This window comes from Microbacterium esteraromaticum (assembly GCF_017303215.1).
In the GTDB taxonomy this organism is placed as follows: Bacteria; Actinomycetota; Actinomycetes; order Actinomycetales; family Microbacteriaceae; genus Microbacterium; species Microbacterium esteraromaticum_C.
In genome coordinates, this window is the sequence record NZ_JAEMWU010000001.1 from 1,321,405 (window position 1) to 1,433,361 (window position 111,957).

A 111,957-nucleotide genomic window follows, 5' to 3' on the forward strand; every position below is an offset into this window, starting at 1 on the left:
TTCGGTCAGATACCCCGTCGGCGTCGCGGGCTTGATCACCGTCGGCATTCCGGCGAGGAACGCCGGCGCGAGCTTCTCGAGCGGGCCCCACACCGGAAAGTTGAAGGCGTTGATCTGCACGGCGACGCCGGGCAGCGTCGTGTACACATGCCGGCCCAAGAACGAGCCGTCCTTCGACAGCGGTTCGATCGGCCCGTCGACGTGCACTGTGCTGTTCGGCAGCTCGCGCCGGCCCTTGCCCGAGTACGAGAACAGCACACCGATGCCGCCGTCGATATCGACCCACGAGTCGGTCTTCGTCGCCCCGGTGCGGGCCGAAAGCGCGTACAGCTCGTCCTTGCGCTCGGTCAGCGCCAGCGCGAACTGCTTCAGCAGCAGCGCACGCTGATGAAAGGTCAGCGCCGCGAGGCTCTGCTGGCCGACCGTGCGGGCGTACTCCAGGGCACCCCCGAGATCAAGGCCCTCGGTGCTGACGTGCGTGACAACCTCACCGGTCGACGCATCGCGCACCGCGGTGCCGCCGGCGACGGCAGGGGTCCACCAGTCGCCGCGGACGTAGCTGGGCAGAATCTCGGTGTTCATCATTCCTCGTTCCACGTGTAGAAGCCTTCGCCGCTCTTGCGGCCCAGTCGCCCCTCGGCGACCATCGTGCGCAGCAGCTGCGGGGGTGCGAACCGGTCGCCCAGTTCACGGGCGAGCTCCTCGGCGATGCCGAGTCGTACGTCCAGTCCGACGATGTCGGTCGTGCGCAGCGGACCCATCGGATGCCGGTAGCCGAGCGTCATCGCCGCGTCGATGTCCGACGCACTGGCGACGCCCTCTTCCAGCATCCGGATCGCCTCCAGGCCGAGCATCACCCCGAGCCGCGATGAGGCGAACCCGGCGGAGTCGCGCACCACGATCGGGGTCTTGCCGAGCGCCTCGACCCAGCCCCGCGCACTGTCGACGACGTCGGCATCCGTGTCCGCGCCGCGCACGATCTCGACCAGCGCCGAGGCTGGCACCGGGTTGAAGAAGTGCATCCCCAGAAACCTGGTCGGGTCGCGGCGCTCGGCAGCCAGATCATCGATCGAGATCGACGAGGTGTTCGAAGCGAGCACCGCGCCGTCGCTGAGCACGGCATCGACGCGGGCGAGGGCATCCTGCTTCAGGCCGCGGTCCTCGGGAACCGCCTCGACCACCAGGCCGGCGTCGGTGAACACCGTCAGATCGATGCCCGTCCGCAGCCGCGCAGACACCTCGGCCGGGTCGAGCGTGGGGTTCCGCTCAGCGGAGCGGCGGATGCTCTCGGCGACACGGTGCGCGGCAGCATCCGCACTCTCATCGTTGCGCTCAACGATGCTCACGCGCGCTCCGGCGAGCAGGAAGGCGTGGGCGATGCCCGCGCCCATCCGGCCCCCACCCAGCACGCCGACGTGATCCGGTGCGTTCATCGCTTCGCCCTCCGCTGCAGGAACTCGGTCATGCGCCGCTCCTTCTCATCGCTCTCGAACAGTTCGGCCTGCAGCTCGCACTCGATATCCGGGTGCTGATCGCGCGAGGCGCGCAGCGCCCGCTTGGTGTGCTGCGTCGCCCGCGGATCGTTCGCGGCGATGCGGTCGGCCATCGCATGCGCGGCCTCGAGCAGGCCGTCGACCGGATGGATCGCCGAGATCAGGCCCCAGCTGAGCGCCTCATCGGCGTCAAGCACGCGACCGGTCAGCAGCAGCTCGGCCGCGCGCGCGTGACCGACGATCTCGGGCAGACGCCAGGTCGCCCCGGCGGCGGCCATGATGCCCAATCCCGTCTCGGGGTTGCCGATCTTCAGCGTCGGTGAGCTGATGCGCAGGTCGGCGGCGTAGGCGAGCTCGGCGCCGCCACCCAGCGCGTACCCGCTGACCGCGGCGATCACCGGCATCGGCAGCTCGTTGATGCGGATGAACGCGGTGGCGTTGATGGCGCGGCGGGCGTCTTCGGCGCGCCGTTCGCGCAACTGGGCGATGTCGGCGCCCGCGGCGAAGACGGTGTCGGAGCCCGCCAGGATCAGCGTGCGCGGATCGGCCTCAAGCTCGCCGCACAACGCGTGCAGTTCGTCGATCATGTCCTGATCGATCGCGTTGCGCTTGTCGGGCCGGTTCAGCGTCGCGACGACGCGGTCGGCGTGGCGCTCGATCAGCAGCGGCTCGGTCATCGGCTCCCTCCGCATCGCCAGAGGAGAGCCTGCGCGTTCCGGTCGCAGTTTCTCCCGCATCCCGGACGTTGATGCGTGAGAAAGTGCGACGGGAACGGCGTGCGTCTCGTGACCTCGGCTCCCGCGAGCCGGCCTGTCATGCGACCCGCTCCAGGATCATCGCGCTGCCCTGGCCCACCCCGACGCACATGGTCGCGAGGCCGAGGCCCGCGCCTTCGCGCTCCATGCGCCCCATCAGTGTGATGACGATGCGGCTGCCGCTTGAACCGAGCGGATGCCCGAGCGCGATCGCCCCGCCGTCGCGGTTGACGATGTCGGGATCCAACCCCAGACGCCGCATGGATGCCAGCGACTGCGTCGCGAACGCCTCGTTGAGCTCCACCGCTCCGATCGCCGACACGTCGAGCCCGGCCCGTTTCATCGCGCGTTCACTGGCCGGCACCGGGCCGAGTCCCATGATCTCGGGGGCCAGTGCCGCCGTCGTCGCGGTGACGATGCGGGCACGCGGGCGCAGCCCGAATCGGCGCACGGCTTCTGCGCTCGCGACCACGACCGCAGAGGCGCCGTCGTTCAACGAGCTCGAGTTGCCGGCCGTGACGACGCTCCCGCCGGGAACGACCGGGCGCAGCGCTGCGAGTGCTTCGAGGCTGGTGTCGCGCCGTGGGCCTTCATCGACGAGCACATCGCCCGCGCGGGTCGGCACGGCCACGATCTCGTCGGCGAAGCGTCCGGCATCCACCGCCGCGATCGCCCGGTGCTGGCTGCGCAGGGCGAACGCATCGGCATCCTCACGGGTGATGCCGTCGCGCCGTGCCACCTCTTCGGCGGTCTCGGGCATCGAGAAGGTCGCCTTCTCGCGGGCGAGCAGGCGCGCATTCGTGAACCGCCACCCGATCGACGTGTCGAATGCCGCGCCGGGTTTTGCCCAGGCGCGCTCGGGTTTGGCCTGCACCCAGGGTGCCCGGGTCATCGATTCGACACCGCCCGCCACCATCACATCGGCATCGCCCGCACGGATCGCCTGCGCGGCCATGGCGATCGCCGACATCCCCGAGGCGCAGAGCCGGTTCACGGTGATCGCGGGCACCTCATCGGGCAACCCGGCCAGCAGCACGGCCATGCGGGCGACGTTGCGGTTGTCCTCGCCGGCCTGGTTCGCCGCGCCGAGGATGACCTCGTCGATTTCGGCGTCGGGCACTCCGGCGCGATCGACAGCCGCGCGCACGACGAGCGCCGCGAGGTCGTCGGGGCGCACACCCGCCAGCGCACCGCCGTAGCGGCCGACCGCCGTGCGCGCGCCGCCGATGAGGAATGCGTCGGTCATGTCTCTCCTTTTCGCCAGGTCTGTGACGAATAGACGGGTGAGGGGTGGGTCAGATTCTTCGGTAGGCGCGCAGCGGATGCTCGATCAACTCGACCACCCGGCGCAGGAAGCCGGCCGCGTAGCCGCCGTCGCACACCCGGTGATCGAACACCAGCGACAACTGAGCGATGCGCCGGGCCACGATCTCGCCGTCGACCACCCACGGACGCTCGATCATGCGGCCGATACCGAGGATTGCGACATCGGGGTGATTGATGATCGCCGCGGATCCGTCAACGCCGAGGCTGCCGTAGTTGTTCAGCGTGAAGGTCGATCCGCGCAGGCGTTCCGGCGGCATGCGCCCCGAACGGGCAGCATCGGCGAGCTCACGCAACTGCGCGTCGAGCTCACCGACCGACAGCTCGTGCGCTCGCGCTATGACCGGCACCAGCAGGCCACGATCGGTATCGGCGGCGACCCCGAGGTTGATGCCGTCGAACGACAGAATCTCGTCGGCGTCGTCGCTGAGCCGTGAGGCCAGCAGCGGATACTCCGCCAGCGCAAGCACCGTGAACCGGGCGACGAGTGCGGTGAGCGACGGCGCCCGCTCACCCTCGGATGCCATCTCTGCGCGCAACTGCCAGAGTCGCGTGGCATCGACGTCGACCCACACCGTCGCCTCGGGAATCTCGGACCGGCTGCGCGTCAGCTTCGCACTGACGGCCTTGCGCAGCGGACTGAGCTTCTCGCGGGACGTCACGGCGAGGGCATCCGACGGTGAGACGGCGGATGCCACGGGAGCGGATGCCGGTGTGGCGGATGCCACGGGAGCGGCCACCCCGTCAACTGCCCCGTCGACGGCTGCGCGCAGCACGTCGCCGCGAGTGATCGCCCCATCGGAGCCTGTGCCGGTGATGGTGTGCACGTCGACGCCGAGGTCACGGGCGAGGCGGCGCACCAGCGGTGAGCGCACGGCCACGGTGCGACGCGGTGCGGCTTCGGCGGCCGGTGGCGCGGGAGCATCTGCGACGGGAGCGGACGCCACCGGCGCGGGCGTCTGCGAGCGCGGCACGGCACGGGCACGCCGACGTCCTGAGGAGGATCGTTCGGTGGTGCCGTAGCCGATCAGGACGTTGCCCGAACCTCCGGCATCCGCACCGTTCGTGTCTGCACCGCCCGCGCGTTCCTCGGCGCGGTACGCCTCCTTCTCGGCCGCCCCGGGCTTGTCTCCCGCCTCGTCAGCTCCCTCCCACGAGGGGTCAGAAAGAACGCTTTCCGCCCCCGCGGACCCAGCGTTTCTTGACCCCTCGTGGGTGGGGGGTGACCCCTCGTGGGTGGGGGGTGATCCCTCGGGCGCGGAGGGTGACCCCTCGTGAGGGGAAGAGGCGGCGGGGGAGGACACCTCAAGCACGGGCGCGCCAACGGCGATCGTCTCGCCGGCCTGACCATGCAACGCCGTGACGGTGCCGGCGAACGGTGAGGGCAACTCCACCACGCTCTTCGCGGTCTCGACTTCGGCCACAGCCTGGTCGGTGCTGATCTCATCGCCCACCTGTACCAGCCACTGCACGAGCGCCGCCTCGGTGAGCCCTTCGCCGAGGTCGGGCAGGCGGAACACGCTTGCGGTCGTCGTGGTCATCGCGTCTCCTCGTCGTCGTCCCAGTGCAGCGAGTCGATAGCGTCGAGAACGCGATCCGCGTCGGGCAGGTAGAAGTGCTCCAGCTTCGGCGGCGCGAACGGGGTATCGAACCCGGTCACACGGCGTACCGGAGCCTCGAGGTACTCGAAGCAGCGCTCGAAGACGCGTGCCTGGATCTCACCGGCGACGCTGACGTACCCGGGTGCCTCGGCGACGACCACGGCTCGCCCCGTTGCGCGCACCGCGGCGGTGACGAGTTGGTCGTCGAACGGCGACAGCGAGCGCACGTCGATGACCTGAACGCTGCGTCCCTCGGATGCTGCGATCTCGGCCGCCTCCAACGCGACCGGCACCATGGCGGCGTAGGCGAGCACGGTCACATCCGTGCCCTCGCGGGCGATGCGCGCTGTTCCGAGATGGGCGACCTGCGTAGTGTCGACCTCGTCCTTGGTCCAGTACAGCTTCTTCGGCTCGATGAAGATCACCGGGTCGGGCGAGGAGATCGCCGCGCGCAGCATTGAGTAGGCGTCCTGCGGGGTGGACGGTGCGACCACCGTGAGCCCCGGAGTGTGCGCGTAGTACGCCTCGGACGAGTCGCAGTGATGCTCGACGCCGCCGATGCCGCCACCCGAGGGCATCCGGATCACCATCGGCAGGCGCACCGCGCCCCGGGTGCGGTTGCCGAGCTTGGCGACGTGGCTGACGACCTGTTCGAAGGCGGGCAGCGCGAAGGCGTCGAACTGCATCTCGACGACGGGACGCATGCCGTTCATGGCCATACCCACTGCGGTGCCGACGATGCCGGACTCGGCCAGCGGGGTGTCGAAGCACCGTTCCTCACCGAAGCGTTCGGTCAGTCCGTCGGTGATGCGGAAGACGCCTCCGAGGGCGCCGACGTCCTCACCAAACACGACGACAGCGGGGTCGTCGCGGATCGCGTCGGCGAGGGCGAGATTGAGCGCGGCCGCCATCGTCATCGTCTGCGTGGTGGGGGCCCCGGCGTCGAGCCGGACGTCGTCGTGCGCGATGGTCATCGGGATCCTCCCGTCGGTGACACGGCATCGGATGCTGCCCCGCGGGCGATCTCGTCGCGCAGCATCTGCCACTGCTCGTCGAGCTGCGGGGTGCGATCGGTGGTGACGAAGCGGAACAGGTCTTCGGGGTCGAGGTCGGTGTCGGCGTTCAGCGCTGCGCGCAGATCGGCGGCGATCCGTTCGGCGTCAGCGGCGATCCGATCCTCGGTGGCCGTGTCGAGTGCGTCATGCGCGGTCAGGTAGGCGCGCATGCGGGCGAGCGGGTCGCGCTCGATCCAGGCCTGCACCTCGGCACGCTCGCGGTAGCGGGTGTCGTCGTCGGCGTTGGTGTGCGCCTGCATGCGGTAGGTGTGCGCCTCGATCAGCGATGGTCCTTCGCCGGCGCGCGCACGATCGACGGCGTCGCCGAGCACCGAGAGCACAGCGGCGACATCGTTTCCGTCCACACGCTGGCCGGGCATGCCGTAGCCGACCGCCTTGTGGGCGAGTGAGGGGGCGGCGCTCTGACGGGACAGCGGCACCGAGATGGCGAACTCGTTGTTCTGCACGAAGAAGACCACGGGTACGCCGAACACGGCGGCGAAGTTGAGCGCCTCGTGAAAGTCTCCCTCACTGGTGGCGCCGTCACCGCACAAGGCCAGCACCACGGTGTCCTCGCCGCGGTACTTGGCCGCTTGCGCGAAGCCCACGGCATGCAGCAGTTGCGTGGCAAGGGGGGTGGCCTGCGGGGCGACGCGGTGTTCGGTGGGGTCGTAGCCCGAGTGCCAGTCGCCGGCGAGCAGCACCATGGCATCCGCCGGGCTCACCCCGCGGCCGATCACGGCGACCGAGTCACGGTACGTCGGGAACAGCCAGTCGCGTTCGCCGAGTACGAGCGAGGCGGCGACCTGGCACGCCTCCTGCCCGTGCGATGAGGGGTACACCGCCAGGCGACCCTGGCGCACGAGCGCGCTGGCCTGATCGTTGATGCGCCGGCCCTCGACGAGCGCACGGTAGGCATCACGCAGATGCTCGAGGTCGGGCATCTGGTAGTGCTGGTCGGCCTCGGCGGTGCCGTCCGGGGCGATCAGACGCACCGGCTCGTCACGGGGCAGCAGGGTCTCGGGGGTGAGCACGCGGTCGCTCATGTTCGCCTCCTTCGCCGAACGGGTGATCTCAGCATCCTCTCTCCGTGCCAGTCGTCCAACCGTTTCGCCTGATTCCTGAACGTCTGGTCAGGTATTGCGTGTACTGCGTGCAGAGTGTCAGGATTCTGTGACAGATCGAAGGAGCTCTGATGGCCGAGATGGATGCGACGGATCACGCGATCCTCGCCGAACTGCGCCGCGACGCGCGCGCCTCGATGACGGCGATCGCCGAGGCCGTGCACATCTCGCGTGCCGGGGCTCACGCCCGCATCAAACGACTCACCGACCTCGGGGTGATCACGGGGTACACGGTGCGTACCGACCCGGTGCAGCTCGGCCATCATGCGTCGGCCTACGTGATGCTCGCGATCGAGCAGGCGACGTGGCAGGACGTGCAGGCCCGGCTGCGCGCGATCCCCGAGGTCGAGCACATGGCGCTGGTCGGCGGCGATTTCGACGTGATTCTGCTCGTGCGGGCCAGCGATGCCCGCGATCTGCGCCGCATCGTGCTGGAGGACATCCAGGCGATCCCGTCGATCCGCTCGACCCGCACCACTCTGATCTTCGAGGACTACACCCGCGACTGAGCGTCACTCGCATAGCCTGGGGGCGTGAAACGGGAGCCTCAGATCGACGACCTACTCGCCGGCCCACGCGGGCGACGCCTTCTTCTGGAGTACGCGATGGCCGTCGAGGAGCAGAAGGCGCAATGGCAGCTCTCGCGTGCTGTACGCGTCGCTACCCGCGCGTTCGAGTCGGCGGGGACCATGATCTGGATCGGCGACGGGCCGCCAGCAGAACCCGAAACGATGTCGCCCGCAGAAGCGGCACACGTGCTCGCACAGGTGACGCTCGCCGAGCCGTCCCAGGCGCACGCGAGATCGGCACTGGCGCGCTCGATCGACATGGCGCGGTACTGGCAGGAGCCCGACGGGGAGGACCAACTGGCGGCGACCCCCGAGATGCGTGATGCGTTGCAGCGGGTCGCCGTGCACCTGGCGCCGGCGTTTTCGTCGTGGTGGTGGCCGATGTTGCGAGAAGCACAGTGGGCTGTGCAGTGGGATGACGAAGGCATCGCCGCGCCTCGAGCGATCTCTGCCGAGGAGTTGCGCCAGCATCGCGCCCGAATGATCGAAGGCGAGCAGCAGGCGCAACGCGACGGGCCGGTCGACCCCGCAGCGAACATGAGCGGTGACTGGTGGTCGATGCCGGCGTGGCTTGCCCCGTCGACAGCAGGCGAGACCTTCGACGGTAGCCCTGCCGCCCTGTGGTTCGTCGAGGACGGCTTGGGCTGGGAACGCGGCTTCGCGCACCGCGCGACGATCGCACCCGATGCTCGCGTGTTCGAGATCGACGGGCCGCAGGCGTGGGCAGACCTCTGCCGCCGATTCCCGCTGGTGGTCACGGCATCCCGCCGGCACGACTGGTATCGCACGACCGGGCGTGTGGGGGAGTGGGTGATCCCGGACTGGGCGTCCGTCGCCCAGCACTACGATGCCGTGCATCTGCAGACCGGAGCCTATCTCGCGGTCGCTGGCACAGCCATCGAGGTGGGTGATGGCCGTGCGTCGGTCATCGCAGGCTGGAATCCCGACGAGACCTACTGGCTGACCTCGGCGGTGCAGTTTGACGAGCCGCCGCAGACCTGGGTCTCACCCGACGGACAGAACGAGGAGTGGGGGCTCGAGTAAGCGCTGCGTGTGAGTGGAAGCGATTGAGCGTCACTCGACGAACAGGGCGATTCCCTCAGCGGTCTCGGTGATCGTGACGTGCGTCAGGTCGGGCACGGCCAGCGTCGGGCCGTGTGCGGCGGCGTGCTGCCCCACGCCGATCACGCGCATACCGGCGGCGAGTCCCGCCTCGACCCCGGCGGCCGAATCCTCGAAGACGATGCAGTCGGCCGGGTCGATGCCCAGGATCGACGCGCCCTTCAAGAACCCCTCGGGGTGCGGCTTCGACGCCGACACGCTTTCAGCGGTGACCCGAACCTCGGGGACCGCCAGGCCGGCGGCATCCATCCGCGCCGTCATCAGCGCGACATCCGCGCTTGTCACGATGGCATGGGGCTGCCCGCGCAGCGCCTCCAGAAGAGCGGCCGCACCGGCGATCGCGACGACCCCGTCGACATCGCCGGTCTCACGTGCGAGCATCTCGTCGTTCTCTCGCAGGTTGATCGCATGGTCGCGCTCGGGCAGCATGATCGCCATGCTCTGATGTCCTTGCCGTCCGTGCACGACCTCCAGCACGTGCGCCGGGTCGAGCCCGTGCGGCTCGGCCCACTTCAGCCAGATCCGCTCCACCACCGCGGTCGAATCGACGAGGGTGCCGTCCATGTCGAGCAGAACGGCGCGGGCATGCAACGTCGTGGTCATCGCACCAGGCTAGTCGTGCTCAGAGACTCCAGAGCGCCGGATGCGGCAATGCACCCATCTGCCGCTCGAGTCCTGCCGCCAGAGCGACGAGCTGAGCTTCGCCGCCGGGGCGACCGATCAACTGCACGCTCACCGGATGGCCTGAAGCGTCGACGGTCACCGGCAGCACGAGGGCGGGTAGGCCCGCGACGTTCACGAAGCTTGAGTACGGCGCGTACTGCACCTGCTGAGAGAAGCCGCGCGCGGCATCCGCCCGGTCGAACCAGCCGACGGGCTGCGGCGGCAGCGCGAGCGCGGGAGTGAGCACGGCGTCGAACGGCGCGAAGGCGGTGATCGTGTCGCGTTCGAATGCGGATGCTGCCGTGAGCGCCTCCAGCACCTGAGCGCCGCTGAGTGCGCGCCCCTCGCGCACCAGCCACGCCGTGATCGGCTCGACCAACTCCAACTCGGCATCGGTCAGCGTCATGCGCGCCGCGCTCATCCGCCAGATCGTCGTGAACATCTCGGCGTACCCGCGGGGTCGCCAATCGAACGGGTCGACTCCGTGCCCGCCATCCGACAGCAGTGCCGCCGCGACGTCGACGGCACGCGCCGCGTCGGGATCGAGTCGGATGTCTTCGTCGTCATCCCACGGCGAGACCGTGGTGACGCCGATGCGCGCGAAGGTCGTCGGATGCTGCGCCGCTTCGCCGAACGGCCCGGACCCTGGAGCGCGCGTGGCGTACCCGTACGGCCTCCCCGAGACCTGCACGTCGAGCAGCAGCGCGGCGTCGGCCACCGTGCGCGCGATCGGGCCGGCGACCGCGAGCCCGCCGGGGCTGTCCAGCCCCGAGGCGAACGGCACTCGGCCCCGCGACGGCTTGATGCCGACGACGCCGACCGTCGCGGCAGGAATGCGGATGGATCCGCCGCCGTCGGATGCCGGCGCAAGCGGCAGCAGACCGGCCGCAACGGCCGCGGCAGCGCCTCCGCTGGAGCCGCCTGCACCGTTGTCGAGGTTCCAGGGGTCGCGCGCGGGCGGTCCGATCTGCGTTTCGGTGTACCCGGTCAGACCGAACTCGGGAGTACTCGTCTTGCCCAGGCTGATACCGCCTGCCTCATCGAGCACGGCGGCCTGATCGGCAGTCTCGTCCGGAACGAGATCCTGATGCAGACGCGACCCGAACCGCGTCGGCACACCGGCCCGCGGCACGAGGTCCTTGTCAGCGAACGGCAACCCCCACAGAGCGCCGACCGGCTCGGCCCGCGTCACACTCTCCGCGCGCTCGCGTGCAGCATCCGCCGTCACCTCGACGAACGCGCCAACACGGTCATCCAGGCGCGCGATCCGCGCCAGATAGTGCGTCACCACCTCGAGGGGCGAGAGTTCACCGCGACGTAGCGCCGCCACCTGGTCGATCGCGGTCAGGTCGTGCAGTTCGGCCATGAGCCGAGCCTAGGCGCCGCCCGCGACATCGGGCGCGATGCGACCCGCACCCGTCCTCAGCAACCGGCGCAGAATCACGCGAATCCTGCGCGCCAGCGGGCATCCGAATCGCGAAACTTAACGGGATCGTCGCAACCGTCGTTCTTGCGCACCGGATCCGCACGACCTTTCAGGGGTGGGCTCGTACGCTGGAAGCGGGCAGATCCGCCCGTTCCCGCCGCGCCGCGCCCATCCGGCGCCCAGCACCACCGCAAGGACGCACATGTACGACATCGCGACGCATCGCGACGAATGGCAGGCAGACGAAGAACTCGCTGAGCGGATGATCCCGCTCATCGGCAAGCTCAACCGCACCCGTGACGTCGTCACGTCGCTGCACGGTCATCGTCTGCTCGGGCTCTCGACCACCGGCATCCTCGAAGTGCACGAGCGCGTCGCCGCGCTCGGCCACGGACGCCTCGAGCTCGACGACACCCTCGCCGTCCTCGAGGCCCTGTGCGAGATCAAGCCCGGTGCGTCGTCCATCGACGTGGCCCGTCTGATCGCCGAGCACGCCGGCAGCGACCGCGACCTGGTCGACTATCTGCGCGAGGCGCTCGCCCCGGCGCTCGGGGCCGAACCGGCCGAGCCCGTTGACGTCGTCCTGTACGGATTCGGACGTATCGGCCGACTGCTCGCGCGCATCCTCATCGCGCACACCGGGGGCGGAAGCGGACTGCGCCTGCGCGCCGTCGTCGTGCGTCGCGGGGCCGAGAACGACCTCGTCAAGCGTGCGTCGCTGCTGCTGCGCGACTCGGTGCACGGACGGTTCGAGGGCTCTGTCGACGTCGATGAGGAGAAGTCCCAGATCATCGCCAACGGCAACCGCATCCAGGTCATCTACTCCGACGACCCGTCCACGGTCGACTACACCGCCTACGGCATCCGCGACGCGATCATCGTCGACAACACCGGACGCTGGCGCGATGAAGAGGGCTTGAGCCGCCACCTGCAGGCCAAGGGTGCTGCCCGCGTGCTGCTGACGGCCCCCGGCAAGGGCGAGCTGAAGAACATCGTGCACGGCATCAACGACTCGACCATCACCGACGATGACCGCATCGTCTCGGCCGCCTCGTGCACCACGAACGCGATCACCCCGGTGCTCAAGGCGATGGACGAGGCATACGGGATCGTGCGCGGACACGTCGAGACCGTGCACTCGTTCACCAATGACCAGAACCTGATCGACAACTTCCACAAGGGCGACCGCCGCGGCCGCTCGGCGGTGCTGAACATGGTCATCACCGAGACCGGAGCGGCCAAGGCCGTGGCCCGCGCACTGCCCGAACTGGCCGGCAAGCTCACCGGTTCGGCCATCCGCGTTCCCACGCCCGACGTCTCGCTCGCCGTGCTGCACCTCACTCTGGAGAACCCGGCCACCAAGGACCAGCTCAACGACTACCTGCGCCGCGCGTCGCTGCACTCCAAGCTGCGTCAGCAGATCGACTACGTCGAGAGCCCCGAGGTCGTCTCGACGGACTTCGTCGGTTCGCACCGTGCCGGCATCGTCGACGGTCTGGCAACCATCGCCAACGATCGCGATGTGGTGCTGTACGTCTGGTACGACAACGAGTACGGCTACTCGTGCCAGGTGGTGCGCGTGCTCGAAGTGATGGCCGGTGCGCACCCGGTGGTGCTTCCGCCGCGCCGCGAGGTGACGCTCAACGCCTGAGCCTGTTCGGCCGGTGCGAGGCGGGCGCGCGTCGGGCGGTGCGTGTCGGCCGGTGCGGGTCGGTCTCGTGTCGGAAATCCCAGATCGGATGCCGTCGCACCGGCGTGTCCGGTGGTGACATGCCGTGCGGGGCGCGGAACGTCTGGGATTTCCGACGCCCGAGTGCGAGAGGATGACCCTGTGAGCTGCTACTTCCGTCGACTGTCTGCGACCGAGTTCGAGCCCACCGACCATGTCGGCGGAGCATGGAACCCCGACGAGCAGCACGTCGCTCCGGTGCTGGGGCTGCTGGCGCACATCATCGAGGCCGATCACGCGGTGCGCCGCGCGGATACGCCGCTGGTGCTCGCGCGGGCCAACTACGACATCCTCGGTGTCATCCCGATGGCCGCGTTCGAGGTCAGCACCCGCGTGGTGCGGCCCGGCCGCACCATCGAACTCGTCGAGGCGACGCTCAGCCAGGGCGGGCGCGCGGCGCTGACACTGCGGGCGTGGATGCTGCAGACCGGCGACACGGACGACCTCGCCGGCACGTCGCTGGCGTCCATGCCACCGCGCGTGGACCTCGCCGGCTGGAGGATGGACGCCGGCTGGCAGGGCGGGGCGATCCGTTCGGTGGAGTTCCGGCACCGCGATTTCGGGCCGGGGCGGGCTCAGAGCTGGCTTCGTCCGACGGTGCCGCTGCTGGCGGATGAAGCGGTGTCGGCGCGCGCGCGGATGCTCGGGGCGCTCGACTTCGCCAACGGTATCGCGATCCGCGTGTCACCCAACGACTTGCTCTATCCGAACGTCGACCTGACCGCGAGCCTGTTCCGCGAGCCACAGGGCGAGTGGATCGGTCTCGACACGTCGGTGTCGTTCGGCCCCGGCGGCATCGGACTGACAGAGTCGGTGCTCAGCGACGAGGCAGGGCCACTGGGTACGTCGTCACAGACCCTGACGCTGCGCCGACGCTGACACGCGTCCACGAGAAGAGGCTCGTTACCCGAAGCAGGCTGAATCGGCGGGATTCATCCTGTTCTCGTGAACGAGCCTGTTCTCAGTGACGCGTGCCGGCAACCGCCCCGGACAGGTGCGCCACGTGTTCTACTCGCCGGCGTGCCGGTCGAGGAACGAGTAGACCTCGCTGTCGTCGACTCCGGGGAAGGCGCCGCGCGGTAGCGGCGAGAACATGTGCGTGTGCACGCGGGCGCTCGGCCAGGCGCGCCCTTCCCAGCGCTGACTGATCGCGGCGGATGCCCGTCGGCAGCACGTCTCGTCGGGGCAGCTCGACTGTGCGCGGTGCTGGGTCTCGCGTCCGCGCCACCAGCGGGCGTCATCGAAGGGGACGCCCACGGTGATCGAGAACCCGCCGTCGCTGGCCGAACCGGTCTGCGTCGCGCACCAGTAGGTGCCCGACGGGGTGTCGGTGTACTGGTAGTGCTCGGTCGTACGGTTGCGCTGCTCGAACGCGGCGCGGGCCGAGAACTTGCGGCACGCCGGCTGGCCTTCGACCGCACCGGTGACGTCCATCGGCAGGGGGAGGTCATCGTTCTCGTACACCCGCGTGATGGCGCCGTTCTCGTCGACGCGCAGAAAGTGCAGGCGCATGTCGAGGTGGTGCGTCATGAGGTTGGTCATGCGCATGGCCGCGGCCTCGTGGGTGACGCCGAACGCATCGCGGAAGTCCTCGACGGCGAGGTTGCGGTCCTTCTTGGCCTGCTGCAGGAAGGCGACGCCCGCGGTCTCGGGGATCAGGCAGCAGGCCGCGAAGTAGTTGATCTCCAGGCGCTGTTGCAGGAAGTCGGCGTAGTCGGTCGGAGGGGTGTGGCCCAGCAGCCGGTGCGCCATCGCCTGCAGTGCCATCGATCGCAGTCCGTGACCGCCGGGGATGGACGCCGGTGGCAAGTAGATGCGGCCGTTCTCGAGGTCGGTGATGGAGCGGGTCGAGTGGGGCAGATCGTCGACGTAGATGAGTTCGAAACCGAGCTTCTCGGCCATGATGCTGACCGTGCGGTGCGTCAGCGCGCCCGAGATGTGCCCCGCGGCCTTGAGATGCTTCTCTGCGAGAGCCTCGATCTCGGGAAGGTAGTTGCCCTTCGAGCGCATCGTCAGACGCATCTCGGTGTTGGCGCGACGGGCTTCTTCCGGCGTGGCGATGGCTTCGCTCTCACGGCGGTGCAATTCGCGGTGCAGGCCGAGAACCGACTCGATGGTCTCGTCGCTCATGCCCTTCGACACCCGGATGGGTGAGATGCCGAGCTGACGGAAGACCGGGCTGGCCTGCGCGCGGTCGAGTTCGATCTCGAGAGCGGCGCGCTTGTTCGGCGGCTCTCCCGAGATCAGGTCGGCGACGTCGGTGGCGCACGCATCGGCGATGGCCTGCAACAGCGACAGCTTCGGCTCGCGCTTGCCGTTCTCGATCAGGCTGAGCTGCGAACCGGCGATCCCCACTCGCGCGCCGAGGTCATCGAGAGTGAAGCCCTTCGCCGTGCGGTGGTGCCGGATGCGATGTCCGAGAGTGCTGAGTTCGAGTCCGCTGGTGCTCGCCATTCCTTGAGCATAGCCGAAAGATCAGCTTTTCTTTCAACGCAAACCGCCCGAAAGTGAAAGGAAAACTCACGGATGATGGACGTATCGCATCCCCTATCAAGGAGCAGACATGGCACTCGCCGAGACGTACGCACCCAGCATCCCTGCCGCCGCACCGCTGCGCAGCTTCGGTGCCGTGCCCGCGTATGACACCCCGGCCATGGCTGAGCTGCGCGAGTGGGTCGATGGCATCGCCGCGCTCACTCAGCCCGATCGCATCCACTGGATCGACGGGTCGCGCGCCGAGAACGACGCCCTGATGCACACCCTCGTCGACGAGGGCAAGCTCCTCAAACTCAACCCCGAGTGGCGCCCAGGCTCCTACCTCGCCCGCTCGCACCCCAGCGACGTCGCGCGCACCGAGGGACGCACCTACATCGCCTCCGAGCGCGAGCAAGACGCCGGCCCCACGAACAACTGGGTCGCCCCGGCCGAGATCCGCGCCACGCTCGATGGCGTCTTCGAAGGCTCGATGCGCGGCCGCACCATGTACGTCGTCCCGTTCTCGATGGGTCCCGTCGGCGGCAAGCTCTCGCACATCGGCGTCCAGGTCACCGACAGCGCCTACGCGGTGGCATCCATCGGCATCATGACGCGCGTCGGCGACGCAGTCACCCGCCAGATCGCCGAGGGCGCGCCGTGGGTCAAGACCGTGCACTCGGTGGGCGCTCCGCTCGAGCCGGGCCAGGCAGACGTCGAATGGCCCTGCAACGATGAGAAGTACATCGTGCACTTTCCCGACACGCTCGAGGTGTACTCGTACGGCTCGGGCTACGGCGGCAACGCCATTCTCGCCAAGAAGTGCTTCGCGTTGCGCATCGCGTCGGTGATCGCCCGCGATGAGGGCTGGCTGGCCGAGCACATGCTGCTCATCCGGGTCACCGACCCGAAGGGTCGTGCGTACCACGTCGCCGCGGCGTTCCCCTCGGCGTGCGGCAAGACCAATCTGGCCATGCTGCGCCCCACCATCCCCGGCTGGAAGGTCGAGACGCTCGGCGACGACATCGTCTGGATCCGTCCCGGCGAGGACGGGCGGATGCACGCGATGAACCCCGAGGCGGGATTCTTCGGCGTGGCGCCCGGAACAGGCGAGTCGACCAACGTCACCGCGGTCGAGACGCTGTGGGGCAACACGATCTTCACGAACGTCGCGTTGCGTCCCGACGGAGACGTGTGGTGGGAAGGACTGACCGAGACCCCGCCGCCGCATCTGATCGACTGGCAGGGCAACGATTGGACGCCGGACTCGGGTCGCCCGGCCGCGCACCCCAACTCGCGTTTCACGGTCTCTGCATCGCAGTGCCCGCAGATCGCCGAGGACTGGGAGGACCCCGAGGGCGTGCCGCTCGATGTCATCCTGTTCGGCGGACGCCGTGCCAGCAACGTGCCGCTCGTCGTCGAGGCGACCGACTGGACCCACGGCGTGTTCCTCGGGTCGACCATCTCGTCCGAGCGCACCGCCGCGGCTGAGGGCAAGGTCGGCGAACTGCGCCGCGACCCCTTCGCGATGCTGCCGTTCTGCGGCTACAACATGGGCGACTACTTCGGCCACTGGCTGAAGGTCGGCCGCTCGCTGCGGTTCGATCGCGCTCCGCGCATCTTCCAGGTCAACTGGTTCCGCCGCGGGGAGGACGGTCGGTTCCTCTGGCCCGGTTTCGGCGACAACTCGCGCGTGATCGACTGGATCATCCGCCGTATCTCGGGCGAAGTCGCCGCCGTCGACAGCCCGATCGGACGCCTGCCGTTGCGCGAAGACCTCAACCTCGACGGCCTCGACGTCACCGACGCCGATCTGGATGAGCTGTTCGACGTCGATGTCGATGCGTGGCTGGCCGAGGCAGATTCCACCGAGGAGTTCTACAAGGTCTTCGGCGACACGCTCCCGGCCGCGCTGCACAGCGAGCTGGAGGCACTGCGCTACCGCCTGAGCACCGCGCGCTGAACCTCCAACGCAGATTCGCGACGCCGGAATGCCGGAGACGACCCATGGCTGAGTGGTCGCCGGCATCCCGGCGTCGCGTCATGCTCTCGGTGCGTCCACGCGGGTGATCAGGCCGTCCAACGAGGCCACGATGGGCGTCGTGTCGACCGTTGTGGGCGAGGCTGCGAGGTACGCCTGGCGGAACGCCGCGACCTCGTCACGCATGGCCCTCCGGTTTTCACCCACGGCTACCGCTTCGATACGCATCAGCATCCGGATTGCGGCGTGCACGGCGAGAGGATGCCCCATCGCGTAGGTGCGCAGGGCGAGCATCACATCGGCGAGCACCTGCGTGGGGGTCGGCCACGCGCACAGTACGCGTGCACGGCCCGACGCGTCGGAGTGCACGGTTGCTGCCGGTGGGCGACGGAACAACTCGGTCAGGGCAACTCCGAGCGCATCGATCGCCGAGACGGCGGTGTAGGGATCGTTCGTGCCGCTGCCGAGTCCACGGATCCCGGTCTCGGTCAGCCCCTGCGCGGCATAGCGCAGGTCCTGCTGCGGCGTGCGGTAGCGCTCGATGGTGATCGCCGCCCGTACGGTTCTCTCAAGGCGATCCGCACCGAGCTCGACGTCGTCCTCCGAGGAATGGAGGACCCGGGCGAGAGCGTCGCCGGCGAGCACATGACGCCCCGGAGGAGCCAGCACCTGGATGAGCGCATCCATCTGGCGCGCATATTCGGTGAGCGCGGGCAGATCGACGTGTTGCACGTACCCGGCTCGTGCAGCGGTGACGACTCCCGCCGCGCGCAGGCCGGCGAACTCGACGGCATCCTCGGTGCGCTCGCGCTCAGACGGGTACAGCAAGTCGATCGCGGCCATCAGCTCGTCGGACACCCGGGCCTGCAGCGTGGTGACCTGCACCGACCGAGCGATGTGGTGGATGAAGTACACCAGCACCGCGACATCGCACACGGCAAGGACGACGGCGAACCCGACAGCGAGGGCCGGCACGAACGCGTCGCTGGAATCCTGTTCGGTGCGCACGGCGCGCAGCACGACGAGCGTGTACAAGAACGTCGAGGTGAGCACCGCCAGTACCACCTGGTTGCCCCGATCAGCCATGAAGTTGCGCACAAGGCGCGGTCCGTAGGTCGACGAAGCGGTGGCGAGCACGGCGATGGTGATCGAGAACGAGGTCGCGGCCACGCCCAGCATCGTGCCACCGATCACGGTGAGTATCGCGCGCCCACCGGTGGCGGAGAGGCCACCGGTCGCCAGAGGCACGGCCATGCCGGTCTCCAGCAGTAGGCGGTCGACCTCGATCAGTGCCAGAGCGAGTGCGACCGCGCCGAGAGCGAAGAGCGCGGGCACGAACCAGAACGACTCGCGCGCACGCAGGTACCAGGAACGCATGCTTCAGAGTACGCCCGCGTCCTGACTCGCCGAGACCCCTAGATACCGCCGAGACCCCGTCGTATGGACGTCCATACGACGGGGTCTCGGTGCGAAGTGGGGGTGTCGGCGCCACCCGATGCTCAGACGAGAAGCTGATGCCGTGCGAGATCCCGGTACAACGGTGTCGACTCGATCAACTCGTCGTGAGTACCCTGTCCTTCGACGACGCCGTCACGCAGCACGACGATCAGATCGCTGTCGACGACGGTCGAGAGACGGTGGGCGATGACCAGCAGCGTGCGGTCCTCGGCTGCGGCGTCGATCGCCTCTCGCATCCGTTGCTCATTCACACCGTCCAGAGACGAGGTCGATTCGTCCAGCAGCAGAATCGGCGCCTCGGTCAGCAGGGCGCGTGCGATGGCCAGACGCTGGCGCTCACCACCCGAGAGCATCACGCCGTCCTCACCGACTGGCGCAGCCAGCCCCAGCGGACTGCGCTCGAGCACATCGCCGAGGTTCACCGAACGCAGCACCCGTTCGCACTCCTCGTCGGTGGCTTCCGGGGCGGCAAGACGCAGATTCTCGGCCAGCGTTCCGGCGAGCGTGGGGGCATCCTGCTCGACGTACCCGAACTGCGCGCGCAGCTGCTCACGCGGGTAGGTGCGCACATCGTGCCCGGCCAGGCGAATCGATCCGCCCGTCGGATCGTAAAAGCGCTCGACAAGCGAGAGGATCGTGCTCTTGCCGGCGCCGCTCGGCCCGACCAACGCGACGCGTGCACCGCGCGGCACAGCGAACGAGACACCCTTGAGCACGTCGCGGTCGATATCGGCCCGGACATCGTCCGAGGCGTGTTCCAGGTGTGCGTCGACCAGCAGGTTCTGTGCCTCCTTCGCGGCGGCCTCACGCGCGGCGATGACGTTGTCGGGGTAACGGAAGCGCACATCGCGGAACTCGATGGCCGGGGCGCCGACGACCGGGGCGGCGGTGACTGTGGCATCCGATTCGTCGTCCTGGCTCTCGGTCGGCAGATCCAGCACCTCTTGAATGCGACCCAGCGCACCGAGCGCCTGATTGACCGAGGTGATCGCGCCGAACGCCTGCCCCAGCGGCATGATCAGCATGAACAGGAACATGATGAAGGTCACCAGCGACGCGATGGTCAGGGCGCCGGATGCCACCCGGAAACCGCCCACACCGAGCACGACGAGCAACGACAGCTGCAGGGCGATGCCGGCGATCGGGACGACCATCGACGAGATCTTCGCAATCCGCACACCGAGTCCGTACGCCTCGCCGGCGAGCTCATCGACCGCTGCGGTCTCGCGCGCCGTCGCACCGGAAGCGCGGATGGTGCGGATCGACGAGATACCCCGTTCGACGCCGGAGGCAAGTTCGCCCACCTTGTGCTGCTGGGCGGCGGATGCGGTGCGGATGCGGCCGCTGAGCCCCACGACCACGACGACCGAGGCACCGATGACGACGACGATCAGCAGCAACAGCAGCGGATCGATGATCAGCATCGCGATCAGCGCGCCGACGAACAGGATGCTGCTGCCGACGGCATCCGCCAGCCCCTGCGTCAGAACGGCGTAGAGCAGCGTCGTATCGGTGCCGACGCGCGAGACCAGGTCGCCGGTGCGTCGCGAGTCGAACTCGCTGATCGGCAGGTGCAGGATTCGCGCGATGAGCTTGCGGCGGCTGGAGTACACCACGGCTGTGCCGGTGCGCTGCAGCAGGTAGTGCTGGTAGCCCGAGATCACCGAGGCGGCGATAACGAACGCGATCAGCAACCACACCAGCGTGCCGAGTGCCTCGTCACGCTGCACACGGTCGATCACCTGCCCGACCAGCAGCGGCTGCACGAGCGACGCCGCCGCGCCGACGATGCTGAGCACCGCGACCACGACGAGCACCTTCTTATGCTCGAACAGGAAGGGGAGGAGCTGGCGGAACGTGGCGCGCGGACCGTCCTGTTGCGCACGGCGTCCGCGTCGGCGTGCTGGCGCCGTGCGAGACATGAGGACCTCGATCTGGAGGGAGGATGCTTGGGGGATCCCCTCTATTCTCCGCCGAAGTTCTTATGCGGTGCCTGTCTGGTTACACCCGGCGCGCCGGGTCAGCCCAACCGCACCCGCCCACGCAGCTCGTTCACCGTCGACACGCCCGACAGCTGCATGGTGCGCACCGCTTCGGCGCGCATGATCTGCAGCATCCGATCCACCCCGCGCTCGCCGCCGGCCATCAGGCCATACAGGTACGCGCGGCCGACCATGCAGGCATCCGCACCCAGTCCGACGGCTGCGAGCACGTCGGCACCCGAGAGAATGCCCGTGTCGAGGAAGATCTCGGTGCGGTCACCGACCGCCGAGGCGACCTCGGGCAGCAGCCGCAGGGGAGTGGGCGCCCGGTCGAGCTGACGTCCGCCGTGGTTGGAGACCACCAGGGCATCGGCTCCGGCATCCACCACCCGCTCCGCGTCCGCGACCGACTGGATGCCCTTGACGACCAGCTTGCCGTCCCACTCCTCGCGCAGCCAAGCCAGGTCCTCGATCTTCAGACTCGGGTCGAACATCTTCGTCGCCAACTCTGCGACCGTGCCGTCGAACGAGCGCAGGCTGGCGAACTCGATCGGATCGGTGGTGAGGACGTTGAACCACCACGACGGATGCCAGGCCATGTCCCACATCGTCTTGAGATTCAGCGTCGGCGGGATGGTCAGCCCGTTGCGCGCATCCCGGAGTCGGTTTCCTGCGACGGGCGTGTCGACCGTCAGCACCAGCGTGTCGTAGCCGGTGCGGCGCGCTTCGTCGATGAGCTGCCGCGTGCCGTCGCGGTCCTTCCACAGGTAGAGCTGGAACCAGTTGGCGCCGTCCGGGACGGCGCCGCGCAGCTCACCCGGCGAGGTCGTCCCCATGGTCGATAGCGTGTACGGCACGCCGGCACGGGCCGCAGCCCGCGCGACGGCGATCTCGCCCTCGTGGTGCATCATGCGCGTGAACCCGGTGGGCGCCATGATCAGCGGGAACGAGGCGCGCGCTCCCAGGATCGTCGTGGAGGTGTCGACCTCGGCCACGTCGTGCAGTACGCGCGGCTCGAACTCGACGCCCGCGAACGCCTGCCGGGCACGGGTGATGCCCAGTTCGTCCTCGGCGGCGCCGTGGACGTAGTCGAAGACAGGGCGGGGAGTCGTGCGTCGCGCGATGCGCGCGAGGTCCTTCACCGACAGTGCCTGGGCGAGGCGCCGATCGACGCCGTTCCAGACCGGGCGACGGAATCCCAGCAACGGTGCGACGGCGCCCCAGGTGGGGATGCGGCGGGCGATGCGACGTCGGTCGGTCATTCCTTCTCCCGTCCGGTGCCCAGGTACGCCTGGATGATGTCGTCGTCGGCCAGCAGCGCCTCGGATGCCCCGGAACGGACGATCTCGCCGTTCTGCAGCACGTGCCCCTCACTGGCCGCCTGCAGCGCACGACGGGCGTTCTGCTCGACGAGCAGCACGGTCGTGCCTCCGGCGAGCACCTCGTCGATCACGCCGAAGACCTCGTTGACGATCTTCGGTGCGAGCCCCATCGAAGGCTCATCCATCAGGATCAGCTTCGGACGCGCAAGCATCGCCCTGGCGATCGCCAGCATCTGTTGCTCACCGCCCGAGAGCGAACCGGCGGCGAGCTTGCGGCGCTCGCCGAGCACCGGGAACCGCTGGTACATCTCGTCGATGCCCGCGCTCGCACCGGCGCCGTAGAAGCGTGCCCCCAGCTGCAGGTTCTCGGCGATGGTCATCGTCGCCAGAATCTGCCGACCCTCGGGTACCTGCACCAGGCCACGGGGCACGAGGTGGTGCGACTTCGACTTGGTGACGTCGACGCCGTCGAACACGATCTTGCCGGCCGACGGCTTGACCACACCGGCGATCGCATTGATGACCGATGACTTGCCGGCGCCGTTGGCACCGACGAGCGTGACCAGCGACCCAGCCGCGACATCGAACGAGATGCCGCGGACGGCGTGCACGCGCCCGTACGAAACCGACAGGTCGGTGACACTCAGCAGCGGATCAGTCATTGCTCTCCTCCGAACGAGCGGCGGGCGTCGAGGTGTGCGGCGCGGAATCCTGGTCGGCGGCGCCCAGATAGGCCTCGATGACGCGCTCGTCCGCGGCGATCTCGGCGGGCGTGCCATCAGCGAGCACCTCACCGAAGTTCAGCACGATGATGTGGTCGCACGTGTCGAGCACCATGCCGACGTTGTGCTCGATGAAGATGATCGTCAGACCATCGTCGGTGAGCGAGCGGATCAGCTCGGAAAGCCCCTCGGCTTCGACATGGTTCATGCCCGCGGCCGGTTCGTCGAGGATGAGCAGCGAAGGGTCGGCAGCCAGAGCGCGCGCGATCTCGAGCCGACGCTGGTCGCCGTAGGACAGGCCCTTGGCGGTGACATCGGCCTTATCGAGCAGGCCGACGCGGCGCAGGCAGCGGGCGGCGTGCTCGAGCGCGAGACGCTCGTCGCGGCGCGCCGACGGCAGCCACAGCAGACGGCGCAGGAAGGTCGGCTTCGCGACCAGGTGCGCACCGATCAGCACATTCTCGAGCGCCGTCAGCCGGTTGAACAGCTTCGAGTGCTGGAACGTGCGGGTGACACCCGCAGCCGCGATCTTGTGTACTGGCGTGCGCCCGATCGGCACGCCCAGCACCGTCGCCGAACCCGACGACGGCGGGGTCAGGCCGCTGATCATGTTCACCAGCGTGGTCTTGCCCGCACCGTTGGGGCCGATCAGACCGACCACGTCTCCACTGCGCACGGTGAGGTCGACACCGCGCACGGCGTGCACGCCGCCGTACTCCTTCGACAACCCCTTCAGCTCGGCGATGACCTCGCCCTTGGCGGGGTGCATGCGGCCGACGAACGGCTCGCCGCTGTCGAGCGTCGACACATCGATCCGCTGCTTGCGACGGGGGATGAGGCTGGCGATACCGCCTGGCAGGTACAGGATGACCAGCAACAGCAGCAGGCTCGAGATGAACGGGCGGATCCACCCCGCCTCGATACCGATCACCCGCTGCAGCTCGGGCAGCAGCGTCTGGAAGCCGCTACCGAGGATCGGGCCCAGGAAGTTGGCGGTGCCGCCGACCACGGCAGTGACCAGGCCGTCGATCGCCTTCTCGAACGCGAAATCCTCGGGGGCGATCAGTCGCAGGTAGTACGCCCACATCACGCCGTACAGACCGGCGATGACGCCGGCCGCGACGAATGCGCTCAGCCGGTGCCCGCCGACGTTGATGCCGATCGAGCGCGCGGCAAGCTCATCCTCGCGGATCGCGTCCAGCGCCCGGCCATAGCGCGAACGCGCCTGCCGCCAGAACCAGTACGCGACCACCAGCAGGATGATCCACGCGGCCACCGGGTTCATGATCTTGGGCACCGGCATGCCCTGAGCCCCGCCGGTCCATTCGGCATTGAGCAGGAAGATGCGGATGGCCTCGGCCGCGCCGAGCGTGGCGATCGCCAGGAAGACACCGCGCAGGCGCATGGTGGGAAGACCGAGGACGACGGCGGCGGCAGCACCGACCAGCATGCCGACAGTGATCGCGAACAGCAGTGTGGGGATCGGCCCCCACACCGTCGGCGCCGGCGTGATCGCCGCCGCGGTGAAGGCGGCCAGGCCCGCGAACCCGGCCTGCGCCAGGCTCAGCTGGCCGGCGATGAGCACCGCGTAGAACGAGAACGCGAAGACCCCGTTGAGCGCGATGAAGACGAGCGTGGACTCGGTGAACAGCATCAGACCTCACGCACCTTCCGCTTGCCGAACAGACCCTGCGGACGCACCAGCAGGATGAGGAACAGCAGGGCGAAGGCGATCAGATCTCGCCAGCTCGAGCCGACGTACTGGATCGCGAAGACCTCGGCGACGCCGAGGATCAGACCGCCCACGAGTGCGCCGGGCAAGGACCCCATGCCGCCGACGATGATCACCGCCAAGCCCTTCAACTCGATCGCGGTGCCCATACCCAGTTGGGCGCTGTTCACACTGAGCGCGAACAGCACACCCGCCACCGCACCCAGTGCCGTCGAGATCGCGAACGTCGTCGCCGTCACCCGGTCGACGTTCACGCCGAGAACCCGGGCGGCGCCCGGGTTCTCGGCGACCGCGCGCATGGAACGCCCCAGAGAGGAGCGCCCCACCAGCACGGTCAGCCCGATCATAAGTCCCAGAGAGACCGCGACGATCACGATCTGCAGCACGCTGGCGGTCACGCCGGCACCGAAGTCGATCGTCTCGGCCGGCACGGTGTCAGCAGGGAACCGGCGCGTGTTCGGACCGAACACCGCCTGCAGCAGCGCGATGAGCATGCCACCGACCGCGATCGACGAGATCAGACCGGCGAAGTGCGCGTCGGGGCGATCCTTCAGCGGCCGGAACGCGATGCGCTCGATCAGAAGGCCCAGGAGCGCGCCGAAAGCGAACACGATCACCAGGACCAGGGCGATGGGCATGTCGAACGACTCGGTCAGCCAGATGCCGAAGAACGCCGAAGCGGCAAACGCGGCCGGGTGAGCCAGATTGAGTCGGTCGAGGATCCCGAACACCAACGTGAAACCGATGGCGAATAGGGCGTATATCGACCCGAGGAACAGGCCGTTCAACAACTGCTGCATGGGGAGTCTCTCTGCGTTGCGGCGATCAGTTCAGGACGGTGAACTTGCCGTCCTTCACGATCTGCACGACGGCCGGGTGCTCGGCGTCGCGGTCGCTGTTGATGCTGATCGCGCCGAGCGGCGTCGCCAGGTCGGTCACCTGGGTCAGGCCCGACTGCACGTCGGAACGCTCGCCCGAGCAGTTGGTGCGCACGGCGTGGTCGATGACCAGCAGCCCCGAGTACGCCTGCGCGGCGAACTGGTCGGGAGCCGAACCGAACTTCTCTTCGAAGTCGGCCATGAAAGCGGTGTTCTCGGGGCTGTCCGACGCGGAGTTCCACGCGGCACCCACGATGACGCCCTCGGCGGCCTCGCCGGCATCAGCCATCAGCTGCGGGTTGTTGAAGCCGTTGCCGCCGATGATCGGCTGGTCGATGCCCAGCTCGCGCGCCTGGGTCACCAGCGGGATGGCCGCCTCGATCAGGGCCGAGACGACGATGGCATCCGGGTTCTGCTGCTTCGCGGCCGTCAGCAGGCTGCGGAAGTCGGTGTCCTTGACCGAGAACGTGAGCGTGTCGAGCACCTCGACGCCCTCGTCATCCAGCGCCGACTGCATGACCTCGACACCCGACTCGGTGAACGCGTCGTCGTTGCTGTACATCACGACGACCTTCTCAAGGCCCAGGTTCTGCTTGGCAGCGGCGATCGTCTGCGGGATCACCTGAGCCTCGGTGAGCGAGTCGCGGAAGACGAAGTCACCCTGTGCGGTGATACCCGTGGCGGTGTTCGAGATCGCGAGCACGGGAACGCCGGACTCCTGCGCGATGGGCTGCGCCTGGAACGCCGTGTTCGACAGGGTCGGGCCGATGATGGCGCTCGATCCCGCCGAGACGAAGCCCTCGAAGACGCTGATGGCCTGGCGCGGGTCGGTACCGTCGTCCTCGACGGTGAGATCGTATGCGACGCCGTCCTTCTCGTTGAGGTGCTCCAGCGCGAGCTCGAGACCCATCTGCTGCGACTCGCCGTAGCTCGCCGCCCCACCGGTCAGGCTGAGCGCAGCACCCACGGGGACGGTCGCGTCGATGACGCAGCTGTCACCGCTGCCCGAGCCCTTCAGACCCTCGGCCGATGCGCCGCCGCCGGTGTCGCTGCTACTGCAGCCGGCGAGCACCAGAACGGAAGCGGACAGGAAAACAGCAGAACTGAGCAGCTTGCGCATGGGGATTCCAATCAGCGAGGCACACGGATTGCAGGGGAGTTCGCCGAAGGGGGCGAGTACAAGACGTTGTGCTCACCGGGCGCGCGCGTCAGCCTCATCGATGCGCGCGAAATCGGCGTTGGATCGAGCCTAGTGGGGGTCGCGGCCACCGGATGCCACACGACACGGATGTTACCGAGGCATAGCTGTAGCCCCGGAGCGTCGGGCGCTCCGGGGCTACAGCCGCGCTCAGCGGATCACCAGAGGACGGCGAGTCCCGCGTTCGTCAGCGTCAGGATGCCGATGCCCCAGAACAGAGCGGGCGGAACCGCGCCGTTCTTCTTCTGGCGCGCCTGGCCGATGCCCAGGAACGCGCCGATGACCAGCAGGATGACCAGCTTGACGCCGATCTTCATGTGGTTGAGCTCGGCGCCTTCGGGCATGCCCCAGGGGGCGGCGAGAGCGAGCCCCGCCACAGCCGCGATCGAGATGCCGATGTGCATCAGACGGGTCACTTCGCGCTTGCCGCCGAAGGCCTGCACGGCCCAGGCGCCGAACAGCACGGCGAAACCGATCAGGTGGATGAATACAACGATGTGCCGCAGGGTCTCCATGACCCCAGAGTAGCCATCCGCGAAAGAGAGTGGGATCTGCTACGCGGCGCGTATCAGCCGCGCAGCTCCCGCACCACCAGAGCAGTGCGCACGGCAGCATCCGCGGCCTCGGCGCCCTTGTCCTCCTTCGAGCCTTCCAGTCCTGCCCGGTCGAGGCCCTGCTGCTCGTCGTCCAGGGTGAGCAGTCCGAAGCCGACCGGCTTGCCGGCATCCAGCGATACCCGGTTCAGTCCATCGGTGGCTGCCGCCGAGACGTACTCGAAGTGCGGGGTGCCACCGCGGATGATCACGCCGAGCGCGACGACGGCATCCGCACCACCGGCGAAGGCGGCCTGCGCGGCGACAGCGAGCTCGAACGAGCCCGGCACGCGCACCAGCGAGTGCTCGGCTCCGGCGGCATCCAGCACGCGCTGGGCTCCGGCGATCAGGCCGTTCGAGATCGTCTCGTGCCAGGTGCCGGCGATCACGACGATGCGAAGACCGCTTCCGTCGATGGGTGCGGCGGCGGGGGCTCCGGCGTGGCTCATGCGTGGTCCTTTCCCTGCGCGAGCGCCTCGGCCAGCTCGGCTTCGCCGATGATGTGGCCCATGCGGTCGCGCTTGGTCTCGAGGTACTGGTGGTTGTTGGGGCCGACTCCGACGATCAGCGGCACCTGCTCGACGATATCGAGTCCGAGCTCGCGCAGCTTGTTCACCTTGTCGCTGTTGTTGGTCAGCAGGCGCACACGCGAGACACCGAGGTCGGTGAGGATGCCGGCGGCTGCCGCGTAGTCGCGGGCGTCGGCCGGCAGACCGAGGGCGAGATTGGCGTCGACCGTGTCGAGGCCCTCCTCCTGCAGGCTGTAGGCGCGCAGCTTGTTGATCAGCCCGATGCCGCGGCCCTCATGACCGCGCATGTAGATGACCACACCGCCCTCGTCGTCGATGCGATCGAGCGCCGACTGCAGCTGCGGGCCGCACTCGCACTTCAACGAACCGAACGCCTCACCCGAGAGGCACTCCGAGTGCACCCGCACCAGAGCCGTCTCACCGAGCGTGCCCGAGACGATGGCGAGGTGATCGGTGCCCGTGACGCGGTCCTTGTACGCGAGCATGCGGAACGTGCCGTGCGCGGTGGGCACGGTGGCGTCAGCGCGCAGGCTCACTCGACGGTGCGGGGTGTGCGGTGCATCGGCGTCGAGCGGCTCATGCTCGTCGAGATGCGCGATCATCTGCTCGATCGTGATCACCGGAACATTGTCGCGAGCACCGAGCTCGAGCAGACCGGGCAGGCGCATCATGCTGCCGTCCTCGTCGACGACCTCGGCGATCGCGCCGACCGGGCGCAGACCGGCCATGCGCATCAGTTCAACGGCGGCCTCGGTGTGCCCCGCGCGCTCGCGCACGCCGCCGTCCACCGCGCGCAACGGCAAGATGTGACCGGGGCGGATGATGCTCGAACTGATCGAGTCGGGGTTGGCCAGCACGTTCAGAGTGAGTGCGCGATCGTGCGCGCTGATTCCGGTGGTCACGCCTTCGGCAGCATCCACGCTGACGGTGTACGCCGTCGACCGGGCATCTTCATTGGCCTCGACCATCGGCGGCAGGTTCAGGTGATCGGCGAGGTCGGCCGGCATCGGCGCGCAGATCAGCCCCGACGTCCAGCGCACCATCCACGCCATCACCTCGGGGGTGGCGAGCTCGGCCGAGATGATGATGTCGCCCTCGTTCTCGCGGTTCTCGTCGTCGGCGACGATCACTGGGCGGCCGGCGCGCAGCGCGTCGAGCGCGTCGGAGATGGGGGAAAGGCTCATCGCGAGCCTCCTTCCGGGTGGGAACGGAACGCCAGCAGGCGTTCGACGTGTCGGGCGAGGATATCGGTCTCGAGGTTCACGGTGTCGCCCGCTTCGAGCGCGCCGAGCGTGGTGGCATCCAGCGTCTCTGGGATCAGCGACACCTCGAACCAGTGCCCGTCCGTGGCGGCTGATGGCTCGCTCACGGCGCTCACGGTGAGCGACGTGCCGGCCACGCCGATCGACCCCTTGTCGACCACCAGCGGTGCGAGCTCGGCGGGCAGGCCGATGCGCAGCACCCGCCACTCGGCGCCGGGACGCACCTCGACCACGGTGCCGATGCCATCAACGTGTCCCTGCACGATGTGTCCGCCCAGACGCGCACCCACCGGCATCGCCTTCTCGATGTTCACCCGGGTGCCGACCTGTGCGTCGGCGATCGCCGACACGTCGAGCGTCTGCCGCATCACATCGGCGTCGAACGTGTCAGCGGTCGAGCCGACGACCGTCAAACATACGCCGCTCACCGCGATGGACTCGCCATGGACGGCATCCGATGCGGCCTTGGGAGCGCGCACGGTGAGACGCCAACCGTCGCCCGAGGGCGCGATCGCGGCGATCTCGCCGATCTCTTCGATGATTCCGGTGAACATCAGCTTCCTTCCGATCGGGAGACAGAGTCGACGCGCGTGGCGACGGGACGCGCCACGGCGAGCAGGTCGGCGCCGAGAGGAATCCACTCGTCGACCTGAAGGCGGCGGGCGTCGCCGATGGTGGCGACGCCGATATCGGTCAGTGCCAGGCGGTCCCCGCCCAGCAGCACAGGGGCGATGTAGGCGAGCACACTGTCGGCCAGGCCCTCGGCGATGAACGCGCTGGCGAGCGTCGGTCCGCCCTCCACGAACACGCGCTGCACGCCGCGTTCGCCGAGCGCGGCGACGACGGCGGTGACGTCGTGCGTTGCGAAGAAGAGGGGAGCGTGCGGATGCCGGTGCACGGTGGCATCCGGAGGTGTCGGCCGCGTTCCGATCACGACCGGCACCGGCTGGCGGGTGTGCAGGGCATCGCCGTCGCGTGCGGTGAGCGCGGGGTCGTCCGCGAGCACGGTTCCGGTGCCGACGACGATCGCGTCGGCCGCCGCGCGGCGCCGGTGCACGTCAGCACGCGCCTCGGGTCCGGTGATCCACTGACTGGTGCCATCGGATGCCGCGGCCCGGCCGTCCAGACTCTGCGCCCACTTCACAGTGACGTGCGGGCGGCCCAGCCGCTGCAGCTCCAGCCAGTCGGCGATGAGGTCGTGGGCAGCGCCGGCCTGCTCGCCCGACACCACCTCGATACCGGCGGTGCGCAACCGTTCAGCGCCACCACTGGACTCGGCGCCCGGATCGTCGAGCGCGTAAACGACACGCGTGACCCCGGCATCGATCAGCGCCTGTGCGCACGGGCCGGTGCGACCGGTGTGGTTGCAGGGTTCGAGAGTGACCACGGCGGTGGCCCCGCGGGCGGCATCCGCTGTCAGCTTCGAGAGCGCGTCGACTTCGGCGTGCGCCGTGCCTGCGCCGCGGTGCCAGCCCTCGGCGAGCGTCTCACCGGAGGGGGAGACGATGACCGCACCCACCTGCGGGTTCAGTCCGCGCGGGCCGCTCGTCGCGATCTCGAGCGCGCGGCGCATCGCGGTGCGCTCGGTCTCGGTCACTGCCATCGGTCATCCTTCTCTGGGATTCCGGGGACGGCAGCGAACGCGCACGCGCGTTGCTCGTGCTGCCTCTCTTCCGGACTAGCGAGCTTCGCTCGCATCACCGTCGGTTCCGGATTTTCACCGGATCGGCGCCTGTCGCCAGGCGTTCGCGGACTGTCACCGCCGGTTCGGATTCTCACCGACCCCGGAGCACGTTGATGCTCAGAGTCTACTCAACGCCGCGCGTGCGATTGCATTCCCGCGAATCAACATTCCGGGGTTCTCATTTCAACAGCCGCGACAGGCGCCGGTCGGCGAGCACTTTGCCTCCCGTCTGGCACGTCGGGCAGTACTCCAGGCTGCGATCGGCGAAGAACACACTGCGCACCTCGTCGGCGCAGACAGGGCAGGCGTGCCCCCGTCGTGCGTGCACCCGGAAGCCCGACCGCTTCGTATCCTTCAGATCGGCCGGGGGTTTTCCGGCGGCCTCGTCGATCGCCGTGCGCAGAGTAGTCTGCATCGCCTCGTACAGCCGATCGACATCGGCGTCGTCCAGGTTCGCTGCGGGTGCGTACGGCGACATCTTCGCGGCATGCAGAATCTCATCGCTGTATGCATTGCCGATGCCCGCGATCAGACCCTGATCGCGCAGCAGCCCCTTGATCTGCGTGCGGCGGCCGGCCAACACGGCCGCGAACGCCTCCCGCGTGAACGCCGGGTCGAGCGGGTCGGGGCCCAGGCGCGCGATGCCGGGCACATCGAGCGGATCGCGCACCAGCGAGACGGCGAGCGACTTCTTCGTGCCCGCCTCGGTCAGATCGAACCCGCTGCCGTCGTCGAGCGCGATGCGCAGGGCTATCGGACTCTTGCCCGGCTTGATGAGAGTCGTAGGCAGGTTCTCGTACCACCGCAGCCAGCCCGCCTTCGCCAGATGGACGACGAGGTGCAGCTGATCGCCGAGTGCGAGGTCGATGAACTTTCCGTGCCGGGCAGCGCCCGTGATCATGGCGCCTTGCAGCGCCGTGATCGGTGGGTCGAAGGTCTTCAGTGCGGCGATCGCCGAGACGCTCGCGCGCGTTATCGCTCGCCCCGTGGCGCGCTCGCCGAGGAAGTCGACCAGTCCCTGCACCTCCGGCATTTCGGGCATGCGGTCATCCTGGTACGCCCCGCCGACACGCGTCGAGACCCCCTTCACCTCCCCACGTGCCTCCCCACGAGGGGTCAACAAATGTCGTGTGCGCACGCCCGGACTGCGCGTTTTTTGACCCCTCGTGGGTGGGGGAGAGCACCTCAGGAGGAGAGGACCGGCCAGGGCACGGGGGTGCGATCGTCGGATGCCAGCAAGCCGGCCACCCAGCCGTCGTCACGCCCGCGTGGACCCGTCAGGCCCTGGCGCAGCAGCCCCTCGTAGCGGAAGCCGAGCGCCCGCGCCGTGCGGGCCGACGGGGTATTGCCGACGACCGCGCGCCAGGCAAGTCGGGCCAACTTCAACTCGTCGAACGCGAAGTCGACGACGGCGCGGGCGGCCTCGGTCATGATGCCCTGGCCACGGAAGGCCGCGATACCCCAATAGCCGATCTCGGCCTCTCCGCCGTGTGGATGCGTCGTGATCCGGTGCAAACCCACCATGCCGGCCAGCTCGCCGTCTTTGCGGATCGCCCACACCGTCTCGACGCCATCGGCCCACCATCCACTGACGAGGTCGATGAACTCGACGGCGTTCTGCCGCGAGTACGGGCTGGGGATGGTCGTCCAGCGCGGCACCTCGGGGTCCTGACAGCCAGCGGTGATCGCGTCGGCGTCGGCCTCGGTCGGGATGCTGAGGACGAGTCGTTCTGTGCGCAGGGCCACCGGTTCCATCGCGCCAGCGTAGCGGGCGCGCGAGTAGAATCAGGAACGCGGCTGTCAGCCGTTATCAGGGGAGGACGAGCCGTGGTCGTGCAGCGGTCATCGCCGCGAGGCGTGCTGTTCTCGCTGCTGGCATCGACCATCTTCGCCGGCATGTTCTACCTCGCCGGTTTCGTCAGCTCGTCCGCCGAGGTCGTCTTCGCCTGGCGCGTGCTGCTCACCGCCGTCTGCTACGCCGCGGCGCTGCTGCATCCCGCGGCCCGTCGCGCCGTCGCGGCGCTGTGGCGCCGACTTCGCACGCGGTGGTGGATGCCCCTGCTGAGCCTGCTGCTGGCCGCGATCGTCGGCGCGCAGCTGTGGTTGTTCATGTGGGCGCCGATGCATGGGCACGGCCTCGATACCGCGTTGGGGTTCCTGCTGTTGCCGATCTGTCTCGTGCTCGGCGGCCGCTTTCTGCTGCACGCGCACGTCAGCACGGTGCAGTGGGTCGTCGTCGGCTTGGCCGCCGTCGCGGTCGTCGTCAAGTTGATCGCCACGCCCGCCCTGTCGTGGGTGACGCTCATGGTCTGCATTCCGTACACGGTGTACTTCGTGTTGCGCCAGCGGTTCGGGCTCGACGGGGCCATGGTCTTCGGTCTCGAGACCGCGTTGCTGTCGCCGCTCGCGGTGGCGCTGTTGGCGTTGGCCGAGCCGATGCAGCCGACCGCGGTCGAGGTTGCGGCGCTCGCCGCGATCGGTGTGGGCAGTGCCGTGGCGATGACGTTCTACCTGGGTGCGTCGTCGCTGCTGTCGATGCCGGTGTTCGGGCTCCTCGGCTACGCCGAGCCGGTGATGCTCGTCGGGGTGGCGCTGTTGTTGGGAGAGCGGATGCAGGGAGCGGATGCCCTGGTCTACGGCATCCTCGCGGTCGCCCTGGCGATCCTCGCAGTCGAGGGGTTCCGGGCGACGCGGCGCCCTCGGTCGGCGTCGGGGTCGGACCCCGAGGCGATCGGGCCGCGCTGACAGCGTGCGCTGCCGGCGAGGTCGGATGCCCGCGCTGACGTCGGATGCCCGCGATGTCGGCGCTCCGCGTAGACTTCTCCGGTGACTGTTCCGGGGATTCTGCGCGCCTTGGAAGAGGCGAACCTGTACCGTGACGCCCTCACCTGGGCGCAGACCGATGCCGATATCTCCGCCGTCGACGGACTCGACGTGCCGATCGTGGCGGGACTGCTGCACAAACGCGCAGCGTCCGGCAAACCGGCATCCGCTCTCATCGTCACCCCCACGGGCCGGCGCGCGGAGTCCGTCGCGACGGCGCTGGAGGCCTACCTCGCCGATGCTGAGGTGCTGACCTTCCCCGCGTGGGAGACCCTGCCGCACGAGCGCCTGAGCCCTAGCCCCGACACCGTCGGGCGGCGCTTGGAGACGCTGCGCCGCATCACCACCTGGAGCGGGGAGAAGCCGCTCGTCGTGGTCGCGTCGGTGCGCGCCGCACTGCAGCCGCTGGCAGCGAACCTGGGCGACGCGGCGCCGTTGGAACTCGCCGTGGGCGGTCGCGGACTCGAGCTCGAAGGCGCTGTTGAGCAGTTGGTCGAGCGTGCCTACACGCGGGTCGACATGGTGTCGCGCCGTGGTGAGTTCGCGGTACGCGGTGGCATCCTCGACGTCTTCCCGCCCACCGCTGACCACCCGGTGCGGGTGGAGTTCTTCGGCGATGAGATCGACCAGATCCGCGCGTTCTCGGTCGCCGACCAGCGGTCGCTGCCCGGCGATGTCGCCGGGGTGTCGCTGCCCGCGAGCCGTGAGCTGCTGCTGACCGCTGAGGTGCGCGAGCGCGCGGGCGCCCTGGTGGCGGGGTTCCCGGCGATCGGCGGAATGCTCGAGAAGATGTCGGAGGGCATTCCGGTCGAGGGTATGGAGTCGCTGCTGCCGGCTGTCGCCGGCCCGTTGGTGACGCTTGCCGAGTACCTGCCCGCAGGGTCTGCCACGGCCGTGATCGACCCCGAGCGCGCCAGCGCGCGGGCGCAGAATCTGGGCGAGACGAACCGCGAGTTCCTGGATGCGGCGTGGAGCGCGGCGACCTCGGGTGCCTCGGCTCCGATCGACCTCGGCGCTGGTGATTTCATCTCGCTGGCCCGGCTGCGTGAGATCGTCCGTGACCGAGACGGCGTGTGGTGGCGGCTGAGCCCGTTCGCGACCGATGACGACGATGCCGCCAACCTCGACTCGTCGGTGATCCCGTCATTCCACGGCAACGTCGACGGGGCGATCGCGTTCGTCGAGTCCAAGCTCGCCGAGAAGTGGCGTGTGGTCATCGTCGCCTCGGGGCAGGGGCTGGTCGAGCGGGCGCGCGACGTGCTCAGCGACCGCGGGCTCGCAGCACGCATCGTCGACGATCTCGTCGACGCACCCGAGGGTGGCGTGGCGTCGATCGCCGCCGCGACGATCGAGTCGGGATTCCAGGTGCCGGATGCCCGGCTCGCCGTGCTCACCGACAACGAGTTCTACGGCCGCACCATCGGCGGCGACCAGCGGATGGTCAAGAAGCTGGCGTCACGTCGTCGCAACGTCGTCGATCCGCTGCAGCTGAAGCCCGGCGACCACGTGGTGCACGCCACGCACGGCATCGGGCGCTTCGTCGAGATGGCGCAGCGCGAGGTGTCCAGCGGCGGCCGCAACGCCGTCAAGACCACACGTGACTATCTGGTGCTCGAGTACGCGCCGGCCAAGCGCGGCTACCCGGGCGACAAGCTGTTCGTGCCCACCGATCAGCTCGATCTGCTCTCGAAGTACGTCGGCGGTGAAGCCCCGACGCTGTCGAAGATGGGCGGGAGCGACTGGGCCGCGGCCAAGGGCAAGGCGCGCCGCGCGGTACGCGACATCGCCGTCGAACTGGTGAAGCTCTACTCGGCGCGCATGAGCGCGAAGGGGCACGCCTTCGGCCCCGACACGCCCTGGCAGCGCGAACTCGAAGAGGCCTTCCCGTTCGCCGAGACCCACGACCAGTTGCAGACGATCGATGAGATCAAGGCCGATATGGAGCGGCCGATCCCGATGGACCGTCTGCTGTCGGGCGATGTGGGCTTCGGTAAGACCGAGGTCGCCGTCCGTGCTGCCTTCAAGGCGATCCAGGAGGGCAAGCAGGTCGCCATGCTCGTGCCGACCACGCTGCTGGTCAAGCAGCACCTTGAGACGTTCACCGAGCGTTTCGCCGGATTCCCGGTCAAGGTGCGCCCGCTGTCGCGTTTCCAGACTGACAAAGAGGCCCGGCTCACCCTGCAGGGACTCGTCGACGGTTCGGTCGACATGGTGATCGGCACGCATCGCGTGCTCACCGATCAGGTGATCTTCAAGGACCTCGGTCTGATGATCATCGACGAGGAGCAGCGCTTCGGCGTCGAGCACAAGGATGCCCTCAAGAAGATGAAGACGAACGTTGACATCCTCGCCATGAGCGCCACGCCGATCCCACGCACGCTCGAGATGGCCGTCACCGGCATCCGTGAGATGTCGACTCTGCAGACGCCGCCCGAGGACCGGCATCCGATCCTGTCGTTCGTCGGGGCGCGCAGCGACAAGCAGATCGCGGCGGCGATCCGCCGCGAGATTCTGCGCGAGGGTCAGGTGTTCTTCGTGCACAACCGCGTGCAGTCGATTCAGCGGGTCGCGGCCGAGCTCGCCGAGTTGGTGCCCGAGGCACGCATCGCCGTCGCACACGGCAAGATGGGCGAGCACCAGCTCGAGCAGGTCGTCGACGACTTCTGGGAGCGCAAGTACGACGTGCTCGTCTCGACCACGATCATCGAGACCGGTCTCGACATCTCCAACGCCAACACGATCATCATCGACCGCGCCGACAAGTACGGTCTGTCGCAGCTGCATCAGCTGCGTGGTCGCGTGGGTCGCGGACGCGAGCGCGCCTACGCATACTTCCTGTACGACGACGTCAAGCCGCTCAGCGAGACGGCCGCCGATCGCCTGCAGACCATCGCCGTCAACAACGACCTCGGTTCGGGTATGCAGGTCGCGCTGAAGGACCTCGAGCTGCGCGGTGCCGGAAACCTTCTGGGCGCCGAGCAGGCCGGTCACATCGCCGGCGTCGGATTCGACCTGTACCTGCGCATGATCGGCGAGGCCGTGGCGACGTTCCGCGGCGAGGACACCTCGGGCGAGACCGAACTGCGTCTTGAACTGCCTGTCGACGCGCGCATCCCCGAGTACTACATCGACAGTGAGCGCTTGCGCCTGGAGGCTTACCAGAAGCTGTCGGCCGCGGCTGGTGCGGGGGCGGCCGACGATGCGATCGATCTGGTCGTCGAAGAGCTGGTTGACCGGTACGGGGCGTTCCCTGACGAGGTGTCGACGCTGGTGAAGGTGGCGCGGCTGCGTCGCCGTGCGGCAAAGGCCGGCCTGTCGGATGTCGTCGCGATGGGCTCCAACCTGCGCATCGCCCCGGCGCGCTTCGAGGACTCGATGAAGGTGCGTCTGCAGCGGCTGTATCCGAAGGCCAAGCTCGTGGGCGGGGGAGAGGCGCTGGTCGTTCCGATGCCGGCCGCCGATGCGGGTTCGGATCAGACCGATCAGCTCATCGACTGGGTCGGGAACCTGTTCACCGCGATGTTCCCCGAACCCGTGAAGGCCCCAACCGCCGGCTAGGGCTGGTATCGCCGGTCGGGCGTGGTCTACGGTCGGAGCATGATCGCCGTCGATCGCACGCTGCACCGTCCCGGCGCGGAAGTGCGTTTTCACGACAGCGGCGGACATGGGCGCGCGGTGGTGCTGCTGCACGGTGCGGGCATGGACCACACGATGTTCCGCGCGCAGGCGCACGCGGCGATCGCGATGGGGCACCGCGTCGTGCTGTGCGACCTGCGCGGTCATGGCGATTCCGAGCTGGGTACCGGTGTGCGCTTCACCGCGGCGGACGCCCTCGCCGACCTCATGGCGCTCCTGGAGACCCTGGAACTCGATCGGCCTGTGCTCGTGGGACACTCGCTGGGCGGCAATCTCGCGCAGGCGTTCGTGCGCGAGCATCCGGAGCGCGCGGGTGGGCTGATCGTCGTCGACGCGACCTGGAACGCCGGGCCTCTCACTGGGCGGGAGCGCTTCGCTCTCGCTCTCGCGGCCCCGGTGCTGGCGCTGATACCCGCGTCGCGATTGCCGCGGGTCATGGCGAGGGCGTCGGCGGTCGAGCCCGGCGCCGTCGAAGAGATCGAACGGATCTTCCATCGGATGCCGAAGAAGCGCTTCATGGACGTGTGGCGCGCCACGGCATCCTTCGCTGATCCCGATCCGCAGTACCGCACCCCGGTGCCGCTCGCTCTGATCCGCGGTGCGCGGGACAGTGCCGGCAACATCGCTACGGCGATGCCGGCCTGGGCGGCGTTCGAGGGCGTGGCCGAGAGAATCGTCCCTGGCGCGGGCCACGTCGTCACGTGGGATGCCCCCGAGAGCAGCACGCGCGCGTTGCTGAGCGCGCTCGCCGAGGTCGGTGAGGCATGAACGTGCGACCGGGACGTGATTTCTACGCACTGTAGAATCGTCGCGTGAGCGTACAGCCGATCCCGAACGACCCGTGGGCCCTTGAAGCGGCCCGAGCCGCTCAGGCCCCCGGCTTCCGCCGCCCTGATCTCGGGCCCGTGCCGAAGCGCTCGCTGTACAGCCTGGGCGTGCTCGCCGCCGCACGCGCGGCCGGACTCGTGCTGATGGCCGAGGCCGTCGCCCGCGGTATCGCCGGGCTCGCGTCGGGCGGCCTAGCGCCGTCGACCGTGCAACTCGTCCTGGTGCTCGGCCTGGCCGGCGTACTGCTGCGCACCGGAGGGGAATGGGCCACCACCGTCGTCGCGCGCCGCATCGCGACCGCCGTCAAGCGCGACCTGCGTCGGCAGATCTGGCGCCGCATCGCCGCGGGCGACCGCGCCGGCGGGGGCACGGCCGTGCTGGCATCGGACGCGCTCGACGATCTCGACGACTACTACACGCAGTCGCTGCCGGCTCTCGTATCGGCCGCCGTCATCCCACTGCTGGTGGGCCTGCGCATCCTGGGCGCCGACTGGCTGAGCGCCCTCATCATCGTGCTCACGGTGCCGCTGGTGCCGCTGTTCATGGTGCTGATCGGAAAGCACACGCAGCAGCGCACGGACGCTGCTCTCAACGCCCTGACTCGCCTCGCCGACCATCTCACCGAGCTCGCGCGCGGCCTGCCCGTGCTCGTCGGGCTCGGGCGCATCGATGAGCAGACCCGCGCGCTGGACGGCATCCAGAGCCGCTACCGTGCGCGCACCGAAGAGACACTGCGCTGGGCGTTTCTCTCGGCGCTCGCCCTGGAACTGATCGCGACGATCTCGGTGGCGATCGTCGCCGTGTTCCTCGGAGTGCGGCTGCTCAACGGCACGATGGAGCTCGCACCGGCACTGCTCGCCCTGATCCTCGCGCCGGAGTGCTTTCAGGCTCTGCGCGACGTCGGTACGGCGTTCCACGCCTCGCAGGACGGACTGTCTGCGCTCGACCGCGCCAAGGCGCTGCTCGCGCGTCCGTTCGCGCGCGATGCGCGCACCGCGACGGCGGATGCTGACGCCATCCACCTGGACGCACTCGCCGTGCGCTACGCCGGCCGCACCGAACCCGCGCTGCGAAGCGTCACCGCCGAACTGACCGGGATCGTCGCCGTCACCGGTCCCAGCGGTGCCGGCAAGTCGACGCTGCTGGGCGCGCTCGCCGGGGTGCTGCCCGTCGACGCCGAGGTCTCGGGCGCCATTAGGGGCATCACGGCGGATGCCGTCGCGTGGGCGCCGCAGGCACCGCGCGCCTTCGCCGCGACGCCCCGCGATGAGCTCGCCCTGTACGGTGCCGGGCCGGCCGGCTTGGACGAGCTGGGATTGGGGGCTCTCGCCGATGCCGCCGTCGCCGAGCTGAGCCCCGGCGAGTTGCGTCGCCTCGCGGTCGCGCGAGCGCTGGCGCGAGTGGATGCCGGGGCTCGACTGCTCGTTCTGGATGAGCCCACCGCACACCTTGACAGCGACTCCGCCGAGCGCGTGCGCCGGGCGGTGCTGCGCCGCGCCGACCGGTGCACCGTCGTCTTCGCCAGCCATGAGGCCGAGACTCTGGCCCTGGCGACACAGCGGGTGCCGGTCGTCCCGACCGAGGACGATTCGGCCGTGTCGCCGGTGCTCGGCGCAGCGCAGAACACCCCGGCATCCGCGTCTGTGGCATCCGATTCTGCGGAACCACTTCCTGTGGCGTCCGTCTCGGGGGCGACCGGCGCATCCTCTGCGGAGGGCGCCACCGCGCCCCCGCGGAGTCAGCCCGGCCGGCGCGGCCTCACGCTGCGCTCGCTGTTGCGCCCGCACGCCTGGCTCTGGGCCGGCGCGGTCGGCCTCGCCGCACTCGCGGCGGGACTTGCCGCGGCACTCACCGCCGTGTCGGGATGGCTGATCGTGCGCGCCAGCGTCGAGGAGTACATCATGTACCTGCTCGTCGCCATCGTCGGCGTCCGTGCCTTCGGTATCGGGCGGGCAGCCGGCCGCTACGCCGAACGACTCGTGACGCACCGGGCGGCTTTCCTCGTCGTCGACGACCTTCGCCTGCGCCTGTGGAAGGCGATCGCGGCGCGCGGTGCCGGCTCGCGCCGCCTGCTCGAAGGGGGCGCGCCCCTCGACTACCTCGTCACCCTCGCCGACGATCTGCGTGACCAGCTTCCGCGGGTGATCCCGCCGATCGGCGCCGGGCTGCTGGTGATCGCCGGAACGATCATCACCACGGCATACGTCACCCCGCACCTGACCCTGCTCGTCGCACTCGTGCTGCTCGGTGCGGTCGCGCTGGCATCCGTGCTCGCCATCGCCGGAGAGCGACGCGCCGGCACCGCGCGCATCGCCGCCAGATCGGCGATCGTGCGCGGCACCTCGGCACTGGCATCCGCCGCCGACGACCTGCGCGGCAACGGTGTCGCCCGGCACGCGCTGGATGACCTGAACGCCGCCGCCGACGAACTCGCTGACGCCGAGCGGCGCGCCGCCTGGTCGGCGGGGCTGGGAGCGGCGGTGGTGACCGCCGCCACCGCGATCCTCGCCGTGCTGGTTCCCTTGCTGTCGCCCGGCGTCCCCGCCGAACTGGTGTCGGTGATCGCCCTGCTCGCGCTCGGTGTGCTCGAGCCGCTCGCCGAACTGGTGTCGGCGGTGCAGCGCACGCCCACGCTGCGTGCGCTGATCCGCCGTCTCGATCCGATCCTGCGGCCCGCACCCGTGGCCGAGTGGGGCGCGCAGAGCCCCGGCGAGATCGCCCGGGTCGGTTTGGAGCACATCACCATCCGCTACGCCGGAGCGGCGACGCCCGCGGTGCAGGACATCAGCGGTGCCGCCGAACGTGGACGGTGGCTGGTGATCGATGGGCCCTCCGGATCCGGGAAGTCGACCATCCTCTCGGCCGTGATGGGGTCGCTGCCGGTTGAAGCGGGCAGCATCCGCGCGGGGGAGTACCCCCTCACGCAACTGGATGAGCGCGGGTGGCGAGACCGCGTGGCCTGGTGCCCGCAGGACGCCTATGTGTTCGACTCGACGCTGCGGGGCAATCTGCTGCTGTCACGGTCGCGCGACGACGCGCCCGATGACGCCCTCATGCAACAGGCGCTGGAACGGGCCGGACTCACGCGCCTGCTCGACGGGCTCTCCGACGGGCTCGACACGCGCGTCGGCGCGGGCGGGTCGGCCCTGTCGGGTGGGGAGCGCCAGCGGCTCGCTGTGGCGCGTGCCCTGCTCACCCGGGCGGATGTCATCCTGCTCGACGAGCCGACCGCGCACCTGGACGAGCCCACGGCGGCGGCGATGATGGCCGACGTGCGCGCGGCGACGACGGATCGCATCGTGATGCTCGTCTCGCACCGCGCGGCCGACCGGCAGCCGGGGGACTCGGTCGTGCGTCTGAGCAGCGAGACGATCTCGCGGCCGATCGTCGAGCGCGTCGGCTGACGGCCCCTCGCGCGGATGCGTCAGGAGGCGAGGCGGCGGAAACGGTCGCTGACCCGCATCGAGCCCGAGACCGGTTGCTCGGCGACGGCGCCGCCGTTGATCCCGCCGGCGCCGACCTGCAGGATCGCACGGGCGAGAACCTCATCGCGCACCTCGCGGCGAGCGTGATCGTCGGCGAGCATCTCGACGAGGGCGGCGACCTCGACCTCGGCGCGCGCGGCGGTCGGGAACCACGGCAGCGCCGACCGCCAGGCGCGGAAGGCGAGCAGCAGCAGGTCGTGGCGCTGCTCGACGTGCGCGCGCTCATGCGCGATCACTGCGACGAGTTCGTCGGGGTCGAGCCGGTCGAGCAGGCCCTGCGACAGTACGGTCACCGAGCCCGTTCCGTTGGGCAGGCAATAGGCCACCGGGACCGCGTCGTCGATCACGCGTGTGCGGGCCCGCGTCGGATGCGGCGAGGTGAGCAGTTCGAGCAGCGCGAGGTGGCGTCGGCGCTGGCGCGTCACCTGCACGACCGTCACGCCGAGGTGCACCAGCAGGTAAGCAGTGAACAGCATCGCGGGGACAGCTGCGAGCCAGGGGTGCTGTGGCAGTGCGGCATAGCCGGTCAACGCCAGCGCGCCGATCATCGACAGGCCGCCGACGAGCCCGATGCCCTGCCACAGCAGCAGCGTGATGACAGGGGCGCGCATCGGCCAGCCGGCGCGCGAGAGCGCTACCGGTACCGGCCAGGCGAGGGCGATCGCGATGGCTCCCAGCACCACGGCACCCGCGACGATGACCTCGTGAGGGATCACCAGCGCACCGTCGAGCGTCGGGTCGGCGGCGTTCAGCACCGCGGTCGCCAGCGGCAGCGGCACAGGCTCAGCTCGCGCGTCCGAGTAGTTGGCGCAGTACCGCGGCATCCTCGGTCGACACGCCGCCGACGAAGCGCTCCAGCACGGCCGTGCGATCGCGGGCGTCTCCCAGTACCGAGTGCATGAGCTCAGCGACGTGGTCGGCGCGCGAGGCGAGCGCGGTGTAACGGTGCGGGCGGGCGGAGCGGTCGGATGCCACGAACCCCTTCTTCTCGAGGCGTGACAGCACGGTCAGAAGGGTCGTTGCGGCGAGCGTGCGACCGCGCTCCTCGAGGGTGTGCTGCACGTCATAGGCGCTTTGCGCCCCGTTCGCGTCCCAGAGGGCATCCATGACGGCCCGCTCCAGTTCTCCCAGCGTTCCCATGTCGTCCTCCTTCCCTTTCGCGACGTATGGGTGACTTTGATTCTACCTGCTGTCGAATTTGTTCTATGCTTCGTCGAAATAGTTCTACGTGTCGTAGAATTCAAGAGGTCGGTAGAGCCGATCGCATTCCGCATCCAGAAGGAGACACCGCGTGGACGTGCTCGACATCGCAAGATGGCAGTTCGGAATCACAACCGTCTATCACTTCCTGATGGTCCCGCTCACGCTTGGGCTGGGCCTCATGGTGGCGATCATGCAGACCCGGTGGGTCCGCACGGGCGATGAGAAGTTCCTGCGTATGACCAAGTTCTGGGGCAAGGTCTACCTGATCAACTTCATCGTTGGCGTCGCGACAGGACTCGTCCAGGAGTTCCAGTTCGGCATGGCGTGGAGCGAGTACTCCCGCTTCGTCGGCGACGTCTTCGGTGCACCGCTGGCCATGGAGGGTCTGCTGGCGTTCTTCGTCGAGTCGACCTTCCTCGGCATCTGGATCTTCGGCTGGGGCCGCCTGCGGAAGGGGCTCCACCTCGCAGCACTGTGGTGCGCCGTGATCGGCTCGTGGATCTCGGCCTTCTTCATCATCGTCGCCAACTCCTGGATGCAGCACCCCGTCGGCGTGGAGCTCGGCGATGACGGACGCCCGGTCATGACCGACGTCTGGGCAGTGCTTACCAACAACACCGCCCTCGCCGCGTACACGCACACCATCCTGGGGGCCCTGGTCGTGGCAGGCATGTTCTTGCTCGGCATCTCGTGGTACCACCTGTGGCGTCGTCGCCACGACGGCATCGACACGGTCGATGACGCCGGCAACGTCGTCGTCGGCGAGGCCCAGGGCGTCCCCGGGCGTGACCGCACCGACCACGGCGTATGGATCTGGTCGCTGCGCGTCGGTGCCATCGTCGCGATCGCCGGCTTTCTCGGCACCGTCGTGACCGGCGACATCCAGGGCAAGCTCATGTACGAACAGCAGCCCATGAAGATGGCCGCCGCAGAGGCCGCCTGCCACACCGGTTCGTCGTTCTCGGTGCTGTCGCTCGGTGACCCCGGCTCGACCGACTGCTCCGACGTCGTCACGCTCATCGAGATCCCCGGCGTGCTCGGCTTCCTCGGCACCGGTGAATGGGGTGCCGACATGCCCGGCATCAGCGACCTCGAACCCACGTACGTCGACCAGTACGGCGCGACCATCCCCGACGACGAGCTCTACGGCATCCACGCGGGAGCCGAAGTCAACTACGTGCCCGTGATGTGGGTGACCTACTGGGGCTTCCGCCTCATGATCGGACTCGGTGGCATCGTCGCGCTGGGCGGCGTCGTCGCCCTCTGGCTCACCCGCCGCGGCACCGTGCCCCGCTCTCCCTGGATCATGCGCCTGGCGCTGCTCGGCATCGTCGCCCCGTTCGCCGCGAACATCGCGGGCTGGATCTTCACCGAGCTCGGACGCCAGCCCTTCGTCGTGGCGCCCAACCCCGACCCGACCGGCGTTGACGGCGTGTTCATGTTCACCGCGGCGGCCGTCTCTCCCGGAGTCACAGCGGGCGAGATGCTGTTCTCGGTCATCACCCTGACGCTCGTGTACGGCATCATGCTCGTGATTGAGGGATACCTGATGGTCAAATACATCCGCGGCGGTGTCGCGGCCTCCATGCCCGAGCTCGCGGCCGGTGACGGCCACGGTGACGACCCCGACGGCGACGAGAAGCGAGACGACGTGCTCGCGTTCGCGTACTGACCGGCTGACTCGAGAGGAACATCGAAATGGAACCGCTTCCCGTCGTCTGGTTCATCGCCATCGCCGTTCTATGGATCGGCTACCTGCTGCTCGAAGGCTTCGACCTCGGTGTCGGCATGCACATGAGCTTCTCCACGCGCTCCGAGCGTGACCGTCGGGTCATGCTCAACACCATCGGCCCGGTCTGGGACGGCAACGAGGTGTGGCTGATCACCGCCGGTGCGGCGATGTTCGCCGCGTTCCCGGCCTGGTACGCCTCGTTGTTCTCGACGCTGTACGTACCGTTGACCATCGCCTTGGTGGGCCTGATCGTGCGAGCGGTCGGTATCGAGTACCGCGGCAAGATCCACACCGAAGGCTGGCGCACGTTCTGGACCTGGATGATCGGCCTCGGTTCGCTCATCGTCGCGTTCTGCATCGGTGCGGCGCTCGCGCTGACCTCCATTGGACTGCCGATCGACGGCAACGGCGACCGCGTGGGCGGACCGTTCGTCTGGCTCACCCCGACCGCCGTGCTCGGCGGACTCGCCGTGGTCGGCTTCTCACTGGCCCACGCCGCCACCTTCCTCGGTCTCAAGGCCGACGGGCCCGTGCGCGAGAGGGCCGGCCGGTTCGCTGCTCGCTGGGCGCCGCTGTGCCTGGTACCGGCCGCGCTCTGGGCGATCTGGGTGCAGATCGCGCACGGTGGCAGCATCCTCGCCTGGGTATTCATCGCGCTCGCCGTCGTCTCGGCGGTGCTCGGCTGGGTGGCCGCCCGCAAGCGCAACGAGGGCTACGCCTTCGTCGGCTACGCCGGGTTCGGTCTGTTCGGCGCCGGTGCGATCTTCGCGGGCATGTTCCCGCTGGTGCTGCCGTCGACCGTCGACTCGGCGTTCGACCTCACGGTCTGGAACGCCGCCAACGGCTCGTACACCCTGGGAGTGATGACGGTGGTCGCCGTCGTCGCTCTGCCGGTCATTCTGCTCTACCAGGCCTGGAGCTACTGGATCTTCCGCAAGCGCGTCACCCCGGGCATGATCCCCGAGGCGCACATCGTGCTGCCGGCGGTGCTGCGCGCCCGCTGAGCCACGTCGGAAATCCCAGACGGCCCACGCGCTACAGGCGTGTCCACCCAAGACACACCGAGCCAGTCAGGGTTCGTCTGGGATTTCCGACATCCTGGCGTCGGAACACCGCCCGCGGAGCGCTAGTCTGGCCGCATGATGTACGAGCACCTCGGGGCTCGGCCCCGCATCCACGACACCGCCGTCGTGGCGCCGACCGCTGTGATCTCGGGCGATGTCGAGATCGGACCGAACTGCCAGGTGCTGCACGGCGCCGTGATCACGGCGGAAGGCGGGCCCATCACACTGGGCGAGTACGTGATCGTGATGGAGAATGCGCTGATTCGTGCCACGGCCGCCAATGCCGTGCATATCGGGGATCACACGTTGGTGGGCACCCTGGCCAGTATCGCCGGCGCGACCGTCGGTGAAGAGGTGTTCTTCGCCTCGGGTGCGCGGGTGTTCAACGGGGCGATCGTGGGGGCACGTTGCGAGATCCGGGTCAATGCGATCGTGCAGCGCCGGGCCGTGCTGCCCGAGGGAACCGTCGTTCCGATCGGATGGGTGGCCGTTGGCGACCCCGTGCGGTTGTTCTCACCCGACCAGGCCGATGAGATCGCCGCGGCGATGCCAGAGCTCGACTTTCCCGGGCACGTGTTCGGCGTTGACCGCGACACCCCTGACCTCATGGTGCAGCTCACTGAGCGCTACGGCACGTCACTGGCCCGCCACGCCGACGACCACAGGCTCTGACCGCGGCATCCGCCCTCCGGCATCCGCTCTCCAGCATCCGTCTGTTTGTCACAAAGCCCCGGAACTCGGCCGGAGTTCCAGGGCTTTGTGACAGATAGACGGGGGAGTGGGGGTTAGATCACGCCCTGGGCGAGCATCGCGTCGGCGACGCGCTCGAAGCCCGCGATGTTGGCGCCCGCGACGTAGTCGCCGGGCGTGCCGTAGCGCTCGGCGGCGCGGAACGACGCATCGTGGATATCGGCCATGATGTCGCGCAGCTTCTGCTCGCTGTCGGCGAAGTTCCAGCGCTGACGCGAGGCGTTCTGGCTCATCTCCAGCGCCGACGTCGCAACGCCACCGGCATTCGCGGCCTTGCCCGGGGCGAACAGCACATCGGAATCCTGGAAGGCGCCGACGGCCTCAGGCGTGCACGGCATGTTGGCTCCCTCGGCGACGGCGCGCACGCCGTTGGCGATGAGCATCTGCGCCGACTCGAGGTTCAGCTCGTTCTGCGTGGCGGCCGGGATCGCGATGTCGACCGGGGTCTCCCAGACGTTTCCGCGTTCCACGAAGCGGGTGCCGGGGCGACGCTTGGCGTACTCGATGATGCGACCGCGCTCGACCTCCTTGATCTGGCGCAGCAGCCCCAGATCGATTCCCGCGTCGTCGACGATGTAACCCGACGAGTCGGATGCCGTCACCGCACGGGCCCCGAGCTGCGTGGCCTTCTCGATCGCGTAGATCGCGACGTTGCCGGAGCCCGAGACGGCGACGCGCTTGCCCTCAAGGCTCTCGCCGTGCACCGCGAGCATCTCTTGCACGAAGAACACGGCGCCGTAACCGGTCGCCTCGGTGCGCACCTGCGCGCCGCCCCAACCGATGCCCTTGCCGGTGAGGATTCCGGTCTCGGCGCGGTTGGTGATCTTGCGATACATGCCGTACATGTATCCGATCTCGCGGCCACCGACGCCGATGTCGCCCGCGGGCACATCGGTGTGCTCGCCGATGTGGCGGAACAGCTCGTTCATGAACGACTGGCAGAAGCGCATGACCTCGGCGTCGCTCTTGCCGTGCGGGTCGAAGTTCGAGCCGCCCTTGCCGCCGCCGATGCCCTGACCGGTCAGCGCGTTCTTGAAGATCTGCTCGAATCCGAGGAACTTGATGATCGAGATGTTCACCGACGGGTGGAAGCGCAGGCCGCCCTTGTAGGGGCCGAGCACCGAGGAGTACTGCACGCGGTAGCCGCGGTTCACCTGCAGCTTGCCCGAGTCGTCCATCCACGGCACTCGGAAGATGATCTGCCGCTCGGGCTCGACCATGCGGTCGAGCACACCCTTGTCCAAGTACTCGGGACGGCGCTCGAGCACCGGGCCGATGGAGTGCAGCACCTCGTGCACTGCCTGGTGGAACTCCGGCTCGTTGGGGTTGACGTGCAGCACGGCGTCGAAGACGGGCTGAGCGGCAACGTTGAGCGGGTGGAAATCGGCAGTGGTATCGGTCACGCGGGGGAGCTTTCTGACGGGGGATGTGATGTATGCGATCGTGTCGCGTGATGCGTCGCCGGATCAGGCAGAGGTCTCACTCTAACGCGCGAGATCCGCTGGTACCGACGACAAGACGCGGCGGATGCTGTCAGCCGGTGTTCTGCAGACCGGCGGCGACTCCGCTGACCGAGAGCAGCAGCAGGCGCTGCAGCTCCGGGTCGGCGGCGGGGGCATCTGCATCGGCGCGCAGGGCGCGCAGCGCGCGCAGCTGCAGCAACGAGAGGGCGTCGACGTAGGGCGTGCGCAGCTGGACGGCGCGCTGCAGGATCGGCTTGTCGGCCAGCAGCTGCTCGCCACCGGTCAGACGGACCACCCACTCCCGTGTCAGTCGCAGTTCGTCGAGCACGATGCCGGCGAGGTCGTCACGGTCGCCGAGCGACAGGTACTCGGCGGCGATGCGTTCGTCGGTCTTGGCGAGGCTCATGGCGACGTTGTCGATCATGGTGCGCAGCAACGGCCATTCGCGGTAGGCCTCGACCAGCGCCTGCTCGTCGCCGACTGCCTGCAGCGCCGTTCCGAGTCCGAACCAGCCGGCCAGGTTGATGCGCGCCTGCGTCCAGGCGAACACCCACGGGATCGCCCGCAGGTCTTCGAGCGACTCGACCGACAGGCCGCGGCGGGCCGGGCGGGAGCCGAGGGCGAGCAGACCGATCTCTTCCATCGGGGTGACGGTGGCGAACCACGGGGCAAAGCCGTCGGCGCCCACCAGTGAGAAGAAGCGCTCGCGCGAGGCGACGTCCATCACCTTGGCGATGCCGGCGAACCGTTCGGCGGCGCCGCTGGTGCGCTGCTCGACGCTGGGCGATGACGCCAGCAGCGTCGCCGCGGCGACCTGGTCGATGTGTCGCATGGCGATGGCCGGCTCGCCGTAGCGGGCGAAGATCACCTCGCCCTGCTCGGTGAGCTTGAAGCGGCCGTCGACGGAGTGCGGCGGCTGGGCGAGGATCGCCGAGTTCGCCGGTCCGCCGCCGCGCCCGAGGGCGCCGCCGCGACCGTGGAAGAGGGTGAGTCGGATGCCCGATTCCACGGCCCACTGCGCGATGTCGCGCTGCGCTTCGTACAGTGCGAGGTTCGCGGCGACCGGACCGACGTCCTTGGAGGAGTCCGAGTAGCCCAGCATGACTTCGAGTCGGTTGCCGGTCTCGTCCAGTCGCGCGCGGAACGCGGGCTGCTGCACGACCTCGGCCATGATGCCGGGCGCCGCCTGCAGGTCGGCGAAGGTCTCGAACAGCGGAACGACGTCGAGCACGGGAGCCTGGTCGCCGAGAGCGTAGTGGGCGAGCCGGTGCACGGCGGCGAGGTCGTCGGCCGAACGGGTGAACGAGACGACGTAGCGGCCCGCGGCGCGCAGCCCGTGGCGGCGCTGGATGTCGGCGATCGCGCGGAAGACCTCGAGCACCTCCTGCGTGCGCTCGCTCAGCTCAGCCCCGGCGTCGAGCTCAGCGAGCGCCTCGGCGTGTACCTGCGAGTGCTGGCGCACCTCGAGCTCGGTGAGGTGGAAGCCGTAGGTCTCGACCTGCCAGATCAGGTGCTGCAGGCCTCCGAAGGCGTGTCGGCGGGCTCCGGATGCTGCGAGCGAGCTCTGCACGGCACGCAGATCGGCCAGCAGCTCTTCGGGCGCGGCGTAGGCGCTCTCGGTCTCGACTCGGGTGGCGTGTACGCGGTGAACGACCGCGAACATGGCACGGCGGTGCGGTTCACCGGGCGAGCGCTTGGCGATCTCGGCCGCCGCGTCGGCGTGGTCTCGTGCGAAGGCATCCCAGAGTGCGGTCACCTCGGTGGTCGGCGGCGTGCTCTCGGCATCGAGCGTCAGGGTGCGGCCGATGCGCTCGATCGCGCGCTCCAGGCCGCGCAGCACGTGCTCCGAGGCGATCTCGGCCGCCTCACGGGTGACCGAAGCGGTCACGAACGGGTTCCCGTCGCGGTCGCCGCCGACCCACGAACCGATCCGCACGAACGCGGGCACCACGGGGGCGCTCGATCCGGAGCCCTCGCCGCGCAGAGCGTCGTCGATCCGGCGGTACACGTGAGGGACGGTGGTGAACAGCGTCTCGTCGAAGACGCCCATCACGGTGCGCACCTCGTCGCTGGGGGTGGGCTTCTCAGCCCGCAGGGGCGCGGTGCGCCACAGGGTGTCGATCTCTTCCAGCATCCGACGCACGGCGCGGCGCTGTTCGGAGCCGCCGGGGCTGGCCAGATCGTGCTGCCCGAGCAGGTCGGAGAGGCGGCGGATGCTGCCCGATACCGCCCGGCGACGAGCCTCGGTCGGGTGCGCGGTGAAGACGGGGTGGAAGCGCAGGTCGGCGAGGCGCTCGCGGGCGGCATCCTCTCCGATCTCTGCACGCAGCCGGGCGTAGGCGGTGGCGACGGTGTCGGCGACGTCCTCGCGACCGGGCTGTCCGGCGCGTTCCCGCAGCACGCGGACGCGCTGGTGCTCCTCGGCGAGGTTCACCAGGTGGAAGTAGCAGGTGAAGGCGCGGGCGACCTCATCGGCGCGTTCGATCGTGAACGCGTCGGCGATGGATGCGGCGCGTTCGAAGGCGTCGGTGCTGTCGGCATCCGCGGCCTGGATCGTCGCCAGGCGCAGGCGCTCGACGTCCTCGTACAGTCCGGGAGTGCCGGATTCGCGCAGCACCTGACCCAGCAGCCCGCCCAGCATGCGCACGTCGGCGCGCATCGCCTCGGGGATGCCGTTCGATGCCTCGAAGCGGGTGATGACGCGGATGGCTTCGGTGTTCGTAGGCTCGGGGGACATTCTTCGAGAGTATCCCCGTCGTGGATGTCGCCCGCGCCACGTGACACACGCCGCCTACGATGGACGCGATGCGCATTTCAGACAATCCCCTCCGCGGACAGCAGTTTCCCGCGGCGCTCCTGCTGATCGCCGCCGGGCTCGGACTGCTGCTGGCGAACCTGCCCACGCACGATGCGATCGGTGCCGTCCTTGACGCGCACATCGCGATCCCGGGTACGGCACTCGACCTGTCGATCGCCCACTGGGTGTCGGACGGACTGCTGGCGGTGTTCTTCTTCGTCGTCGCCATCGAGCTGCGCTACGAACTCACCCACGGTGAGCTCGACTCGCCCCGCAAGGCTGTGCAGCCGGCGATCGCCGCGACCGGTGGCGTGCTCGTGCCGATCGCCGTCTACCTGCTGATCGCCGGGGCAGAGCCCGCGACGGCGGGCGGCTGGCCCATTCCGACGGCCACCGATATCGCCTTTGCGCTCGGCGTACTCGCGATGTTCGGCAAGGGGCTGCCCACGTCGGTGCGCGTCTTCCTTCTTGCACTGGCGATCCTCGACGACATCATCGGCATCGTCTTCATCGCGGTGCTGTTCGCGCACGACGTCAACTGGATGCAGCTGGGGCTCGCCGCCGTCGGCGTGATCGGGTTCGGCGTGCTCAGCCGCATCGTGGCCAAGAACGGCTCGTCGGGCATCGCCGTGGTCATGGGCGTCATCGCCGTCGCTACGTGGGGACTGGTCGCCTCGTCGGGCATCCACGCGACGATCGCGGGTGTGCTGCTGGGGCTGGTCATGTCGCCGGCACCGGCCGAGCAGGTGCGGCACGGTCTCGAACCGACGGTGAACGGGGTCATCCTGCCGCTGTTCGCGTTCGTCGCGGCGTTCGTGGTGATCCCGCAGGTGGCACCCAGCCAGCTCTCGCCCGCATTCTGGGGCATTCTGGTGGCGCTGCCCGTGGGCAAGATCATCGGCATCGGCCTGTTCGGATGGATCGCCATGCGCATCCGCCCCAAGGGCACGCCGCCCGCACTGGAGCTGCCCGATCTGCTCGCCGCCGGTGCGCTGGGCGGTATCGGCTTCACCGTGTCGCTGCTGCTGGCTAACCTCGCGTTCGCCGGCGACGAGCTCGTGCGCGACGAGGCGATCCTCGGCGTGCTCGGCGGTTCGCTGATCGCACTGGTGCTGTCGGGCTTCATCGTCTCGTGGCGCGCGCGCCATTACCGTCGCGCCACGGTCGCCATTCTCGACTGAGGAGATACCCATGACCGACCCGTCGCATCGTTCGGACCCGCTGCGCGCTGCCGCCGAGACGATGCGGCAGGTGCGCGAGCGGTGCGTGTGGTCTCAGCAGATCACGCACCGCGACCTCGTGCCGTACCTCGTCGAGGAGTCGCACGAGGTCATCGAGGCGGTCGAGACCGGCGACGGCGCAGACTTGCGCGAAGAGCTCGGGGATCTGCTCTGGCAGGTGCTGTTCCACGCGGCCATCGCCGCGCACGACGGCGCTTTCGATATCGACGACGTCGCGCGCGGCCTCACCGAGAAGATGGTGCGCCGGCATCCGCACGTCTTCTCGGATGCCATCGCGGAGACGCCTGAAGAGGTGCTGGTGCACTGGAACGCGGCGAAGGCCGCCGAGAAGCACGCGCGTCGCAGCGTGCTCGACGGGATTCCCGCAGGGATGCCTGTGCTGGCGCGAGCACAGAAGGTGCTCGGGCGCGTTCACCCGGTCGTTGAGCGAGCGAACGCAGCGACCGAGACGAAACACCCCCGCGACGAGCCGGCGCCGCTGCCAGCATCCGAGATCGAGCTCGGCGACGCGCTGCTGTCGCTGGTCGCCCACGCCCGCGCGAACGGATGGGACGCCGAGCGTGCCCTGCGCGAGCGCCTGCGTGTTCTCGAGAACGACGTGCGCGCCGCTGAGTCGGGCGGCTGACGCGCTCGGCCGCAGACCTGGAAAGATAGACCCGTGGCAACTGTGAACCCGCCGCGCGGAATGCGCGATTTCCTCCCCGCTGACAAGGCCCGTCGCGAGCGTGTGCTCGCCGTCATCCGCGAGCGCTATCGTGCGCACGGCTTCGACGAGATCGAGACGCCGGTGGTCGAGGAGCATGCGCGTCTGCATGCCGGAATCGGCGGCGACAACGAGAAGCTCTCGTACAGCATCCTGCGCCGTGGGCTCGATGCCGAGGGCATCCGCGCCGCGGCCGATGACCCGGCGGCGCTCAGCGATCTCGGGTTGCGCTACGACCTGACGGTGCCGCTGGCGCGCTTCTACGCGACCAATCGCGGTCAGCTGCCCGGCGTCTTCCGCTCGATCCAGATCGGGCCGGTGTGGCGCGCCGAGCGCCCGCAGAAGGGCCGCTACCGCCAGTTCGTGCAGTGCGACATCGACATCATGGGCGATGAGACCGCTCGCGCCGAGGCCGAGCTCATCGTCGCGTCGATCGACACGATCGACGCTCTGGGCCTCGAAGGCGGCATCGTGCGCGTGAACGACCGGCGCGCGCTGGACTGGATGCTGGATTCGTTCGGTTTCAGCGAGGATGAGCGCCCCGGTGTGCTGATCACGATCGACAAGCTCGACAAGATCGGACCCACGGGTGTCGCCGCCGAGCTGCGCGATCGCGGGGTCACCGCCGCGGCGGTCGACGCGTTCGAAGCGTTCCTGACGCGTCCGCAGACCATGGAGTACAACCCGTACGGCGAGCGGCAGATCCGCAAGGCACTTCCGGAAGGGGCCCCCGACGAGATCGTCGCGCACCTGGTCTCACTCGGCGAGGCGGTCAGTGCCGCGCGTCCGGATGCCGGCGAGCCGCCGCTGGTCTACGACCCCTTCCTCGTGCGGGGCATGGGGTACTACACGGGCACGATCTTCGAACTCGCCCACCCGTCGGTCGACTACTCGCTCGGCGGTGGCGGTCGCTATGACGGCATGATCGGCCGGTTCCTCGGCCAGCAGGTGCCCGCCGTCGGCTTCTCGATCGGGTTCGAGCGCATTGTCGATCTGGTCGCCGAGGTCGAGGCCGAGGCCGCACAGGCAGTTGTGCTGGTGCACGATGCCGATGTTCCGGTGGGTGAGCTGCTGGCGCACAAGGCGGCGCTGCTGCGCGACGGTGGTGCGGCACGGGTGCGTCTGGAGCGCCGTCCGAAGAACATGAAGGCGCTGTTGGAGCGCGCGACGGCCGACGGATACACCGGCTTCGCCACGGTGCGGGCCGGAGACGTGGTCGGCGCGGTCGAGGTCAAACCGCTGTCCTGACTACGGCGGTCGGTGCCGGGCGTTCAGGCCTGCTGCGCCGCCCATTCGGCCACGCGCGCCGCGGACTCCTCCTCGGAGAGGTCTTCGACGCGGCTCATCACCGACCACCGCACCCCGAACGGATCGCGGATGCTGGCGAACCTGTCACCCGAGACGAAGTCGGATGGCGCCTCGCGCACGGTCGCTCCGGCCTCGACGGCACGCGCGACGACGGCATCCACGTCGGGAACGTACAGCCCCATCGAATAGCAGTCGTCATCGCCCTGCGGCGGTGCGACGAGGTGATAGTCGGGGGAGGGCTCGCCGAGTTGCAGCATCCCCATGCTGAAATCGAGTTCGGCATGCACGACGACGCCGCCGAGCTCGGTCACGTCGACGACGCGTGCGCCGAAGACGTCGCGGTAGAAGACGATCGCGTCCGCGGCGCCCGGAAGTGCCAGGAAAGGAGTGAGCGAGGTCGATCCGTTGGGGCGGCCGTTGGTCGTGTGCGTGCCGGTCAGTCCGGTTGTCTGATTGGTCATATGCCGACGCTAGGAGCACGGTCGGGCGCCGCGCTTGGAGATTCGCGACAGGATGTCGGTTGCCGCGTCTAACGTCGATGCTGTGATCGACGCGAGACGTGGCGTGCTGTTCCCCGACCGGATGCCGCAGTTCCACCGTCTGCCGCCCGAGCCGGCAGCCGCCGAGTTGATCGCCTGGTTCTGGGTGCCCGAGTGGGATCTGCCAGAGGGGCAGATCTCGCGGCAGGACGTTGTCGCGTACCCCGCGCTGAACCTGGTGATCTCGCCCGAAGGTGCGCAGTTGACTGGACCGACGACCTCGGCGACGTATCGCGAGCTCAGCGGTCGCGGCTGGGCGGTCGGGGCACTTCTGCGTCCGGCGGGTGTGGCGGGACTCACCGCCGACCCGGCATCGTTGCGCGACTCCGCGATTGTGCTGCAGGCACCCGAATTGGTCGAACAGGTCGCGTACGCGATGGCACAGCCCGATCGGCTATCGCGCGTCGTCGAGATCGTCTCGCGCTGGCTGGTGCAGCAGAAGGGCACGATCACGGATGCTGATCGCCACGCCAATCACATGGCCGATCTGCTGATGACGGACGCCACCGTGCGCTCGGCCAAGCAGGCCGCTGCTCACTTGGCGGTGTCGTTGCGCACGCTGCAGCGGATGACGCATCGCTATGTGGGGCTTCCGCCGCTGGCGATGATCCGTCGCCGACGCCTGCAGGAGGCAGCCCAGCGATTGCGTGATGACCCCGACAGTGATCTGAGCACACTCGCCGCGGACCTCGGGTATGCCGACCACGCGCATCTGACCGCAGACTTCCGCAGGGTGCTCGGCATGCCGCCCAGCAGCTACCGGGCTCGTCTCTGACGAGATTCGGTCGGTTCAGCAGATGCCCGGGGATGCGCCTAGCGACGCGTCACGCGCAGCCGTAGGATCCGATATCCGATGCCCAGCAGCACCACGGCCGTCCCGGCCAGCGAAGCGAGCACCGGCAGGGTGCTGACCAGCACGAGGCATCCGAGCGCGCCGATCACCTGCAGGAACCGCGGGTAGTGGCGCGCAGCGCCGTGCTGGCGGAACGCCGCGGCGTTCGCGATCAGGTAGTAGAGCAGGACTCCGAAGGATGAGAAGCCGATCGCTCCGCGCAGATCGGCGACCAGCACGATGCCGATGACCGCGAGGCCGATCGCGATCTCAGCTCGGCGCGGGACGTGCCACCGCGGGGCGACGTGCGCGAGGAATCGCGGCAGGTCATGTTCGCGCGCCATCGCAAGGGTGGTGCGTCCGATGCCGGTCAGCAGCGCTAGCAGAGCCCCGAGCGATGCCGTCGCGGCTGCGACGCGCACGATGGGTTCTGCGCCTGCCCAGCCCGCGGCGGCGACGACGTCGGCGAGCGGGTGCACGCTGCCGATCGCGTCGGCTCCGAGAGTCGACACGACGGTGATCCCGATCACCACGTAGACGACGACCGCGCCCGAGAGGGCGAACACGATGGCGCGTGGGATCGTGCGGGCCGGGTCGGTGACCTCCTCGCCCATGGTGGCGATACGGGCGTAGCCGGCGAAGGCGAAGAAGAGCAGACCGGCGCCCTGCAGGATGCCGTACAGGGTGGCGTCGGGCAATGCGTCAGGGGTCGCGCCCGGGGCGGCGGCGGTGGCGCCGGCGGCAGTGACGACAGCGAGCCCGAGCAGCGTGATCACCACCAGGATGCGGGTCAGCAGGGCGGTGCGGGTGATGCCGAAGCAGTTCACGGTCACCAGCGCGGCGACCGCGAGAACGGCCACCGGTACACGCCACTCCTCGGGGGCCGCGTAGGCGGCGAAGGTCATCGCCATCGCTGCGCTGCTGGCGATCTTGCCGATCACGAAGCACCAGCCGGCGATGAACCCCGACCAGGGGCCGATCTCGGCGCGCGCATAGGCGTAGGTGCCGCCGGCGACCGGGTGCACCGCGGCGAGCTGTGCCGACGAAGTCGCGTTGGCGAAGGCGACGAGCGCGGCGATCGCGAGGGCGATCAGGATGCCGGAGCCTGCCGCGCCGAGGGCGGGTGCCCAGACGGCGAACACGCCGGCACCGATCATCGAGCCAAGTCCGATGGCGATGGCGTCGGCGAGGTTCAGGCGGCGAGCGAGGGGCATCCGATCATGGTCCCACCGTCTGGTGAACGGGCGGTGACCTACGCGCCGCGGGCGTCGGTGACGCGCTTCTTCTCGCGCACGTACACCTCGCGCCGCACGCGTGCCACGGTGTCGCCGGTTGCGTCGGTGATCTCGGTCTCGAACCACTCGAGCACCTTCGTCCCGCCGTGCGCGCGCTCGCGCAGACGCTGCACCTGCTCAGTTGACACGTGGAAGTGGGCTGTCAGCACGCCGCGTCCGGGCTTGACGAACTCGATCTCGCCGCGGGTGTCCCAGACCACGTAATCGCGACCGAGCTGGTGCATCACGAGCATGAAGAAGTATGGGTCGGTCATGGCCGACATCGATCCGCCGAAGGCCGTCTTGACGTAGTTGCGGGTGAACACGTTGACGTGCAGTTCGACGGTGGCGTGCGTCCAGTCATCCGAGAACCGACGCACGCGGATGCCGCTGAAGAGGTTCGGAGCCCACAGGCTCATGCCGAGGGCGAGGCGACGAGGGGTCATGCGCATGCGGTCAGTCTGCCGGGGGAGACTCTGGTGGCCGCGATCGGCTGGATACTATCGACAACTGTTCTATTTGAACTAGAATAAGCGTGTTGGAGGTGCTCATGTTGATCCGGATCGACCCCGAGAGTCCACGGCCGCTGTTCGAGCAGATCGCGGCGTCGGTGCGGGGTGACGTGCTCGCAGGGCGACTGCGCCCCGGCGATCGTCTGCCGGCGGCGCGCGAGTTGGCCGACGCCACCGACGTCAACGTCCACACCGTGCTGCGTGCCTACCAAGAACTGCGTGACGAGGGTCTTGTCGATCTGCGTCGTGGCCGGGGCGCAGTCATCTCAGCATCCGCCGCCCCTCTCGCCGCGCTTGCCGACGACATCACCGCCCTCGTGCGCCGTGCCGTCGAGCTCGGCGTCACGCCCACCACCCTCGCCGCCCTCATCAAGGAGACGAACCGATGAACGACCGTTCCCGCAGCAGCGATGCCCCCGAACTGTCCGTCACGGACGTGCGGCACGACGAACTGCGGCGCGCGCGCCGCGCCCTCGTCGTCGTCGGACTCGTGCTGCCTGTCATGCTCACGGCGATCGCGGCCGGGCTTGTGCTCGCGTGGTTGCCCGACGTGCCCGATCCGGCGGCGACCCACTGGGGGCCGGGCGGCGTGGACGGCTTCGGTGCGCCGGTGACGTACCTGTGGCTGTCGTTCGGTCTCGGATTGGGCGTGCCGGTGCTGATGGTGATCACCGTGCTCAGCGTGGCGCGGGGGCAGTGGGGCGGCAGCGCGCGTCTGCTCGGTGCTGTTGCTCTGGGAATGTCGGGCTTCAGCGCCGTTCTCACCACCGGCTCGGTCTGGCTGCAGCGCGGACTCGACGACGCGACGCAGGCGGGATCGATCCTGCCGACCGTGATCGGCGGGTTCAGCGCGCTGCTCGTGCTCACCGCCGCCGGTTGGGTGCTGCAACCGGACGTGCATCCGACACCGGCGGTGGCGCTGCAGCCTGCCCACCTCGCGTCGATCTCGGCGGGGGAGCGGATCGTCTGGTTGGCGACCGCGTCGATGGCGCGTGCGGGGATGATCGCGTTGGGTGTCGGCGTCGCCGCGCTGGTCGGCATCGCTGCGGTGACAGCCGTGCAGGCGCCGGAGATCGTGTGGATCCCGCTGTTGGTGATCGTGCTCATCGGCGTCGCCGTCGGCGCCATGTCGTCGTTCCGAGTGCGGGCCGGTGCCGAGGGCCTTCGGGTGCGCTCGTTCCTCGGATTCCCGCGCATCGACGTGCCGCTTGAGCAGATCATCTCGGTGCGGGCCGTGCAGTGCCACCCCTTCGCCGAGTTCGGCGGCTGGGGGTGGCGGCTCAGCACGGATGGCCGAAACGGTATCGTGCTTCGAACCGGACCGGCGATCGAGGTGCAGCGGCGCGGCAAGCGCACCCTGGTGGTGACCGTGGACGGCGCCGAGGTCGGCGCCGCGACACTGCAGGCATATCTCGACCGTGCCCGGTCGGCGCAGGCGTGAAACCGGAGGAGAACAATGGATGCTGTACAACAGTCCACGACTCGTCAGAAGGTGACTATCGGGCTCGGCCCGATCCTTGCCTTCGTTCTGCTGGCCTGCGGCCTGGCCTGGTTGGTGGCGTTGCCGCTGTGGCTGGGTGACGGCCTCGCCTCGCCCCTGACCGGCGTACTGCTGCCCCTGATGATGTTCACGCCGGCTCTTGCACTGCTGATCGTGATGTTCACGATGCATCCGATTCCGAAGGGCGAGCGGCTGCGGTTTCTCGGAATGTGGCCGTTGCGCCCCGCGAAGCGGGTCGTGTGGATGATGGTGATCGGCCTGTTCGGCACGGTCGCCGTCGTCGTGGCGGCGATGCTGCTGTCGGTCGCGCTCGGGTGGCTCTCGGCCGACTTCATCGGGCTCTCCGGATTCGCTCAGACGCTCGAGTCGTCGGTGCCCGCGGGAACGCCGCTGCCGCCCGCGTGGGTGCTGGTTGCCGTGCAGCTGGCCTCGATCCCGTTCGCGGCGGCGACCATCAACGCCGTGATGGCCTTCGGAGAAGAGGTGGGGTGGCGGGGATTCCTGGTGCCCGCACTGCGCCGTTACGGCACCTGGCCCGCACTGCTGATCAGCGGCGTGATCTGGGGTGTGTGGCACGCGCCGGTCATTCTGCTCGGCTACAACTTCGGCCGCACCGACATCACCGGGGTGTTGCTGATGACGGCAGGTTGCATCGTCTGGGGCGTCCTGCTGGGGTGGCTGCGGCTGCGCAGCACGTCGATGTGGCCGGCCGTGTTCGCGCACGGTGCGCTCAACGCGGCGGCCGGCCTGCCGATCGTCTTCCTCGCGGCCGGCGCCGTGACCGACCCGGCGCTGTCGATGGCGCTCGGCGCCTCGGGGTGGATCGTCGGTGGCGTGGTGATCGTCGTGTTGCTGCTGACCGGCCAGTTCCGTCAGCAGCCGAACCTGGCAGAGCCCAAGCCCCGGGCATCCGTCGCCCCGCCGATCGCGCCACCCGCTCCGCCGGTGGCCTGATCCCGTCGGTGGCCTGATCCCGTCGGAAATCCCAGACCATCCGGCATCCGATCGGTGTGTCGCGGCGCGGCGCGCCGCCGATCGCACGGACGGTCTGGGATTTCCCACACAGCGCAGAGTCTTGACCGCGCGCGGCGCGCCAGGTTGGCTGAGGGCATGGCCGAATCCACACCGCAGAACTGGCACGACGTCGACCACTACCTCGCCGAGACGCTCGTCGGGCACGATCCCGCGCTCGAGGCGGCGCTCGCCGCACAGCGGGGCGCGGGGATGCCCGAGATCGAGGTCGCGCCCGTGGCCGGCAAGCTCCTGAACCTCCTGGTACGCATCAGCGGCGCCGAACGGGTGCTCGAGATCGGAACACTCGGCGGCTACTCGACCATCTGGATGGCGCGCGCCGTGGGGGAGCGCGGACGGGTGACCACGATCGAGGCAGAGGCCGACAACGCTGCTGTGGCGCGAGCGAGCATCGACGCGGCCGGGGTCGGTGACCGCGTCGACATCCGCATCGGACGCGCCGCCGACGTGTTGCCGACGCTCGTCGGCGGCTTCGACCTGGTGTTCATCGACGCCGACAAGGAATCGAACACCATCTATCTCGACTGGGCCGCGAAGCTCGGGCATCCGGGCACCGTCGTGATCGTGGACAACATCGGTCGCAACGGCGATGTCGCCGACGCGTCGAGCACCGATCCGATGGTGGTCGGCACCCGCGCGGGACTGCGGATGCTGGCAGATGACCCACGCTTCGATGCCACGGCCCTGCAGACCGTCGGTCTGAAGGGATGGGACGGGGTCGCACTCGCCGTCGTCGTCTGAGCGAGACGATTGACGAATGACCATGCGGCTAATACCATTAGCCGCATGGTCATTCGCATCCTCTGGGGAATTCTCGCCGCCGCCGCGATCACGCTGTCCGTGATCTCATCGGTCGACTACGGCTGGATCGTCGGTGGTCCGGTGATCGTCTTCGCGCTGCTGCCCGACGTCGCTCTCATCGGCGCCTTCGACCCGACCCGTTCGGGTGCGCTGCGCCCTGACCGGGTGGTGGGGTACAACATGCTGCACCTCGCACGCTTTCCGGTGCTGCTCATCGCGGGGGGCTCATTGATCACGCTTCCCGTGGTCGGAGGTGCGCCGGGAGGAGCCGTGGTCGTTGGCATGGGGCTCGCCTGGTTGGCACACATCGCCGTCGACCGTGCCGTCGGGTACGGACTGCGAGACCGCGACGGGTACATTCGATCGGTCGCCGGCACGCCGACGCCCGGCGCGTGCCAGGCATGAGCGCTCGCCGCGAGCAGATCCTCGACGTCGCCGAACGGGTGCTCGAAGACGTCGGGGCGGACCGCTTCGGAATCGGTGAACTCGCCCGTGCGCTCGATATCAAACCGCCGAGCCTGTACAAGCACTTCCGAGGCCTTGACGCCATCGTGCACGCGCTCATCTCTCGCGGCTTCGTGCGGCTCGGCGTTGCACTGGAGGGCGCTGACGGGCTGGCGGGATTCGCCGAGGTGTACCGTGCCCAGGCGCTCGCGGCACCGCAACTGTACTGTCTGATGACCCAGCATCCGCTCGACCGCACCCAGCTCGAACCCGGCGCGGAGGAGCGGGCGATGCGCGCGCTGCTCGACCTGTTCGGCGAGAGCGTGCAGGATCACCCGCGGGCGCGGGCCGCATGGGCGTTCGCGCACGGCCTGGTCGCGCTCGAGATCGCCCAGCGCTTTCCACCCGGCGCGGATCCCGGGCCGTCCTGGGCGGTTCTGGTGTCATCGCTGGCGCCGCGTCATGCGTCCCCGGCGGGCTGAGCGCCCCCGGGTTAGACTGGGCCACGGATCGACGTCGCTCCACACCACCTTTCCTCTCTGAAAAGGAGCACATCTGTGGCACTCATCGAGGCAGTAGGCGCACGCGAGATTCTCGACTCGCGCGGAAACCCGACCGTCGAGGTGGAGGTGCTCCTTGATGACGGAATCGTGCAGCGCGCCGCCGTCCCGTCGGGTGCATCCACCGGCGCTTTCGAGGCATACGAGCTGCGCGACGGCGACAAGGGTCGCTACGGCGGCAAGGGCGTCCTGAAGGCCGTCGAGGCAGTGCTCGACGAGCTCGGCCCCGCCATCGAGGGCGTTGAGGCGAGCGAGCAGCGCATCGTCGACGAGATCCTCAACGAGGTCGACGGCACCGACAACAAGAAGCGCGTGGGCGCCAACGCCATCCTCGGCGTCAGCCTCGCGGTGGCCAAGGCCGCTGCCGATTCGGCCGACCTGCCGCTGTACCGCTACCTGGGCGGACCGAACGCGCACGTACTGCCCGTTCCGCTGTTCAACGTCATCAACGGTGGCGAGCACGCCGACAACGGCATCGACATGCAGGAGTTCTTCCTCGCCCCGATCGGTGCCGACACCTACTCGGAGTCGCTGCGCTGGGGCGTCGAGACCTACCACGTGCTGCGCAGCGAGCTGCAGGCCGCCGGCTACGCCACCGGTCTCGGCGACGAGGGCGGCTTCGCTCCCGACCTGCCCAGCAACCGTGAGGGCCTGGAATTCCTGATCAAGGCGATCGAGAAGGCGGGCTTCACTCCGGGCAAGGACATCGCCCTGGGTCTTGACGTCGCCGCGACCGAGTTCTTCAACGACGGCGTGTACCGCCTCGACAACAAGGACTGGACCGGCCCCGAGCTGATCGAGTACTACCAGGGCCTGGTCAACGACTTCCCGATCGTCACGATCGAGGACGCGCTGGCCGAGGACGACTGGGACAACTGGAAGCTGCTTACGGATGCCCTCGGCAGCAAGGTGCAGCTGGTCGGAGACGACCTGTTCGTCACCAACCCCGAGCGCCTCGCCGACGGCATCGCCCGTGGCGTCGGCAACTCGCTGCTGGTGAAGGTCAACCAGATCGGCACGCTCACCGAGACGTTCGACGCGGTCAGCCTGGCGCAGCGCTCCGGTTACACGGCCATGCTCTCGCACCGTTCGGGTGAGACCGAAGACACCACGATCGCCGACCTCGCTGTCGCGACCAACGCCGGTCAGATCAAGACCGGTGCGCCCGCCCGCAGCGAGCGCGTCGCGAAGTACAATCAGCTTCTGCGCATCGAAGAGGACCTCGGTGACGCCGCGGTGTTCGCCGGTGCATCGGCGTTCCCGCGCTTCGGCCGCTGAGCCAAGACACGCGGACGCTGAACGGCTGATACCGCACTGAGACGCTACGAAGGAGGGGGAGCATGGCACGACGACCAGCTCCCCCTTCATCGTCTCCGCACAGCGATGAGCCGCGCCCGCAGCACGCACCGCGCACCCCGGCATCCGCCCCGTCGAGCCGCAGAACGCGCACGCGCACGCGCCTCGCCGACCGCGCCGTCGATGTGCGGGAGTGGGCCAGCGGCATCCGCCTCTCGGCCTTCGCAGCGATCATGCTCTCGCTCGTGGTCTTGGGTACCTGGGTGCTCGTGCCGACCATCGGCACGTACCTCGACCAGCGCCAGAAGATCGCCGCCCTCGAGCACTCGGTGCAGCTGACCGAGGAGCAGATCGCCGAGCTCGAGCGCGAGCAGGCGCGCTGGGATGATCCGGTGTACATCACCACTCAGGCGCGTGAACGGCTCTACTACGTCAGGCCCGGTCAGGTGCCCTACCTCGTCGACTTCGATCTCGACCCCGCTGACCTGCCGCCCGCGCAGCAGGAAGTCAGCGAGGAACTGCAGCAGCGCGGAGCAGACTGGATGCCACACTTGCTGCGCAGCATGACCGCCGCCGGGCTGGCACAGACCGCCGTCGGCACGCCCGCGCGCTGACCCGTGATGCCGCCGGAGGCGGACACCGTCGGAACACAGCCCGCGCTGAGTCGGCACACAGGCGCTCTCCCGTACTCTGGAGTAGTGACGAGACCGCCGTTTGAGCCACCGACCGCCGCCGAGATCGCCGTGGTCTCCGATCAGTTGGGGCGCCCCGCACGCGGTGTCGTCGGTATCGCCGCGCGCTGCGTGTGCGGAAACCCGACCGTCGTCGCGACGGCGCCGCGCCTGCACGACGGAACGCCCTTCCCGACCTTCTACTACCTGACCCATCCCGCGGCCACCGCAGCCATGTCGACGCTTGAGGCGACGCAGGTGATGCCCGAGCTGGCGCAGATGCTCGACGAGGACGCCGACGTAGCCGCCGGGTACCAGCGTGCACACGAGGCGTACCTGGCCGACCGCGCCCAGTTCGGCGAGGTCCCCGAGATCGACGGCATTTCGGCGGGTGGCATGCCGACCCGTGTAAAGTGCCTGCACGCGCTCGCGGGCCACGCCCTTGCGGCCGGCCCCGGTCTCAATCCGATCGGTGACGAAGCGCTGGTGCGATCGAGTTGGTCGCCCGAGCGGTGCGCATGCGCCGCGCCGGGCGCGGCTCTGCGCGATGCGGGTGACACTCCGGCATCCGAAGGGGACGCCTCGGAATGACGAGACGGCGGATGCTGTCGGGCATCGCCGCGATCGCGGTGATGACGAGCTCCGTGATCCTCGGCGCGGTGCCGGGGGAGTCGGCCGCCGCACAGGTGCACGACGCCGAGACCGAAGAGACTCCGGCTCCGCTGCCGATTCCCGACGACCCGTCGGATCCGGTGCGCGCCACCGAGTACTGGCTCGATGGTGCGAAGATCCGCGATGCGTGGCAGGTCACGCGCGGCGAAGGTGTCACCATCGCGGTGCTCGACACCGGTATTGGAGAGGCCGCGGGGATCTTCGGCGACGCTGTCATCGGCGGTACGGACGTGTCTGGGGCCGGTACCAACGACGGACGCACACCGGTCGGTGTGGTCAACCGGGCCCACGGCACGCTGGTCGGCTCGATCGCGGCGGCACCGGGCAACGTCGACGGTACGGGCTTGATCGGTGTTGCGCCGCGCGCCGATCTGCTGTCGGTGTCTCTCGGGTTTCCCGGCACATCGGCCACGGTGCCGTTCAGCGACCAGGTGGCCGAGGGCATCAAGTGGGCGGTCGACAACGGTGCCGATGTCATCAACCTGTCGTTCACCACGAACACTCTCGACTGGGACAAGAGCTGGGATGAGGCCTTCCTCTACGCCTACGAGCACGACGTCGTCGTGGTCGCCGCAGCGGGCAACCGTGACAGCGGCACGACGATCATCGGTGCCCCGGCGACGATCCCCGGCGTGCTCACCGTCGGCGGCGTCGACCAGACCGGTGTGGCCAGCCAGGGGGCATCCACGCAGGGCATCACCATCGGTGTGATGGCGCCGAGCGAGTCGCTCATCGGCTACACGGCGGACGGCGAGATCGTCGGGTGGAACGGCACCAGCGGTGCCGCGCCGATCGTGGCCGGCGCCGTGGCGCTGGTGCGCGCGGCGCACCCTGACCTGGATGCCGCCAACGTCATCAACCGGATCGTCAAGACTGCGGTTCCCGTGCCCGAAATGCAGCGCACCCCCGACCCGCTCTACGGTTACGGGCTGCTCGACGTTCACGCCGCGGTGACCGCGTCGGTGCCGCGCGTGGAGAGCAACCCGATGGGAGACCTGCAGGAGTGGGTTCGGGTGTACCGACGAGCGGATGCCCCGGATCGGCCGGATCCGCAGGACACGACCGAACCGGTGACCATCCCGCCGTTGCCGCCGCCGGAGCCGCCCACCGAGGCGGGCACCCCGTTGCTGCCGACAGCGGAGTCACTGCGATACGGTACCCTGCCGCTTCTGGCGCTCACGGTGCCTGGTATCCTGATAGCGCTTGGCGTCACCGCAGCTGCCCGGCGCATCCGAACGGAGCGCGGTCGACGCGTTCCCACCCCCTGACGACGAGGAGTTGTCCCCCTGTGCCTCAGAACAGCACTGCACCCCGCATTCTGATTGTCGGTGGAGGCTACGCAGGTTTCTACACCGCATGGAAGCTTGAGAAGCACCTTCGCAAGGGTGAAGCTGATGTGACGATGGTCGACCCGCTGCCGTACATGACGTACCAGCCGTTCCTGCCCGAGGTCGCCGCCGGTTCGATCGAGGCGCGCCACGCTGTCGTCGCGCACCGTCGCCACCTCAAGCGCACCAACGTGATCACCGCGAAGGTCACCGGCATCGACCACGCGAACAAGGTCGCCACGATCACGCCGCCGGTCGGCGAGCCGTACGAGTTCGCGTACGACCAGATCGTCGTCACCGCCGGTGCCGTCTCGCGTACGTTCCCGATCCCGGGCATCGCAGACAACGCCATCGGGCTCAAGACCATCGAAGAGGCCGTCGCCGTTCGCGACCGCCTGCTGTCGAACTTCGACAAGGCGGCCTCGGTGCCGGCCGGTCCCGAGCGCGACCGTCTGCTGACCGTTGTCGTCGTCGGTGGTGGCTTCGCGGGTATCGAGGCATTCGCCGAGCTGCGCTCGCTCGCCTCGTCGCTGATCGCGAAGTACCCGCAGCTGTCGTTCGAGGACACCCACTTCCACCTCATCGAGGCGATGGGGCGGATCATGCCCGAGGTCTCGCTGAAGACCAGCGAGTGGGTGCTGAAGGACCTCGCCAAGCGCGGCGCGAACGTGCACCTCGACACTCAGGTCACCGGCGCTGTCGACGGCAACGTCGAGCTCTCGACCGGCCAGGTCATCCCGACCGACCTGATCGTCTGGACGGCCGGCGTGATGGCCAACCCCACTGTCGTTCGTGGCGGCGACCTGCCTGTCGAAGAGCGCGGCCGTATCCAGACCCGTGCAGACCTGCGCGTCGGAACCGCCGAGGAGCCCGTCGAGGGTGCCTGGGCCGCCGGTGACGTTTCGGCTGTGCCGGACCTCTCGGGTGGCGGGGTCGGCGGCTACTGCGTGCCGAACGCCCAGCACGCCGTGCGTCAGGCGAAGGTGCTCGCGAAGAACCTGGTGGCCGTGTTGCGCGGCGAAGGCACCCGCGAGTACTTCCACAAGAACCTCGGCGCCGTGGCCGGTCTCGGCCTGTACAACGGTGTCTTCCAGTCGGGCAAGATCGCTCTGAAGGGCTTCGTCGCCTGGCTCGCGCACCGCGGATACCACGGACTGGCGATGCCGTCGTGGGAGCGCAAGTGGCGCGTGCTGTGGGGCTGGTGGAACAACCTGTGGCTCGGCCGCGACATCGTCAACCTCGAAGCCGTGCAGCAGCCGCGCGCGGTGTTCGAGGAGTTCGCGGCACGCCCGCGCCCGGCGGCCGCTGCGGCACCGGTCAAGGACGCTGCCGTGAAGGACGCACCCGCAAAGGACGCTGAGAAGACGTCGGCTGAGAAGCAGAAGGTCGCGGCGGGAGCCTGACCCTCTGATCGAACGCCTGCAGGGCCCGCGCGAGATGTCGCGCGGGCCCTTTGCGTGTCTCGGGCCTGGGTAGGCTGAGACCTGCGCCCCTATAGCCCAACGGCAGAGGCAGGCGACTTAAAATCGCTTCAGTCTGGGTTCGAATCCCAGTGGGGGCACGGAGTGACGCAACTCTGCGGGCTGCCACTATCGTGTGCAGATGGAGTCTGTCGCGTTCTTTCGCAACATGAACCTGGGGCACGCGGGAAGCCCCGGCCGGGCCACGCTTCTTAGCGCCTTCGCCGATGCGGGAGCAGCTCAGGCCAGATCGTTTCAATCCAACGGCACAGTGATCTTCGACGCAGAAGATCCTGCCGCGACGGCGCAGCACGTCAGGCAGCTGTTGAGCGGGACCTATGACGACGCGGTGATGGTCCGCAGCCTCGACCGTGTCGAGCAGATCATCGCTGACTTCCCGCCTGTCGAAGCCGGCAACGATCACTACCGGGAGATGATCGTCTTCTACGATCGTGTCGTCCCCGGCGCCGACGCGCTGCATGCCGGAGGGCGAGACGGACTCGTCCAGCTGCTGCGCGTCGATGCCGACGCGGTGAGTGGTCTCATATGGAAGCCGAAGAACACTGCCGGCAACATGACGGCTGTGGTCGAAGCAGCGCTCGCGCTGCCGTGTACTGCTCGCACGCTGGGCACGCTGCAACGTCTGTTGAAGCAGGTACGGGGCCGCGCCGACGTGGTCGCCCCGCACGGAGGCACAGGAAAGGAACTCCGATCATGATCGTTGCAGGGCTCGTATTGGCATCCGCTGCCGCGCTGGTGCATGTCTTCATCTTCTATCTGGAGTCCATCGCGTGGACCAGCGCGCGTGCGCGAAAGATCTTCGGCACCGGCACCGTCGAGCAGGCCAAGACGCAGAAGGAGCTCGCCTTCAATCAGAGCTTCTACAACCTCTTCCTCGCAGTCATCACCATGCTCGGAACCGTGTTCTTCGCCGCGGGCGCGCACACGGTCGGCGCGACGCTGGTGTTCACGGGCACCGGCTCGATGGTCGCCGCGAGCCTTGTGCTGCTGCTGTCGAGCCCGGACAAAGCGGGAGCAGCGTTGAAGCAGGGCGTGATTCCGCTGCTCGGCGTCATCGCCCTGGCTCTCGGTCTCGCACTCTGACGACGCGATCGCCCCGTATGGTGGAGGGGTGCTCGACCTCACCGCTGAACGGAGTCCGAACGCCGACGCCCGCGCTGACGCACGTCCGCAGACGGCCGCGTGGCGGTCGCCAGAGCGTTATTGGCGCTCGCTGAGTGATGCGACGGCGCACCTGCCAGCGCCGGTCGCGATCATCGAACAGGATGCGCTGCGGTACAACGCGCTCGACCTTCTGGTCCGTGCCGGGGGTTTGCCGATCCGCGTCGCGACGAAGTCGGTGCGCGTGCGGGCCGTGCTCGATGCCGTGCTCGCCATCCCGGGCTATCGCGGCATCCTGTCCTTCACGTTGGCCGAAGCGCTGTGGCTCGCCCAGGAACACGACGACATCGTGCTCGGGTACCCCACGGTCGACCGCGCGGGGCTGGCGACGCTCGTCGCGGATGAGAAGCTCGCCTCACGCATCACACTGATGATCGACGACATCGCTCATCTCGATCTGATCGATGCCATCGCCGCTCCGGGTAGCCGTCCCGAGGTGCGCGTTGCGATCGATGTGGATGCGTCCTTGCGTTCTGCGACCCTCGGGCACGTCGGGGTACGTAGGTCTCCGTTGCACACGGCTGCCGACGTCGCCGGGTTCGCACGTCAGGTCGTCCGCCGCCCGGGGTTCCGGCTCGTCGGGTTGCAGATGTATGAGGCCCAGATCGCCGGACAGGGTGATGCTGCAGGTGCCGATGCTCCGCTGATCCGGATGGTGCAGGCGCGCTCACGCGAAGAACTGCGCCAGCGCCGTGCTGAGATCGCGGATGCCCTGCTTGGTGTCGCGCCGTTGGAGTTCCTCAACGGCGGGGGAACCGGTTCGCTCGAGTTCACCGGCAGCGACCAGTCCCTGACCGAGGCGACGGCCGGCAGCGGCCTGCTCGCCGGGCACCTGTTCGACGGCTATCGGTCGTTCTCGCCTGCGCCCGCGACAGCATTCGCGTTCGACGTCGTGCGCAAGCCAGAGCGCGAGATCGCCACGGTACTCGGCGGCGGATGGATCGCCTCCGGCCCCGCCGCCGCCTCTCGGCAGCCCGCGCCGGTGTGGCCTCCGCGTCTGCGCACGCTCCCGAGAGAAGCAGCCGGTGAAGTGCAGACGCCGTTGCAGGGCACAGCCGCGGGCGATCTGCGGATCGGCGACCGGGTATGGTTCCGGCACGCGAAGAGCGGTGAACCCGCTGAACGCATCAACACGTACCATGTGATCGCCGACGGGGCCGTCATCGGAGAGGTCCCGACGTACCGAGGAGAGGGGAAGGCCTTCCTATGACGCGACCCGGGGGAGTCTGGCAGAACTGGGGCCGCTCAGCCACTGTGCGCCCGGTGCGCGTGGAACGGCCGCGATCCCCCGAGGGCGTGCAACGTGCGGTCAAGGCCGCCGTCTCGCAAGGCCTGACGGTGAAAGCCGTGGGCGCGAGTCACAGCTTCACCGGTATCGCCGTCGCCCCCGGCGTGCTACTGGAGCTCGACGACCTGCAGGGCCTCGTTTCGGCGGATGCCGCCAGCGGACGGGTCACACTGCTCGGCGGCACACGCCTGCACCGCATCCCGGGTCTGCTGCGCCACTACGGTCTCGCGATGGAGAACCTCGGCGACATCGACCGACAGTCGATCAGTGGGGCGATCTCGACGGGAACGCACGGCACCGGCACAGACTTCGGCGGGATCGCCACTCAGGTGCGCGGACTGACCCTCATCACCGCGGAGGGGGAGTTTCTGCGCATTGACGAGACGCACAACCCCGAGCTGCTGCCGGCGGCAGCACTTGGTCTCGGTGCGCTGGGCATCATCGTCGAGGTCACGCTGCAATGCGTTCCCGCGTTCATCCTGCAAGCGATCGACGAGCCCGCCCCGCTCGACGACGTGCTCGCCTCGGTGCATGAGCGCGCCGTCGCGCACGATCATTTCGAGTTCTACTGGTTCCCGCACACCGAGGTGGCGCTGACCAAGACGCAGACCCGCCTGCCGGAATCGGCACGACGACTGCCGCTCCCGCGCCTCGGCAAGTGGGTGGATGAGACGCTGCTGTCCAACGGCGTGTACCGCGTCGTGTGCGCCGCGGCGCAGGCGGTGCCGGCCATCACCCCTCGGTTCAACCGGCTTGCCGTGCAGCTGACCGGTGACCGCGAGTACACCGACCGTTCCCACACCGTGCTCACACAACGTCGCACCGTGCGCTTCCGAGAGATGGAGTACGCCCTCCCCGTCGACCAGCTGGTGCCCGCGTTCCGTGAGCTACAGCAACTGATCGCCGACCGAGGGTGGCGCATCGAGTTCCCCATCGAGGTAAGGTTCGCGGCGGCCGACGACCTGTGGCTGTCGACCGCGAGCGGGCGGGCCAGCGCTTATGTCGCCGTGCACCGGTACTGGCGTGCCGATCCGCGCGAGTACTTCGAGGCCGTCGAACAGATCATGCTGCAGCACGGCGGGCGCCCGCACTGGGGCAAGCTGCACACGCTCGGCGCTGAGCAGCTGCGCGAGCGCTACCCGCGGTTCGACGACTTCGTGGCGTTGCGCGACCGCCTGGATCCCGAGCGGCTCTTCGGCAACCGGCATCTGGAACGCATTCTCGGCGCGTGACGTACCGTGCCGCCCAGCGGACGTGCAGTGACGGGCGCATAGGATGGATCTCGATCCAAGAGGGGGACCGCATGGAATGGCTGTGGCCGGTACTGATCGTCGTCGGCGTGCTGGTGCTCGTCGGTATCTATCTCTGGTCGACGTACAACTCGCTGGTGCAGCTCAACGTCCGCGTCGACGAGGCCTGGAGCGGCATCACCGTGCAGCTCAAGCGGCGCGCCGACCTGATCCCCAACCTCATCGAGACGGTGCGCGGTTATGCGGCGCATGAAAAGGCCGTCTTCGAAGGAGTGACGCGCGCACGCGCCGAAACCCTTTCTGCCAGCGGCCCGGCTGAGGCCGGCGTCGCCGAAGGTCACCTGCAGCAGGCGCTGCGCAGTCTGTTCGCCGTCGCCGAGGCATATCCGCAACTTCAGGCGAGCCAGAACTACCTGCAGTTGCAGCACTCGCTCGTCGATACCGAGGACAAGATCCAGGCGGCCCGTCGCTACTACAACGGTGGCGTGCGCGAGCTGAACACGAAGATCAAGGTCTTCCCGAACAACATGTTCGCCCGGGGGATCGGCTTCAACGAGCGCGAGTTCTTCGAGGTCGCCGACGACGGTGCGGTCTCCGAACCGCCGCGCGTCCAGTTCTGAGCCGCGAACTCAGCACTCTTCTTCTGGCAGCAGAAGCTTCAGATCGCGCTGACCACTTCACGCGGGTGCTCGTGCCGATCAACCGGCGTCTCCTGGCCATGCAGGGCGTGCGCGATAGCATCCGAGGCATCGCCCCAGCCCGAGACGCTCAGACGTTCCAATCCCTGCCAACGCGCCGCGCGCACCAACTCTTCCGCCACACGGGGAGCGTCGCGCTCGGCGACGGCGTGCGGTTCCCACCAAGCCGATTGCACACGCAACACCGAAGCCGCACGGTCGGCTTTCAGGTCCACGCGGGCGACGATCCGGTCACCGACCAGAACAGGTAGCGAGTAGTAGCCGTAGCGGCGCTTCGCCGCGGGCACGTAGATCTCGATGCGATAGTCGAGGTCGAAGACGCGCAGCGCACGATCCCGGAACCAGATCACCGGATCGAACGGCGTCAGCAGCGCGGCTCGGTCGATGCGCCGAGCGACCACGGCGTCGCGGTGTCGCCACGTGGGCAGAGGTCGACCGCCGCGCTCCCAGCCGCGCACCGACACCGGCTCGAGCTCACCGGAATCGACGAGCTCGTCGACCGCGGCGCGCACTCCGGCCTGATCCCGCAGCCGGTAGTAGTCGTTGAGATCGGCCACCGTCGCGACGCCGTACGAGCGCGCAGCGCGGCGCACCAGTTCGCGCACCGCATCGGCCCGCTCGATGGTCGTGTTGCGCACCTCGGCCGGGATGACCTGCTCGGCCAGGCCGTAACGGCGTTCGAACCCGATGCGTCCGGCGATCGCGACCTCGCCGCACCGCCACAGATGCTCCAGAGCGAGCTTCGCGTCGTCCCAGTCCCACCAACTGCCGCGTTCCCGGGGTGCGTCGTCGCGCAGATCGGCGGGACGCAACGGTCCGCGATCGCGCAACTCCGCGCGCACCCAGTCGAGGGTACGGGTATGCACGTGACCCCACTCGTCGGGGGAGGAGATCCGTTGCTGCCAGCCGCGCATGCGGAATCCCCACAACGGCCAGTCATCGACGGGCATGAACGTCGCCTCGTGCGCGAGGTACTCGACGTAGTGGGTGGTGCGCGACAGGAACGTGCGATCCAGCATTGACGTCGGATACGCACCCAGCCGCGAGAACATCGGCATGTAGTGCGAGCGCGCGAACACATTCACCGAGTCGATCTGCAGCACGCCCAGCCGATCCATCGTGCGGTGGAAGTGCCTGGGGGCGACGGACGCGGGCATCCGACGTGAGAATCCCTGCGCCGCGAGCGTGATGCGCCGGGCTTCGGATGCTGTCAGCGTGTCCGCGCCGCGGCGCGGCGGCGTGCCGGTGGGGGTCATGCGGCCAGGCTAGCGGGCACCGCCGACATGGTTCCGGAACGCTCAGGCGCGCGTACGTAGAATTGCACAATGAGCGACAACCCCAGGCCGAGGTTCCGCAATCCGTTCCGTCATGAGCCGCCGTCCACTCATCGAACCGTGCAGATCGAGTCCGATGAGGCCGTGCCGTGGCCGCTTCGTGTGACAGCCGCCTACTCGTGGCGTCTGCTGGTCATCGCGGGGGCCGTCGCACTGTTCATCTGGCTGGTCATGCTGCTCAAGCTGCTGGTGATCCCCCTGATGATCGGCATTCTCATCACCGCCCTGGTGTGGCCCGGCTTCCAGCTGATGGTGCGCGCTCGCTTTCCCCGGTGGCTCGCGATCACGATCACCATCGCGGGCACGCTCGGCATCGTCGTCGGGCTCTTCTGGCTGGTCATCTGGCAGGTGCGCCTGCAGCTGCCAGACGTGCAGGCCAAGACACAGGAAGCACTGGACCAGTTCCGCCTGTTCCTCGTCGATGGTCCCCTCCACCTCTCGGCCGAGCAGATCGACGGGTACATCCAGCAGGGACTCAACTTGCTCACCGAGCAGGCTTCGCTGCTGTGGAACGCGGCCGGCGCGGTCACGGGCACGGCGGCGCACATCGTCACCGGAACACTGCTCGCGTTCTTCATCCTCATCTGCCTGCTCGCCGACGGCGGAGGGATCTGGCGCTGGACGCTGAAGGTCTTCCCGCGCCGCGCGCGGCCGGCCGTCGACGCTGCGGCGACCAACGGCTGGGCTACCGTCGTCAACTACGCCCGCACTCAGCTCGCCGTCGCCGCGATCGACGCGGTCGGTATCGGCGTGGGGGCGGCGCTGCTGGGCGTGCCGCTGGCCATCCCCGTCGCGGTGCTGGTGTTCCTCGGCGCGTTCGTCCCGATCGTCGGAGCGGTTCTGACCGGCACGTTCGCCGTCTTCCTCGCTCTGGTCTACAACGGCTGGTGGATCGCGCTCGCGATGCTCGGCGTCGTGCTGCTGGTGCAGCAGGTCGAGGGGCACGTGCTGCAGCCGATCATGATGGGCGCCGCCGTGAAGGTTCACCCGCTGGCTGTCGTTCTCGTCGTCACGGGCGGTGCGATGATCGCCGGCATCCCCGGCGCGTTGTTCGCCGTGCCGCTGGCCGCGTTCGTCAACGTCGCCGCCGTGACCATCAGCACTGGTGCCTGGCGCACCGGTGAAGAACCCCAAGCTGACCTGATCTGGAGCACTGTGCCGCGTGAGCGGCCGAGGAGGAACCGATGACCGCCGCCCCGAGCCTGGCCGAGTTCAGAGCCGCAGCAGACAGCCTGGACGGGGTGATCTCGCACACTCCTATCGAGCTCTCCCGCATGCTCAGCGATGCGCTCGGCGCGCCGGTGCTGCTGAAGATGGAGAACCTGCAGCGCACCGGGTCGTTCAAGATCCGCGGGGCGACGTACCGCCTGGCGCAGCTGACGCCTGAGGAGCGCCTGCGCGGCGTGGTCGCGGCGTCGGCAGGAAACCACGCCCAGGGCGTCGCGCTGGCCGCACAGTCGCTCGGTATCCCGGCGACGATCTTCATGCCGCTCGGTGTGCCCGTCCCGAAGCTGTTGGCCACCCGTGGCTACGGTGCTGAGGTCGTGCTCGAAGGCGAGACCGTGGCGACCTCGCTGCGGCTGGCGGCCGAGTTCGCCGAGCGCACCGGCGCGGTTCTGATCCATCCCTTCGACCACCGCGACGTGGTGATCGGCCAGGGCACACTCGGACTCGAAGTGTTCGAAGACGTGCCTGACGTCGACACCGTCGTGATGGGCATCGGGGGAGGCGGTCTGATCGCCGGTGTCGCCGCGGCCATCAAACAGGCTGCGGCCGAGGCCGGACGCCCGGTGCGCATCGTCGGCGTGCAGGCAGAGAATGCCGCGGCGATGCCGTTGTCGCTCGCGGCCGGGCACCCGGTCGAGATCCAGACACAGCCGACGATCGCGGACGGCATCCTGGTCGCCCAGCCAGGGGCGGTGCCCTTCGAGATCATCAACGAGCTCGTCGACGAGGTCGTCACGGTGTCGGAGGACGACATCGCCCGAGCGCTGCTGGTGCTGCTCGAACACGCCAAGGTCGTCGTCGAGCCGGCAGGCGCGGTCGGCGTGGCCGCGATCCTCGCGGGCAAGGTGAAAGCCACCGGCACGACGGTGCCGATCCTCTCCGGCGGCAACATCGATCCGATGCTGTTGCAGCGCGTCGTCGCGCACGGTCTCGCGGCCTCGGGCCGCTACGCCACCGTGCGCATCCCGCTGCCCGACCGCCCTGGTCAGCTCGCCAAGGTCTCAGAGATCCTCTCCCAGGTGGGGGCGAACGTCATGGAAGTGCTGCACACGCGGCACGGGCACGGCCTGCAGATCAGTGACATGATCCTGCAGTTGTCCATCGAGACCCGCGGACCGGAGCACACGCAGCTCGCGTTCGACGCGCTGCGCGCCGCGGGGTTCGAACCCTCCGTGATGCCAGACTGATCGGCTCGCCGACCGCAAGCACGAAACACGGCGGGATGCGCATCCTAGGGATGCGCATCCCGCCGTATCGCTGTCCTGCGGCGGGTCAGCCGGTGTAGGTTTCGACGCCGATGATCTCGACGGCGATCGCCCGGCCGTTGGGCGCCTCATAGCTCGACTTCGCGCCGATCTTGAGGCCCATGATGGCCTGACCGAGCGGGCTGGCCTCGCTGTAGACGTCGAGGTCGCCACTCGCCTCGATCTCACGGCTGCCCAGCAGGAAGACCTCTTCGTCTCCGGCGATGAGCGCGGTCACGACGGTGCCCGGCTCAACGATGCCACGACTGGTAGGCGCCTCGCCGACCTTGGCGGTCTTCAGCAGCTGTTGCAGGGTGCGGATGCGCGCCTCCTGCTTGCCCTGCTCATCCTTGGCGGCGTGGTATCCGCCGTTCTCCTTGAGGTCGCCTTCTTCGCGGGCGGCTTCGATGCGCGCCGCGATCTCGTCGCGGCCGACGGTCGAGAGGTGTTCGAGTTCTTCGACGAGGCGGTCGTATGCCTCCTGCGTGAGGAACGGTACCTGAGCGTCTGTGGACACAGCGTGCTCCTTCGTGCGGGCCCCTTCAGGGGCTTGAGGACTCCGGGACGTCAACCGACTCCCGGGAATATGCCAAGACGCCCCGGCACGGGCCGGGGCGTCGGTCATCTTGGGGTTGATTCTAAGCGACCCAGCAGGACTTCACCAAACCCGTGGTGGCCTCGGCGACGGTCGGGATGCTGACGTTGACCGCGCTGGTGTGCTCATCCGAGGCCGAGAACTCGACGATCTTCCAACCGACGACGCCGAACTCAACATCGAGCGCCTCGACCGCGCAGGCGACGTCCGCGCCGCGGGGCGCCGTGTACTGGAATGTGAGATCGACGCGGTGCTCATCGACCACCGAGAAGCCGAGGTCATCAGCATCCACGGCATTCATCTGACTCGAGACGGTGATCCATCCGAAGTACGCCACCACGGCGGCGGCGAGAATGCCGCCGATGATCCAGAGCAACGGTCGGCGACCGGTGCGGCCGTATCGCTCATCGAGTTCGCGTGCGGTGGTCACGGGTCTCCTGTGTCTCGAGCGGCGGATAGGCTGGTACTCCCAGGGTATTCGACCTGCGGAGAAAAGGCGGACTCATGATCCTGTTCGGCGAGCAGACCCCGATGCCGACGCCCACGATGACAGTCGATCCCGATTCGGTGACGCCCGGTTTCGCAGGCTTCGCGATCATCGTGCTGATCGTCGTCGCCGTCATCCTGCTCGTGTGGGACATGAACCGCCGCATCCGCCGGGTGCGTTACCGCGAAGAGATCCGCGAAGAGCTGGATGCTGAAGAGGCGGCCCAGCGGGAGGCATCCGACGACGAGGGCGACGCGCGCGCCTGACGTCGCCGGTCAGACGCCGACGCGTGCGAACGCGTCGAGGCTGATCCCCTGATCGAGGATGCGCTGCGACCATGCCTTTGCGGAGTGCAGGCTGTGGTCGCGGTAGTTGCCGCACTCCACAGCCGAGACACCGGGTACATCACTCCACTCGGCGGGCCCCGCGATGAACTCGAGTCCGGCACGGATCGCGGTCACGACATCGGCGACTGCCGGTTCGCCCCACATGATCAGGTGGAAACCGGTGCGGCAGCCGAACGGCGAGATGTCGATGACACCGTCGATGTGGTCCCGCAGCACGCTCGCCAGCGTGTGCTCGATGGTGTGCAGCCCCGCCGTGGGGATCTCGCCCTCGTTGGGCTGGACGAACCGCACGTCGAAGTTCGAGATGGCATCGCCCTTCGGGCCGTGCTCGACGCCGATCAGGCGCACGTAGGGGGCGATGACTGCGGTGTGATCGAGGGTGAAGCTCTCGACGTCGGCCATGGGATGCTCCTTGCTGCGGGGTGTCTCTCGAGCGTAGTCGCGCGGCCGCGTGCGAGTGACAGCGGGTTACGCAGGAAGACCCAGCGACGGGGCGTGCGGCGCGATCGAGATCAGCAGGCACGCGGTCCAGTGGCACAGGAACGCCAGCACCGTGCAGACGTGGAAGATCTCGTGGAAGCCGAAGTGCCCCGGCCACGGGTTCGGCTTCTTCAGCGCGTACACGATCGCGCCGGCCGTGTAGAGCAGCCCGCCTACACACACGAGCACCATCATCGCGACGTTGGCGTTGACCAGGTCGACCATGTACATCACGGCTGCCCAGCCGAGTGCGAGGTACAGCGCGACGTACAGCCAGCGCGGCGCGTGGATCCAGAAGACGCGGAACAGGATGCCGAGAATCGCACCGCCCCAGACCAGGCACAGCAGAAGTACGCCCTTCTCGGGCGGCAACGCCAGCGTCGCGATCGGTGTGTAGGTGCCCGCGATCAGCAGCAGGATGTTCGCGTGATCGATGCGCTTGAGCACGACCTTGGTCTTGGGGCCCCAGTTGAAGCGGTGATAGACAGCCGAGTTGCCGAACAGCAGCAGCGAGGTCGTCATGAACACGGCGGCAGCCCACTTCGCGGGGGCGCCGTCGGCGAGCACGATCAGCACGACGCCTGCGGCGATCGCGATTGGGAACGTGGCGGCGTGGATCCAGCCCCGCCAGCTCGGTTTGATCTCGGCCACGGCATCGACCGCGGCGGCATCCATCAGAGGAAGCTGGGGGACGTCGACGTTGTTCGCGGCTCGGGTGCTCACAGGTTCACTCTACGGTCGGCGGCATTCCCGGGGCCGTACATATCCTGGACGATCACAGGGAGCAGGTCGCGGTTGGGGGTAGCGTAGGCACGTGAGTGCACGCGAGAGCTCGGGGCAGGGACCCCTCTACCGGCTCTACGGAAATCGTCTTCGCCGGCGCATCGATCCGGCGTCCGTTCCGCACCATGTCGCGATGATGATCGACGGCAATCGGCGCTGGGCGCGGCAGTTGGGCTTCGAATCTGCGGCCGACGGGCACCGTGCCGGTGCCGCGAAGATGCGCGAGTTCCTCGGCTGGTGCGATGAGCTCGGCATCCGTGTCGTCTCGCTGTACCTGCTCTCGGCCGACAATCTGACGAAGCGCGACTCGCAGGAGATCAGCGACCTGATCGAGATCATCGCCGAGCTCGCCGACACGCTCTCGCAGCAGGGCAACTGGCGGGTGCAGCACGTGGGTCGCTCGGATCTGCTGCCCACCGAGTTGGCACGTGTTCTGGATGACGCGCAGCAGCGCACCAGCGGACACACCGGCCTGCACGTCAACCTCGCCGTCGGCTACGGCGGGCGCAACGAGATCGTCGATGCTGTGCGCAGCATCATCGGGGCGCACAACGAGTCCGGTGGCACGCTCGACGACCTGGCCGAGCACCTCACTCCCGAGATGATCGGCGAGCACCTCTACACCGGGGGACAGCCTGATCCCGACCTCGTGATCCGTACCAGCGGTGAACAGCGTCTGAGCGACTTCCTGCTGTGGCAGAGTGCGCACAGCGAGTTCTATTTCGTAGAGGCGTTGGGGCCGGACTTGCGCAAGGTCGACTTCCTGCGGGCCATCCGCGATTTCGCAGACCGCGACCGGCGCTTCGGGCGCTGAGACCCGGGCACACAGGTTCTCGGATGCCTCGTCGAGGGCATCCGATCACTTCCCGTTCCCTGAACGTTAAGGCGACACGCCCGCCGCGTCGGTGGCGATCACGGACGTGGCGGGCGTACCTTCAAGGCATCGGGTACCGTACCCGATCGGGTCGGCCACCAGGTTCGCGACTCGTGGCCCCTGGTCGACTCGCTGCAGAGCCGGGATCAGCTCCCGGGAAGTAGGAGTGGATCGTGACCACACGTACAGCGCAGCAGCCGGCCACCAGCCGGACCAACGGGACTCGATCCGTGTCGCAGGACGACACGGATCTTCGCACTTATGTGCTCGACACCTCGGTGCTCCTCAGTGACCCGCAGGCATTGTTCCGCTTCGCGGAGCATTCGATCGTGTTGCCGGTGGTCGTGATCACCGAGCTTGAGGGCAAGCGCCACGACCCCGAGCTGGGCTACTTCGCCCGCCGCGCCCTGCGTCACCTGGATGACCTGCGCATCGAACACGGACGTCTTGACTTTCCTGTAGAGGTCGGTGACGGCGGCACGCTGCGTGTCGAACTCGGCAATGCCGACATGTCGCTCCTGCCTGCGGGCATCCGACTCACCGGCAACGACAGTCGCATCCTCGCGACGGCCGCTCAGCTCGCGCAGGACGGGCAGCGCGTCACAATCGTCTCGAAGGACCTGCCGATGCGGGTCAAAGCCGCGTCGCTGGGGCTGGCCGCCGAGGAGTACCTCGCCGAGCAGGCGGTGGATTCGGGCTGGAACGGCATCACGACTCTCGACCTGTCGGGCGATGAGATGAGCGACCTGTACGAAACCGAGGTGGGCCTCAGCGAGGACGTGCGCGGTGTACCGGTCAACACGGGCCTGATCATCCATTCCGAACGCGGGTCGGCTCTGGGGCGCGTCGTCGGTGACGGCGAGTTCCGGCTGGTGCGCGGCGACCGCGAGGTGTTCGGGATGCATGGCCGTTCGGCCGAGCAGCGTATCGCGATCGATGTGCTGCTCGATCCCGAGGTGGGTATCGTCTCGCTCGGCGGACGAGCCGGCACGGGCAAGTCGGCGCTGGCGTTGTGCGCGGGTCTCGAATCGGTGCTGGAGCGCCAGCAGCAGAAGAAGATCATCGTCTTCCGTCCGCTGTTCGCCGTAGGCGGGCAGGAGCTCGGCTATCTGCCCGGCGATCAGGGCGAGAAGATGAACCCATGGGGGCAGGCGGTCTTCGACACCCTCGGTTCGGTCGTGTCGGGCAACGTGCTCGACGAGGTCATCGAGCGGGGGATGCTGGAGGTGCTGCCGCTCACGCACATCCGTGGACGCTCGTTGCATGACGCGTTCGTGATCGTCGATGAGGCGCAGTCGCTGGAACGCAACGTGCTGCTGACGGTGCTGAGCCGCATCGGACAGAACTCGCGGGTCGTGTTGACGCACGACGTCGGTCAGCGCGACAACCTGCGCGTGGGGCGGCACGATGGCGTCGCGAGTGTGATCGAGACGTTGAAGGGCCATGACCTGTTCGCACACGTGACGTTGCAGCGCTCGGAGCGTTCGGCGATCGCGGCGCTGGTCACTGATCTGCTGGAGGGCAGCGAGCTCAGCTGAGGGGGTCGAGCTCGCCCCGCGCCCGGTTGCCGCGCTGGCAGCCGGGCGCGACGGGGGTACAGTCTGGGGGCTGACACGCCAGATGTCGGACCGTTTCGCGGGTTTGGTCCGACATCCGGAGTGTCGGCCCCCGATTTGTTTCTGTGTCAGCAGCCGGGGGCGGTGGGGTTCTCGGTGCAGGTGTGGGCGACGAGCGCGGTGTGGGCTTCGTAGATGCGGATCGTTTGCGGGGTGCCGGGGATGTCGAGTTGCCCGGTGAGGGGGAACCAACCGACGCCGAGGTCGACCTCGGCGCTGTAGGCCGTGTCGACGCGGGCATGGTAGGTGCCGCGTTCGGCGTAGGTGTGGCTGGTGTCGGTGGGGGTGAACTGGGCTTGGTCGAGGGCGTCCCAGCTTGCGCCGGGGGTGTCGGATGCCTGTGATTGTCCGTCGCCGTAGTGGAAGGTGTGGGTGATGGGGGTGAAGCGGACGCGGATGGGGAAGCCGAACAGTTCGCCGTCACGGGTGTGCTCGGCGGTGTCGGTGGTGAAGTTGGTGGGCAGGCCGGCGACCCCGAGGTTGTCGGGTTCGCCGGTGAGCGTTCCGGGGTCGGGGGAGAAGGAGGCCAGGTCGGTGATCGTGACTTCGGGGATCGACGGGGTGCTGTCTTCGGGGTCGTCCTCACCGCGCTCGACGTGCTCCCAGCAACGGATCATCGAGTCCCAGTTGATCTTGCACTCTTCCGGCGTCGGCTGCCGCGGCGGGACGTAGTCGACCTGGTGGACGGGGGAGCCCGTTCCGCCCTTCGGCGGGCTGGCGGCGCCCGGAGAGGTCTTGCTTCCTCCAACGGCCACGCCGGTGCCGTTGTTCCCCACCAGGACATCCGCGCCACCCACGCCGTTTCCTTCGGGTGGGGGCGATGCGGCGGTGGAAAGCACGAGCATCAAGGCCGCGATGCTTATTCGCCAGCGCACTGTATCGACTCGTCTCGGTCGGCCCTGGAGATGAGCACCTCGTCGTGCGCAACCGCGAATGACACGCGCAGCGGATTGATGTCGGGTCGGGAAGGCGCCACTCGTGACTCCCCATCCTCGCCTAGCACGTCGCTGCCACTCACGTCGACACAGACAGCCGCAACGATCGTGCTGTACGGTGGCTCAGCGTTGGTGCCTTCAAACTTGACCACCGCCACTTCGCCGACCATCGTCAGCGACTCAGCGTGCAATTCAGAGAACGTCTCACGGTCAGCGACCTGGAAGTCGCCGGTGGAGTATCGATACAACGTCTCAAACGTGTTCGGCTCGTTCAGGTCGACGTCATTCAACGCCGCAGTGTACGACCGATACGTCTCCTCCGCAGCGGCGAACGCTTCTTCCTCACTGGCGAAGAGCGGGGTCTCGGTTGGTGTCGGCTCGGGCTGGGGCGAGCAGCCTGCGAGCATCGCGAGCGTGATCCCGGCGCAGGTTAGTGCTGCTGCAGTTCGCAGGCGCAGTGTCGTCTTCGCAGGCGAGGTCATCATCGTCACCCGAACACGGTAGCCCGAACAGCACGACGCCCGCCGAAGTTATCCACAGCCGCGATCATGCGTGATCCCGCAATCTCCGGAGCGCGCGCAGTATGGCGGCCTGGACGGACGCCCAATCGTGGATGATCTGCGCATAGTCGAAGCGCAACGTCTCTTATCCCAGTTGGGATGCGGCAGCATCCCGCTGCAGATCCTTGTGCCGTTTGTCAGGCGCTTCGTGATTCTCCCTGCCATCGGCCTCAAGGATCAGCCGCCCTCCGATGACGAAGTCGACCTTGCCGACGCCGATGATCACGACCTGGCACTCCAATGAGATGCCGAGGACGTGCAGGCGGAGGCGCAGTAGCGATTCCAGACCGCTGTCGGCATCGGGGCGTGCGATCGCCAGCATCCACCGCGCACGAGCTGGCAACGCCTCGCCTATACGCCCCCGCGCCGCACGCGACAGCTTGCCGCGCCGCCATGCCGATTCGAACGAGGCGAAGAACGACTCGGCCCCTTCGCAGTGGTACAGGTGCACCAACGCCGTCTCCACATCGACGGTGCCGAAAGCAGTTCGACCGCGAAAGTAGTGGCTCGTGCACCGGCATCCGACATGCGTGTGAGCGCGACCTCGCCGACCGAGCCACACGTGCGGAGGACCATCTTGGGCAGTCATCACCCACACGCCGTGCTGGCGCAGCGCGTGGGCGCACGTCAGGGCACCGCCGTGCCGTGCGGCATCACTCACCGCGTCGCAGAGGCCCGTGGTGGCGAACACCCCCGGTCGTAGCCGTTCGAGGCGTCCGGACTGGACGGCTTTGCTGAGCTGACCGCGGCTGATGCCGTACTCCTGCAGGCGAACACCGCGGGCAAGGCCACCGAGTCGCGCGACGAGAACCTCTGGATCGAACATGCTTCCAGCATCCGACCGTGCGGCGACGCGAGAGGTGCCCAACTCCGGCAACAGGGGATAACTCGCGGTTTGTATCCGTCTGGGGACAGATACAGAACGGGGGCCGACACACCACCTGTCGGACCGAACCGCATGTTCGGTCCGACATCTGGCGTGTCGGCCCCCGGAATCAGAAACGCGCAGGCGCCCCGAACAACAGATATCAGCCGGCGTGCGTCATGCTCAGCAGGTCGAGCTTCTGGTCGAGCACCTCTTCAGTGATCTCGCCGCGCTCGACGTAGCCGAGCTCGATGACGGCCTCGCGCACGGTGATGCCCTTGGCGACGGAGTGCTTCGCGATCTTCGCGGCAGCCTCGTAGCCGATGACCTTGTTCAGCGGCGTGACGATCGACGGGCTCATGCCCGCGAAAGCGGCGGCGCGCTCGACGTTGGCCTGCAGGCCGTCGACGGTCTTGTCGGCCAGAACGCGCACGGCGTTCGAGAGCAGACGGATCGACTCCAGCAGCGAGGTGCCCATCACCGGGATCGCGACGTTCAGCTCGAACGAGCCGGAAGCACCGGCCCAGGCCACGGTCGCGTCGTTGCCGATCACGCGGGCGCAGACCATCAGCACGGCTTCGGGAACGACGGGGTTGACCTTGCCGGGCATGATCGACGAGCCGGGCTGCAGGTCGGGGATGTGCAGCTCACCGAGACCGGTGTTGGGGCCGGAGCCCATCCAGCGCAGGTCGTTGTTGATCTTGGTCAGCGAGACGGCGATGGTGCGCAGAGCGCCCGAAGCCTCGACGAGACCGTCGCGGTTCGCTTGCGCCTCGAAGTGGTCCTTCGCCTCGGTGATCGGCAGCTCGGTGTCGGCTGCGAGCAGCTCGATGACCTTCTGCGGAAAACCGAGCGGCGTGTTGATGCCGGTGCCGACCGCGGTGCCGCCGAGCGGAACCTCGGCGACGCGGGGGAGAGCCGACTGCACGCGCTCGATGCCGAGGCGCAGCTGACGGGCGTAGCCGCCGAACTCCTGGCCGAGGGTCACGGGCGTCGCGTCCATGAGGTGGGTGCGACCGGCCTTGACGACGTCCTTCCACAGCTCGGCCTTCGCTTCGAGGGCGACGGCGAGGTGATCGAGCGACGGGATCAGGGTGTCGATCAGCGCCTGCGTGACGGCGATGTGCACCGACGTCGGGAAGACGTCGTTCGACGACTGCGACGCGTTGACGTGGTCGTTCGGGTGGACGGTGGCACCCAGGATGCTGGTGGCCAGGTTCGCCAGCACCTCGTTCATGTTCATGTTCGACGACGTGCCAGAACCGGTCTGGTAGGTGTCGACGGGGAACTCGCCGTCGTGCTTTCCGGTGGCGACCTCGTCGGCTGCCTGTGCGATCGCGTCGGCGATGGCGCCGTCGAGCGTGCCGAGCTCCTTGTTGGCGAGAGCCGCGGCCTTCTTGATGCGGGCGAGCGCGGCGATCTGCGTCGACTCCAGGCCCGTGCCCGAGATCGGGAAGTTCTCGACGGCACGCTGGGTCTGTGCGCTGTAGAGCGCGTTGAGGGGCACACGCACCTCGCCCATGGTGTCGTGCTCGATGCGGTAGCCCTGCGAGCTGTCGCCGCTGTGCTGCTGCGTGCCGGTCATTCCGATTCCTCCTTGGACGCGGGGTCGTTCCCCTCGGTGTCGATGCCTACGGTTACTGCGGGTACTGCGGTGCCCTCGGCCAGCCGGTAGTTGGCGCCGACGATTCCGAGACGACCCTCGGCGACGGCGTTGCTGATCAGCTCGGACGAGTGCAGCAGGTCTGCGACGGTGTTGCGCAGGTGCTCGCGGCCGACGAGTTCGGCGTCGATGTCGGCGGGAGTGGTGCCGCCGGTCTCAGCGAGCACCTTGCGGGCTGCGGGCACGATCGGGGCGATGAGCTTCCAGATGCCCGCGGGGAGCGGGGCGGCGTCGATCGCCGTACCGTCGATGGCCGCGCGCACAGCGCCGCAGGAGTCATGCGCTAGCACGACGATCAGCGGAACACCCAGGATCCCCACGGCGTACTCCAGGCTGGCGACGATCGACTCGCCGATCACCTGGCCGGCGTTGCGTACGACGAACAGGTCGCCCAGACCCTTGTCGAAGATGATCTCGGCAGCGAGGCGCGAGTCCGAGCATCCGAACAGCGTCGCGATCGGAGCCTGTCCGTCGGCGAGCTCATGGCGCTTGTTGACGTCCTGGTGGGGGTGCGCAGGCTCACCGGCGACGAAGCGCCGGTTGCCGTCGCGCATCTCCTGCCAGGCCTGTGCGGGCGTGAGCTTCGTGGTCATTCGGCTTCCTCCAGTGCGTCCAGCTGCGTGCTGAGCGATTCGGCGAGCTCCGCGGTCGACTCCGCCGAGCGCGAGCCGTACAGCAGCACATAATCGGGGCCGGCCTGGGTGCCGATCGCGTACGAGATGTTGGCGTCACCGCTCTCGCCGAGATTGAAGACGTCCCATTCGCGACCGTCGATGGTCGTGGTGTCGTCGGCAGCACGGCCCCCGAGCACCTGGGGTGCCCACGAGACATCGGCGCCGAACGCCTGTGCGACGCGGACGAAGCCGCGCTCGTCGTCGGCCGCGGGTGCGAGCGTGACGTTCCACACCGGCACGGCTCCGCCGCCGAGTTCGGCCGCGTTCACACGCCAGAACTCGTCGACGTCAGGAACGATCGCCGGGCGCTGCATGTTGGTCTCGACGTCGGCGGCGATGGCGGCGACATCGATCTCGGGCTTCGGCGTCGGCTCACCGCGGGGCACACCGAAGACAACGATCGCCACGACGCCGACGGTGACGATGAGGGCCGCGATCAGGTTGCGGAACGTCTGGCTGGAGCGGTAGACACGGCTTGCCTCTGCCTTGCGGTCGGCGGTCTCCTGCGGAGTCTCGGCGCGGTTGATGCCCGCGACGATCGGTCGCTCTTTGCTCATTCGTCGTCTCCGTCGGATGCTGACTCGCGGGCCGCGTCGAGGCGGCGCTTCGCGCCGACCAGCCACTCCTCGCAGCGGGCGGCGAGGGCCTCACCGCGTTCCCAGAGGGCGAGGGAGTGCTCGAGCGTGGGGGAACCCTGTTCGAGTTCGGCGACAACGCGCACGAGCTCGTCGCGCGCGGCCTCGAACGACAGCGATTCGACGGGGGAGTCGTTGGGCGCGGTCACACGTCTCATCCTATCCGTCTTCGCTGAGGGCGCCTTCGGAGCGGGCGCGCAGCGCACCGTGCTCGACCGTCACCGTCAGTTCCGTTCCGGTGGGCGCATCGGCAGCATCCGAGACGATGCGTCCGTCGGTCTGCTGCACGATCGCGTAGCCGCGGGCCAGCGTCGCCGCCGGCGACAGCGCCCGCAGGGATGCCCGCAACTCGGCGGTCGCCCGCTGCGCGGCATCCACTCCGCGTCCCACGGTGTCGCGGCCGCGCGACACGAGCAGCCAGATGTCTTGCGCGCGCTGTTCGATGATCGGGTCGGGCGAGCGCAGCACGGGGCGCGATCGCAGCTGTTCGAGCTGGGCGATATCGTGCGCGATCCGCTGCGTCAGGCGGGTCGTTGCGCGTGCGCGCAGCTGTGCGACGATCGCGCGCTGTTCGCCGACGTCGGGCACGACGCGCTTGGCGGCATCCGTCGGGGTCGACGCGCGCAGGTCGGCGACGTCGTCGAGCAGGGGATGGTCGTTCTCGTGGCCGATCGCGCTGACCACGGGTGTGGACGCTGCTGCCACCGCGCGGATCAGACGTTCATCGCTGAAACCCAGCAGAGTCTGCGGGTCGCCGCCACCGCGGGCGATGATGATCACATCGACCTCGGGGTCGGCATCCAGACGTTGCAGCGCCGCGAGCACTTCGGGCACGCTCCGATCACCCTGCACCGCGACGTGCTCGGTGCGGAACCGCACGTGCGGCCAGCGCAACTCGGCATTGCGATGCACGTCCTTCTCAGCATCCGACTTCTCACCCGTGATCAGACCGACGCAATGCGGCAGGAACGGCAGCGGGCGCTTGCGACCGGCGTCGAACAGACCCTCTTGGCGCAACTGGGCGCGCAGCTTCTCGAGGCGCTCGAGTTGATCACCGAGGCCGACGTGCTTCATCGCCGAGACGATGAAGCTGAAATCGCCGCCCTTGACGAAGTAGTCGGCCTTCACGGCCGCGACGACATGGTCGCCGACCGCCAGGTCGCCCGGAATCCGGGCGCGTACGCTCGACCACACCCGGATCGAGATGTGCGCGTCGGAGCGCACGTCCTTGAGCCGCGCGAACACGTTGCCGCCGCGCTGGTTCCACGAGGTGATCTCACCCTCGACCCACACCGTGTTCCAGCGCGCGATGAAGTCGCGGATGGTGCCGTTGAGCCGCGCGACCGATGTCGGGGCATCCGCGGTCGAATCGCGGGGCGCGACCGAGTCGGCGGGTGGCGGCTCGCCGGGCACGGTGGCGGCTTCGAAGACGGTCATGCGTCCATTGTTCCGGATGCCACCGACGGGCCGCGCACCCAGAGCTGCGGCTCCCGGCCCTCGGACAGGCACGCTCGGTAGACTGACGGCGTGAGTACACCCGCCATCTCGCTTCCCATGCCGCAGATCCCCGGACGCCGCCGCACGACCCCGCGCGAGCGCCTCGAGAACCGTCCTGTCGACGGTGAGAAGCGGGTGCTGCTGGCCGCTCCGCGCGGCTATTGCGCCGGTGTGGACCGCGCGGTCGTCGCCGTCGAGAAGGCCCTCGAGCGTTATGGTGCGCCGGTATACGTGCGCAAGCAGATCGTGCACAACATCCACGTCGTCACCGAGCTCGAGCAGAAGGGCGCGATCTTCGTCGAAGAGGTCGACGAGGTGCCCGAGGGAGCGCACATCGTCTTCAGCGCGCACGGTGTCTCACCGGCCGTCGTCGGGGCGGCATCCGATCGTGGCCTGCACGCGATCGACGCGACGTGCCCGCTGGTGACCAAGGTGCACCGCGAGGCCGTGCGCTTCGCGCGCGACGACTTCGAGATCCTGCTGATCGGTCACGATGGTCACGAAGAGGTCGAGGGTACCGCCGGTCACGCGCCTGAGCGGGTCACGATCGTCAACTCGCCTGAAGAGGCCGACACCGTCGAGGTGAAGGACCCGTCGAAGGTGGTCTGGCTGTCGCAGACCACGTTGTCGGTCGACGAGACGATGGAGACCGTCAATCGGCTGCGCACGCGTTTCCCCGAACTGCACAACCCGCCGTCGGATGACATCTGCTATGCCACGCAGAACCGTCAGGTGGCGATCAAGAAGGTCGCCAAGGACGCCGATCTGGTGATCGTGGTCGGTTCGGCGAACTCGTCCAACAGCGTGCGCCTGGTCGAGGTGGCGCTGGAGTACGGCGCCAAGGCCGCCTACCGAGTCGACTATGCCGATGAGGTCGACCAGGCGTGGCTCGACGGTGTCAATACCGTCGGGGTCACCAGCGGGGCCTCGGTGCCCGAGGTGCTTGTCGGCGAAGTGCTCGAGGCGCTCAGTGAGGCCGGCTACGTCGACGTCGAAGAGGTGCGCACGGCCGAGGAGGACCTCATGTTCTCGCTGCCCAAGGAGTTGCGTCAGGATCTCAACGGCAAGCGCGACGATCGCGCTCTCGGCGGCCGAGCGGCTCGCGCATGAGCACGGACCGGCCGCAGTACGGCGAGTACGCGACTCCCGAAGAGCAGCGCGCGCGGGCAGGGTTGCCACCGTTGGAGGCGGATGCTGCCGCATCCGCGCCGGTGATCGCGCCGCCCGCGGCGCAGGCTGTTTCTGCCGACGTCGCTCCGGCATCGCAGTCGGTGGACGCTCGGACGCCCGCAGGACCGATGAACCGTCTGATCACGATCGCGCTGCTGGCGCTCGGCCTGGTCAACGTCCTCACGTCGATCCCCGGGTTCGTCGACCTGGCGACGACGCTCAACCTCTCGCTGCAGATGCTCGGCATCGACGGCGAGTTCTCGAACTTCGCGGCGGCGCGTACCTGGGGTGTGATCTCGGTGCTCGTGATGCTGGCCGGGTACCTCGCCACGGCCTGGTTCTCGTTCCGTCTGCTCAAGCGCGGGCGCATGGCATGGTGGGTTCCGCTGGTCGGTGCCGTGGCCACGATGCTCGTGGTTTCGTTCTGCGTCTCGGTGCCGATGATGGGCGACCCGGCGTTCACGCAGAGCCTGCTGACGCCACCCGCCGGATAGCGCCGGGCGAGGTGTTCTGAACCGGTAGCCTCGAGCCATGGCAGCTGAGCAGACCGCGTTCCAGATCACCTACGCATCGGTCGAATCTCCCGACGGCGACGATCCGACGGTCGCGGCGGAGCGCATCCTGCGCGATGAACGGGTGCTTGCCGCACGACGTGAGTTCGACGGCGACGAGACGGTGCTGCTGATCCCGGTCACCGAGCAGGACGACATCGTTGCTCTCGATGACAACGGGCGGTTGCGCTTCGACCTCTCGGCCCACCGGCTGATCGAGCTGTTCGAGGCCTCGGGTCTCATCCTGCACCTCGCGTACGGCGATGAGGAGGAGTTCGAAGAGGTCGATGCCGAGCTCGACGAGCAGTTCGGCGCGGCGTTCGAAGAGCTCGACGACTCGGCGGTCTCACCCGATGACCTTGCCGGCTTTGGAATGCCGGACGATGACGATGACGATGACGATGACGACGATGACGACCTGTTCCAGCCGGAACCGGTGCGGGTGGCGGAGTTCTCGCGCCGCGGCCCCTGGGCGGCGCGTGCCACCGCGCAGCTGCTGGGCACCGAGGTCGACTACCTCGAAGCGGGAACGTGGTCGATGTACGACTACCGCACCGGTCAGCCGCACGTCGCACTCACCAACGGACGCGCCGATCTGCCGGTGATCGAGGTCAACCGGCCCGAGTACGGCGAGGCGTGGGTCGAGGTGACCGCGCCGAACGGAGCGACCGCGATGGTGTGGCCGAACGCCGAGCAGCACACTCGCCCCGTGCTCGACCTCGACGCGATCGAGGTACCCGAGAGCGCCGAGGTGTACCGTCGCATGCTGACGGAGGCTGATGGCATCGGCGATGAGCTGATCGAACTCGGCATGGGCGCCGCGATCGACCTCGACGCCGCTCGTCGGGCGTGCCTGCCCGAGGTTCTCGGCGGTGTGGTCGGCGCAGATGAGCGGCTGCGTGCCTTCGTCGCGGCCTTCGACGTGCCCGTCGCGCTGATCGAGGCCGGCCTGGGCGAGCAGACGACGGGGCGGCGGTTCGTCGCCCGTGGGTGGGGACGCACGCTGGTGGACTTCTTCGTCGCGGGCATGGGCGAGACGACGGCGCTGACACGCCGCGATCGACCGGTCGCCCGTTTCTCGCGGTTCGTGCGCAAGCGCCCGCTGGTCGGCATCTCGATCGCCGTCGCCGAGCTCACCGCCGGTGTGGCTTTCACGCGGACGCGGTCGCGTATCGGTCGCGGAATGGGCATCCTCCTGATCATCGACGCGATCGCAGACCTCGCCATCTGGGTCGTGCGACTGCGCCGCCGCCGCTGACCCCCGCTGACGCTCTGTCCGCAGGCAGTATCGTGCCCGCCCGGTGATTCCGGGCGGGCACGATACGTGGAGCGCGCGGCCGCGCCTACAGCACTGCGGCGAGGAAGTCCTTCGTGCGCTGCTCCTGCGGGTCGGTGAAGATCTTCTCGGGCGATCCCTCTTCGACGATGCGTCCGCCATCGAACATCATCACCCGGTTCGATACATCGCGGGCGAACTGCATTTCGTGGGTGACGATCAGCATTGTCACGTCGGTGTTGCGGGCGACGTCGCGCAGGATGTTCAGCACTTCACCGACCACCTCGGGGTCGAGGGCGCTGGTGACCTCGTCGAGCAAGAGGATTTCGGGTTCCATCGCCAGCGCGCGAGCGATTGCGACACGCTGCTGCTGTCCGCCGGAGAGCTGGGTCGGGTGGGCATCCGCCTTATCGGGCAGGCCGACCATCTCGAGCAGCTCATGTGCTCGTGCCACAGCTTTGTCCTTCGGCGTCTTCAGCACGTGCACCGGCGCTTCGATGATGTTCTCGAGCACGGTCATGTTCGGGAACAGGTTGAACTGCTGGAAGACCATGCCGATGCGTTTGCGCATCTCGTTGCGATGCTTCTCTTTGAGTTCGACGCGCTTGCCGTCGCGCTCGACATGCGTGAGCGGCTTGCCATCGATGAGGATGTAGCCCGCGTTGGCCTCTTCGAGAGTCATCACCAGGCGCAGAATCGTCGTCTTGCCCGAGCCGCTGGGGCCGATGAGCGTGACGCGGTCACCCTTGCGCACGGTGAAGTCGAGGTCGTGCAGCACGATGTGGTCACCGAAGCGTTTCTCGACCTTGTCGAATCGGATGGCGGGCACCTCGCCGTTGTCCAGCGTGATCGCGCCGGTGTGAGTATCAGTTCGAGTAGGCAAGACGCTTCTCCAATCGTCCGACGAGCAGCGATGTCGGGTAGCTGGCGACGAGGAACAGGATCCCCGCCATGATGATGGCTTCGATGAACCGGAAGTTCTGGCCGCCGTAGAGCTGGGCGGCGCGCACCATGTCGGTCACGGTGATGACCGCGAGGAAGGGGGTTTCCTTGAACATCGAGATGACGTAATTGCCGAGCGCGGGAAGCGTCGAGCGCAGCGCCTGCGGCACCACCACGGCCGTCCAGGTGCGGCGACGCGACATCGACAGCGCGGTGGCGGCCTCCCATTGGCCGCGAGGTACCGCGTCGATTCCGGCACGGTACACCTCGGCCATGTACGCGGCGTAGTGGATGCCGAAGATGATCACACCGAGAGTGAGCGGGGGCACGGTGACGAACACGTAGTACGCGAAGAGCAGCTGCACCACCAGTGGGGTCATGCGGATGAAGTTCATCACGAACGTCAACGCCCCGGCGACCGAACGGGGTGCGCTCTTGCGCGCCAGCGCGATGGCCAAGCCGAGTGCCGCGGCGATGATGCTGCCGAGCACGGTCACCAGCAGCGTGACGGTGAGGAACGCCCACAACATGTCGGGCAGGGCAGCCAGGGCGTGGTCCCAGTCCCAGATGGCTCGTTCGTTCATGGCGTGTTCCCCTCTGCATCGACGGTGGGTGCGGCAACGGCCTCACGCAGCCGTGTGCCCTGGCCCAAGCGGTGCTTGGCGCGCACCTCGATCGCGTTCATGGCGAGGGTGAGCAGGTAGGCGATCACGAAGTAGACGACGAGTCCCAGGGAGTAAGCGAAGAACACGTCCGTGTCGATACGCAGCTTGTTCAGCTCGGCAGTGAAGTCGACGATCGTGATCAGGTAGACCACGGCCGTGCCCTTCAGCAGCTGGATCAGCAGGTTGGTGAGCGAGGGGATCATCAGCGCCCACGCCTGGGGAAAGATCACCCGCCACATGCGCTGCGTGCGCGACAGGCTGAGCGCGGTCGTGGCCTCCCACTGTCCGCGCGGCACCGCGTTGATCGATCCGCGCACGACCTCGGCACCGTAGGCACCGTAGTTCAGCCCGAGCCCAAGGATGCCGACGACGATGGACGGAAGCGCGAGATTGAACGGGGGCAACGGGAGGACGAAGAACAAGAAGAACAACTGCACCAGCAGCGAGGTGCCGCGGAACACCTCGATCACCGTGCGCGCAAAGCCGCGGATGAGGATGTTGTTGAAGCGGGCGAGTAGCCCGAGTGAGATGGCAATGGCGAACGCCAGCAGGGCGCCGCCCACCGTGAGCTGAAGGGTGATCAACAACCCATCGAGCAGGTAGGGCAGCGCCCGCTGGAGCGCCTCGAGATTATCGGTCACGTGAGGTGCGGGGCGGTCAGCCGAGCTCGCCGGCGCACAGCTGCGCGGTGGTCAGGTCTGCCGGCGGCAGGTTCTCGGCCGTGAACCCGAACGGCTCGACCAGGTCGAGGTAGGCCTGCTCATCGCCGGTGATCTTCGCGAGCTCCTCGTTGTACGCCGCGAGCAGATCATTGTCGTCCTGGCGGAACACGGTTGAGCCCGCGCCGACCTGCGCGACACCGTCGAGCTCTTGCACGAAAGCGCCGGTGGTCTCGAGGTCGGCGTTGTCCTGGGTCATCCAGTTCAGCGACACGGCAGTCAGTGCGAAAGCATCCGCGCGGCCGGACTGCACCGCCTCGAGGCCGGCGGTGGCGCTGTCGACCTTGATCACATCACTGATGCCCAGGTCGTCGGCGTAGCCCTCTTCGATCGCACCGGACTGCACGGCGAGCGTGACGTCACCGCTTTCGGCGACCGAGCCGAGATCGCTGAGCGACTCGGGGTTGCCGGTCGGCACGGCCAGGGTGGTGGTGTACATGATCTCGGGATCGCTGAACGCGGCCTGCTCGCAGCGGTCGGGCAGGATCGACATTCCCGCGCTGATGACATCCCAGCGGCCGGCGTTGAGACCCGGGATCAGCGAGTTCCACTCGACTTCTTCGACCTTGATGTCGTCGATGCCGAGGTTGCTGAAGATCTGCTTGTGCAGCGCGATCGTCGCCCCGGTGGGCTCGCCGCCCTCGACCCACGAGTAGGGCCGCTCGGATGCAACGGCCAGCGTGATGGTGCCGGACTCCTGCGCCTTCTCGAGCGTGGTCTGGGTGTCTCCGCCGCCATCGCCGCCGGCAGAGCCGTTGTCGCCGGAGGCGCAACCGGCGAGGGCGAGTGTGAGTACACCCAGGGTGGCGAGTGCGGTTCGGGTCGTGCGCTTGCTCATCATGCTCCTCTGTGTGGCTGTCTGTCGCGCCGGAGTGGGCGGCGACCGCGGAACACGATACGGGAAACTGTCGATCAACGTACAATCAGACGTGCAGATTGTCGACAATCCGACATGGAGATCGTCGCGGAGTCTGCGAGGAAAACACCGTTGAACGCGCGAGAATGAGAGACCGCGCGCACCGCGTTCTGTGGATGAGGAGACCCATATGCCCCGAGACCTGCCCCGCTCCGTCGGCCGGGCCGCAGTGCCGCGCGTGTCGCGGCTGTCGACCGTTGACCTCATCGCGATCGAGTTGCGCAAGGCGATCTTCTCGGGCGCGCTCGCGGTCGGCGCCTCACTGGGTGAGGTTGAGATCGCCGCGCAGCTGGGAGTGAGCCGCAGCCCGTTGCGTGAGGCCGCACAGCGCCTGGTGCAGGAGGGCATCCTCGTCGCGATCCCGGGGCGCGGGATGAGCGTCGCGGTGATCGAGGGCGATCAGATCACCGACGTGTATGAGATGCGTCTGGCGATCGAGGCGCAGGCCGCGCGGCGCGTCGCGCGCGCCGGCAACGCGGGGGCACTGCAACGCATCCGCAAGGCCTTCGACGACCTCGTCGCGGTCAGTGACGGAGAGGATGCCCGCGCGATCGGCGACGCCGATCTGGAGTTCCACCAGGTGCTCGTCGATGCGGCGGGCAGCGAGCGGATGACCCGCGCGATGGCCGCGTTGGTGATGCAGACCCGCATCATGAGCTTCAGCGTCGCCGACGGTTACTCCGTGCGCCGCTCGGTGTCACCGACGTACACGGTGCTGCTTGACGCGCTCGCCGCGGGCGACGCCGACGCCGCGGCCGCGGCTCTCGAGAAGCAGTTCTCGGATGCTGTCTCTCGCCTGCGCGGAGACGCAGACGTCGACACCGTCGAGGTCGACCTCGACGAGCAGCCGCAGGTGTTCCAGCCGATCGACGGAGCGATGCGCGACTGACTTCTGACGACGAAGCGCCGCCGGAGATCCGACGGCGCTTCGCTGTAGTGGGATGTGTCAGCTCTTGGACTGGCCGTACGAGCCGAGCTGCTTGGTCGACTCGACCACGCGAGCCGCCATGGCGGTCTCGGCGATCTTACCCCAGGCGCGCGGGTCGTACTGCTTCTTGTTGCCGACCTCGCCATCGACCTTGAGCACGCCATCGTAGTTCTTGAACATGTAGTCGGCGATCGCACGCGTGTATGCGTACTGGGTGTCGGTGTCGATGTTCATCTTGATCACGCCGTTGGCGACCGCGAGAGCGATCTCTTCGTCGGTCGAGCCGGACCCGCCGTGGAAGACCAGGTCAAGCGGCTTGGCGCCGGTGTTGTACTTCGCGGCGACCTCGGCCTGGATCTCGCCCAGCAGCTCGGGGCGCAGCTTGACGCCACCCGGCTTGTACACACCGTGCACGTTGCCGAAGGTGAGCGCGGCGATGTAGCGACCCTGTTCGCCGAGGCCCAGTGCCTGGATGGCCTGGTCGACGTCGGCGAACGTCGTGTAGAGCGCGTCGTTGGAGCCCTCGTGGGCGACGCCGTCTTCTTCGCCGCCGACGACGCCGATCTCGACCTCGAGGATGGCGTTGATCGCCTTCATGCGGGGGAGGAGTTCCTTGGCGATGGCGATGTTCTCGTCGAGCGGCACAGCCGAGCCGTCCCACATGTGCGACTGGAAGATCGGGTTGCGTCCCGCCTTGACCTCTTCTTCGGATGCTGCAATGAGCGGCTCGACGAAGCCGGCCAGTGCATCCTTCGGGCAGTGGTCGGTGTGCAGTGCCACGGTGACGGGGTAATTCTTGGCGACCTCGGTCGCGTAGCGCGCGAAGGCGAGTGCGCCGGTCGAGCGGGCCTTGACGGTGTGGCCGGCGAAGTAGTCGGCGCCACCGGTCGTGACCTGGATGATGCCGTCCGAGCCGGCCTCGGTCAGACCCTGAAGAACAGAGTTGATCGTCTGCGAGCTGGAGACGTTGAAGGCGGGGTATGCGAACCCGCCCGCCTTCGCTCGGTCGAGCATCTCTGCGTACTGTTCCGGAGTGGCGATGGGCATGAAATCTCCTGCTTCTGAAGGGCGGGGGTCAGCCTCAACTGTAGCCGCGCACACGAGAGATCTTTCCGCTGTTGCGCGCGCTCGGGTCACATTCCTGCTGCCGCGTTAAGAACCGTGAATCCTTCATGTGGAATTCGCGAAAAGTCGCCGGTTTCGTCGCATCCGCTGGCTATGCTGACCGCATGGTGAGCCTTACAGCCGATCTCAGCCCTCTTCGCCCCGACCGCAACCTCGCTCTTGAGCTCGTCCGGGCGACCGAGGCGGCGGCGATCCGGGCCGTTCCGTTCATCGGCCGCGGCGACAAAGAGGCCGCCGACGGCGCCGCCGTCGACGCCATGCGCGCCTTCCTGGGCACCGTCGACTTCCAGGGCCGCGTCGTGATCGGCGAGGGTGAGAAGGACGACGCCCCGATGTTGTTCAACGGCGAAGAAGTCGGAAGGGGTCGCGGACCGGAGTGCGACATCGCCGTCGATCCGATCGATGGCACCTCGCTCACCGCAGCCGGACGCCAGAACGCCCTCTCGGTGCTCGCTGTCTCTGACCGCGGCTCGATGCTCGATGCCTCCAGCGTGTTCTACATGGACAAGCTCGTCACCGGACCCGCCGGAGTGGGCGTGGTCGACATCCGCCTGCCCATCGGCGAGAACATCCGCCGGCTGGCGAAGGCGCTCGACAAGCCCGTCGACGAGATGGTCGTCTCGGTGCTGAACCGTCCTCGCCACGAGAAGCTCATCAACGAGATCCGCGAGGCGGGCGCCGGTACCCGCCTGATGAGCGACGGCGACGTCGCCGGGGGCATCAACGCCGCCCGGCATGACGCACGAACCGACATGTGTGTCGGCATCGGCGGCAGCCCCGAAGGCATCGTGACCGCGTGCGCCATCAAGGCGCTGGGCGGTCACATCCAGGGCGTGCTCTGGCCACGCGACGACGAGGAGCGCCAGCGCGGCATCGACGCGGGGCTCGACGTCGACAAGGTCTACGAGGCCGACGATCTCGTGCAGGGCAACAACACGATCTTCGTCGCCACGGGAGTCACGGACGGGCAGCTCGTGCGCGGTGTGCGCCGTGAGGGCAACTACCTCTACACCGAGAGCGTCGTGCTGCGCAGCGCATCCGGAACGCTGCGTCGCATCGTCTCGGACCACCTCGTCTCGAAGTGGCTCTGACGGGCAGATCCCCCGATTCCCAGGGCATCCTGGCACAATGGGTACGACCGATGCCCGCAGTGCACCGGCGAAGCCAGAACAGGAGAGCTCGGGATGTCGACGAACGAGCAGTCTGAGCAGCCGAGTCGCGTGCAGCAGATCACGACCAAGACGGGACGCATCCTGCGCGTGACCGACGAGCAGATCGCGGCGGCGCTCGCCCAGCAGACGGTCGCCGCCACGCAGCCGAAGGTCGACCCCGCCCGCCGGGCTGACGTTCTCTTCCGCGTGCGCCGTGACGAGGGGCACGAGCTGAGCTCCTGGTGGATGATCGGTGCGTTCGTCGTGACCTCTGGTGTCGTGATCGCACTGTTGTCGTGGGTGCCCGGCGGCGCGTGATCTACGCGTTCTCGGCAGAAGCTACGCCCTAGTACGAGTCGAGTACCGCGCGCATACCGGTCAGTCCGAACTGGTCGGCGACCTGTTTTGCCGTGTGCGCTCCGGCGTCCTGATCGGCTCCGGCGTCGAGCAGCATCCGCAGCAGTGATTCGTTGCGGCGGAAGACCGCGCACGCGACGGCGGTCTGCCCGTTCGCGTTGACGGCGTCGAGGTTGGCGCCGCGGGCGACCAGATCGGCAACCGTCTCGGCCTGCTCGGCGTACGTCGCAACGATCAAGAGCGTGTCCTGCTTGGCGTTGCGCACGTCGATGGGCACACCGGCGTCGATCATCTCGCCCAGTGGGCCGGTTCGCCCTTGGCGGGCCAGGTCGAAGGTGCCGTCGATGACCTCTGGGCTCAGTCCGCTCGTCATCGCACCATTCTCGCCGATGGCGGCGGATCAGGCGACTGCGCGTTGGGCGGGCTGCGGTGCGGGGGTGAGTTTCACGCCGAGAGCCGAGCCGAGGGCATCCACGTCGTGCACTGCGGCACGGCGGGCGGCGTCGATGACGATCTGCGCGCACGCACGCGCGTCGGCGAGTGCGTCGTGGTGGTCGAAGTCGCCGAATCCGGCGGCGGCCGCCGCGACCGGCAGGCGGTACGAGTCGAGATCGTAGGTCTTGCGTGCGACGGCGAGCGAGCACAGCGAGCGGTACGGGGGAGCGTCGAAGCCCGCGACTTCCGAAGAACGTCGCAGCACCTTCACGTCGAACCCGGCGTTGTGTGCCACGAGCACGTCGTCACCGGCGAAACCACACAGGCGGTCGAGTTGCTGGGCCCACGTGTCGGCGCCTGCGACGTCGTGCGGGTGGATGCCGTGGATCTTGATGTTCCACTCATTGAACTCGTCATGTCCGACGGCGGGGCGGATCAGCCAGCCGGTCTGGGCGACGACCGCTCCGCCGCGCACACGCACCAGACCCACGGAGCAGGCTGAGGCAGGGCTGGAGTTCGCGGTCTCGAAGTCGATCGCAGTGAAATCCAGTGGCACGCAACAAGTCTCGGTGCGGAGTCTGTCGCATCCGATCAGGCGCGCCGCCGCGGCGGGTGATCCGGTCGCGACGGCGGCATGCGGGCATCCGGTGTGCGGAGGGCATCCGCTGTTCGAGAACAGGCGATTCGACGAAAACAGGACCGTTCTGACGAAATCGTCCTGTTCTGGTGAACCGTCCTGTTCTCGGAAGGCGACTTCCTGCTCGGCCGCGGTATGGACGGCAACGGCCCCCGGTAGACTTGGCTCCCGTGGCTCTTACTATCGGAATCGTCGGTCTGCCCAACGTCGGCAAGTCCACCCTCTTCAACGCGCTGACCAAGAACGACGTGCTCGCGGCGAACTACCCGTTCGCGACGATCGAGCCGAACGTCGGTGTGGTCAACCTGCCAGACCCGCGTCTGCAGACGCTGGCCGGCATCTTCGGTAGCGAGCGCATCCTGCCGGCGACGGTGTCGTTCGTCGACATCGCCGGCATCGTGCGCGGAGCGAGCGAGGGAGAAGGACTGGGCAACCAGTTCCTGGCGAACATCCGCGAGGCCGACGCCATCGCGCAGGTCGTGCGCGGCTTCGTCGACGACGACGTGGTGCACGTCGACGGTGCGGTGAACCCGCAGAACGACCTGGAGACCATCAACGCCGAGCTGATGCTCGCCGACCTGCAGACGATCGAGAAGGCGCTGCCTCGTTTCGAGAAGGAGGTCAAGCGCAAGACGATCGACGGCTCGGTGCTCGACGCGGCGCTCGCAGCCAAGGATGCGCTTGAGCGCGGTCAGCTGCTGTCGACCTCGGGCATCGATCTGGCGCCCGTGCGCGAGCTGGGCCTGCTCACCGCCAAACCGTACATCTACGTCTTCAACGTCGATGAGTCGGTGCTGACCGACGACGCCAAGAAGGGTGAACTCGAAGCTCTCGTCGCGCCCGCCAAGGCCGTCTTCCTCGACGCGAAGATCGAGTCGGAGCTCATCGACCTCGATCCCGAGGACGCTGCCGAGCTGCTCGAAGCGACCGGACAGACCGAGTCGGGTCTCGACCAGCTCGCACGCATCGGCTTCGCGACCCTGGGGCTGCAGACCTACCTGACGGCCGGGCCGAAGGAGTCGCGCGCCTGGACGATCCCTCAGGGGGCCAAGGCGCCGCAGGCCGCAGGCGTGATCCACACCGACTTCGAGAAGGGCTTCATCAAGGCCGAGGTCATCTCGTTCGACGACCTCGTCGAGACCGGCTCCGTCGCCGAGGCCCGCGCCAAGGGCAAGGCCCGTCTTGAGGGCAAGGACTACGTCATGCAGGACGGCGACGTGGTGGAGTTCCGCTTCAACGTGTGACGTGCCCCGGTCGTTGAGCGAGCGGAGCGAGCGGTGTACTGAGCGAGCGAAGCGAGTCAAAGTGACGAAACGCAGCTTGTAGGCTCCCTCGCATGGATGGTGTTCCCCCAGCTCGGCGAGCGATTCGCCTCTTCCCTGACTACGGTCGCGATTGGCCGCTCTGGGAGAACTCGACGCCCACCTGGGATGTCGGCTACACCACCACACCGGACATGTATGGGCTGTCGGAAGATCTGACGCGTGACATGGCTGAATGGAACGCCCATTGGGACGCGAACTTCGATCCGTTCGACGGTTGGAAGGACGATGCGGTGCGCGAGAGGTGGCGACAGGATGGCGCAGCCATCGCGAAGCGTCTGCAGGCGGAGGTCGCTGACTTCGCCGATGTGTCATATGAGCCGTGGCCGCTGCTGGGCGGCGATGAATAGCCGTACATCTGTGGCTTCATGGCGGAGGCTGAGCCGACGGCGTCTCTCGACCTGCAGGGTCGGTTCTTGCCGGCCGGGGACATCGGTAGCATCGTGCCATGCGCTCCTCCGACTCCATCTCTAGCCCACCGGCCACGCGCAATCGCCCCGTGGTTACCTTGCGCTCTTTCGAGATCGGTGACCGTGAGTTCTTCGCCTCGTTGGCGACGGATGAACGCGTCGTGAAGTTCGTGGGTGATGGGTCTCCCTGGTCTGCCGAACAAATCGACTCGCGAATCGACCTCGCGCTTCGCGGCCTCCCAGCTTCAGAGCCGGGCGCTGTGCGCTGGTATGTTGCCGAGACAGAGGGCGAGCGGGCAGGTCTGTTCGTTGCGTCGCGACGTGAGGACACCGTTGAGGTTGGGTACTGGCTCGCGCCTGCGAGGTGGGGGCAAGGCCTTGCCGGTGTCATGTTAGACGCCGGTCTCCTGGTCGTGCGTGAGGTCTTTGGTGCTCTTGATGTGGAGGCGCACATCGACCCGGCAAACGTGGCGTCGGTTGCGATGGTCGAGCGGCGTGCGTTTCGCTTTGTGGGTCGTGCTGACGGCATCGGGCGCTACGTGCGCGCTCCTGGCGCATACGCAGCGTGAACCTACCCCCGCCCGGCGAACGTCAGCTCGTGCGTCTCGCGCGTCGGAATCTGCACGTGGTCATCGCCGAACGGCATGTAGTCGACGGAGTGCAGGTAGCCGTCGACGACCCAGAGCTCGATGAACCCGAGCGTCTCGCTGTGTGCTGAGACCTCGACCATGGCGAACGGGCCGCCGTCGTGGTCGATCGGCGCGAGGCCGGCCCTGCCTGCGAAGGTCAGCAGAAAGCACTCGCACTCGGCGTGGGGGTACCCGCCCCACTGCGCCTGCATCAGCTGCTCGCGGGCGATTGCTGATTGCGCATCCGTGCCCGAGCACAGCAACTCCATGAGCTGGCGCTCGGTGCGGGTCAGGCGGGTGCCGACTGGGCGCTGCTGTGCTGGCATCCGATCAGCGTAGTGCGTTCGCGACGTGCCGTCGCAGCGCATCCGCGGCGAAGTGTGCCGCGTTCTCCGAACCGAACGCGGCATGGAAGTCGGGGTGCGTCTCGTACTGATCCGCGAGGCCGAGGATCATCTCGGCCGACCTCGCGGCATCGCCCTCGTGCGTCGGCGTTCCGGGGATCTCAGACAGCCAGTCCACGTGCGAGACCGCGTGCGCCTGCGCGGCGGGGGAGTCGGTGGCGAGCCCCGCTTCGTGAAGCTCACGCCACCTGGCCAGCAGCGCCTCGCTGCGTGCCTTCCACTCGCGTTGCTGACGTAGTGACTTCTCATGCCACCACTGGTTCGACGCCTCGAACGCATCGCGTCCCCACCGCTCGACGACCTCTTGCTCATAGCGGTCGTTGAACCCCTCGAGCATCACATCCATGCGCGGCTCGCGGCCCTCTCGGCGCATGTGCACGGTGTGCTCGACCGCGCGAATGCGCCGGTCGAGACTCTCCCGCTCCCGCGAGAGCTGCGCGAGGTGCGACTCGAGCGCGGCGACTTCTGCCTCGGGCCCAGCGGATGCTGCCAGCGTGGCCGCGATGTCGGCCAGGGGCATCCCGGTCTCCCTCAGCATCAGGATGCGCTGCAGGCGCGCGACCGCATGCGGCCCGTAGTAGCGGTATCCGTTCGAGCCGATGCGGTCCGGGGTGAGCAGGTCGATCTGGTGGTAGTGACGCAACGTGCGACCACTGATGCCGGCGCGCTGCGCCAACTCGTTCACCGTCCACTCCACCGGCCGCCTCCTGCCTTGCGCTGTGCTCGTCAGTCTCGCAGAGCGTGCGCCAGACCGAGACGCCGCATGGCGACATCGATGATCTCGGCGGCGGGTGTGAAGATGCTCGCGGCGGCCGTCGTTCCGGCCGCGTCGAGGTACGCCCGCACCAGGCGCGCCCCCGCCGCATAGCCGGCCCCCGTGGGCAGGCCGACCGGTTCCGCGCCGAAGAGCCGTGCGGTGGCATCCCCGTGCACCCACGAGGCGAAGTTCTGCATTCCGGTCACGTTGAGACCCGACGCGACCTTCGCCAGCACGTCATCATCGCCGCGCACGCGATCGCTGACGAAATGGGTGAATCCGCGCTCGCCGTAGAGCTCGGCGGCGAACAGATCCGCGAGCCCCTCCGAGATCACCTGTTCGCCCACCGTCACGGTCAGCGGGTCCCAGGTCACTCCGCCGGGCGAGTAGCGCACGTTGTGGTGCAACTCGTGGATGACGATGGCCTCCAGGCGGTCCATCACCTCCGGCGTCGGCCAGAGGGTGAGTGTGATGTAGCCGCTGATGCCGCCGAAGGCCGAGAGGCCCTGCACCTCGTTCATGAAGTGCTCATGTGTCTGGTCACCCAGCACGAGCAGCACCGTCAGGTCGGGCACCTCATGAGCGGGGTTCGCTGCTTTCAGCGCCGCCGCGCCGGCGTCGAGTGCGGTGCGGATGCGATTCCAGGCATCCGCTTCGACGAGTCGAGCGAGCCCGTCCTGCGCGGCCTCGGTGGGGGAGTCCCAATCAAAACCGAAGCCTTGTCGGTGGACGGTGGCGAGGTCGACGCCGCCGGGGACGAAATGGTACATACCCGCCATCGGCGCCCACATCTCGCGTACGAGGTCGGCTCGAAGGTCGGATGCTGCTGTCAGCGCCTGGCGCATCATCGGCGCGCTGTCGATCATGGTGATGGTCATGCGACCGACGCTAAAGGTTGCCGTTGCGGCAAGGTCAATACAACCACTCGGCCTGCCGTCCCGGAGAACGGCAGGCCAAGCAGTAGGGCAACGGCGGTGTTACTGCATCGTGTTCACGATCAGGCCGATGTGGGTGTAGAAGTTCATCGCACCGAAAAGCAGGAACGCGGCACCGGAGACGGCCCAGACTCCGCCCATCCACTTCGCGATCTTGGTCAGCGGCTTGGTCGCGGTGAACGAGTTCAGCGCGAACGGGAAGAGCACGGCGCCGACGCCGACGAGCGCGAACAGGCCCGACATGAAGATCGCCTCAACGATCGGCCACTCCGCGAACATGCCAGAGATGGGCTCATCCGCGGGGGCGGCGAACAGCTGGAAGTACACACCCGCTGCGGCAATGCCGAACAGGGCGAGACCGAGACCGAAGATGAAGATGCCGAGGGGCTTGGCAACAGCTGCGACCTCAGCGGGGCGATCTTCGGCGGCGACGATCTGGTCGCCGCGCTTCCACAGGTACAGCGCCGCGGCGAGCAGCAGCACACCGAGGCCCAGGCTGGTCTCACCGAAGACGATGTTGTCGAAGGGGAAGTACTTCGCGAACGGCCAGGTCAACGTCATGTGAGCGCCGGTGAGGGTGAGGATTCCACCGAGCACGCCGGCGCTGAGCGCCCAGCCTTCGGCCTTGAACTGCTTGTCGCGGTGCAGCGTCCGCCCGAGCAGCACGAGCAGCAGCAGGCCGGCACCTGCGGCGAGCGACATGATGGTGTTGTAGGTGGGCATCTGCGTCCAGTCGATGACCAGACCTGTTTCGCTTCCACCGAGGAATTCGTCCATTGTTCCTGTCTTTCTTTCTTTGCTCGCGCGCGGGTACGCGGGTATGGGGGCGCAACCAACGTCGACGCGCGTCGTGCGCGAGCCTGCAACGGTCGTCGGCGTTGGCCGTGAGTCGGGCTATTGAACCGTCGCAATCCGCCGGGTGCGGTCGAGTACTGACCGGCCCTGCGCGGTGGGGGGGGGAAAGAGCGGCACATCATGCGCGGCTCATGAGGGAGCATGCTCTTAACCCTATGCTCTTCCAATGTCTGCTGGGGGCGGTCGCTCAGGCCGAGCGCACCCCGTGCCGACTACCCTTGAGGCATGCGTCGAATCGCCCGGGTCCCCGTTCTTGCCGTCGGAGTGCTCGCGATCGGCGCACTCACCGGGTGCTCGTCGATCGCGCAGCTCACCGGCGAGGCCCTGGGCGTCGATGTCGAGCAGGTCTGCCAGTCGGTCGACGACATGTACGCACAGTACGAGGGACTGCTCGCGCAGGGTGATGCGACCGCGGAAGACCTTGCGACAGCGCGCGACGGTCTCGTCATCACCCTCGAAGGCGTCGCTGATGACATCGGTGGCCAGGTCGGCGACGTCATCCGAACCAACGCCGACCGCCTCGCCGATGTGGCCGACCCGAACGCACCAGAGGCGATTCGGGCGATCGAGCAGGTGAAGTCCTCGCTCGAGCCGCTCTGCGGCTGACCTGCCTGACCGGGCATGCAGATTCTGCCGAACTTGTTGGCGAGTGCTGTCGTTGCATACGGTGATGGGGGCGCTGCACGCGTCGAGATCCGGTTCCACAGAAAGAGCACCACTGTGACAGAGAAGACCACCTTCGAGCCCGACGGCCGCGCCGTGCCGTTCATCGACGAGGGTGAGGGGCCCGTCACTCTGGTGCTGGTCACCAACCGTGAGCTCGAAGCCGACGGTCTCGGCGTGATCTCGCACTACCTCGCCGAAGAGGCCGGCTTCCGCGTCGTGCGCGTGGGGTCCCGTGCCCAGGCAGAAGGCGTGACCGTGCAGGAGCGTGCGGCGGATGCCCTTGCCGTGCTCGACCACCTCGGCATCGACGACACGTGGATCGGCGGTCACGGACACGGCAGCACGATCGCCCGTGTCTTCGCAGCCGACCACACCGACCGGGTCAACGGCCTGCTCATGCTCGGCGTCGAGGACGAGCCGATCGCGCTGGCATCCGGCATCCCCGTGCTCATCATCCAGGCCGAGCAGGACGACGTCACCCCGGCCGCCAATGCCGAGGCGCTGCGCGCCACGGCCCCCGAGCGCGCGAGCGTCACCACGATTCCCGGCGCCGATCACTACTTCCCGGCGACCCACCCCATTGAGACGGCGGTCGTCATCGAGGAGTACCTCGACTGGGACTGACCTGCTGAGCTCAGCGTGAGCGCGGTTCGTCGCGGAGTCGGGGCTCGACCCGGTGCTCCGGGCGCAGTCCCGACTTGTCGGCGTAGAACGCGCGGATGCGGTCCATATCGCCCGCGACATCTCCGGTGAGATCGATCGTGGGGCCCAGCCCGGTGGTCATCGTCGTGCGGTCGACGTAGCCCAGGGTCACGGGCATCCCGGTCTCGCGGGCGATCCGGTAGAAACCAGACTTCCAGTGGGTGTGCCCGCTGCGCGTACCGTCGGGAGTGACCACCAGGCCGAACACCTCGCCGGCGTGCGCCTGCGCGACCACCTCGCCGACGATGCGGCTCGGGTCGTCGCGATCGACGGCGATGCCGCCGAGCGCCCGCATCACAGGGCCGCGCCAGCCGCGGAACAGGCTCTGCTTGCCCAGCCAGTGCACCTCGATGCCCAGTCGCCAGGCGATGGCGAGCATGAGCACGAAGTCCCAGTTCGAGGTGTGCGGGGCGCCGATCAGCACCGTGGGACGAGTGGGTGCGGGCTGCGTGCTCAACGTCCAGCGCGAGAACGTCCAGTACACCCGCGCGATGAGGCGTCGAAGCATCCTTCCAGGCTAAGTGACGCCGCATGCATGCGAAGGCATGCACCGCGTGTGCGTGGAGGGGAGACGACGAGAGCCGCCGCCCCGGGTGGGGACGACGGCTCTCGTGCGGCGCGGAATCAGGCCGGCTGCGGCAGCAGGGTGAAGGACACTGCGCCCTGCTCGTCGACGGCGGCGTCCAGCACCTTGTCGCCGAGTGCCTCTGCGGCCGTCTCTTCGAGGAAGACACGGGTGGTCTCGTCACCGACCACGGCGTCGCCGGGCTCGGGACTGGGGGCGACCGTGACCGCGAAGCGCGGCTCAGCCTCGGTGCCCGAGGAATGGATGCGCAGGCCGGCATCCGGGCCGGTGCTCTGCTGGGCGACGATGGTCGCCGCGATCGTGTTGGCGTTCTCGGTCAGGGTGAGCATCGCGCTCTCCTTCCGGTTGCGGACACCACGCCGTCCAGCGCGATGTCCCGGCCACGATTCCGCACCTGCCGCGCGGGTTCAAGCTCAGCGCCTGACTCTGAGGGGTTTCCCACCTCGGGCGCGCAGGACCTGGATAATGCGGATGCTGTTCACCGACGCCGGCGCAGGAACAGAGGCCACAACACCCACAGGCAGATAATCGCGAGGATGCCGGCACCCCCGGCGATCAGTGCGAACGTGCGCGTGAACGTGACATCGATGATCAGCATCGTCACCCCCACCGTCACCGCGGCGATCACCACGAGGTTCGCTTTGACGATGCGGTTGGCCGCGTGTACGAGCTCGGTCTTGCGCCGCCTGCCGAACAGCACCCGGTGCATGCCCACCGGCGCCAGCGCAAGGATCGTGGCGGTCGCCGCCAGCAGCACCAGCAGAATGTACAGCACCCGCTGGCTCTCGGTCAGCTCCTGGAACAGCGGCTGGAATGCGACCGCCAGCAGGAAGCCGGTGAGGATCTGCGTGCCCGTCTGCATGACCCGTAGCTCCTGCATCATCTCTTCCCAGTTGCGGTCCGCGCGCTCATCGGAGCTCTCACCGCGGCCATCGGAACGGCCAGCGGCGCCATCGCCGGCGGGCATACTGCTCATGCCACCGCACGGTACACCGCATCGGATGCCGGCGAAAGCGCGACCGGCGATGCCCGGTCACGCGGTGAGGCGTAGCATCGAGGCATGACTGATGCGCAGAGAGTCGACGGTGGCGAGGGCTTCGCGGCACTCCCCGGATTGCAGCTGCTGGGTGAGGACACCGCGATGGGCGCGTGCGTCGACGGCGTGTGCGCCGTACCCGGTGCATCACCGGCATCCGCCGGCGCAGAGAAGGCCGACTGAGCCGCACTCACGCAAACGGCGCCCCGCGCCGAGCGCGGGACGACGTTCACGACGAGCGGAAATCAGTGACCGGCGTGAGCCGGGGCTTCGTCGGTGTCATCGACCGGCTTGCGGATCAGGAACGCGCCGATGATCGTCACCGTTGCGATGATCGCCCCGATCAATACCGCTGCACGGGTGCCCGCTGCGACTGCACCGGGAACCTCCGTGCCGCCGCCTGCCGCGACGATCGCGGTGAAGACGGTCATCATGACGGCGATGCCCGCCGCGCCCGAGACCTGCTGCACGGTGCCGATGACGGCACTGCCGTACGAGTAGAACTTCGGCTTCAACGAGCCCAGTGCCGCCGTGAACAGCGGTGTGAACGACAGCGCCAGTCCGATCGACAGCAACGTCTGCGCGACCAGCACGAGCCACACGGAGCTGTTGGTGTCGAGCGTCGAGAACACCCACAGCATTGCCGAGGCGAGGAACGCACCGGGGATGAGCAGCACGCGCGTGCCGCGGCTGTCGTAGACGCGGCCGATCACGGGGCCGAGCAGACCCATCGCCAGGGCACCGGGCAGTACGACCAGGCCGGCGCTGGTGGCATCCAGCTGCAGGCCGTCCTGCAGGAACAGCGGGATGATCGTGATGCTGCCGAAGAAGGCCATCGAGAGCAGGAACATCTGCACCATGGCGAGCGAGAAGTCCTTCGACAGGAAGATGCGCAGATCCAGCAGCGCATCGTCCTTGCGCTGCAGCACGACCTGGCGCCAGAGGAACAGACCCAGACCGACCACGCCGATCACGAGCGACAGCACCATCGGCACGGGGTTCGCGCCCGAGGCGAGACCGCCGATCTGCGTGAGACCGTACACCAGGCCGCCGAACCCGAAGGCCGACAGGACGATCGAGAGCACATCGATCGGCGCATGCGTGGTCTCGCCGACATCGGTCAGCCAGCGCCATCCGATGAACATCGCGATCAGGGCGATGGGCAGCACGACGACGAAGATCGCGCGCCATCCGAAGTGATCGAGCAGGAAGCCCGACATGGTGGGCCCGAGCGCCGGCGCCAGCGAGATCACGACGCTGACGCGTCCCATGATGCGGCCGCGTGAAGCCGGCGGGACGAGGTTCATGACGGTCGTCATCAGCAACGGCATCATGATCGCCGTACCCGACGCCTGCACGATGCGCGCACCGAGCAGCATGGGGAATCCCATGGCGAAGATCGCCAGCAACGTGCCCGCCGAGAACAGCGTGAGGGCTGCAAGGAACATCTGCCGCGTCGTGAACCGGCGCAACAGGAAGCCCGTCGTCGGAATGACCACAGCCATCGTCAGCATGAACGCGCTGGTCACCCACTGCGCCGCGATGGGCGTGATCTGCAGATCGGTGATGAGGTGCGGGATCGCCATGCCCATCGTCGTCTCGTTGAGGATCGCGACGAACGCGGCGATCAGCAGCACCCAGATGACTGCCATGTCCTTGCGCGGGATGTCGGCGCGCACCGTGGGGGATGGGCCGGTCTCTACGGCAGACATGGGTCTCCTCAGTGGTCGTGTGCGGATGGCTGACCGCGAGTCCTCGTGAGGTGGATGCCGAAGGCCAGCCGTCTATCGTAACCCGTCGGTTCCGGCGCGCATTCCCTTTTTCTGCGCCCAGTTCGGCGCACTACTCTGTGGACATGAGCATGGTTGGCGGCCGCGGCGGCCCATTCCGCGGAGTCGACATCGAAGCGCAGCGACGTCAGAACGCCAGCGCGCCGAAGATCGACGGCCTCGGCCGCCGTGTCGTCGCCCTGTTCGCCCCGTACCGGGGACGCCTGCTCATCACCGCAGCCCTGGTGATCGTCGGAGCGGGCCTGGCGGTGATCCCGCCCTTGCTGGTGCAGCGCGTGTTCGACGACGCGCTGTTTCCGGCGGGCGGCGATGGCCCGGTGATGTCGTTGCTGGTCGTGCTGGTCAGCGTGATGATCGGGCTGTTCCTGCTCTCCGCCGCGCTTGGCGTCGTGCAGACGTGGCTCACATCGACAGTCGGCAATCACGTCACCGGTGATCTGCGGGTGCGGCTGTTCGAACACCTGCAGGCAATGGAACTGGGCTTCTTCACCCGCACCAAGACGGGTGTGATCCAATCGCGCCTGCAGAATGACGTCGGCGGCGTCTCGGGCGTGCTCACCAACACGGTCACCAGCATTCTCGGCAACACCGTCACGGTGATCGCGTCGCTCGTGGCGATGATCCTCATCGACTGGCGTCTGACGATCATCGCCGTGGTCATGATGCCCTTCCTGGTGCTCGTGCAGCGGCGGGTCGGGCAGGTGCGGGCGCGCATCGCGAACGAGACACAGGAGTCGCTGTCCGAGCTGACGAGTATCACGCAGGAGACGCTGAGCGTCTCGGGCATCCTGCTGTCGAAGTCGTTCAACCGGCAGCGCACCGAGTCGGTGCGCTACCAGGAGGAGAACCGCAACCAGGTGCGTCTGCAGGTCAGGCGCGCGATGAGCGGTCAGGGGTTCTTCGCCGTCGTGCAGGTGTTGATGTCGAGTGTTCCAGCCATCATCTACCTCGTCGCGGGGTTCTTCCTGACCGGGGGTGCCCCCGACATCACGGCGGGTGCGATCGTCGCGTTCACCACGGTGCAGGCGCGGCTGCTCATGCCGCTGATGGGGCTGATGCGCGTCGCGCTCGACCTGCAGACCTCGGCGGCGCTGTTCGCGCGCATCTTCGAATACCTCGACATGGTGCCGCAGATCCGTGATGCGGCAACGGCGATCGACCTCGCCGACGCGCCAGGGCCCCGCGGTCGCATCGAGTTCGACGACGTCGTCTTTCGGTATCCGGATGCTGCGGCCGATGCCCGGCCGACACTGGACGGCGTCTCGTTCACAGCCGAGCCGGGGGAGCACGTCGCGTTCGTCGGTCCCTCCGGGGCGGGTAAGACCACGATTCTCTATCTCGCGCCGCGGTTGTACGAGGCCTCGGAAGGCGAGGTGCGGTTCGCCGGTGCCGATGTGCGCGACCTGACGCAGGAATCGGTCATCGACCACGTTGGGATCGTCTCGCAGGAGACGTACCTGTTCCACGCCAGCATCCGAGAGAACCTGCGGTACGCGAAGCCGGATGCCACGGACGAGCAGATCGAACGCGCGTGCCGCGCGGCCAACATCCACCACGTCATCGACGGTTTCGACGACGGCTACGACACGATCGTCGGCGAACGGGGCTACCGCCTATCGGGCGGCGAGAAGCAACGCATCGCGATTGCCCGGGTGCTGCTGAAGGATCCGCCCGTGCTGCTGCTCGATGAGGCGACCTCGGCGCTCGACACCGTGTCGGAGCGGGTTGTGCAAGACGCTCTGGATGCGGCATCCGAAGGCCGCACGACCCTGACGATCGCGCACCGCCTGTCGACGGTCATCGGCGCCGACATGATCCACGTGATCGATGCGGGCCGCATCGTCGAGTCGGGAACGCACGCCGAACTGCTCGCGGCCGGCGGTCTTTACGCCACGCTCGCGGCGCAGCAACTGGCGGCATCGCGTGTGATCGACAACCGCGAGAACTGACGCGCGCCGAACCGATCGCTCAGTGCACGGAGAGCCCGCCGTCGACGAACAGCGACTGTCCGGTGATGTAGCCGGACGAGCGTCCGGCGAGGAACACTGAGATGCCGGCGAAGTCGTCGGGCATCCCGTTGCGACCGACCATGGTGCGTTCGGCGAGTTGCTGCACCTTGTCGGGGTCCTGCTGCAATCGGGCGTTCAGCGGGGTCAGCACGAATCCCGGCACGAGTGTGTTCGCTGTGACGCCCTGTGAAGACCAGGCTTCCGCCTGGGAGCGGGCGAGTGACTCGAGCCCACCCTTGGAGACGCCGTACACGCCGCTGGTGATGAAGGCGCGATGCGCCTGCTGCGAGCTGACGTGGATCAAACGCCCGAAACCGCGTTCACGCATGTGCGGCGCGAAGCGCTGGCTGAGCAGGAAGGGTGCTTCGAGATTGACCGTCATGGTCGCGTCCCACACGTCCATGTCGATCTGGTCGAGCGGCGGACGCAGGTTGATTCCTGCGGAGTTCACGAGGATGTCGGGGTCTCCGAAGGGAACGATTGCCGCGTCGCCCGCCTCGGCGATGCCTTCCCGCGTGCTGAGGTCGGCGACGACACCGGCGGCGTGCCCGCCGGCGGCCTCGATCTCGGCGACGACAGCGCCGACGCGGTCGGCTCCGCGGGCGAGGATCACAGTGGATGCCCCGGCGCCGGCTAGTGCACGAGCGATGCCGCGGCCGATTCCCGAGGAGCCGCCGGTGACGACCGCGGTCAGACCCTGCAGCGAGAACAGTGCGTCGAGGTTCATGCGCTCAGCCTGGCAGACGCCGCCCGGTCACCACGCCAGCGCGTCGACGAGGCGCGGGTCGGGATGCGCATCGGCATGCTCGGGCATCGACTCGAGAGCCGCCTCGAACACCTGCAAAGTCGCGGAGTACGCCGGGTCGGGGTGCTGCGCAGCCAGATGCCGCAGCGGAGGGAGGTCCATCGCCCGGATCAAAGCGATGCGGTGTCTGATCGCCTCGGAGTGGCGTGCGCGTCGTAGTACATCCAGGCCGCCGTGCATCGCGGCGAGGTAGTCGCGCAGCACCGGCAGATGCCCCTTGCCCTGGGTGATCGAGGTGCCATCGGCGCGCACCCGCCAGTGCACGACGACATCGGGGATCACATCGAACGCGCGCGCCTGCGTGTACATCCGCTGCGCGACGACCTGGTCCTCGTACGCGACGTTCTCAGGAAAACGCAGATCGTTCCACAGCGCCGTGCGGCTCAACTTCGACCAGGCGACGATGTTCGCCGCAGCCGCGGGGTGCTCGGCGAGCGTCACACCGAGTCGGCGGGGATCGGTGGCATCCGCTACCCACGGCTGCACGCGGCCGGGGCGATAGACGCCGTCGACGAGACGTGAGCGCACATAGGCGGCGGCGACGAAGTCGCTGCCCGATTCGGCGAGAGTGGCGGTCCAGGTTGTGATGGCGTCGGGCGTGAGCTCATCGTCGGCATCCAGGAAACCCACGAACTCGGTGTCGACCCGCGACAGGCCGGCGTTGCGGGCGGCGCCCAATCCGAGCGGCTCCGCATGACGCAGCACCTCGAAGCGGGCATCCGCAGCGGTCGCGGCGTCGAAGACGGCACCGGTGTCGTCAAGCGAACCGTCATCGATGAGCAGGGCGCGCCAGCGCGGCTCGCTCTGCGCCTGCAGCGAGGCGATCGCGGCCGGGGCGAAGCCCGCGACGTCGCGCCCGGGCACGATCATGGTCACCAAAGGAGAAGAACCGGGCACGGTGACGAGCTTACGACGCGGAGGCACCCGTCGCGGCCGTTCACAACTCCGGAAAAATCACCCCGCCTGCGCGGCACTGGCCCTGGTTCCCGCGGGCGGATCTTCTGCGGGCTCAAGTTCTTCCGGAGTTGCGAACGCAGGACTTAGCGCACTGCGGCCACGGCTGCCGGAATCAGTGCACCGCGTCCACGGCTGCCGCGGTCAACGCCGCCAGGTGCGCCGCGGAGCCAGGGGGCAGTGGCGCGCGGCCGAACGTGAACCGCACCGAGGTCTGTGCAGCGGCAGCGGGGATGCCCAGAGCCAGCAGCACAGGGGAGGGGTCGTCACTGCCGGCCGCGCATGCCGAGCCGCTGGACGACACCACACCGCGGCGTTCGAGCTCGAGCAGCACGGCCTCGCCACTCGTGCCCGCGAACGTG

Annotated in this window: 113 protein-coding genes, 1 tRNA gene and 1 riboswitch (2 of these 115 cut by a window edge); of the genes, 52 read left to right on the top strand and 62 right to left on the bottom strand. The window is 68.2% G+C overall.

Annotated features, from left to right (window positions below):
* The 7 genes from paaZ to pdhA form a co-directional block, all read right to left on the bottom strand.
* Positions 1-582, bottom strand: partial view of a phenylacetic acid degradation bifunctional protein PaaZ gene (paaZ, locus tag JF543_RS05965; protein ID WP_206823187.1) — the beginning only. Its footprint begins 1,500 nt before the window's first position; the window shows 582 of its 2,082 coding nt (coding positions 1-582); it begins with the start codon at positions 580-582; its stop codon lies beyond the left edge, outside the window.
* Positions 582-1,433, bottom strand: coding sequence for a 3-hydroxyacyl-CoA dehydrogenase family protein (locus JF543_RS05970; RefSeq protein WP_206823189.1), 852 nt, complete (start codon positions 1,431-1,433; stop codon positions 582-584). The genes paaZ and JF543_RS05970 overlap by 1 nt, the downstream gene beginning before the upstream one ends.
* Positions 1,430-2,170, bottom strand: a complete 741-nt coding sequence (locus JF543_RS05975; protein ID WP_206823191.1) for an enoyl-CoA hydratase/isomerase family protein — start codon at positions 2,168-2,170, stop codon at positions 1,430-1,432. Before JF543_RS05975 ends, JF543_RS05970 begins: the two co-directional genes overlap by 4 nt.
* A 136-nt stretch (positions 2,171-2,306) precedes the next feature.
* A complete protein-coding gene (locus JF543_RS05980) occupies positions 2,307-3,494 on the bottom strand; it encodes a thiolase family protein (RefSeq protein ID WP_206823194.1) in 1,188 nt (395 codons plus the stop codon).
* A 49-nt stretch (positions 3,495-3,543) separates the two neighbouring features.
* On the bottom strand, positions 3,544-5,112 hold the full coding sequence (locus tag JF543_RS05985) for a dihydrolipoamide acetyltransferase family protein (protein ID WP_206823197.1): 1,569 nt from the start codon (positions 5,110-5,112) through the stop codon (positions 3,544-3,546).
* Complete coding sequence (locus JF543_RS05990; protein WP_206823200.1) at positions 5,109-6,146, bottom strand: alpha-ketoacid dehydrogenase subunit beta; 1,038 nt, start codon at positions 6,144-6,146, stop codon at positions 5,109-5,111. The genes JF543_RS05985 and JF543_RS05990 overlap by 4 nt, the downstream gene beginning before the upstream one ends.
* Entirely contained in the window at positions 6,143-7,273 is a 1,131-nt protein-coding gene (gene pdhA / locus JF543_RS05995) for a pyruvate dehydrogenase (acetyl-transferring) E1 component subunit alpha (protein WP_206823203.1), read from the bottom strand. Before pdhA ends, JF543_RS05990 begins: the two co-directional genes overlap by 4 nt.
* A gap of 149 nt (positions 7,274-7,422) precedes the next feature.
* Between pdhA and JF543_RS06000 the strand changes: the two genes are divergently transcribed.
* Together JF543_RS06000 and JF543_RS06005 are read left to right on the top strand one after the other, a co-directional pair.
* Positions 7,423-7,860, top strand: coding sequence for an Lrp/AsnC family transcriptional regulator (locus tag JF543_RS06000; RefSeq protein WP_179411477.1), 438 nt, complete (start codon positions 7,423-7,425; stop codon positions 7,858-7,860).
* 24 nt (positions 7,861-7,884) lie between these two features.
* The gene (locus tag JF543_RS06005; RefSeq protein ID WP_206823207.1) at positions 7,885-8,964 is read left to right on the top strand and encodes a hypothetical protein; all 1,080 of its coding nucleotides are present in this window, start codon (positions 7,885-7,887) and stop codon (positions 8,962-8,964) included.
* Positions 8,965-8,994: 30 nt separating this feature from the next.
* On the opposite strand, the gene JF543_RS06010 is transcribed toward JF543_RS06005, so the two are convergent.
* A complete protein-coding gene (locus tag JF543_RS06010; RefSeq protein WP_206823211.1) occupies positions 8,995-9,645 on the bottom strand; it encodes an HAD-IA family hydrolase in 651 nt (216 codons plus the stop codon).
* Positions 9,646-9,664: 19 nt separating this feature from the next.
* Entirely contained in the window at positions 9,665-11,071 is a 1,407-nt protein-coding gene (locus JF543_RS06015; RefSeq protein WP_206823214.1) for an amidase, read from the bottom strand.
* Positions 11,072-11,333: 262 nt separating this feature from the next.
* Between JF543_RS06015 and JF543_RS06020 the strand changes: the two genes are divergently transcribed.
* Together JF543_RS06020 and JF543_RS06025 are read left to right on the top strand one after the other, a co-directional pair.
* Positions 11,334-12,782 (top strand): glyceraldehyde-3-phosphate dehydrogenase, encoded by a 1,449-nt coding sequence (locus JF543_RS06020; RefSeq protein ID WP_206823217.1) that lies wholly within the window; start codon positions 11,334-11,336, stop codon positions 12,780-12,782.
* Between the two features lie 180 nt (positions 12,783-12,962).
* Entirely contained in the window at positions 12,963-13,739 is a 777-nt protein-coding gene (locus JF543_RS06025; protein ID WP_206823219.1) for an acyl-CoA thioesterase domain-containing protein, read from the top strand.
* 129 nt (positions 13,740-13,868) lie between these two features.
* On the opposite strand, the gene JF543_RS06030 is transcribed toward JF543_RS06025, so the two are convergent.
* Complete coding sequence (locus JF543_RS06030; protein WP_206550268.1) at positions 13,869-15,314, bottom strand: helix-turn-helix domain-containing protein; 1,446 nt, start codon at positions 15,312-15,314, stop codon at positions 13,869-13,871.
* 109 nt (positions 15,315-15,423) lie between these two features.
* Here JF543_RS06030 and JF543_RS06035 point away from each other — a divergent pair, with 109 nt between their 5' ends.
* A complete protein-coding gene (locus JF543_RS06035) occupies positions 15,424-17,295 on the top strand; it encodes a phosphoenolpyruvate carboxykinase (GTP) (RefSeq protein WP_206823222.1) in 1,872 nt (623 codons plus the stop codon).
* Between the two features lie 78 nt (positions 17,296-17,373).
* On the opposite strand, the gene JF543_RS06040 is transcribed toward JF543_RS06035, so the two are convergent.
* The 14 genes from JF543_RS06040 to JF543_RS06105 form a co-directional block, all read right to left on the bottom strand.
* The gene (locus tag JF543_RS06040; protein ID WP_206823224.1) at positions 17,374-18,690 is read right to left on the bottom strand and encodes a DUF2254 domain-containing protein; all 1,317 of its coding nucleotides are present in this window, start codon (positions 18,688-18,690) and stop codon (positions 17,374-17,376) included.
* Between the two features lie 122 nt (positions 18,691-18,812).
* Positions 18,813-20,693, bottom strand: coding sequence for an ABC transporter ATP-binding protein (locus JF543_RS06045; RefSeq protein WP_206823226.1), 1,881 nt, complete (start codon positions 20,691-20,693; stop codon positions 18,813-18,815).
* A 98-nt stretch (positions 20,694-20,791) separates the two neighbouring features.
* Positions 20,792-22,015, bottom strand: a complete 1,224-nt coding sequence (locus JF543_RS06050) for an alpha-hydroxy acid oxidase (RefSeq protein WP_206823228.1) — start codon at positions 22,013-22,015, stop codon at positions 20,792-20,794.
* The gene (locus JF543_RS06055; RefSeq protein WP_206823230.1) at positions 22,012-22,737 is read right to left on the bottom strand and encodes an ABC transporter ATP-binding protein; all 726 of its coding nucleotides are present in this window, start codon (positions 22,735-22,737) and stop codon (positions 22,012-22,014) included. Before JF543_RS06055 ends, JF543_RS06050 begins: the two co-directional genes overlap by 4 nt.
* Positions 22,730-24,451, bottom strand: coding sequence for a branched-chain amino acid ABC transporter ATP-binding protein/permease (locus JF543_RS06060; RefSeq protein WP_206823233.1), 1,722 nt, complete (start codon positions 24,449-24,451; stop codon positions 22,730-22,732). Before JF543_RS06060 ends, JF543_RS06055 begins: the two co-directional genes overlap by 8 nt.
* Entirely contained in the window at positions 24,451-25,329 is an 879-nt protein-coding gene (locus tag JF543_RS06065) for a branched-chain amino acid ABC transporter permease (RefSeq protein ID WP_179411464.1), read from the bottom strand. The genes JF543_RS06060 and JF543_RS06065 overlap by 1 nt, the downstream gene beginning before the upstream one ends.
* A gap of 25 nt (positions 25,330-25,354) precedes the next feature.
* Positions 25,355-26,527, bottom strand: a complete 1,173-nt coding sequence (locus JF543_RS06070) for an ABC transporter substrate-binding protein (RefSeq protein WP_179411463.1) — start codon at positions 26,525-26,527, stop codon at positions 25,355-25,357.
* A 236-nt stretch (positions 26,528-26,763) separates the two neighbouring features.
* Positions 26,764-27,120, bottom strand: a complete 357-nt coding sequence (locus tag JF543_RS06075; RefSeq protein ID WP_206550261.1) for a Fe-S protein — start codon at positions 27,118-27,120, stop codon at positions 26,764-26,766.
* Between the two features lie 53 nt (positions 27,121-27,173).
* The gene (gene ribH, locus JF543_RS06080; protein WP_179411461.1) at positions 27,174-27,647 is read right to left on the bottom strand and encodes a 6,7-dimethyl-8-ribityllumazine synthase; all 474 of its coding nucleotides are present in this window, start codon (positions 27,645-27,647) and stop codon (positions 27,174-27,176) included.
* Positions 27,644-28,912: a GTP cyclohydrolase II gene (gene ribA, locus JF543_RS06085; RefSeq protein ID WP_179411460.1), complete on the bottom strand. Its 1,269-nt coding sequence runs from the start codon at positions 28,910-28,912 to the stop codon at positions 27,644-27,646. Before ribA ends, ribH begins: the two co-directional genes overlap by 4 nt.
* Complete coding sequence (locus JF543_RS06090; RefSeq protein ID WP_206820842.1) at positions 28,909-29,544, bottom strand: riboflavin synthase; 636 nt, start codon at positions 29,542-29,544, stop codon at positions 28,909-28,911. The genes ribA and JF543_RS06090 overlap by 4 nt, the downstream gene beginning before the upstream one ends.
* Positions 29,544-30,593 (bottom strand): bifunctional diaminohydroxyphosphoribosylaminopyrimidine deaminase/5-amino-6-(5-phosphoribosylamino)uracil reductase RibD, encoded by a 1,050-nt coding sequence (gene ribD / locus JF543_RS06095; protein WP_206823236.1) that lies wholly within the window; start codon positions 30,591-30,593, stop codon positions 29,544-29,546. The genes JF543_RS06090 and ribD overlap by 1 nt, the downstream gene beginning before the upstream one ends.
* A gap of 53 nt (positions 30,594-30,646) precedes the next feature.
* Positions 30,647-30,786, bottom strand: a riboswitch (FMN riboswitch).
* Positions 30,787-30,852: 66 nt separating this feature from the next.
* Positions 30,853-31,716: an Fpg/Nei family DNA glycosylase gene (locus JF543_RS06100; RefSeq protein ID WP_206823239.1), complete on the bottom strand. Its 864-nt coding sequence runs from the start codon at positions 31,714-31,716 to the stop codon at positions 30,853-30,855.
* A 143-nt stretch (positions 31,717-31,859) separates the two neighbouring features.
* Positions 31,860-32,429: a GNAT family N-acetyltransferase gene (locus JF543_RS06105; RefSeq protein ID WP_206820839.1), complete on the bottom strand. Its 570-nt coding sequence runs from the start codon at positions 32,427-32,429 to the stop codon at positions 31,860-31,862.
* 72 nt (positions 32,430-32,501) lie between these two features.
* On the opposite strand from JF543_RS06105, the gene JF543_RS06110 reads away from it, so the two are divergent.
* The 4 genes from JF543_RS06110 (at position 32,502) to cydC (ending at position 41,365) form a co-directional block, all read left to right on the top strand.
* Positions 32,502-33,419 (top strand): EamA family transporter, encoded by a 918-nt coding sequence (locus JF543_RS06110; protein WP_206823241.1) that lies wholly within the window; start codon positions 32,502-32,504, stop codon positions 33,417-33,419.
* An 81-nt stretch (positions 33,420-33,500) separates the two neighbouring features.
* Positions 33,501-37,055, top strand: a complete 3,555-nt coding sequence (mfd, locus tag JF543_RS06115) for a transcription-repair coupling factor (protein ID WP_206823243.1) — start codon at positions 33,501-33,503, stop codon at positions 37,053-37,055.
* Between the two features lie 39 nt (positions 37,056-37,094).
* A complete protein-coding gene (locus JF543_RS06120) occupies positions 37,095-37,901 on the top strand; it encodes an alpha/beta fold hydrolase (RefSeq protein ID WP_206820837.1) in 807 nt (268 codons plus the stop codon).
* 44 nt (positions 37,902-37,945) lie between these two features.
* Positions 37,946-41,365 (top strand): thiol reductant ABC exporter subunit CydC, encoded by a 3,420-nt coding sequence (gene cydC / locus JF543_RS06125; protein ID WP_206823251.1) that lies wholly within the window; start codon positions 37,946-37,948, stop codon positions 41,363-41,365.
* A gap of 20 nt (positions 41,366-41,385) precedes the next feature.
* On the opposite strand, the gene JF543_RS06130 is transcribed toward cydC, so the two are convergent.
* Positions 41,386-42,225, bottom strand: a complete 840-nt coding sequence (locus JF543_RS06130; protein ID WP_206823254.1) for a M56 family metallopeptidase — start codon at positions 42,223-42,225, stop codon at positions 41,386-41,388.
* Positions 42,226-42,229: 4 nt separating this feature from the next.
* Positions 42,230-42,586 (bottom strand): BlaI/MecI/CopY family transcriptional regulator, encoded by a 357-nt coding sequence (locus tag JF543_RS06135; protein WP_179411451.1) that lies wholly within the window; start codon positions 42,584-42,586, stop codon positions 42,230-42,232.
* Positions 42,587-42,737: 151 nt separating this feature from the next.
* Between JF543_RS06135 and JF543_RS06140 the strand changes: the two genes are divergently transcribed.
* From JF543_RS06140 to JF543_RS06150, 3 genes are all read left to right on the top strand, one after another.
* On the top strand, positions 42,738-44,321 hold the full coding sequence (locus JF543_RS06140; protein ID WP_206823256.1) for a cytochrome ubiquinol oxidase subunit I: 1,584 nt from the start codon (positions 42,738-42,740) through the stop codon (positions 44,319-44,321).
* A gap of 26 nt (positions 44,322-44,347) precedes the next feature.
* The gene (cydB, locus tag JF543_RS06145) at positions 44,348-45,385 is read left to right on the top strand and encodes a cytochrome d ubiquinol oxidase subunit II (RefSeq protein WP_179411449.1); all 1,038 of its coding nucleotides are present in this window, start codon (positions 44,348-44,350) and stop codon (positions 45,383-45,385) included.
* 135 nt (positions 45,386-45,520) lie between these two features.
* The gene (locus JF543_RS06150) at positions 45,521-46,117 is read left to right on the top strand and encodes a gamma carbonic anhydrase family protein (RefSeq protein WP_179411447.1); all 597 of its coding nucleotides are present in this window, start codon (positions 45,521-45,523) and stop codon (positions 46,115-46,117) included.
* Between the two features lie 113 nt (positions 46,118-46,230).
* On the opposite strand, the gene gdhA is transcribed toward JF543_RS06150, so the two are convergent.
* The gene (gene gdhA / locus JF543_RS06155) at positions 46,231-47,598 is read right to left on the bottom strand and encodes an NADP-specific glutamate dehydrogenase (protein ID WP_179411446.1); all 1,368 of its coding nucleotides are present in this window, start codon (positions 47,596-47,598) and stop codon (positions 46,231-46,233) included.
* Positions 47,599-47,728: 130 nt separating this feature from the next.
* Positions 47,729-50,395: a phosphoenolpyruvate carboxylase gene (locus JF543_RS06160; RefSeq protein WP_206823258.1), complete on the bottom strand. Its 2,667-nt coding sequence runs from the start codon at positions 50,393-50,395 to the stop codon at positions 47,729-47,731.
* A 68-nt stretch (positions 50,396-50,463) separates the two neighbouring features.
* Between JF543_RS06160 and nhaA the strand changes: the two genes are divergently transcribed.
* From nhaA to JF543_RS06175, 3 genes are read left to right on the top strand one after another with little or no spacing between them, the layout of a single operon-like run.
* Positions 50,464-51,636, top strand: a complete 1,173-nt coding sequence (gene nhaA / locus JF543_RS06165; RefSeq protein ID WP_206820834.1) for a Na+/H+ antiporter NhaA — start codon at positions 50,464-50,466, stop codon at positions 51,634-51,636.
* Positions 51,637-51,646: 10 nt separating this feature from the next.
* Complete coding sequence (locus tag JF543_RS06170) at positions 51,647-52,321, top strand: MazG family protein (protein ID WP_206823260.1); 675 nt, start codon at positions 51,647-51,649, stop codon at positions 52,319-52,321.
* A gap of 60 nt (positions 52,322-52,381) precedes the next feature.
* A complete protein-coding gene (locus JF543_RS06175; protein ID WP_242519591.1) occupies positions 52,382-53,647 on the top strand; it encodes a histidine--tRNA ligase in 1,266 nt (421 codons plus the stop codon).
* Between the two features lie 23 nt (positions 53,648-53,670).
* Here JF543_RS06175 and JF543_RS06180 read toward each other — a convergent pair whose 3' ends face one another.
* The gene (locus JF543_RS06180; protein WP_179411441.1) at positions 53,671-54,168 is read right to left on the bottom strand and encodes a VOC family protein; all 498 of its coding nucleotides are present in this window, start codon (positions 54,166-54,168) and stop codon (positions 53,671-53,673) included.
* Positions 54,169-54,250: 82 nt separating this feature from the next.
* On the opposite strand from JF543_RS06180, the gene JF543_RS06185 reads away from it, so the two are divergent.
* Entirely contained in the window at positions 54,251-55,021 is a 771-nt protein-coding gene (locus JF543_RS06185; RefSeq protein WP_206820830.1) for a helix-turn-helix domain-containing protein, read from the top strand.
* 38 nt (positions 55,022-55,059) lie between these two features.
* Here the strand turns inward: JF543_RS06185 and JF543_RS06190 are convergent, their stop codons facing one another.
* Positions 55,060-56,292: an APC family permease gene (locus JF543_RS06190; RefSeq protein WP_206823267.1), complete on the bottom strand. Its 1,233-nt coding sequence runs from the start codon at positions 56,290-56,292 to the stop codon at positions 55,060-55,062.
* A 38-nt stretch (positions 56,293-56,330) separates the two neighbouring features.
* Positions 56,331-56,804 carry a DUF4442 domain-containing protein gene (locus JF543_RS06195; protein WP_206820828.1) on the bottom strand — a complete coding sequence of 158 codons (474 nt, stop codon included), beginning with the start codon at positions 56,802-56,804 and terminating at the stop codon, positions 56,331-56,333.
* A gap of 98 nt (positions 56,805-56,902) precedes the next feature.
* Here JF543_RS06195 and JF543_RS06200 point away from each other — a divergent pair, with 98 nt between their 5' ends.
* The 17 genes from JF543_RS06200 to JF543_RS06280 all read left to right on the top strand — a co-directional run bounded on the left by JF543_RS06200 (position 56,903) and on the right by JF543_RS06280 (position 70,969).
* Positions 56,903-57,253, top strand: coding sequence for a GntR family transcriptional regulator (locus JF543_RS06200; RefSeq protein WP_179411437.1), 351 nt, complete (start codon positions 56,903-56,905; stop codon positions 57,251-57,253).
* Complete coding sequence (locus JF543_RS06205; protein WP_242519405.1) at positions 57,250-58,305, top strand: DUF1648 domain-containing protein; 1,056 nt, start codon at positions 57,250-57,252, stop codon at positions 58,303-58,305. The genes JF543_RS06200 and JF543_RS06205 overlap by 4 nt, the downstream gene beginning before the upstream one ends.
* 15 nt (positions 58,306-58,320) lie before the next feature.
* Positions 58,321-59,319, top strand: coding sequence for a CPBP family intramembrane glutamic endopeptidase (locus JF543_RS06210; RefSeq protein WP_206823268.1), 999 nt, complete (start codon positions 58,321-58,323; stop codon positions 59,317-59,319).
* A gap of 156 nt (positions 59,320-59,475) precedes the next feature.
* Complete coding sequence (locus JF543_RS06215) at positions 59,476-60,138, top strand: O-methyltransferase (protein ID WP_206823271.1); 663 nt, start codon at positions 59,476-59,478, stop codon at positions 60,136-60,138.
* 45 nt (positions 60,139-60,183) lie between these two features.
* Positions 60,184-60,603 (top strand): DUF4260 family protein, encoded by a 420-nt coding sequence (locus tag JF543_RS06220; protein WP_206823272.1) that lies wholly within the window; start codon positions 60,184-60,186, stop codon positions 60,601-60,603.
* Entirely contained in the window at positions 60,600-61,124 is a 525-nt protein-coding gene (locus JF543_RS06225) for a TetR/AcrR family transcriptional regulator (protein WP_206550239.1), read from the top strand. Before JF543_RS06220 ends, JF543_RS06225 begins: the two co-directional genes overlap by 4 nt.
* Before the next feature lie 75 nt (positions 61,125-61,199).
* The gene (gene eno / locus JF543_RS06230) at positions 61,200-62,480 is read left to right on the top strand and encodes a phosphopyruvate hydratase (protein WP_206823273.1); all 1,281 of its coding nucleotides are present in this window, start codon (positions 61,200-61,202) and stop codon (positions 62,478-62,480) included.
* A gap of 62 nt (positions 62,481-62,542) precedes the next feature.
* Positions 62,543-63,112: an FtsB family cell division protein gene (locus tag JF543_RS06235; RefSeq protein ID WP_206823274.1), complete on the top strand. Its 570-nt coding sequence runs from the start codon at positions 62,543-62,545 to the stop codon at positions 63,110-63,112.
* 84 nt (positions 63,113-63,196) lie between these two features.
* Complete coding sequence (locus JF543_RS06240; protein WP_206823276.1) at positions 63,197-63,760, top strand: DUF501 domain-containing protein; 564 nt, start codon at positions 63,197-63,199, stop codon at positions 63,758-63,760.
* Entirely contained in the window at positions 63,757-65,109 is a 1,353-nt protein-coding gene (locus JF543_RS06245; RefSeq protein ID WP_206550235.1) for a S8 family peptidase, read from the top strand. The genes JF543_RS06240 and JF543_RS06245 overlap by 4 nt, the downstream gene beginning before the upstream one ends.
* A 20-nt stretch (positions 65,110-65,129) precedes the next feature.
* Positions 65,130-66,572 (top strand): NAD(P)/FAD-dependent oxidoreductase, encoded by a 1,443-nt coding sequence (locus tag JF543_RS06250; protein ID WP_179411428.1) that lies wholly within the window; start codon positions 65,130-65,132, stop codon positions 66,570-66,572.
* A gap of 85 nt (positions 66,573-66,657) precedes the next feature.
* A tRNA-Leu gene (locus JF543_RS06255) sits at positions 66,658-66,730 on the top strand.
* A 41-nt stretch (positions 66,731-66,771) separates the two neighbouring features.
* Entirely contained in the window at positions 66,772-67,347 is a 576-nt protein-coding gene (locus JF543_RS06260) for a DUF1697 domain-containing protein (protein WP_206550234.1), read from the top strand.
* Positions 67,344-67,733: a DUF1304 domain-containing protein gene (locus JF543_RS06265; RefSeq protein WP_206823279.1), complete on the top strand. Its 390-nt coding sequence runs from the start codon at positions 67,344-67,346 to the stop codon at positions 67,731-67,733. The genes JF543_RS06260 and JF543_RS06265 overlap by 4 nt, the downstream gene beginning before the upstream one ends.
* 28 nt (positions 67,734-67,761) lie before the next feature.
* The gene (locus JF543_RS06270; RefSeq protein WP_206823283.1) at positions 67,762-69,021 is read left to right on the top strand and encodes an amino acid deaminase/aldolase; all 1,260 of its coding nucleotides are present in this window, start codon (positions 67,762-67,764) and stop codon (positions 69,019-69,021) included.
* On the top strand, positions 69,018-70,331 hold the full coding sequence (locus JF543_RS06275; protein WP_206823285.1) for a D-arabinono-1,4-lactone oxidase: 1,314 nt from the start codon (positions 69,018-69,020) through the stop codon (positions 70,329-70,331). Before JF543_RS06270 ends, JF543_RS06275 begins: the two co-directional genes overlap by 4 nt.
* 71 nt (positions 70,332-70,402) lie before the next feature.
* Positions 70,403-70,969 carry a LemA family protein gene (locus tag JF543_RS06280; protein WP_179411423.1) on the top strand — a complete coding sequence of 189 codons (567 nt, stop codon included), beginning with the start codon at positions 70,403-70,405 and terminating at the stop codon, positions 70,967-70,969.
* Positions 70,970-71,007: 38 nt separating this feature from the next.
* Here the strand turns inward: JF543_RS06280 and JF543_RS06285 are convergent, their stop codons facing one another.
* On the bottom strand, positions 71,008-72,303 hold the full coding sequence (locus JF543_RS06285; RefSeq protein WP_206823287.1) for a winged helix-turn-helix domain-containing protein: 1,296 nt from the start codon (positions 72,301-72,303) through the stop codon (positions 71,008-71,010).
* 69 nt (positions 72,304-72,372) lie between these two features.
* On the opposite strand from JF543_RS06285, the gene JF543_RS06290 reads away from it, so the two are divergent.
* Positions 72,373-73,569 carry an AI-2E family transporter gene (locus tag JF543_RS06290; RefSeq protein WP_206823290.1) on the top strand — a complete coding sequence of 399 codons (1,197 nt, stop codon included), beginning with the start codon at positions 72,373-72,375 and terminating at the stop codon, positions 73,567-73,569.
* On the top strand, positions 73,566-74,795 hold the full coding sequence (ilvA, locus tag JF543_RS06295; RefSeq protein ID WP_179411420.1) for a threonine ammonia-lyase: 1,230 nt from the start codon (positions 73,566-73,568) through the stop codon (positions 74,793-74,795). The genes JF543_RS06290 and ilvA overlap by 4 nt, the downstream gene beginning before the upstream one ends.
* 85 nt (positions 74,796-74,880) lie before the next feature.
* Here ilvA and greA read toward each other — a convergent pair whose 3' ends face one another.
* Complete coding sequence (gene greA, locus JF543_RS06300) at positions 74,881-75,369, bottom strand: transcription elongation factor GreA (RefSeq protein ID WP_179411419.1); 489 nt, start codon at positions 75,367-75,369, stop codon at positions 74,881-74,883.
* A 121-nt stretch (positions 75,370-75,490) separates the two neighbouring features.
* Positions 75,491-75,877, bottom strand: a complete 387-nt coding sequence (locus JF543_RS06305; RefSeq protein WP_179411418.1) for a DUF4307 domain-containing protein — start codon at positions 75,875-75,877, stop codon at positions 75,491-75,493.
* Positions 75,878-75,951: 74 nt separating this feature from the next.
* Here JF543_RS06305 and JF543_RS06310 point away from each other — a divergent pair, with 74 nt between their 5' ends.
* Positions 75,952-76,200 (top strand): hypothetical protein, encoded by a 249-nt coding sequence (locus JF543_RS06310; RefSeq protein WP_179411417.1) that lies wholly within the window; start codon positions 75,952-75,954, stop codon positions 76,198-76,200.
* A 9-nt stretch (positions 76,201-76,209) separates the two neighbouring features.
* On the opposite strand, the gene JF543_RS06315 is transcribed toward JF543_RS06310, so the two are convergent.
* Together JF543_RS06315 and trhA are read right to left on the bottom strand one after the other, a co-directional pair.
* Complete coding sequence (locus tag JF543_RS06315) at positions 76,210-76,683, bottom strand: S-ribosylhomocysteine lyase (protein ID WP_179411416.1); 474 nt, start codon at positions 76,681-76,683, stop codon at positions 76,210-76,212.
* A gap of 66 nt (positions 76,684-76,749) precedes the next feature.
* A complete protein-coding gene (gene trhA / locus JF543_RS06320; RefSeq protein WP_179411926.1) occupies positions 76,750-77,436 on the bottom strand; it encodes a PAQR family membrane homeostasis protein TrhA in 687 nt (228 codons plus the stop codon).
* A gap of 139 nt (positions 77,437-77,575) precedes the next feature.
* On the opposite strand from trhA, the gene JF543_RS06325 reads away from it, so the two are divergent.
* Together JF543_RS06325 and JF543_RS06330 are read left to right on the top strand one after the other, a co-directional pair.
* Positions 77,576-78,358, top strand: a complete 783-nt coding sequence (locus JF543_RS06325) for an isoprenyl transferase (protein ID WP_179411415.1) — start codon at positions 77,576-77,578, stop codon at positions 78,356-78,358.
* Between the two features lie 290 nt (positions 78,359-78,648).
* Positions 78,649-79,956: a PhoH family protein gene (locus tag JF543_RS06330; RefSeq protein WP_347401146.1), complete on the top strand. Its 1,308-nt coding sequence runs from the start codon at positions 78,649-78,651 to the stop codon at positions 79,954-79,956.
* A gap of 146 nt (positions 79,957-80,102) precedes the next feature.
* Here the strand turns inward: JF543_RS06330 and JF543_RS06335 are convergent, their stop codons facing one another.
* The 8 genes from JF543_RS06335 to xseA form a co-directional block, all read right to left on the bottom strand.
* Positions 80,103-80,831 (bottom strand): hypothetical protein, encoded by a 729-nt coding sequence (locus JF543_RS06335; RefSeq protein WP_206823294.1) that lies wholly within the window; start codon positions 80,829-80,831, stop codon positions 80,103-80,105.
* Positions 80,832-80,893: 62 nt separating this feature from the next.
* Positions 80,894-81,454, bottom strand: coding sequence for a hypothetical protein (locus JF543_RS06340; RefSeq protein WP_431522699.1), 561 nt, complete (start codon positions 81,452-81,454; stop codon positions 80,894-80,896).
* A gap of 160 nt (positions 81,455-81,614) precedes the next feature.
* Positions 81,615-82,355, bottom strand: coding sequence for a type IV toxin-antitoxin system AbiEi family antitoxin domain-containing protein (locus JF543_RS06345; RefSeq protein ID WP_242519406.1), 741 nt, complete (start codon positions 82,353-82,355; stop codon positions 81,615-81,617).
* Positions 82,356-82,557: 202 nt separating this feature from the next.
* Positions 82,558-83,979 (bottom strand): class II fumarate hydratase, encoded by a 1,422-nt coding sequence (locus JF543_RS06350; RefSeq protein WP_206550223.1) that lies wholly within the window; start codon positions 83,977-83,979, stop codon positions 82,558-82,560.
* Positions 83,976-84,650: a carbonic anhydrase gene (locus tag JF543_RS06355; RefSeq protein WP_179411410.1), complete on the bottom strand. Its 675-nt coding sequence runs from the start codon at positions 84,648-84,650 to the stop codon at positions 83,976-83,978. The genes JF543_RS06350 and JF543_RS06355 overlap by 4 nt, the downstream gene beginning before the upstream one ends.
* Complete coding sequence (locus tag JF543_RS06360; RefSeq protein WP_179411409.1) at positions 84,647-85,288, bottom strand: DUF4245 family protein; 642 nt, start codon at positions 85,286-85,288, stop codon at positions 84,647-84,649. The genes JF543_RS06355 and JF543_RS06360 overlap by 4 nt, the downstream gene beginning before the upstream one ends.
* Positions 85,285-85,524, bottom strand: a complete 240-nt coding sequence (locus tag JF543_RS06365) for an exodeoxyribonuclease VII small subunit (protein ID WP_179411408.1) — start codon at positions 85,522-85,524, stop codon at positions 85,285-85,287. Before JF543_RS06365 ends, JF543_RS06360 begins: the two co-directional genes overlap by 4 nt.
* 1 nt (position 85,525) lies before the next feature.
* The gene (xseA, locus tag JF543_RS06370) at positions 85,526-86,803 is read right to left on the bottom strand and encodes an exodeoxyribonuclease VII large subunit (RefSeq protein WP_206820809.1); all 1,278 of its coding nucleotides are present in this window, start codon (positions 86,801-86,803) and stop codon (positions 85,526-85,528) included.
* Positions 86,804-86,920: 117 nt separating this feature from the next.
* Between xseA and JF543_RS06375 the strand changes: the two genes are divergently transcribed.
* Genes JF543_RS06375 through JF543_RS06385 form a run of 3 tightly spaced genes read left to right on the top strand, consistent with a single transcriptional unit; the run spans position 86,921 to position 89,842 of the window.
* Entirely contained in the window at positions 86,921-87,973 is a 1,053-nt protein-coding gene (locus JF543_RS06375) for a 4-hydroxy-3-methylbut-2-enyl diphosphate reductase (protein WP_206821692.1), read from the top strand.
* Complete coding sequence (locus tag JF543_RS06380; RefSeq protein WP_179411406.1) at positions 87,970-88,527, top strand: DUF6264 family protein; 558 nt, start codon at positions 87,970-87,972, stop codon at positions 88,525-88,527. The genes JF543_RS06375 and JF543_RS06380 overlap by 4 nt, the downstream gene beginning before the upstream one ends.
* Positions 88,528-88,564: 37 nt before the next feature.
* Complete coding sequence (locus JF543_RS06385; RefSeq protein WP_206820808.1) at positions 88,565-89,842, top strand: hypothetical protein; 1,278 nt, start codon at positions 88,565-88,567, stop codon at positions 89,840-89,842.
* An 85-nt stretch (positions 89,843-89,927) separates the two neighbouring features.
* Here the strand turns inward: JF543_RS06385 and ehuA are convergent, their stop codons facing one another.
* On the bottom strand, positions 89,928-90,743 hold the full coding sequence (ehuA, locus tag JF543_RS06390; protein WP_431522598.1) for an ectoine/hydroxyectoine ABC transporter ATP-binding protein EhuA: 816 nt from the start codon (positions 90,741-90,743) through the stop codon (positions 89,928-89,930).
* Positions 90,727-91,332, bottom strand: coding sequence for an ectoine/hydroxyectoine ABC transporter permease subunit EhuD (ehuD, locus tag JF543_RS06395; RefSeq protein ID WP_431522597.1), 606 nt, complete (start codon positions 91,330-91,332; stop codon positions 90,727-90,729). The genes ehuA and ehuD overlap by 17 nt, the downstream gene beginning before the upstream one ends.
* Between ehuD and JF543_RS14660 the strand changes: the two genes are divergently transcribed.
* Positions 91,253-91,498, top strand: coding sequence for a hypothetical protein (locus tag JF543_RS14660; protein WP_431522596.1), 246 nt, complete (start codon positions 91,253-91,255; stop codon positions 91,496-91,498). The genes ehuD and JF543_RS14660 overlap by 80 nt on opposite strands.
* On the opposite strand, the gene ehuC is transcribed toward JF543_RS14660, so the two are convergent.
* Together ehuC and JF543_RS06405 are read right to left on the bottom strand one after the other, a co-directional pair.
* Positions 91,383-92,108, bottom strand: coding sequence for an ectoine/hydroxyectoine ABC transporter permease subunit EhuC (gene ehuC / locus JF543_RS06400; RefSeq protein ID WP_206820806.1), 726 nt, complete (start codon positions 92,106-92,108; stop codon positions 91,383-91,385). The genes JF543_RS14660 and ehuC overlap by 116 nt on opposite strands.
* A 16-nt stretch (positions 92,109-92,124) precedes the next feature.
* Complete coding sequence (locus JF543_RS06405) at positions 92,125-93,024, bottom strand: transporter substrate-binding domain-containing protein (RefSeq protein WP_242519407.1); 900 nt, start codon at positions 93,022-93,024, stop codon at positions 92,125-92,127.
* A 208-nt stretch (positions 93,025-93,232) separates the two neighbouring features.
* On the opposite strand from JF543_RS06405, the gene JF543_RS06410 reads away from it, so the two are divergent.
* Positions 93,233-93,991, top strand: a complete 759-nt coding sequence (locus JF543_RS06410) for a GntR family transcriptional regulator (protein ID WP_206823301.1) — start codon at positions 93,233-93,235, stop codon at positions 93,989-93,991.
* Between the two features lie 57 nt (positions 93,992-94,048).
* On the opposite strand, the gene fbaA is transcribed toward JF543_RS06410, so the two are convergent.
* Positions 94,049-95,077, bottom strand: a complete 1,029-nt coding sequence (gene fbaA, locus JF543_RS06415; RefSeq protein ID WP_179411400.1) for a class II fructose-bisphosphate aldolase — start codon at positions 95,075-95,077, stop codon at positions 94,049-94,051.
* A 182-nt stretch (positions 95,078-95,259) separates the two neighbouring features.
* Between fbaA and glpX the strand changes: the two genes are divergently transcribed.
* Both glpX and JF543_RS06425 read left to right on the top strand, forming a co-directional pair.
* Positions 95,260-96,246 carry a class II fructose-bisphosphatase gene (glpX, locus tag JF543_RS06420; RefSeq protein WP_179411399.1) on the top strand — a complete coding sequence of 329 codons (987 nt, stop codon included), beginning with the start codon at positions 95,260-95,262 and terminating at the stop codon, positions 96,244-96,246.
* Between the two features lie 93 nt (positions 96,247-96,339).
* Positions 96,340-96,624: a hypothetical protein gene (locus JF543_RS06425; RefSeq protein ID WP_179411398.1), complete on the top strand. Its 285-nt coding sequence runs from the start codon at positions 96,340-96,342 to the stop codon at positions 96,622-96,624.
* Between the two features lie 28 nt (positions 96,625-96,652).
* Here the strand turns inward: JF543_RS06425 and JF543_RS06430 are convergent, their stop codons facing one another.
* Together JF543_RS06430 and JF543_RS06435 are read right to left on the bottom strand one after the other, a co-directional pair.
* Positions 96,653-97,036, bottom strand: a complete 384-nt coding sequence (locus tag JF543_RS06430) for an ankyrin repeat domain-containing protein (RefSeq protein WP_179411397.1) — start codon at positions 97,034-97,036, stop codon at positions 96,653-96,655.
* 27 nt (positions 97,037-97,063) lie between these two features.
* Entirely contained in the window at positions 97,064-97,654 is a 591-nt protein-coding gene (locus tag JF543_RS06435) for a 3'-5' exonuclease (protein WP_179411396.1), read from the bottom strand.
* Between the two features lie 251 nt (positions 97,655-97,905).
* Between JF543_RS06435 and ychF the strand changes: the two genes are divergently transcribed.
* From ychF to JF543_RS06450, 3 genes are all read left to right on the top strand, one after another.
* Positions 97,906-98,979, top strand: a complete 1,074-nt coding sequence (ychF, locus tag JF543_RS06440; RefSeq protein WP_179411395.1) for a redox-regulated ATPase YchF — start codon at positions 97,906-97,908, stop codon at positions 98,977-98,979.
* Between the two features lie 92 nt (positions 98,980-99,071).
* Complete coding sequence (locus JF543_RS06445; RefSeq protein ID WP_206820803.1) at positions 99,072-99,407, top strand: hypothetical protein; 336 nt, start codon at positions 99,072-99,074, stop codon at positions 99,405-99,407.
* Between the two features lie 98 nt (positions 99,408-99,505).
* On the top strand, positions 99,506-100,036 hold the full coding sequence (locus JF543_RS06450) for a GNAT family N-acetyltransferase (RefSeq protein WP_206820802.1): 531 nt from the start codon (positions 99,506-99,508) through the stop codon (positions 100,034-100,036).
* 2 nt (positions 100,037-100,038) lie between these two features.
* On the opposite strand, the gene JF543_RS06455 is transcribed toward JF543_RS06450, so the two are convergent.
* The 4 genes from JF543_RS06455 to JF543_RS06470 form a co-directional block, all read right to left on the bottom strand.
* On the bottom strand, positions 100,039-100,422 hold the full coding sequence (locus tag JF543_RS06455; RefSeq protein ID WP_206823308.1) for a hypothetical protein: 384 nt from the start codon (positions 100,420-100,422) through the stop codon (positions 100,039-100,041).
* A gap of 4 nt (positions 100,423-100,426) precedes the next feature.
* Complete coding sequence (locus JF543_RS06460; RefSeq protein WP_206823309.1) at positions 100,427-101,197, bottom strand: TipAS antibiotic-recognition domain-containing protein; 771 nt, start codon at positions 101,195-101,197, stop codon at positions 100,427-100,429.
* 29 nt (positions 101,198-101,226) lie between these two features.
* The gene (locus JF543_RS06465; RefSeq protein ID WP_206823310.1) at positions 101,227-102,135 is read right to left on the bottom strand and encodes a DUF2268 domain-containing protein; all 909 of its coding nucleotides are present in this window, start codon (positions 102,133-102,135) and stop codon (positions 101,227-101,229) included.
* 99 nt (positions 102,136-102,234) lie between these two features.
* Positions 102,235-102,969: a DUF981 family protein gene (locus JF543_RS06470; protein ID WP_242519408.1), complete on the bottom strand. Its 735-nt coding sequence runs from the start codon at positions 102,967-102,969 to the stop codon at positions 102,235-102,237.
* A gap of 303 nt (positions 102,970-103,272) precedes the next feature.
* Between JF543_RS06470 and JF543_RS06475 the strand changes: the two genes are divergently transcribed.
* Together JF543_RS06475 and JF543_RS06480 are read left to right on the top strand one after the other, a co-directional pair.
* Positions 103,273-103,653: a hypothetical protein gene (locus JF543_RS06475; RefSeq protein WP_179411383.1), complete on the top strand. Its 381-nt coding sequence runs from the start codon at positions 103,273-103,275 to the stop codon at positions 103,651-103,653.
* A 114-nt stretch (positions 103,654-103,767) separates the two neighbouring features.
* Positions 103,768-104,337, top strand: a complete 570-nt coding sequence (locus JF543_RS06480) for an alpha/beta fold hydrolase (protein WP_347401110.1) — start codon at positions 103,768-103,770, stop codon at positions 104,335-104,337.
* A gap of 10 nt (positions 104,338-104,347) precedes the next feature.
* On the opposite strand, the gene JF543_RS06485 is transcribed toward JF543_RS06480, so the two are convergent.
* From JF543_RS06485 to JF543_RS06495, 3 genes are all read right to left on the bottom strand, one after another.
* A complete protein-coding gene (locus JF543_RS06485) occupies positions 104,348-104,923 on the bottom strand; it encodes a 1-acyl-sn-glycerol-3-phosphate acyltransferase (protein WP_206823316.1) in 576 nt (191 codons plus the stop codon).
* Positions 104,924-105,039: 116 nt separating this feature from the next.
* Entirely contained in the window at positions 105,040-105,330 is a 291-nt protein-coding gene (locus JF543_RS06490; RefSeq protein WP_179411379.1) for a Fe-S cluster assembly protein HesB, read from the bottom strand.
* Between the two features lie 149 nt (positions 105,331-105,479).
* Positions 105,480-105,977, bottom strand: a complete 498-nt coding sequence (locus tag JF543_RS06495; RefSeq protein ID WP_206823318.1) for a DUF6328 family protein — start codon at positions 105,975-105,977, stop codon at positions 105,480-105,482.
* Positions 105,978-106,061: 84 nt separating this feature from the next.
* Here JF543_RS06495 and JF543_RS06500 point away from each other — a divergent pair, with 84 nt between their 5' ends.
* The gene (locus JF543_RS06500) at positions 106,062-106,220 is read left to right on the top strand and encodes a hypothetical protein (RefSeq protein WP_206823320.1); all 159 of its coding nucleotides are present in this window, start codon (positions 106,062-106,064) and stop codon (positions 106,218-106,220) included.
* 62 nt (positions 106,221-106,282) lie between these two features.
* On the opposite strand, the gene JF543_RS06505 is transcribed toward JF543_RS06500, so the two are convergent.
* The gene (locus tag JF543_RS06505) at positions 106,283-107,749 is read right to left on the bottom strand and encodes an MDR family MFS transporter (protein WP_206823323.1); all 1,467 of its coding nucleotides are present in this window, start codon (positions 107,747-107,749) and stop codon (positions 106,283-106,285) included.
* Between the two features lie 143 nt (positions 107,750-107,892).
* Between JF543_RS06505 and JF543_RS06510 the strand changes: the two genes are divergently transcribed.
* The gene (locus tag JF543_RS06510) at positions 107,893-109,776 is read left to right on the top strand and encodes an ABC transporter ATP-binding protein (RefSeq protein ID WP_206823327.1); all 1,884 of its coding nucleotides are present in this window, start codon (positions 107,893-107,895) and stop codon (positions 109,774-109,776) included.
* 19 nt (positions 109,777-109,795) lie between these two features.
* Here JF543_RS06510 and JF543_RS06515 read toward each other — a convergent pair whose 3' ends face one another.
* The 3 genes from JF543_RS06515 to JF543_RS06525 all read right to left on the bottom strand — a co-directional run.
* Positions 109,796-110,563 carry an SDR family NAD(P)-dependent oxidoreductase gene (locus tag JF543_RS06515; protein ID WP_206823329.1) on the bottom strand — a complete coding sequence of 256 codons (768 nt, stop codon included), beginning with the start codon at positions 110,561-110,563 and terminating at the stop codon, positions 109,796-109,798.
* Between the two features lie 27 nt (positions 110,564-110,590).
* On the bottom strand, positions 110,591-111,538 hold the full coding sequence (locus JF543_RS06520; protein WP_347401111.1) for a glycosyltransferase family 2 protein: 948 nt from the start codon (positions 111,536-111,538) through the stop codon (positions 110,591-110,593).
* 172 nt (positions 111,539-111,710) lie between these two features.
* A protein-coding gene (locus tag JF543_RS06525; protein WP_206823332.1) for an aminotransferase class V-fold PLP-dependent enzyme crosses the window boundary here: on the bottom strand, positions 111,711-111,957 show its end. Its footprint extends 896 nt past the window's final position; 247 of the gene's 1,143 nt are visible here — the last part of the coding sequence; its start codon lies off the right edge, out of view — the gene reads right to left on this strand; the stop codon is at positions 111,711-111,713.

Bases quoted from the DNA above. Each gene is read 5' to 3' on its own strand.
- JF543_RS05970 (WP_206823189.1), bottom strand. From the start codon at position 1,433: ATGAACGCACCGGATCACGTCGGCGTGCTGGGTGGGGGCCGGATGGGC.
- JF543_RS05975 (WP_206823191.1), bottom strand. From the start codon at position 2,170: ATGACCGAGCCGCTGCTGATCGAGCGCCACGCCGACCGCGTCGTCGCG.
- JF543_RS05980 (WP_206823194.1), bottom strand. From the start codon at position 3,494: ATGACCGACGCATTCCTCATCGGCGGCGCGCGCACGGCGGTCGGCCGC.
- JF543_RS05985 (WP_206823197.1), bottom strand. From the start codon at position 5,112: ATGACCACGACGACCGCAAGCGTGTTCCGCCTGCCCGACCTCGGCGAA.
- JF543_RS05990 (WP_206823200.1), bottom strand. From the start codon at position 6,146: ATGACCATCGCGCACGACGACGTCCGGCTCGACGCCGGGGCCCCCACC.
- pdhA (WP_206823203.1), bottom strand. From the start codon at position 7,273: ATGAGCGACCGCGTGCTCACCCCCGAGACCCTGCTGCCCCGTGACGAG.
- JF543_RS06000 (WP_179411477.1), top strand. From the start codon at position 7,423: ATGGCCGAGATGGATGCGACGGATCACGCGATCCTCGCCGAACTGCGC.
- JF543_RS06010 (WP_206823211.1), bottom strand. From the start codon at position 9,645: ATGACCACGACGTTGCATGCCCGCGCCGTTCTGCTCGACATGGACGGC.
- JF543_RS06015 (WP_206823214.1), bottom strand. From the start codon at position 11,071: ATGGCCGAACTGCACGACCTGACCGCGATCGACCAGGTGGCGGCGCTA.
- JF543_RS06020 (WP_206823217.1), top strand. From the start codon at position 11,334: ATGTACGACATCGCGACGCATCGCGACGAATGGCAGGCAGACGAAGAA.
- JF543_RS06030 (WP_206550268.1), bottom strand. From the start codon at position 15,314: ATGGCGAGCACCAGCGGACTCGAACTCAGCACTCTCGGACATCGCATC.
- JF543_RS06035 (WP_206823222.1), top strand. From the start codon at position 15,424: ATGGCACTCGCCGAGACGTACGCACCCAGCATCCCTGCCGCCGCACCG.
- JF543_RS06040 (WP_206823224.1), bottom strand. From the start codon at position 18,690: ATGCGTTCCTGGTACCTGCGTGCGCGCGAGTCGTTCTGGTTCGTGCCC.
- JF543_RS06045 (WP_206823226.1), bottom strand. From the start codon at position 20,693: ATGTCTCGCACGGCGCCAGCACGCCGACGCGGACGCCGTGCGCAACAG.
- JF543_RS06050 (WP_206823228.1), bottom strand. From the start codon at position 22,015: ATGACCGACCGACGTCGCATCGCCCGCCGCATCCCCACCTGGGGCGCC.
- JF543_RS06055 (WP_206823230.1), bottom strand. From the start codon at position 22,737: ATGACTGATCCGCTGCTGAGTGTCACCGACCTGTCGGTTTCGTACGGG.
- JF543_RS06060 (WP_206823233.1), bottom strand. From the start codon at position 24,451: ATGCTGTTCACCGAGTCCACGCTCGTCTTCATCGCGCTCAACGGGGTC.
- JF543_RS06065 (WP_179411464.1), bottom strand. From the start codon at position 25,329: ATGCAGCAGTTGTTGAACGGCCTGTTCCTCGGGTCGATATACGCCCTA.
- JF543_RS06070 (WP_179411463.1), bottom strand. From the start codon at position 26,527: ATGCGCAAGCTGCTCAGTTCTGCTGTTTTCCTGTCCGCTTCCGTTCTG.
- JF543_RS06075 (WP_206550261.1), bottom strand. From the start codon at position 27,120: ATGGAGACCCTGCGGCACATCGTTGTATTCATCCACCTGATCGGTTTC.
- ribH (WP_179411461.1), bottom strand. From the start codon at position 27,647: ATGAGCCACGCCGGAGCCCCCGCCGCCGCACCCATCGACGGAAGCGGT.
- ribA (WP_179411460.1), bottom strand. From the start codon at position 28,912: ATGAGCCTTTCCCCCATCTCCGACGCGCTCGACGCGCTGCGCGCCGGC.
- JF543_RS06090 (WP_206820842.1), bottom strand. From the start codon at position 29,544: ATGTTCACCGGAATCATCGAAGAGATCGGCGAGATCGCCGCGATCGCG.
- ribD (WP_206823236.1), bottom strand. From the start codon at position 30,593: ATGGCAGTGACCGAGACCGAGCGCACCGCGATGCGCCGCGCGCTCGAG.
- JF543_RS06100 (WP_206823239.1), bottom strand. From the start codon at position 31,716: ATGCCCGAAATGCCGGAGGTGCAGGGACTGGTCGACTTCCTCGGCGAG.
- JF543_RS06105 (WP_206820839.1), bottom strand. From the start codon at position 32,429: ATGGAACCGGTGGCCCTGCGCACAGAACGACTCGTCCTCAGCATCCCG.
- JF543_RS06120 (WP_206820837.1), top strand. From the start codon at position 37,095: ATGATCGCCGTCGATCGCACGCTGCACCGTCCCGGCGCGGAAGTGCGT.
- JF543_RS06135 (WP_179411451.1), bottom strand. From the start codon at position 42,586: ATGGGAACGCTGGGAGAACTGGAGCGGGCCGTCATGGATGCCCTCTGG.
- cydB (WP_179411449.1), top strand. From the start codon at position 44,348: ATGGAACCGCTTCCCGTCGTCTGGTTCATCGCCATCGCCGTTCTATGG.
- JF543_RS06150 (WP_179411447.1), top strand. From the start codon at position 45,521: ATGATGTACGAGCACCTCGGGGCTCGGCCCCGCATCCACGACACCGCC.
- JF543_RS06160 (WP_206823258.1), bottom strand. From the start codon at position 50,395: ATGTCCCCCGAGCCTACGAACACCGAAGCCATCCGCGTCATCACCCGC.
- nhaA (WP_206820834.1), top strand. From the start codon at position 50,464: ATGCGCATTTCAGACAATCCCCTCCGCGGACAGCAGTTTCCCGCGGCG.
- JF543_RS06170 (WP_206823260.1), top strand. From the start codon at position 51,647: ATGACCGACCCGTCGCATCGTTCGGACCCGCTGCGCGCTGCCGCCGAG.
- JF543_RS06175 (WP_242519591.1), top strand. From the start codon at position 52,382: ATGCGCGATTTCCTCCCCGCTGACAAGGCCCGTCGCGAGCGTGTGCTC.
- JF543_RS06180 (WP_179411441.1), bottom strand. From the start codon at position 54,168: ATGACCAATCAGACAACCGGACTGACCGGCACGCACACGACCAACGGC.
- JF543_RS06190 (WP_206823267.1), bottom strand. From the start codon at position 56,292: ATGCCCCTCGCTCGCCGCCTGAACCTCGCCGACGCCATCGCCATCGGA.
- JF543_RS06195 (WP_206820828.1), bottom strand. From the start codon at position 56,804: ATGCGCATGACCCCTCGTCGCCTCGCCCTCGGCATGAGCCTGTGGGCT.
- JF543_RS06200 (WP_179411437.1), top strand. From the start codon at position 56,903: ATGTTGATCCGGATCGACCCCGAGAGTCCACGGCCGCTGTTCGAGCAG.
- JF543_RS06205 (WP_242519405.1), top strand. From the start codon at position 57,250: ATGAACGACCGTTCCCGCAGCAGCGATGCCCCCGAACTGTCCGTCACG.
- JF543_RS06210 (WP_206823268.1), top strand. From the start codon at position 58,321: ATGGATGCTGTACAACAGTCCACGACTCGTCAGAAGGTGACTATCGGG.
- JF543_RS06215 (WP_206823271.1), top strand. From the start codon at position 59,476: ATGGCCGAATCCACACCGCAGAACTGGCACGACGTCGACCACTACCTC.
- JF543_RS06220 (WP_206823272.1), top strand. From the start codon at position 60,184: ATGGTCATTCGCATCCTCTGGGGAATTCTCGCCGCCGCCGCGATCACG.
- JF543_RS06225 (WP_206550239.1), top strand. From the start codon at position 60,600: ATGAGCGCTCGCCGCGAGCAGATCCTCGACGTCGCCGAACGGGTGCTC.
- JF543_RS06235 (WP_206823274.1), top strand. From the start codon at position 62,543: ATGGCACGACGACCAGCTCCCCCTTCATCGTCTCCGCACAGCGATGAG.
- JF543_RS06245 (WP_206550235.1), top strand. From the start codon at position 63,757: ATGACGAGACGGCGGATGCTGTCGGGCATCGCCGCGATCGCGGTGATG.
- JF543_RS06260 (WP_206550234.1), top strand. From the start codon at position 66,772: ATGGAGTCTGTCGCGTTCTTTCGCAACATGAACCTGGGGCACGCGGGA.
- JF543_RS06265 (WP_206823279.1), top strand. From the start codon at position 67,344: ATGATCGTTGCAGGGCTCGTATTGGCATCCGCTGCCGCGCTGGTGCAT.
- JF543_RS06275 (WP_206823285.1), top strand. From the start codon at position 69,018: ATGACGCGACCCGGGGGAGTCTGGCAGAACTGGGGCCGCTCAGCCACT.
- JF543_RS06280 (WP_179411423.1), top strand. From the start codon at position 70,403: ATGGAATGGCTGTGGCCGGTACTGATCGTCGTCGGCGTGCTGGTGCTC.
- JF543_RS06285 (WP_206823287.1), bottom strand. From the start codon at position 72,303: ATGACCCCCACCGGCACGCCGCCGCGCCGCGGCGCGGACACGCTGACA.
- JF543_RS06290 (WP_206823290.1), top strand. From the start codon at position 72,373: ATGAGCGACAACCCCAGGCCGAGGTTCCGCAATCCGTTCCGTCATGAG.
- ilvA (WP_179411420.1), top strand. From the start codon at position 73,566: ATGACCGCCGCCCCGAGCCTGGCCGAGTTCAGAGCCGCAGCAGACAGC.
- JF543_RS06310 (WP_179411417.1), top strand. From the start codon at position 75,952: ATGATCCTGTTCGGCGAGCAGACCCCGATGCCGACGCCCACGATGACA.
- JF543_RS06315 (WP_179411416.1), bottom strand. From the start codon at position 76,683: ATGGCCGACGTCGAGAGCTTCACCCTCGATCACACCGCAGTCATCGCC.
- trhA (WP_179411926.1), bottom strand. From the start codon at position 77,436: ATGGATGCCGCCGCGGTCGATGCCGTGGCCGAGATCAAACCGAGCTGG.
- JF543_RS06340 (WP_431522699.1), bottom strand. From the start codon at position 81,454: ATGATGACCTCGCCTGCGAAGACGACACTGCGCCTGCGAACTGCAGCA.
- JF543_RS06345 (WP_242519406.1), bottom strand. From the start codon at position 82,355: ATGTTCGATCCAGAGGTTCTCGTCGCGCGACTCGGTGGCCTTGCCCGC.
- JF543_RS06350 (WP_206550223.1), bottom strand. From the start codon at position 83,979: ATGACCGGCACGCAGCAGCACAGCGGCGACAGCTCGCAGGGCTACCGC.
- JF543_RS06355 (WP_179411410.1), bottom strand. From the start codon at position 84,650: ATGACCACGAAGCTCACGCCCGCACAGGCCTGGCAGGAGATGCGCGAC.
- JF543_RS06360 (WP_179411409.1), bottom strand. From the start codon at position 85,288: ATGAGCAAAGAGCGACCGATCGTCGCGGGCATCAACCGCGCCGAGACT.
- JF543_RS06365 (WP_179411408.1), bottom strand. From the start codon at position 85,524: ATGAGACGTGTGACCGCGCCCAACGACTCCCCCGTCGAATCGCTGTCG.
- xseA (WP_206820809.1), bottom strand. From the start codon at position 86,803: ATGACCGTCTTCGAAGCCGCCACCGTGCCCGGCGAGCCGCCACCCGCC.
- JF543_RS06375 (WP_206821692.1), top strand. From the start codon at position 86,921: ATGCCGCAGATCCCCGGACGCCGCCGCACGACCCCGCGCGAGCGCCTC.
- JF543_RS06380 (WP_179411406.1), top strand. From the start codon at position 87,970: ATGAGCACGGACCGGCCGCAGTACGGCGAGTACGCGACTCCCGAAGAG.
- JF543_RS06385 (WP_206820808.1), top strand. From the start codon at position 88,565: ATGGCAGCTGAGCAGACCGCGTTCCAGATCACCTACGCATCGGTCGAA.
- JF543_RS14660 (WP_431522596.1), top strand. From the start codon at position 91,253: ATGGCCAAGCCGAGTGCCGCGGCGATGATGCTGCCGAGCACGGTCACC.
- ehuD (WP_431522597.1), bottom strand. From the start codon at position 91,332: ATGTTGTGGGCGTTCCTCACCGTCACGCTGCTGGTGACCGTGCTCGGC.
- JF543_RS06405 (WP_242519407.1), bottom strand. From the start codon at position 93,024: ATGAGCAAGCGCACGACCCGAACCGCACTCGCCACCCTGGGTGTACTC.
- JF543_RS06410 (WP_206823301.1), top strand. From the start codon at position 93,233: ATGCCCCGAGACCTGCCCCGCTCCGTCGGCCGGGCCGCAGTGCCGCGC.
- fbaA (WP_179411400.1), bottom strand. From the start codon at position 95,077: ATGCCCATCGCCACTCCGGAACAGTACGCAGAGATGCTCGACCGAGCG.
- glpX (WP_179411399.1), top strand. From the start codon at position 95,260: ATGGTGAGCCTTACAGCCGATCTCAGCCCTCTTCGCCCCGACCGCAAC.
- JF543_RS06425 (WP_179411398.1), top strand. From the start codon at position 96,340: ATGTCGACGAACGAGCAGTCTGAGCAGCCGAGTCGCGTGCAGCAGATC.
- JF543_RS06430 (WP_179411397.1), bottom strand. From the start codon at position 97,036: ATGACGAGCGGACTGAGCCCAGAGGTCATCGACGGCACCTTCGACCTG.
- JF543_RS06445 (WP_206820803.1), top strand. From the start codon at position 99,072: ATGGATGGTGTTCCCCCAGCTCGGCGAGCGATTCGCCTCTTCCCTGAC.
- JF543_RS06450 (WP_206820802.1), top strand. From the start codon at position 99,506: ATGCGCTCCTCCGACTCCATCTCTAGCCCACCGGCCACGCGCAATCGC.
- JF543_RS06455 (WP_206823308.1), bottom strand. From the start codon at position 100,422: ATGCCAGCACAGCAGCGCCCAGTCGGCACCCGCCTGACCCGCACCGAG.
- JF543_RS06465 (WP_206823310.1), bottom strand. From the start codon at position 102,135: ATGACCATCACCATGATCGACAGCGCGCCGATGATGCGCCAGGCGCTG.
- JF543_RS06470 (WP_242519408.1), bottom strand. From the start codon at position 102,969: ATGGACGAATTCCTCGGTGGAAGCGAAACAGGTCTGGTCATCGACTGG.
- JF543_RS06475 (WP_179411383.1), top strand. From the start codon at position 103,273: ATGCGTCGAATCGCCCGGGTCCCCGTTCTTGCCGTCGGAGTGCTCGCG.
- JF543_RS06485 (WP_206823316.1), bottom strand. From the start codon at position 104,923: ATGCTTCGACGCCTCATCGCGCGGGTGTACTGGACGTTCTCGCGCTGG.
- JF543_RS06490 (WP_179411379.1), bottom strand. From the start codon at position 105,330: ATGCTCACCCTGACCGAGAACGCCAACACGATCGCGGCGACCATCGTC.
- JF543_RS06495 (WP_206823318.1), bottom strand. From the start codon at position 105,977: ATGAGCAGTATGCCCGCCGGCGATGGCGCCGCTGGCCGTTCCGATGGC.
- JF543_RS06500 (WP_206823320.1), top strand. From the start codon at position 106,062: ATGACTGATGCGCAGAGAGTCGACGGTGGCGAGGGCTTCGCGGCACTC.
- JF543_RS06505 (WP_206823323.1), bottom strand. From the start codon at position 107,749: ATGTCTGCCGTAGAGACCGGCCCATCCCCCACGGTGCGCGCCGACATC.
- JF543_RS06510 (WP_206823327.1), top strand. From the start codon at position 107,893: ATGAGCATGGTTGGCGGCCGCGGCGGCCCATTCCGCGGAGTCGACATC.
- JF543_RS06515 (WP_206823329.1), bottom strand. From the start codon at position 110,563: ATGAACCTCGACGCACTGTTCTCGCTGCAGGGTCTGACCGCGGTCGTC.